The following is an 85984-nucleotide window of genomic DNA, read 5'->3' as shown; positions in this document are numbered from 1 at the left end:
GTCGGTACCTCGCCGCTCGGACCGGTGGCGCAGAGGTTCTCATCGATGACCCGACGGTCCTCCAGCGACAGGCAGGCGGTCTCCCGGGCCAAGATGGTGGCCTGCCATTGGGAGAACAGCCCGGCCTTCATCAACGCGAAGGTGTGCGGCATCTCGCCGATCAGGACCTTCGCCAGCCCGAGCAGTTTCGCGCCCTTCTCCGGTGAGACGCGGCGCGCCAGCGCGACCTGGGAGGCGACTCCTTCGCCGAGCTTGCGGGCGGGCACCCCGGCCTCGGCTTGGCGTGCCCGGACGGCTTCGTCGAGGCGTACGGCTGCTTGTGCTTGGATCGCCTCGGCGGTGCACTTGACCTCTTCGAGACGGCCGATCCGGTCGACCAGCTCGCCCTCGGACGCACCCAGGGGTGGCCTGGCGAGGAGGTGGTCGATGGTCTCGTTCATGTGCTTTATTATATGCGTTCGAGTACGAGCGCGCGACTCATTAATGCTGGTCAGATGACAGTTACGCGGTCAGCGAACAAGACGCGTGAGTGCTGCGCCACGCTCTCGCCGCCGCCCCGCTACAGGCGAAATTCTTTTCTCGATCGGGTGCCGCGTCCAGGATGGCCGCAGGCCACCGGCGAAGCCGGCGGGCGAAGCCCGTCCTTGACGCGGCGCGCGATCGAGAAACACTCAAAGCACGGGTCGGCGGCGAACCCCGAAACGAAAACACAGTCGCTAAGCGAGGTATCCCAAGAAGCGACCGTGTTGGTCTCGACACGCCTCCGCCTAGCGGCTCCGGCGGCTCGACCAGCAGGGGAAGCGGCTCGACCAGCAGGGGAAGCGGCTCGACCAGCGGGGGAAGGCGGCTCCGGCGGCTCGACCAGCGAGGAAGCGGCTCCGGCGGATCAACCAGGGAGCCAAGCAGGACGAACAGGACCCCGGCCACGAATCAGTGACCGAGGCCCCATGACTCCGCCGCGATAAGACCGCAGTACAGCTCGCGGTAGGCGTCGAGGTGTTCCCGCCCGAGTAGAGCGTGATCCCGAACTGGTTGCCGTTGCCGTTCGGCGTGGCAGTGAGCGTGCCGGACGTACCGGAGACGGTGGCGTTCCACGAGTTCTGGAGGCTCTGGCCCGCCGGTGCTGATCCGGACGACCCAGTCGACGGCGCCGCTGACAGCGAAGACGGTGTTGAACCGGTCGTTCCACGACTCGGTGCGGGTGACGGTCACCGTGCAGCTCCCGGTCGGGGGCGTGGAGCCGCCGTCCGCGGTGTTGAGCTGGTCGGGGACGTAGCCGTAGGCGAGCTTCTTGTTGCCGGAGCCGGCGATGTCGAGCTCGGTGATCTGCACGTCGACACCCAGGTCTGCGAAGTTCTGCAGGGTGACGTGGTAGTTGCTCGGCACCGGGTTGCCCGAGTTGAAGTGGGCCGGGAAGCCGACGCAGTCGATGGGTACGCCGCGCGCCTTGAAGTCGCGGACCATGCTGTAGACGGCCTGCGTCTTGGTGTGCAGGTTGGCGTTGCCCTCGCGGACCGATATGGCAGGCTCACGCCGTGCCCTTCACCCACCGCACGGCGACTCCCGACGACATCCCCGCACTGACGGCGATCATGGACACCTCGATCGCGGAGCTCCAGAAAGGTTTCCTGACACCGGACCAGATCACCTCGAGCAGGACGGTGATGGGCATCGACACCCAGCTGATCGAGGACGGCACCTACTTCGTGGTCGAGGAGGACGACGAGATAGCCGGCTGCGGCGGCTGGAGCAGGCGAGCGACGCTCTACGGCGGCGACCACACCCCCGGCCGCGAGCCGACGCTCCTGGATCCGGCGCACGACCCGGCCAGGGTGCGAGCGATGTACACCAACCCGGCCTTCGCCCGGCGTGGCGTCGGCAGGCTGATCCTGGACCTCTGCGAGCGCGCGGCCGCGGCAGAGGGCTTCACGACCCTCGAGCTGATGGGCACGCTCTCCGGCGAGCCGCTCTACCAGGCGTACGGCTTCGAGCCGGTCGAGCGGATCACCGACGACCGCGGCGGCGCCCCGGTCCCGCTGGTGCGGATGCGGAAGGCGATCTGAGTCAGCGGCCGGCGAACCCGAGGCGCTCGAGCTGCGCGCGGAGGCGGTGGCGGCCGGACATGCTGGCGGGACCGACGAGGCTGGCGAGGACGCGCTCGGACCAGCCACCGCCGAGACCGTAGGTGGCGTTGTAGCCACCGAGCCGCTCGTCGTACGCCGCGAGATCATCGGCAGCCGGAGGCGAGTAGGTCTCGTGGTGGAGGACGACGGACTGAGGCAGCCGGGGCTTGACCCCCGCCGGCTCGGCAGGGTCGGGTACGCCGACGGCGAGACCGAAGACGACGAACGCACCCGGAGGCAGGCCGATCTCGGCGGCGATCTCCTCGGGGTGGTTGCGGGCACCGCCGACGCAGACGGTGCCGAGGCCGAGCGAGGAGGCGGCGACGATGGCGTTCTGCGCGGCGAGGGTGGCGTCGATGACTCCGAGGAGCGTGGACTCCAGGTAGTCGGTCGCCTCCACCCGGGTTCTGGCAGCGGTCGCCAGACCGCGGGCACGGCTCAGGTCGGCGACCCAGAGCAGGAAGAGCGGCGCGGCCTCGATGAACGTCTGATCGCCGGCGAGCCTCGCCAGCCGAGCCTTGCGGGCCGGCTCCCTGACCGCCACCACGCTCCAGGTCTGCAGGTTGGACGAGGTCGGTGCCGAGGACGCCGCCGCGACGATCGCGGTGAGCTGGTCGTCGGTCACCGGATCGCCGAGGAACGAGCGGACCGACCGGTGCCCGAGCTGGTGCTCGATCACCGCGCTGGTCGTCGCCAGGGCGGCGAGCGCGGGGTCGCGGTAGCGGGCAGAGATGGCGGCGTCGGTGGCAGTCTCGGTCACCCGACCAGAATAGTCCACCGAATGACTAGACAATGGAGGCGTCCATGGACGCCTAGCCGCCGAGGCGCTCGACCTCCGCGGCCGCGGAGTCTCGGGCTGCGGCCGCCTCGGACACGGCCGTCTCGGCGGAGTCGCGGTCCTCCTCCGCCTCGGTGAGCTCGTCGTCGACGTCGGCGGCGGCCGCCTCCAGGTCCGCCAGCCGTCGGCGGAGGTCCTCGATCTCCGACTTCACCTGGAGCGACCTCGCCTCGACGTCCTTGAAGGCCGACATCGCCTTGTCGCGCTTCTCCTCGGCGTCGGACAGCGCCGACTCGGCCTCCGTGAGCGCTTCGCGGGCCTCGTCGAGCGCCGCCGTGTCGGGGAGGTCCGGGACCGCGCGCAGCGGCTCCGGAGGCGGCGGGACGACCTCGGGGACCTCGAAGCCCAGGGCCGCTGCCAGGGCGACCGAACCAGCCGCGTCCACGGCGTCGACCCCGGTGGCGGACAGCGGGGAGACCAGCAGGCCGCTGCGAACGGCCTGGGCGGCCGACTCGTCGATCATGGCCGCGGTCAGCGTCGCCTCGACCTGGGTCGCTACCGCCTCGGTCACCCGGAGACCGTGCTCGCGCGCCAGCCCTCGCGCACGGGTCGTCACCGCCGCGGTCAGCTGGCGCCGCTGCTTGGTGAGCTCCCGCAGCTGGGCGGCGTCCATGCCCGTCTGCGCCTCGCGGAGCAGCGCCCCGACCGAGATCACCTGCTCGACCTGCTCGGTCTCGTAGCGCACCAGCTGGTTGACCACCCAGGCCGCGGTCGCGGGCTTCTTCAGCGCCTTGACCGGGCCTGCCAGCGGCGTGCCCTTCAGCTCCTTGGCCCGGGCGTCACGCTCGGGGGTGAAGTCGGCGAGCGGCAGCCCGTAGAGCTCGGCCGCGATGTCGAGCAGCTCGGGTTCAGGTGCGTCGCTCATGTCCGCCATCTCAGCACGTCCGCGGCTATCGCGTCAGCAACCACTCGTCGTAGTCCGCGGCCTGTCGCTTGTGGAGCTCACGCAGCGCGTCCTCCTCGACCCCGGCGAACGAGAGCCCGAGACCGGCGAGCGCGTCTCGCCACTCGGCGAACTCCCGAAGCTCGCGGGTGCCCGCGTCCGACCCGGTGCGCGTGTGCCGGATCGATCTCACCGTCTCGGCTCCGGAGGCGTCGCGGCGCTGGACGACGAGCTTCGTGGTGAAGCCACCTTCAAGCGGGGTCGAGAGCCGCAGATGAGAGGCCTCGATGTCCTCCTGGGCCACCGGTCCACGGACGAACGACCCGTTGAACGAACCGTGCGGATCATGATGGAACGTCCACCCCGACTCCCCCACCCGCGCCAGCCGATAGACATACCCGGACTGTCGGAAGTGCCCCTCCACCAGGGGCAACGGGTCACGGAAGCCGTCACCGTAGCCGACGTCGGCGGCCCAGCGGCCACCCGGGTTGTCCGCGGTCGGCAGGCCGCGGACCTCGAGCGCCAGATGGTCCAGGGTCCCCGAGGGTCCGGCCGCCTCGAGCATCTGGCCCGCGCGGCGTACGACGTCGAAACCCAGCCCCTCCAGCACCAGCGAGAAGACCCCGTTGTTGTGGAAGCAGTAGCCCGCATTGCCGCCGACAGCCACCCGCTCGAGCGTCTCCGCCGGGTCCACGGGGTCAGGCGCCCCGCGCGCCCCGATCGCGGCGAGCATGATCGAGAGGTTCTCGTAGGGAAGCGTGTCGAGATGGCGATGATGAAGATCGACGAGCGTCTCGTACGTCGCCTCCGGCCGCCCCTCGATGCCGAGCCGCCGCAGGTAGCCCTCGATCATCTCTCATACCTCCCGTGCCGGTGGACCAGCGGGTCGGTGTCGTCACCGACCTCGAGCGACACGATCTCGCACGTCGCCAGCACAGACCAGCCGATTTCCTGCAAAGACACCAGGCGTACGCCGACCCAGGTCGGCGCATCCGCGAGCCGGGGGCCGAAATCGGTCGTCTCCCACGACCCGGACCGGAAGGCGCCGCCGGGAGCGGGAGCGGTGCCCCCGAACGCCTCGGCGAGGTCGCGATGGCGCCAGTGGAGCAGCGACACGATCCCCACACCGGTCTCCTCGAGCTCATCACGGAGGTCCGAGTCGGGATCGAGCAGGCCGAGGACGGCTCCGGGCGCCCCGTTGGCCACCATCAGCGAGGAGACCGTGAGCCCGGCCCAGGAATCGGCAGAGCCGGAGGTCCACAGCGAGACCCGCCCACCCAGACGACCGCGCCACCGGCGTACCGGATCCTCCGGCGTCGGGAACGGGTGGGACGAGTGGATCGTCAGGCTACGTCCTTGGTAGGACCAGTCTTGGTAGGCCGCGCGGAGTTCTTCTTCCCGGGCTTCTTCGCCGACTTCTCGCCGTCGGACAGCTTCTTGGCCTCGGTGGCGTACATGTCGACGTACTCCTGGCCGGACAGCTTCAGGATCTCGTAGACGATCTCGTCGGTGATCGCGCGCAGGATGTAGCGGTCGTTGGCCATGCCCTCGTAGCGGGAGAAGTCCAGGGGCTTGCCGAAGACGATGCGCGGCCGGACGATCTTGCCGAGCTTCTTGCCCGGGGGCGCGATCACGTCGGTGCCGATCACGGCGACCGGGATCACCGGAGCGCCGGTGTCCAGAGCCAGCCGAGCGATGCCGGTGCGGCCACGGTAGAGCTTGCCGTCGTGCGAGCGGGTGCCCTCGGGGTAGATCCCGAAGAGCTCACCGTCGCCGAGCACCCGCTTCGCGGCGATCAGCGCACCCTCGGCCGCGGTCGCTCCCGACCGGTCGATCGGCACGTTGCCGGTGCCGCTGAAGAACGTACGCTGCAGGAACCCCTTCACGCCCGTGCCGGTGAAGTACTCCGCCTTCGCCACGAACCGCACCATCCGCGGTGAACCGAGCGGCATGAAGAGCCAGTCGGCGTAAGAGAGGTGGTTGCCGGCCAGGATCGCCGGGCCCTTGCGCGGGATGTTCTCGACACCCTCATAGGTCGGGCGGAAAACCGCCCGGAGCAGAGGACCGACTGCGACCCACTTCAAGAACGAGTAGAAGAGCTTCGTCGACACCCCATCGCCTTCCCTTATTGCCTTCGACCGGTCAGCCTATAACGAGACAGGTACTTCTACTCGCGCACCCTGTCATGAGATCCGGCTAGGCTGGAAGAGTGAGCGAGCGAGACGACGTGCCGGAGGACATGACCGGGGCTTCCGACGACGCCTCCGTGCCTTCGGAGGGGCAGCCGTCGGAGGATGAAGCCTGGCGCGAGATCGTCGAGAACTACGGCGAGCGGCCCGCCCTCGAGGAGGAGCCCGTCTCCCGTGATCTCTTCGAGAAGAGGATCGACATCGTCGAGCCCGTCGAGGAGCCGGACACCTACGAGGACATGTGGCGCGACGACGACGAGGGCTACGTCCCGCCGCCTCCCCCGCCGCTGCCGAAGCCGACCCCGGCGCGGTTGCTCGCCTGGATCGGCGTGCTCGGCGCCCCGGTCGCCGTGCTGATCCTGATCGTGGTCACGCAGATCACCAGCTACACCTTCAGCAGCTGGATCATCGGCGCGCTGGTCGCCGCCTTCCTCGGTGGCTTCGTCTACCTGCTGATGACCATGCCCTCCGAGCCCCGCGACCCCTGGGACGACGGCGCCCGCGTCTAGCCCTCGCCGGTGAGGCGGCGGGCCAGGATGCTCGCACCCACGACCCCTGCCTCGGCACCGAAAGCGGTCGCCACGATCGGCGGCACCTCGCGATGGAGACGGCCCACGAGTGAGGCCTCCAATGCCGTGCGCGCCGGCGCCAGCAGCAGGTCGCCCGCGGTGGAGACTCCCCCACCCACGACCAACAGCTCGGGGTCGAAGGCGGCCACCAGGCCGGCCATCCCGACCCCCAGCCAGGACCCCACCGACTCGTACGCAGCCAGAGCGAGCGCATCGCCGCGGGCCGCGGCGGCGGTGACCGCCGGTCCGGTGATCTTGAGCGGGTCACCCGCGGCCAGCTCGTCGAGGGCGCAGCCGGCGTACTCCTCGGTCTCCACGCGGGCGCGCACGAAGGCGACCAGCGCGTTGCCGGAGGAGTACTGCTCCCAGCAGCCGGTCAGGCCGCACTCGCACGGGAGCCCGCCCGGCACGACCTGCATGTGGCCGAACTCCCCGGCCATGCCGTTGCGGCCCCGGACGACCCGGCCGTCCAGGACCACGGCGCCGCCGATGCCGGTGCCGAGCGTGATCAGCAGGGCCGAGTCGACGCGCCGGGCCGCACCGAGCTCCAGCTCCGCCAGCGCGGCGCAGTTGGCGTCGTTGTCGAGCGCCACCCGGGTGCCCCACCGCGAGGAGAGCCTTGTCAGGGTCGGCTCGCCGCGCCAGGGCAGGTGCGGGGCGAACATGACGCGCTCCCCGGCCGCGTCGACGAACCCGGCGGCGGCCAGACCGACGCCGGCGACGGGCCGGCCGGCGGCCACCTCGGTGACCGCCTCGGTCAGCGCGTCCTCCACCAGCTCGAGCTCGACCCGGCGTCCGGGGGTGCTGCGCTGAGCGGTGCGGAGCACCTCACCGGCCGGTGAGACCTCCGCCGCGAGCACCTTGGTGCCGCCGATGTCGACACCGATGTGCAGACTCACTCGAGGTCACTCACTTGCGGGCCAGGTCCGCGGCGCCGATCAGGCCGGCCTCGTTGCCGAGGGTTGCCTTGCGGACGTCGAGCATCGGCCGGTGTCCACGACCGGTCAGCTGAGCCTGGAAGGCACGTCGAGCGGGGCCGAGCAGCAGGTCGTCGGCCTCGGCCACTCCCCCGCCGATGGCAACCACGGCCGGGTCCAGCACGGCGGCGATCGAGGCGATCCCCTCACCGAGCCAGATGCCGAGGTCGGTCAGCGCCTCGATCGCGAAGGCGTCCCCGTCGCGGGCCGCCTCGGTGATCAGCGGGCCCTTGATCTTCTCGAGGTCGCCCTCGGCACGGTCCAGGACATCACGGGCCAGCAGGGACCCGCCGCGCGCTGCGGAGCGGACGTTGCGCACCAGGGCCGACCCCGAGGCGTACTGCTCCCAGCAGCCACGGTTGCCGCAGCCGCACAGGTGGCCGTTGGGCACGACCCGCATGTGACCGATCTCCGCGCCGACACCGAAGGCGCCGCGGTAGAGCTCGCCCTCGAGCACCAGGCCGCCGCCGACACCGGTGCCGACGGTCACCAGCATCATGTTGTCGACCTCGGCACCCGCGCCGTACTCGAACTCGCCCCACGCGGCCGCGTTGGCGTCGTTCTCGATCACGACCGGCAGCTCGAGGACCTTCTCCAGCCGCTCCTTGAGCGGTACGTCGCGCCAGGCGATGTTGGGCGCGAACATGACCGTCGAGCGGCCCTTGTCGATATAGCCCGCGGCGCCGATGCCGACACACTCGATCGGGTGGCGGGACTTGAGCTCCTGGACCACCTCGATGATGGCGGCCTCGATGGCCTCCGGGCTCTTCGCCGGCGACTCGACGCGGTGGTCCTCGATGATGGTGCCGTCGTGGTCGACGACACCGCCGAGGATCTTGGTGCCACCGACGTCGACACCGCAGGCCAGCTTCTTCGTCGTCGTCATGCCTCAGCTCCAGCCGTCGAGATCGATCCGTTCGACCTTCTCCGAGCGTCGCGCCCAGTCCCGGGTCGCATCTTCCTCAGCCCGCACGCCATCACCGTGTGCATCCTCGTCTTCACTAGGGCCAGCACCCGGACTCGTGGCCGCCGCGTTGAGCACCGTGGCCGCGGCCTGCATCAACGATGCGGCAGCGCTGGCCAGGTGCACCTTGACCTCCGGACTCGACTCCCGGAGGACATGTACGGTACGGCACAGCGGGCAGTAGGCACACTCGGGAGCCCCGGTATCGAGATGCTCTCCGAGCCCCTCGGCGAAGTGGCCGATCCGGGAGTCCTTGGCCCACTCCCCGATGGCCTCCATCAACCGGCCGAGCTCCTCGGCGGTCGACCCCAACGGCTCATCAGCCCACTCGTGGCGCTGCTGGCTCACGATCACTCACTCTCGGTGTTCGTCGTCTGGCGAGAAGTAGTTCTGGCGAGAAAACGTTACTCGCAGCTCGCCACCCTCGACGCGCGCCCCGCTGACGCTCATCCGGGCAAGCGCGGCGGGAAGGGTCAGCAGGCGCCGGTAGGCCCCCACGGTGATCGCCAGCTCGTCGCCGTTGCGGCCCAGCTGCACCTGGTCGCGCTCGACCCACTGGGCCAGCCCGGGCAGCGCCAGATGGACGATCGTGGTCTCGCCGGTGGTCTCGGTGCGGAACGGAGCCGCGGTCTCGGGGGCGGCGAGCGGGTCGACGCTGCCGGACCAGGCGTACGCGGCCTGGGCGACCTCGCGCAGGTCCTCGACCCCCACCGGCTCGCTCGGCCGGTAGAACGAGCGCCAGACCGGCAGCCCCTCGAAGGAGGCACCGACGTCACCGAGCACGTCGTCCTGGGCCTTGACCCAGCCGGCGCGCCAGTCGTCGGAACCGCCGGCCGGGAAGATCCGGTTGGCGATGACACCGTCGACGCGGTAGCCGTAGAGGGACAGCGTCGTCCAGGACCGTCGCGCCTCGGCGAGCACGACCCGCTCGGGGGTCAGCACGATGCGTACGGATGCCTCCGGGCCCGACAGCAGGGCACGGACCTCGGCGAGCTCGTCGTGGAGCCGGACCAGGGCGTCGAAGACGGAGTCGCCGGGCATCGGCACCCCGGCGGCCTTGGTCAGCACCGGCTTGAGCGCCTTCACCATCTTGCGCTGCACCGGGAGGATGCGCTCCAGATACCAGCCCAGGGCCTCGGGAAGGGCGAGCAGCCGCAGCGTCTCGGCGGTCGGGGCGCAATCGACCACGATCGTGTCCCACTCCCCCGAGACCGCCATCCGGCGAAGCTCCAGGAGGGCGAAGACCTCCTCGGCACCGGGGATGATGGTCAGCTCCTCGGCAGCGATCCGGTCCACCCCGATCGTGTCCAGGACGCTCAGCAGATAGCCCTGCACCTCCGCCCACGACTCCTCGAAGCGGCGCTGAGCGTCGACGTGCTGGACGTAGAGGTGCTCGGCGACCTGGACGGGCTCGGAGCCGAGCGCGCCGTGCTCACCGGAGACGCCGAACGCGTCCCCCAGGGAGTGGGCGGCATCGGTCGAGAGGACCAGGGTGCGCAGACCGCGGGCCGCGGACATCGCCGCGGTGCCGGCCGAGACGGTCGACTTGCCGACGCCGCCCTTGCCGGTGAAGAGAAGGATTCTCACGAAGGCGTGCCCTGCTTCTCGACTCTCTGCTTGAGGCCTCGCAGCGCGGTGTCGATCAGGACCTTCTCGCCCTTGCGCTTGAGCATGCCGATCAGCGGGATGCTCAGGTCGAGCGCGAGCCGGTAGGTGACCTCGGTGCGCCCACCGAGGTCGCGCAGCACGTAGGCGCCGTCCATCGACCGCAGCAGGTTGCCCTTGACCAGGGACCAGGTCACCTGGCGGTCGCCGTCCCAGTCGTACGCCAGGGTGTACTCGTCCTTGATCGGCGCGACGTCCAGCACGAACCGGACCTGCTCGGCACGCCCGTCGACGCCGGTCTCGACGACGCTGACCTCCTGCATGCCCTTGGCCCAGGCCGGATAGGACTTGAAGTCCGCGATCACCGCCATCACTGCCGAGGGCGCGGCCTCGATCACGATCGTCGAGGTGGTCTGATCGGCCATCGGTGGTGTCCTCACTCCCTGACTTGCTAGGTGTGATGGAGCGTACCGGATAGCATCCCGGTGAAATGGTCGGGCTGTGACGGGGGTAACCTCCGGTTCGTACCCACCTACCATCAGTATGCGGAGGCCCTAGTGCGCGAGTTCTCCACGCCCGCGACGTACGTTGTTCCCCCCACCGGCAGTCTGAGCGACGATGTCGTCCGCAACGCCGCCGAGGCACCCGACGTCGCCGTCCTCAGCCGGCCAGGCGCGGACGGCACCTGGGTCGACGTGACGTCGTCCGAGTTCCTCGATGAGGTCTCGGCGGTCGCCAAGGGTCTGATCGCGGCGGGTGTCGGCGCTGGGGACCGGGTCGCGCTGCTCTCGAAGACGCGCTATGAGTGGACGCTGATCGACTATGCGATCTGGTTCGCCGGGGCGACGACGGTGCCGATCTACGAGACCTCCTCGGCCGAGCAGATCGAGTGGATCCTCCAGGATTCCGCGACCGTGGCGGTCATCGCCGAGGACGCCGGCCACATGAGCCGGATCAGTGAGGTACGAGCGGGCTGCACCGCCCTCAACAACGTGTGGTCGATCAACGACAACGCCGTCGACCTGCTGGTCAAGCTCGGCACCGACATCACCGACGAGCAGCTCGAGGCCCGCCGCAGCGCGGTCACCCCCGAGGACACCGCGACGCTGATCTACACCTCCGGCACCACCGGCCGCCCCAAGGGCTGCGTGCTCACCCACGGCAACTTCATGTTCGAGCTCGGTGTCGTCGTCGACTCCCTCGACGCCCTGTTCAGCATCCAGGGCCGCAGCACGCTGCTGTTCCTGCCGCTGGCTCACGTCTTCGCGCGGATCATCCAGATCGGCTGCATCAAGTCGCGCACCCGGCTGGGCCACACCCCCGACATCAAGAACCTCGTCGCCGACCTCGGCACCTTCCAGCCGACCTTCGTGCTGGCCGTGCCTCGAGTGTTCGAGAAGGTCTACAACACCGCCTCGCAGAAGGCCGTCGCCGACGGCAAGGGCCGCATCTTCGACATGGCCACCGAGGTCGCGATCGAATACTCCCGGGCCACCGAGACCGGCAAGGCGCCGTTCCTGCTCGCCGCCAAGCACAAGCTCTTCGCCAAGCTCGTCTACGGCAAGCTGCTCGCCGCGCTCGGCGGCAACTGCTCCTACGCCGTCTCCGGCGGCGCCCCGCTCGGCGAGCGTCTGGGCCACTTCTACCGCGGCATCGGCGTCACCGTCCTGGAGGGCTACGGCCTCACCGAGACGACGGCCGCGCTCACGGTCAACCTGCCCGAGGCCTTCAAGATCGGCACCGTCGGACGGCCGCTGCCCGGCACCTCCGTACGCGTCGCCGACGACGGCGAGCTGCTCTTCAAGGGCGGCCAGGTGCTGAAGGAGTACTGGCAGAACCCTGCCGCGACCGCGGAGGCGAAGACCGAGGACGGCTGGTTCCACTCCGGCGACCTCGGCGAGGTCGACGACGAGGGCTTCGTCAAGATCACCGGCCGCAAGAAGGAGATCCTGGTCACCGCCGGCGGCAAGAACGTCGCCCCGGCCGTCCTCGAGGACCGCCTGCGCGCCCACGTGCTCGTCGACCAGTGCATCGTCGTCGGCGACGGTCAGCCGTTCATCGGCGCGATCGTCACCATCGACCCCGAGGCGCTGCCCACCTGGGCCGAGGCCAACCGCAAGTCCGGCAACATCGAGGACCTCGTCGAGGACGAGGACCTGCGCGCCGTGGTCCAGAGCGCCGTCGACGACGCCAACAAGGCGGTCTCGAAGGCCGAGTCGATCCGCAAGTTCGTGATCATCCCCGACTCCTGGACCGAGGAGGGTGGCCAGCTCACCCCCAGCCTCAAGCTCAAGCGCAACGTGGTCATGCGCGAGTTCAGCCACGAGGTCGAAGCGCTCTACGCAAAGTAAAGCTGTTCCCGTGGCGCCGAGTCGGCGCATCCTGACCGAGTTCCCCGCCGAGTCGGCTCGTCATAACGAGCCGACTCGGCGGCATTTCTGGTCAAGATGCGCCGACTCGGCCTCTTTTCAGTCGAGAACCCGATGAGCGATAGCGATGCGCTGCAGCGTCGTCGGGTGCGAGCCGAACCACCACTGCGACCAGGCCTGCGGGGACGGGTCGGAGAGAGAGCGTACGCCGAGAGAGTGCTGCAGCCGGATGAACGACTCCAGGTCGCCGGTGGCATGCAGCGCGTCGACATCCGCGCGGGCCTCGACGTGCCGGCTCAGGCCGTTCTGGATCGGCATCGCCAGCACGCTCGCCAGCGCGAAGACCGCCATCAGCATCGGAACGGCTTCGGGGGTGGCGTACTGCTCCTCGCGCCGGTAGGACAGCAGCAGGCCCAGCAGACCGACGCCGGCGACCGCGCCGGCGGCGCCGATGACCGTGCCGACCAGGACGTCGTCGTGCTTGGCGTGGGCGAGCTCGTGGGCGACGACGGAGAGGACCGCCCCGCGCGCGGCCGCGCCCCGCTGGGAGTCGACCAGGTTGTCGTAGAGGACGACCCGGCGAGTGGAGCCGAAGCCGGTGACGTAGGCGTTGAGCGAGGTCGTACGCCGGGAGGCATCGACGACGAGGACGTCGTCGAGCTCGACCCCCTCACGCTCGGCGATCGCCATCACCTCGGTGCGGAACTGGCCGCGCGGCAGCGGTTCGAAGTCGTTGAACAGCGGCTCGATGACCACCGGGTAGACGAACGAGCCGACGACCACGAGGGCCGCGACCAGTGCGGCGGCGACGGCCGGCCACCAACGCCGGCCGAGACGGATGCAGGCGAACAGGGCGAGCAGCGCCGCCGAGGTGGTCACGATGCCGACGACCTGGTTCAGCAGCGAATCGCCCAGCCAGGACCCCCACGCCTGCCGGGAGAGCCCGTAGCGCAGCTGCAGGCGGTGGATCGCCACCCCGAACGGCAGCGTCGCGATCCAGCCGAGGAGCGTGACCACGGCGACCGCGAGCACCACCCGGAGCAGCCATGGCCCGCGCAGCCGCGCGACCAGGCGCCGCCCCAGCGAGGTGAACCCGAGCACGCAGGCGACCACCAGCGAGACGATGAGCGAGGCCCGGCTGATCCAGCGAGCGGTGCCGGAGTAAGCCAGCATCCGCTCGAGCTCCTCGGGGGTGAACACCTCACGCTCGTCGGGCAGGTCGAGCGGGCCGCCCGGGTAGGGGTGCCACGGGATCAAGGCCCAGGCGAGCACCACGAACGCGACCGCCCCGAGGACGAGAACCACCCAGGAAGTACGCCGCGCACTGATCACGACGCAGAGTGTGACAGACGGGTCCGCCAGCGGGCGGTCAGCTCGTCCTCCCCGAAGCCAAAGCCGGCCTGCAGCGCCTTCTCGAGGCCGATGCCGCGCCCGGTCTCCTCGTAGAGGTCGACCAGCGCCTGCTCGCCGCCGGCCCCGGCGAGCACCTCGCAGGCGAGCCAGGCGGCTTCGTACTCGGCACCGAAGTGCTCCGAGCGGGTGTTGAACTCGGAGGTGCCCGGCAGGTGGTCGGGGGCGCCGTTCTCGCGGACCTGGGCGAGGATCTGGCCGGCTGTCTTGGACAGCGGCAGCTCGGTGTCGCGGAGCGCGACGTAGTCGGCGAAGCCCTCGACCAGCCACATCGGCCGATGGGTGTTGGTCGCGGCGTCGGTGGCCGCGTGGGTCGCTTCATGGGTGATGACGATCTGGGCGCCAGGGTCGTCGAGGTCACCGATGACGCTCTGGTTGACCCACACGTGCAGCGGCGTCCCCACCTTCGTGGACCCGTCGACGGTCGCGGTCACCGCGGCGACGGCGGCGTAGGTCCCCCGCTGCGCACCGAGCGCGGCGTCGAGGCCGGCCGCGGGCACCTCGAGAACCAGGAGCGGGTCCTTCCAGGGGATGACCTTGCGGACCCCGGCGACCGCGGTGGTGGCCAGCTCCGCGTAGCGATCGGCGACCTCGGCGGAGGCCTGGACGACCACGAGGGTCGAGCCGGTACGACGCACCTCGACCGGGCCACTGAGCCACAGCGGCAGCCGGGTGCCCTGGGCCGCCGAGAACCCGGTGATCGCGCCCTCGGCGTCGAAGCCGACCCTCAGCTCCTCGGTCAGCACCGGGTCGCCCGGAGTACGCCATGACATCTCGACGTCGGCCGTCCAAGCGCCGTCCGGCTCCACGTTGCCCGACTCCGCGACGTACCTCGCGGTGACGTCCTCGATGCCGATGGCGTGCGCGTTGCTCACCGCCACCGCGGCGGCGTCCTCACCGTCGGGCTCCGCCCCGTCACGTACGCCGTCGACCAGGTTCTCCAGCGAGGCCCGGGCGCCTTCGGTGTCGGCGCGAACAACCGGCGCGGTGGTCGGTGTCGGCGCGACGTACTCGCCACCGCCGGTCAGCCGCCAGCCGACGAAGCCGGCGAGCAGCATCACCAGCACCAGCCCGGCCCCGATGATGGCGGGGTGAGCCCGGATGCGGGAAAGAAGAGAGCCGACCGTTCGCACCTGCGAACGATCGGCCTCTTCGGGGTGCTGGGTCAAGCTCACCCCGGGCGGACGGCGCCCGTGTAGGGCATCTCGTCCATCGGGGAGACCTTCACACCGGTGCTCGGGTTGGACGCGTGCACGATCATGCCGTTGCCGATGTAGATGCCGACGTGGCTGATCGGGCTGTAGTAGAAGACCAGGTCACCGGGGGCGAGCTGGTCGCGCGAGACCTGGGGTCCGCTGCTGTACTGCGCCGAGGAGGAGTGCGGGAGCCCGACACCGGCCTGGCCCCAGGCGCCCATGGTGAGGCCCGAGCAGTCCCACGACTCGGTGCCGGTGGCGCCGTAGACGTAGGAATCGCCGACCTGGGCGAGGGCATAGTCGACGGCCACCTTCGCGCGACCCGAGGGCGGCGGCAGGTTGGAGGGGATGCTGGTGTCGGTGGACTGGAACTCCTCCAGCTCATCGGCCTCCAGCTCGTCGAGCTCGGCCTGGGCCGCCTCGTACTTCTTGTCGATCTCGCTCTTCTTCTGCTGCATGGTCGTCTTGACCTTGGCCATCTGGGACTTGGCGTCCTCGGTGGCCTCGCGGCGCACCTGGAGGGCCTCGGCCTCGGTGTTGTACCGAGCCAGCAGGTCGGCCTGGAGCGCGTTGTAGGACGAGACGGTGGAGAGACCGGCGAGGAACTCCTGCGGGTCCTCGGAGGTGATCACCTGGCCGACGGCAGAGACGTCGGAACCCTCGAACTGCCGCAGCACGGAGTCGCGGAGCTCGGCGCGGATCTTGTCCAGCTCCTTGCTCTGACGCTTCTCATCGGCGCTGAGGTCCTCGAGCTGGTCCTTGAGGTCCTGCAGCCGCAGCTTGGCGTTGCTGTAGTCCTCGTTGGCAGCCTCGGCCTGGGTGTAGAGCTTGTCGACCTTCTTGCGAACGTCGTCGATGTCAGGGTCTGCCTGGGCGGGCATCGCGGGGATGATCCCGGCGACGCCGATGGCTGCGATGCCGGCTGCTCCGGCAATGAGTCGCTTCCGGTCGCGTGTCACGAGCGGACGGTCTCCTTGTGTAGTCGCTGACGCCTACCGGGTGAGCTGACGGGTTCAGGCACGACCTGCCTTACCACCGCTCCTCGATCTGGTCTCCCAGATCGCTCTTGCGGCGGATACACCCCAGATGATCGGTGTGGTTCCCCGGCTCCTGGCCCGCCCCGAAGCGGGCCTGGACTAAGCGCGACACTCGCGTGGGCCGGTTGACCCACTCCCACGAGCGCCAAGTTCCTGCGCACACTAGCCGACGGCATCCCCCACCTGCCAACCACCCACGCCCAAAAGTTCGGCTACATCCCCTCCACCATGCGCAGCGGCGGGACCAGGCCACCTTCGGCCAGCACGTCGAGCGCCCGGCGCTCGTCGTCCTCGATGGTCAGCTCCGGGGGCGGCCCCAGAAGCACGGTGACCACGCAGTCGTGGCACGCCAGTCCCCGCACGAGGCAGGTGTCACAGTCGATTCTCGTCGTCATGTGAGCGACGGTCTCACCGAGCACCGACATTTTTGCTTTCGTCCGGTTGCGTCCGGCGTGTCACCACCATCGCAGCACGGTATTCGAGGCGGCGATCGCGGACCGGGTCCCTACACTTGGCACATGGAGGTCTTCGCGTACGCGACGCTCCCCGACACGGTCCGGGGGCGCATCGTCGCGCTCACGGCCGGGGTGCTTCCCGACGTGGTGCGCCTGCCGCCCGCGCTCAAGCGGATCGCCGACTTCGCGCCCGCCCGGCGGGCCAAGGCCGGCGGCGCGATGATCGCCTCGGTACTCGAGAGCGACGAGGAGGTCCGGGAGAAGGTCGGGAGCCAGCTGCGCCCGGCGTACGTCGCCGAGGGCTCCCCCGACGACGTGGTCCTTCCCGAGGACCCGGCCGAGGCGGCCGCGGTCGTCTGGCTCGTCCGCCCCGACGCCTGGGAGGTCTCGCTCAAGGAGGCCCTCGACCGGCTGGAGGCCGCCGCGGTGCCGGCGGTCGACGCCGAGGTGGCCCGCCTGCGGGGCAAGCTCACCGCGGCCGAGGACGAGATCCGTGAGGTGCGGGCCGACCGCAAGGCCCGTCTCGACGAGCTCAAGGCCGACAACACCGTCCTGCGACGCAAGCTCGGCGAGGCCCGGGCCGCCGCGCGCGAGGTCGGCACGGGGCTGGACGAAGCCCTGACCGAGACCCGCGCTGCGCTCGCCCGCGCCGAGGACGAGCTGGCCGCACGTGACCGCCAGCTGCGCCAGCTCCGCAGCCAGATCGACAAGCTCGAGCGCGAGGCCGCCGCTGAGCGGCGTACCTCCAAGACCGACCGTGAGGACGCCTCGTTGCGCGCCCGGTTCCTTCTCGACACGCTGCTCGACGCGGCCGGGGGCCTGCGTCGCGAGCTGGCGCTGCCGCCGGTCACCGGCACCCCCGGCGAGCGGGTGGAGGCCGAGCTGGCCTCCGCGGACGCCGCCGCCGGTGCCGGGGTGACCAGCAGCGCCCACCTCGAGCAGTTCCTGGCCATGCCGCGGGTCCGGCTGATCATCGACGGCTACAACGTCTCCAAGGCGCTGTGGCCCGACTCGGCGCTCGATGCCCAGCGGCTGCGGCTGCTGCGGGCGATCGCCCCGATCGCCGCCCGCACCGGCGCCGAGACGACCGTCGTCTTCGACGCCCACTCCGCATCCGTACGTCCCACCGCCGTGCCTCCTCGCGGCGTCAAGGTCCTCTTCTCCCCCGAGGGCGTCATCGCCGACGACGTCATCCGCGACCTGGTCGACGCCGAGCCGGCCGGCCGCGTCATCCTCGTCGCCACCGACGACGCCGAGGTAGTCAAGGACGTACGCCGCGCCGGCGCCCGCACCGTCCCACTCTCCTCGCTCTCGCCCCTGCTCGGCTGATCCAGCCGGCTTCCTGCGCCGCACCGGCCCGATTCGATAGGTTCTCTCGACGTCGAATCATCGGGAGTGGGAGACCAGCGCGTGCGGCACACCCTCAGCGCAATCGCCAGGATGATCCTGTGCGCCGCGGGATTCGTGATGTCCATCTACGGCAGCGTCCAGCTCAACGCGCTCAAGTCGCCGGGAATTCGCGAGCTGATGCACGAGCCGAGCTTCTGGATCGCCGCTGTCGGGGGCATGATGACCGCGATCGCGTTCGAGGCGATGCGACGGGCGCAGGTTCCCGCCGCTCCCGCGCCGCAGGGCACCGAGCCCCTCACGCCGGTCACACCGGTCACGCCGGTCACGCCCGACGAGCCGGTGCAGCACGAGCGGGACGAGCGACCCGCCGAGCAGACCGACAAGCTGAGCCTCGTCGAGGTCATCGGTCTCGCCGCGGGCGGCGTCATCGGGTCCGGCTGGCTCCTGGCCGTACCCGGCCTCCACGAGAGCCTGGGCGAGGCCGCGCTGCTCGGCTGGGCCGCCGGCGGCGTACTCATGCTCACCATCGCGGTCGTGATGGTCGAGTTCGGGCTCATCTCCCAGCGCACCGGCGGGCTGCTGTTCCACCCGCACGACGCCTTCGGGCCGCTGGTGGTGATCATCCTCGCGGCCTCCCTGTGGATCTCCTACGCCATCAACCCGGCCGCCCAGGCGGCAGCCGCGGTCAACGGACTGGCGGAGGTCGTCCCCGTCCTGGCCGGCGAGGGCGGGCTCACCCGGATCGGCTCCGCGATCGCGGTCGCGGTGACCGCCGCGATCATCGCCTTCGTGCTGCTGCCCCGACGGCTCGTGCTGCGTACCAACGCCGCCCTGACACTGCTCAAGATCGCCATCCCGGTGATCTTCGTGGTGTGCCTGGCGCTCGCCGTCCCCGCGCCGCTCAGCGGCTCAGGACCGGCCGCCGGACCCACCTCGACCGGCGTGCTGAGCGCGCTGATCACCAGCGGCGTGATCTACGCCTACATCGGCTTCCAGGCGCCCCTGGACGTCACCGGCGAGGTCCGTGGCGGCCGTCGCGAGGTGGCCAGGCGCGTGCGCTGGGCGGTCTACGGCACGGTCGTCGGCTCATTCCTGCTCTACTCCGCCCTCCAGTTGGTCTATGCCGAGCACATGGCCGCCTCCGGGGCCGAGCACGGCACCTCGTACGCACGCCTGACCGACGCGGCCACGCTGGCCGGGGCGCAGCTGGACTGGCTGGTCGTGCTGGTCCGCCTCGCCGCGATCCTCGCGCCGATCGGGTCGGGCATCGTGTTCACCTACGCCCTCAGCCGCGAGGTCTACGCGCTCAGCGCGGAGAGGTACGTCCCCAGCGGCCTGCACGAGCCTCGGGCCTCCCGGCTCCCCGGCCGCACCGGCGACTCCTTCTGGCTGATCCTGCTCGTGAACCTGGTGTTGGCTCTGGTCGTCCTGGTGGCCGTGGGCGGCGACTGGCAGACCCTGGCGGTGCTCAACACGATCCCGATCCTGATCCTGTACGCCGTCACCTGCGTCGTACTGGCCGTCCGCTCCGACCTGCTCGGGACGGGTGCCCAGCGGTTCCTCCCGTTCGCGGCGTACGCAGCCTTCGTGGTCATCGCGCTGGTCGTCAACGAGTCCGCGTGGGACCGGGTGTGGAAGGGCGTGGCGGTCATCGGCTGGGGCTCGCTCGTCCTCCTCGTGCTCCCCTGGCTCCACCACCTCCGCGTCCCCGGCCTGGGCTGGTACGACGCGAAGAACCATGGCGCGAGACTGTTCTCCCGCGACCCGGCGAACCGCCCGTTCGTCGTGCTCGCGCTCTATCTGGTCGCGCTGACGCTGCTGAGCGCGGTGCGCCACCGGATCGACGACGACTCCGTCTGGAGCGTGTGGAGCCTGCGTGCCCTGGTGATGATCGTCGCCTCGGGCGCCTTCATGCTTCTCGTCGGAGCCGGGCGCCGCTACCTCAGGCAGACCCGGCTCACGTCGACCCGGCCCTGACCCACTCGGCCTCCTCCTCCTGGCCGGCGGCCATCAGGGCGTCCACGACGGCATCGACGCGGGCCCGGTCCTGCCATCGCCCCACCGAGCGGCGCAGGACGCCGGCGCGACTCGCCTCCGGGTAACGGTGCAGGCGCAGCCGGGTGGTGATGCCGACGATGTCGGTGGGCGTGACGCTCTGCGCCTGGTCGAGGTAGCGGATCAGCAGCCGTTCTGCCGTGCCGGCGAGCTCCTTGCGCAGCAACTGGTGGGCGGTCTCGGCGATCGTCGGCCCGGTGCCACGGCGGTTGATCGCCTCGTCGGCGAGGTGATGCCAGGAGCTGCGCACCGCGTCGGCGAAGCCGGCCGCCTCGAGGGCGGCGAGGCACTCGGCGTACCAGGCGACGTACGTCTCCTCGGTCGGCGCCGGGTAGACGAGCAGATCCTCGGCGAGCCGCCAGCCGACGTCGGCGGCGACGGCCGACCGGCCTCGCCTCCCCACCCGGGAGGGTACGTGCCCGAGCAGACCCACGATCTCCTCGGCGGGGCGGAGCCTGACCAGGGTCGCGGCCTGTCGCCGAAGGTCCTCGCCCAGCGTCCTGCCGTGGCCGTCGGCGAGGTAGCCGGCGATGCCCTCCACGACGGCGGAGCCCATCGGCTCGCGGTCGGCGCCCTCCGGGGTGAGCATCCAACCGAGCAGCTTCCGCGTGGTCTCGGCGGACGGCTGTGCCCACGACCACCGGTCGAGGAAGTCGCCGAGCCGTTCGATGTGGCCGCTGTGTGCGAGCGCGCGGACGAGCATCGCCGCCTGGGCCTCGTCGCCCTCCTCCATGAGGGTCTCGCAGATGCGTTTGAGGTTCATCGGCGTCGCGTCGCCGGCCATCGCCGCCAGGAGGCTGTCCCGGCCGGGTCCCCGGCTGCCCCGCAGCAGCAGCACCACGTGCTCGCGCGCCTCCTCGGCGTTCTCGGTGCCGTCGAGGCGCACCTTGAACCAGTCCTCGAGCACGCGGCCGCCCGGGCACAGCTCCCAGAACGCCGCGACGAGATCCTGCTGCTGAGCCGGACCCGGCGCCCGGCCGAGGTCGCCGATCGCGCCGAGGGTGCGCCAGAGCAGGTCCAGCGCGATCTCCCGCAGCCTCGGACTGGCGGCCAGCGCGACGTAGAGCAGGGCCTTGTCGAGGTTCGAGCGACCGCTGGAGGGGGCCGCGAACTGCTTCACCGTGTCGTTGACCAGGTCCCGCGCGCCGAGCAGCTGCAGCGCACGCAGGAACCGGGCGATGTCGGGGACGGTCCGCTGCCGGAGCACGTCGTGGATGACGGCGTAGGCGATCGAGGCGTCGTGCTCGGTCTCGATCGCGAGCCTGGCCGCGTCCTCGGGCGGGCGGTGCAGCGCGGCGGCCGCGATCAGGATCACCCGGTCTGCGGCGGACTCCAGCGAGGTGGCCACGGCAGCCAGGTCGCCGTCGGCGAGCCTGCCGTAGGCGTGCAGCGCCTGGACCGCGATCGCCGGATGGCCCTGCGTACGCAGCTCCGCGAGCCAGGCGACGAACCGGTCGACACCTTGGCCGGAGACCCGGGCGAAGGCGTTGTCGATCAGCTTCTGGGTGTTGAGGACCTCCTCGGCCTTGGCGCCGTCGAGCACGGTGACGTACTCGACCAGACCGGCCAGATCGCCGGTCAGCGTGTCGAGCACGCGCTCGTTGAACCGCAGCGCCGCGGTCTGTCCGTCCTCGCTCAGCAGCGTCCTGGCCTGCTCACCCGCCTCCGCCGGCTCGACCTGCAACGAGCCCGAGCGAGCGAACCAGCGCGCCCAGGGACGGTCCTCGTTGCCTCCCGAGGACCCCTCGTTGCCGCCGTTTCTCGCCGCGATGACCCACACCTCCCATGTCAGGTGCGCCACACCCTAGTGGCGAAGGACTGTCGGCGGCACTCGCTAATGTGTTCGCATGAGCAGTACGGCGGCGGTGCGCGAGGCGCGCAAGGAGATGCGTGCCCGGGCCGTCGCGCGCCGCCAGCGGGAGCAGGCCACCGGAGGCTGGGAGGCCCAGCGGGGCTTCGACGAGCTCGGCCGGCCGCTGCGCGACCTGACCTTCTGCGTGGTCGACCTGGAGACCACCGGCAACAGCCCCGACAACGGCGGCATGATCACCGAGATCGGCGCGGTGAAGGTGCGCGGCGGCGAGGTGCTGGGCGAGTTCCAGACCCTCGTCAACCCCCACACCGGCATCCCGCCCTCGATCGCCGTGCTCACCGGGATCACCAACTCCATGGTCGCCTCCTCCCCCACCATCGAGTCGGTTCTCCCTGCGTTCCTGGAGTTCGCCGAGGGCTGTGTGCTGGTCGCCCACAACGCCCCCTTCGACGTGGGCTTCCTCAAGCACTTCGCTGCGAAGCAGGAGCGGCCGTGGCCGCGTTTCGAGGTGCTCGACACGGTGAAGATCGCCCGTCGGGTGGTCACCCGCGACGAGGCGCCCAACCACAAGCTGGGCTCGCTGGCCCGGGTCTTCGGCTCCCCCACGACCCCCAACCACCGCGCCCTCTCCGATGCCCGGGCGACGGTCGACGTCCTCCACGGCCTGATGGAGCGCCTCGGCAACATCGGCGTGCAGACCCTCGAGGACCTGGCCGTCTTCTCGGCCAAGGTCACCACCGCCCAGCGCAAGAAGCGTCATCTGGCCGAGGGCCTGCCGCACGCGCCCGGGGTCTACCTGTTCAAGGACGACCAGGGCCGGGCCCTCTACATCGGCACCTCCAAGGACCTCCGCACTCGCGTACGCACCTACTTCACCGCCTCCGAGACCCGCTCCCGGATGGGCGAGATGGTGGGGCTGGCCGCGACCGTGCAGGGCATCGAGTGCGCGACGGCGCTGGAGGCGGGGGTGCGCGAGCTGCGACTCATCGCCGAGCACAAGCCGCCCTACAACCGCCGCTCCCGACGCCCGGAGAAGATGCACTTCGTCAAGCTCACCCAGGAGCCCTGGCCGCGGCTCAGCCTGGTCAAGCAGGTGCTCGACGACGACGCGGACTATCTCGGCCCGTTCGGCTCCAAGAAGGTCGCCGAGAAGGCTCTCCAGGCGCTGCACGACACCTTCCCGATCCGGCAGTGCGCCGACCGGCTGCCGCTGCTGCCGCGCCGGACCCCGTGCGTCCTCGCCGAGCTCCACCGCTGCCTGAGCCCGTGCGACCAGAGCGTCCCCACCGAGACGTACGCGGCGCTGGTCTCGCGTGTGCGCGAGTCGCTGCTCCACCGGCCCGACGAGGTGGTGGACACGGTGACCGAGCGGCTGACCGGCCTGGCCGAGCAGGAGCGGTTCGAGGAGGCGGCCGTCCATCGCGACCGGCTGACCTCCTACCTGCGCGCCGCCGCGCGCACCCAACGGCTCACCGGTCTGACCCGGCTGCCCGACCTCACCGCGATCCGACGGGAGGACGACGGCCGCTGGGCCGTCCACGTGGTCCGCCACGGCCGGCTCGCCGGAGCCGGAGTGATCCCCCGCGAGGCCAACGCGCACGCTTACGTCGCCGACCTCCAGCTCAGCGCCGAGACGGTCCTGGACGCGCCCGGTCCGGTGCCGGCCGCGAGCGCCGAGGAGACCGAGCTCGTGCTGCGCTGGCTGGAGTCCCCGGGCGTCCGCCTCGCCCACGTCGAGGGCGAGTGGACCTGTCCGGTCGGCGGTGCGGGCCGTCGGGCAGCGGCGCTCTAGGAGGATCGGCTAACGTGACCTGCGTGATCACAGCGATCGTCTTCATCAATGCCGAGGTCTCCCAGATCCCCGAGGTGGCCGAGGCCGTCGCCGCCATCGACGGCGTCAGCGAGGTCTACTCCGTCACCGGCCAGATCGACCTGATCGCCCTGGTGCGCGTCCGCGCCCACGAGGAGGTGGCCACCGTCGTCGCCGACAAGGTCAACAAGGTCCCCGGCGTGCTCGAGACCGAGACCCACATCGCCTTCCGCACCTACTCCCAGGTCGACTTGGAAGCCGCCTTCTCCATCGGCCTGGACTAACGAGCAACGGGCAAAGCCCGTCGTGTACAGCCGAGTCGGCGCATCTTGACGCCTTGGAGCGAAGCGAAGCGAGCGAGGCGTCAAGATGCGCCGACTCGGCGTGTGATCCTCTACATCAACGCGAGGTAGCAGCGACCCACCGGTCGAGCACAGCCTGAGCAGCCCCGGAGTCGATCGCGTCCGCAGCCCGCGCGATGCCACCCGCGAGCCGCTCGTCGACGCTGTCGGAGCCGGCGTCGTGGACCGCGAGGGCGGCCCCGGCGTTGAGGACCACGGCGTCGCGTACGGCGCCCTTCTCCCCGGCCAGCAGACGGCGGACCACGGAGGCGTTGAAGGCAGCGTCGCCGCCGAGCAGGTCCTCGGCGGTGGCCCGGCCGATGCCGTGGTCGAGGGGCTCGACGGTGGCCTCGGTCACAACACCCTGCGAGACCATCCACACATGTGAGGTCGTGGTGGTGGTGAGCTCGTCCAGACCGTCGTCGCCGCGGAAGACCCAGGCGTCGACGCCACGACGGGCGAAGACACCGGCCATGACCGGCGCGGCGGAGGCGTCGGCGCAGCCGATCGCGGAGGACGCGGGGCGCGCCGGGTTGGTCAGCGGGCCGAGCAGGTTGAAGACGGTGGCGATGCCGATCTCCCGCCGCGCGGCGGCGGCGTGACGCATCGCGGGGTGGAAGGCCGCAGCGAAGAGGAAGGTGATCCCGGCCTCCTCGGCCACCTCGCCGACCCGGGAGAGGTCGAGGTCGAGCCGGATGCCGAGCGCCTCGAGCACGTCGGCCGACCCCGACTTGGAGGAGGCGGACCGGTTGCCGTGCTTGACGATCTTGGCCCCGGCGCCGGCCGCGACGATCGCCGACATCGTGGAGATGTTGACCGAGAACGACCGGTCACCACCGGTGCCGACGATGTCGAGCACGCGCCCGGGCACGAAGATCGGGTTGGCCTTGGCCAGCATCCCGTCGGCGACCCCGGCGAGCTCGTCGACGGTCTCGCCCTTGGCGCGCAGGGCCACCGCGAAGGCGGCGATCTGCGAGGGCGTCGCCTCTCCCGAGAGGATCTCGCCCATCGCCCACGCCGCCTGGTGCGCGGACAGGGACCGTCCGGCGACCAGCGTGGTGAGGACCTCGGGCCAGGAGTTGGGCGCGGACGTCATGCCGTCGCCTCCGTCACAGAGTGGCAAGGATAGGGACGCGACGGCCTGACCTCGATTGTCGCTCGCTGGCGCTCGCTCATGCGCCAACGTTAACGGGCCGCAACAGTCCCACCACCGTCCGGGCCAGCTCGAACGGGTCGAGCGGGTGCGGCACGGTGGCTTCCGCACGCGACCAGGTGCCGAGCCACGCGTCCTGAGGACGACCGATGAGCACCACGATCGGCGGAGCGTCCGGCACCTCGTCCTTGATCGCCTTCGCGATCCCCAGCCCGCCGGCAGGGGCGGCCTCGCCGTCGAGCACGGCCAGCGCCAGGCCACCGGCGTCGAGCTGCGCACGCACGGCCGGCTCGGTGGCCACCTCGACGTACTCCACCTCCGGGAGGGAGGGGTGCGGGCGGCGCCCCAGAGCGAGGATCACCTGCTTGCGTACGTCGACGTCGTCGCTGTAGACGAGGATCTTCAGTGAATTCGGGGTGGTGTCGGTCACACCCCGATGCTAGCGCCAACACCATGCCCCGCGGGCGCATGTCACACCGGGAACTCCCGCGGTGTCTCAAGGTGTAGCAGCACCCTGAAACACGACACACAGGGTCCCAAGAAGACTCTGGGAAACGGGCAGGACATAATGGCGGGCGTGGCGACAGTATCGACTCTTCCAACAGCCCGCCTGCACGGGCATCACGACCGTCCGAGCATGGTCAGCGTGGGGACGATCATCTGGCTCGCAAGCGAGCTGATGTTCTTCGCGGCGCTGTTCGCGGCCTACTTCACGATCCGCGCGGTCAGCCCCGAGCAGTGGCAGGCCAACACCGACGGGCTCAACATCCCGTTCGCGGCGGTCAACACGACCATCCTCGTGCTGTCGTCGTTCACCTGCCAGTTCGGCGTCTTCGCCGCCGAGCGCGGCCAGGTCGGACGTAAGGGCTCCCTGCTCGCGGTCCGCCTGTGGGGCCTGCGTGAGTGGTTCATCCTCACCTACCTCATGGGCGCGGTCTTCATCGCCGGTCAGGCGACCGAGTACGCAGCCCTGGTGCAGGAGGGCATCGCCCTCAACCGCGGCATCACCGGTCCCGATGACCCCTACGGCTCGGTCTTCTACCTGACGACGGGCTTCCACGGTCTGCACGTCACCGGCGGCCTGATCGCCTTCCTGTTCGTGCTCGGCCGGACCTACGTCGCCAAGCGCTTCACCCACGAGCAGGCCGTCTCCGCGATCGTCGTGTCCTACTACTGGCACTTCGTCGACGTGGTGTGGATCGGCCTGTTCGCGACCATCTACCTCCTCAAGTGACCAAGGACTGAATGTGCGTCTACTGAACCGCTCCGTCGGTCGACTGTCGCGGCACCGCCGCCGCCCGTTGGCCGGTGCCGCCGTGCTCCTGGTCGCCCTGTTGAGCACCGGCGGCGCGTACGCCGCGCTCGCCCCGGCCTCTCAGGCCGAGCAGGAGAAGGACAACGCTGCTCTCGTCGCCGAGGGCAAAGAGCTCTTCATGATCAACTGCTCCACCTGCCACGGCTCCAACGGCGAGGGCATCACCACCCAGAACGGCAAGCTCTACGGCCCATCCCTGATCGGTGTGGGTGCCGCCTCCGTCGACTTCCAGGTCGGCACCGGCCGGATGCCGATGGCCCAGCCCGGCGCCCAGGTCGAGGTCAAGGACCCGAGCTTCAACCAGGACGAGATCGACGCCTTGGCCGCGTACGTCGCCAGCCTCGCCCCCGGCCCGGCCGTCCCGGAGCCCGAGCAGTACGACCCGGACACCTTCAAGTCCGAGGAGGAGAGGGAGGCTGCGGTCGCCCTCGGTGGCCAGATCTTCCTGACCAACTGCACCGCCTGCCACAACTTCACCGGCGCCGGCGGCGCGATGCCGCGCGGCGGCGAGGCTCCGAGCATCCTCAACACCGACCCGAAGCACATCTACCAGGCGATGCTGACCGGTCCGCAGTCCATGGACACCTTCTCCGACGGCAACATCAGCCCGGAGGAGAAGAAGGCGGTCATCGCCTACGTGGAGTCGATGAAGGAGCAGCCCGACTACGGCGGCTTCAACAACGGCGCGCTCGGTCCGGTGACCGAGGGCATCGTCGCCTGGGTGGTCGGGCTCGGCGTCCTGGTGGCCTTCGCCATCTGGATCGCCGCGCACACCACGCGCACCAACCAGACCAAGAAGGGATCTGCCAAGTGAGCAGCGACCTCAGCGAGATCGAGAAGCACGACGACTCGCACCCCGAGCTCAACGCGCACACCGACGCGCTGCTGCCCGACCCGGGTATGCACGAGCATCACTGGCGTCCCACCGACGTCGACCCCAAGGCGGAGAAGCGCGCAGAGCGCCAGGTGAGCCTCTTCTTCGGTCTCTCCGCGATCTGCTCGGTGCTGTTCGTGGTGGCCTACTTCGTCGTCGAGCCGGGCTACGACGGTGACGTGTGGTTGGGCTTCGGCGCCTCCAACCTGGCCCTGGGTGCGAGCCTCGGTTTCGCGCTCCTCTTCCTCGGTATCGGCGTCATCCAGTGGGCCCGCAAGCTCGTCATCGACATCGAGCACACCGAGGACCGCCACCCGGCGGCCTCCTCCCCCGCGACCCGCGAGGCCGCCGTCGCCGAGCTCAAGGCGGCGCTCCACGAGTCCGGCATGGCCCGCCGTCCCTTCATCCGCAACGCGATGATCGGCTCGGCCGCCCTGCTCGGCCTGCCCGCGATCGTGATGCTCAGGGACCTGGGCGAGACCAACGCCCAGATCACCGAGGAGCAGCCCTACCCCGGTGCTGGCCTCGAGCACACCGTCTGGGATGCCGGTGTGCGGGTCGTGCGCGACGTGGTCGGCACCCCGATCCGCCCGGGCGACCTGGAGATCGGTGACCTGGTCAACGCCGAGCCCGCGACGATCTTCGACGGCAGCCTGCACGGCGCGCCGCTGCAGATCGCCAAGTCGAAGGCGGCCACCATCCTGCTGCGGATGGACCCCAACGACATCGACAACGACGTGACCCGCAACTGGTCGGTCGACGGCATCGTGGCCTACTCCAAGATCTGCACCCACGTCGGTTGCCCGATCTCGCTGAACGAGCGGACCACGCACCACCTGCTGTGCCCGTGCCACCAGTCGACCTTCGACCTCGCCGATCACGGCAAGGTGATCTTCGGCCCGGCCGGCCGGCACCTTCCTCAGCTGCCCCTGGGCGTCGACGCGGACGGCTTCCTCGTTGCCCTCTCGGACTATCCTGAGCCTGTGGGCGTCAGCTACTGGGAGCGCAACACCTACGACATCGACGAGATCTTCGACGACTGGTCCAAGGACCACGCCGCCGACGCTGAGCAGTACGGCTACAAGGAGGGCGGACAGTGAGCACCGACACGTCCAAGGTTGCCGCCAGCAACGGCACCAACGCCGCTGCCCCGGCGGGCAAGCCGACCAAGGCCGGCGCGGCCGCCAACTGGGCCGACGAGCGCCTCGGCATCGGTGGCCTGAGCAAGTTCCTCTCCCGCAAGATCTTCCCCGACCACTGGTCGTTCATGCTGGGTGAGATCGCGCTGTGGAGCTTCGTGGTCCTGCTCGTCACCGGTGTCTTCCTGACCCTGTGGTTCACGCCCTCGATGGCTGAGATCACCTACCAGGGGTCGTATGCGCCGCTGCGCGGGATCGACATGTCCGAGGCGATGGCCTCGACGTTGCGCATCTCCTTCGACGTACGCGGCGGCCTGCTGCTGCGCCAGGTCCACCACTGGGCGGCGATGCTGTTCATCGCCTCGATGATGATCCACATGATGCGCGTCTTCTTCACCGGCGCGCACCGCAAGCCGCGTGAGATCAACTGGGTCATCGGCGCGACGCTGCTACTCCTCGGCACGCTCGAGGGCTTCACCGGCTACTCGCTCCCCGACGACCTGCTCTCCGGCACCGGCATCCGGGCCGCGGACGGGTTCATGATGGCGATCCCGATCGTGGGGACGTACATCTCGTTCTTCCTGTTCGGAGGCGAGTTCCCAGGCGACGACATCATTCCACGCCTGTTCACCATCCACGTGCTGTTGATCCCGGCACTGCTGCTGGCGCTGATCGGTGCCCACCTGATCCTGCTGATCTACCACAAGCACACCCAGTGGCCTGGACCCGGACGCACCGAGAAGAACGTCGTCGGCTACCCGATGGTGCCGAACTACATCTCCAAGATGACCGGCTTCTTCTTCATCACCTTCGGTGTGACCGCCCTGCTCGGCGCCTTCTTCTCGCTCAACCCGGTGTGGAAGTTCGGTCCGTACGACCCGACCAAGGTCACCGCGGGCTCGCAGCCTGACTGGTACATGGGCTGGCCCGACGGCGCACTGCGCATCATGCCGGGCTGGGAGTCGCACTTCTGGGGCTCGACCTGGTCGTGGAACATCTTCTTCCCGGTCATCGTGCTGCCGATGGCGGCCTGGATGGTCGTGGTGATGCTCCCGTTCATCGAGTCCTGGATCACCGGCGACAAGCGCGAGCACCACCTGCTCCAGCGCCCGCGCAACGCTCCGACCCGCACCGCCACGTTCGTCGCGCTGATGACGTTCTACGCGGGCTTCTGGGCCGCGGGCGGCAACGACATCATCGCGATCAAGTTCGACCTCTCGATCAACCAGATCACCTACTTCCTGCGGGCGTTCGTGTTCCTGGGTCCGATCGTGGCGTTCATCATCACGCGTCGTTGGTGCATCTCGCTGCAGCGTCACGACAACGAGAAGCTGCTGCACGGCTACGAGACCGGCACGGTCATCCGTACGCCGGAGGGCGCCTACCACGAGAAGCACCTGCCGCTTCCCGAGGACGAGGCCTACGCGATGACCGTCCGTGACCGCGGCCGGGTCGGCGAGGAGCCGGAGCTGAAGAAGAACGGCAAGCTGTCGTTCCGCGCAAAGCTGCGTGCCTTCTACTACGACCACGACGTGGACAAGCCGACTCCCGAGGAGCTCAGCGAGGCGCACCACCACGCCGAGCACGAGGCCCACGAGCTGGCCGCACACGAGGCCCACCAGGTCGACGGTCACGACTTCGACGATCACCGTCACTCGGCGATCGAGGAGCCCCTCAGCCACTGATCACGGCTCGTACGCCACGTGGCGCCGTTCCCTGCGGGGGACGGCGCCACGTGCGTTTTGTGGGTCTACGGGTCGAAACCCCGTTGCCCGCGGCCCGACGCGGACCCTAGGGTCCAGCACATGACCGGCCTCCAGGCTCGCCTCCGAGCCGACCTCCTCACCGCCCGCAAGGCCCGCGACACCACGGCCACCGCCGTGCTCCGCTCGACGCTGTCCGCCATCGCCAACGCAGAGGCGCTGCCGGTGACGCAGACGGCCCTCTCCGGCGAGGGGCCGATCGCCGGCGCCGCGGCCGGCGTCGGCGCCACCGAGGCCGCTCGGCGCGACCTGACCGACGACGACATCCGCGGCATCATCACCGGTGAGCAGGCCGAGCGGCTGAGCGCCGCGACGGACCTGGAGTCCCACGGAGCGGGCGAAAAGGCCGAGCAGCTCCGCACGGAGGCGGAGCTGCTCGCGGCGTACCTCTAGGAGGGATCAGCCCTGCGGGTCGAGCTCGCCGCCGACGACCTCGAGCACCCGGGCGCGTACGTTGGCCGCGGCCTCCGGATCGCGGGCCGCAACGGCGGCGACGAGCGCGTTGCCCAGGATGAGCTGCGGGATCCGGATGATCGAGTCGAGCTCCTGACGGAACCCGGCACGACCGCCCTGCGGGGTGACCAGCTCCACCTCGGCGAGCTTGGTCAGCTGGGTCCCGGTGAAGGAGGTCAGCGCGATGACGGCCGCTCCCCCGGCGACGGCCGCCTGGGCGACCTGGATGGTGGGCGCGGTGGCGCCGGTGCCGCTGACGACAACGCAGACGTCGCCAGGCTGGAGCAGACGGGCCCGGATGATCTGGTCGAGGTGATCGCTGGGCGCGACGGTGCTCAGGCCCTGGGAGCCCAGTCTCATCGCGATGTCCTGGGCGACCGGCGAGGAGACCCCGGTGCCGGCGACCAGGATGGAGCGCGCCTCCGCGATCAGCTCCACGGCCCGGGTCACCTGCTCCTCGGAGAGGAGCCCGACCATGTCGGAGGCGGAGTCGGCGATGTCGGCGAAGAACGAGCGCACCACCGTGAGCGGGCTGCCTCCCTCGGTCGTCTCGGTCTTGGCCGTGCCGAGATCACGCGCCAGCAGCACCTTGAGGTGCGGGAAGCCGCGGAACCCGAGTCTCTGCGCGGCTCTGACCACGGTCGCGGTCGAGACGGAAGCCTCGGCGGCGATCTCGGCGGTGGTCGCCTCGATGGCCCACTCCGAACGGGTCAGCACGACCTCGGCGACCGCACGCTCGGAAGGGTTGAGCCGCGGCATCGCGGCCCTGATGGCTGGCAGAACCGGCGCACTCGTCATGCCGCCACCGCGGCTTCGGCGCCGTGCAGGATCCGGTGACGCAGTGCTGCTGACGCCTGGTCCACCAGGATCGTCACGATGATGATCACAGCTAGCATGATTCCACCCCACTCCCATTCTCTGCCCCGAAGGACACGGTTTAAAAGCGCACCAATTCCACCGGCGCTCACGACGCCGAGGATTGCGCTTGCCCTGATGTTCACCTCGAAGCGGTAGAGCCAGAACGCCACGGTCTCCGGCATCATCTGCGGGATGACCGCGGTGCGGATCCGCTGCCACCACGTCGCGCCGGCCGCGGTCACGGCCTCGACGGGGCGCGGGTCGACCGCCTCGATGTTCTCCAGCGTCAGCTTGCCGAGCGAGCCGATCGAGTGGATGCCGATCGCCATCGCCCCGGCCATCGGGTTGAGCCCGAAGAGCGGCAGCATCACGATCACCGCGAGCAGGATCTCCGGCACGGCGCGGATGGCGTTGAAGAAGAGCCGCACCGGAACCCGCACGAACAGCGGCGCGGTGGTGGACGCGGCCAGGAAGGCCAGCGGGAACGAGAACAGCGCCCCCACGCAGGTGCCGATCCAGGCCAGCGCCACCGACTCCCCCATCAGCTTCAGCGACTGCAGCCACCAGTCCCCGTAGGTGAGCTCCGGGTCGGCCTGGCCCTCGGGATGCGCCCCCGGCCAGGTGAGCACGCCGTCGAGCATCTGCCCGGCGTACTGGGCGATCGCCCCCGGGAACTGCGGCAGCCGCTCCCACCTCGCATCACCCAGCGACCATCCGGCCAGCACCACGAACGCGACCAGCATCAGGCCGACGAGCGTGTAGGGCCACTTGGACGGCGGCTCCGGTCGACCCACCACCTCCGCGCTCACACGAGCCTCCTGCGTACGAACTGCGAGATCATGTCGATCGCCACGACGAGCACGAAGATCACGATCACCACCGAGGCGAGCTTCGGATAGTCACCGTCGAGGAAGTAGAACGAGATCAGCTGCCCAATCCCGCCAGCGCCGACTATGCCGAGAACCGCGGAGGCACGAATGTTGAGCTCGAAGACATAGATGACGTACGAGGCGTAGTTGGGCAGCACGGCCGGCACGATCGCCACCCGGGCGCGCTGCCAGCGGGTCGCCCCGGCAGCGTCGAGCGCTTCCAGGGGGCCCGGATCGACGGCGTCGATGCTCTCCGCGGTCAGCTTGGCCACGACGCCGATGTTGAAGATCGTCAGCGCCAGGATCCCGGAAAGAGCGCCGGTGACGACGGCGACGAAGACGAGGGCGTACGCCATGTCGGGTAGCGACCGGATCACCGACATGGCCCCTTTGACGAATCGATAGACCAGGGGCGGAGCACTCACCTTCGAGCCCAGCAGAGCCACCCCGAGGGCGATCAGCGAACCGACGAAGGTCGCGATGACCGCGATCGCGGCTGTCTCCGTCAGCGCGGTCCACAGCCGCGAGGACGGGTCGGTGATCTCCGCCCAGTCCGGGTGCGCCACCTCCCCGAGGATCATCGTCAGCATCGGCCACTTCTCGATGACCGGCGCGAGCGAGAAGTCGATCGCCCAGCCCGCCACCACGGTCACCGCGACAGCGCCGACGATGCCGCCGACGAGCAGCGGGCTCGGCGGCGGCTGGGCAGGGCGTACCTGCTTCGGCGAGCCGCCGCCGGGGCGCTCGAGCGTCGCCTGACTCATGCCGCCGCCTCCGTGGCGCGAGCGCCAGGATACCGAAGCGGCGGCCTGAGCCCCGTGGTCGCTCGCTTGCGCTCGCTCATGCCAGAACGTCCTCGGCCGTCAGCGAGCGGCCGTAGATCCTCTCGAACACGGCGTCGTCGGCCTCGGTCGCCGGGCCGTCGAAGACCACCTCGCCCGCGCGCATGCCGATGATCCGGTCGGCATAGCGCCGCGCCAGATCGAGGAAGTGCAGGTTGACCACAGTGGTGATACCCAGATCGCGGTTGATCCGTTGCAGGTCACGCATCACCAGGTTGGCCGTGGGCGGGTCGAGCGAGGCGACCGGCTCGTCGGCGAGCACGACCGACGGCTGCTGCGCCAGGGCCCGGGCGATCGCGACCCGCTGCTGCTGCCCGCCGGAGAGCTGGGAGGCGCGTACCCACGCCTTCTCCACGATCCCGACGCGCTCCAGCGCCTCGAAGGCGATCTCCTTGTCGGCCTTGGTGTGCACGCCGAAGGCCGACCGCAGCGGCGACTGGGCGTGCAACCGGCCGGTGAGCACGTTGCCCATCACCGAGCGCCGGGTCACCAGGTTGAACCCCTGGAAGATCATCCCGATCTCGGCACGCAGCCGCCGCAGCCGACGACCGCGTGCCGTGGCCACCTCGGTCCCGCCCACCGACAGCGACCCCGAGGTGACCGGCACCAGGCCGTTGATCGTGCGCACGAGCGTCGACTTGCCGGCCCCGGAGAGCCCGACGACCACGACGAACTCCCCCGCCGGGATGGTCAAGGAGACCTTGTCCAGGCCGCGGGTGCCGTTCGGGTAGACCACCGAGACGTCGTCGAAGACGATGCTCATTCGCCGAAGTTCTCCTCCACGGACTTCGCCTTCTTCAGCGCGGCCGTGTCGACCTTCTCGAGGCCCTCGATCTCGTAGACCGCCTCGAGCGTCTTGAGTCCCTTGGGGTCCTTCGCCATCGCGGTGAACGCGTCGGTCACCTTCGTACGCAGCTCATTGGAGAGGCCGCCGGCGACGACGATGCCGTCGTTGGGGATCTCGGTGGAGTAGGCGAACACGACCACGTCGGAGGCGACCTTGGGCTCGTCGGCCGCGACCTCCTCGCGGGCGTCGTCGAAGCTCACCCCGATCGGGTAGTCACCGCGCGCCACGGCCAGTACCGCGGCGTCGTGGTCGCCGGCGAACTGCGCGTCGAGGTCGACCAGCGCGTCGCCACCGGTGACCTGGCCCCACTGGGTGGCCGGGTAGTAGTAGCCCGAGGCGGAGCCCTGGTCGACGAAGGCGATCGAGGTGCCGGGCTTGATCTTGGCGATTGCCTCCTCGCCCGCGGGGCCGGTCTTGGCGGCGTCGGTGCCGTTGCAGTACTTGAAGCCCTCGACCACCGTGACCTCGTCGGCGCAGTACGTCTCGGGGTCGTTGGTGAACCACTGGGTGTGATAGGTCCCCGAGCCGTAGCGCACCGACTGCAGGACCGGCACCGCGCCGGCCTGGTCCTCGGCCTGGACCATGCCGATCGGGCCGAGCATCGCGACCTGGGCCTGGTCGGCCTTCATCGCCACGATCGCGGCGGCGTAGCTCTCGGTCACCTCGGCGCGTACCGGGATCCCGATCCTGTCGCTGAGGAACGACTCCAGGCCCTTCGCGCTCTCGGTGATCGAGTCGACGTCGCCGGAGGGCACCAGCGACAGCACGATCTCCTCGGGATCCTCCGCGGGCGCGGTGCTGTCCTCACCTCCGCAGGCGGCGAGCGAGAGCGCGAGCGATGCCGCGGCACCGACCGCCAGCAACCGGTTCCTGGGGGTTCTCAACATTGGACAGACTCCTTGAGGGGGTGAGCTGCTATGAAGGATGACGGGTCACTCGACCAGTCCGAGACTGCGGGATAGAGGTCCACGAACGATCCTGCACGAACATGGACCGGTCCCTGCCGGCGGTCGAGAGCGTCAACGTATGCAGCAACACAACCACGCTCGACGGCGGGGGCAAGGTCATTGCGCCAGATGTCGCCGACCGACATCAACCACTCCGGCGTATCGGCGGCACCGACCCGGTCGAGGAAGGCGTCCAGGTGCCCCTTCATCCGGGTCGGCTTGAGCGCATCGGTGCACACCTCGTCGACCACGTCGCGTACGCCGAGGTGGTCCAGGATCGCGTCCAGCCCGCTGCCACCGGGCGAGTTGGTCAGGATCACCCGGTGCGCATCGATCCCGCCGAGCAGGTCGACCAGCCCCTCGGGCGTGCGGATGTCACCCGGCTGCTCGCTGATCGCCGCCCGGCTCGAGACGTACGCAGCGCTGAGCTGCTCCTCGGAGACACCGGCCGCCAGGCCCAGGATCTTGACCGCCTCATAGCCGTCCTGAGCGCCTGTGAGCGTCTTCGGGGCGGTCTCGGGCAGCCGCTGCCCGAGGAAGGCCGCTGTGGTCTCCAGGAGCGCCTCAGGGGCGTCGGTGAGGTCCGCCACCCGGGTGGCGTAGAGAAGTGCCGGCGTGTCTCCGAGACACACCGTGCCGTCCAAGTCGAGCACCAGCACAGGCCGAGGCAAGGAGTCCACCTTCCAGAGCGCGGGCCGTCGGGGTCGGCCCTGCGCAACGCGATTACGTTCTCATCGGAACGTAGGTAAAGCCGCTTCCGGAAGCAAGCAGCAACCGCGTGATGTCACGCGCTATTTACTGCAATGCACACTATCGACTCAGAACGCGCCGAAGACCCAGGCAACACGCGGCGCGCCGCAAGTCAGGCGAGGGCAGACCCCGCCCGGTATTCCTCGTAGGAGGTGTTCCAGTCGCCCCAGCCGTTGCTGAAGGTCATCTCGCGGTTGGTGCCGACCGTCTCGACCACGTCACCACGGCGGGTCATGTCGTAGAGGAACTTGGCGTTCTCGTCACTCATCCCGGTGCAGCCGTGGGAGACGTTGGCATTGCCCTGCTGCGCGACCGACCACGGCGCGCCGTGAATGAACTCACCGGAGAACGTCAGCCGCAGGGCCCACTTCACGCCCTCCATGTTGTAGTACTCCCGGTCGCCCTGGTTGATCCCGATGGTCTCGGAGTTCATGGTCTTGCGCTTGAACTTCTCGATGATCACCTTCACGCCGCTGCGGGTGATGAACCCTTCCTTGCCGGTCGTGATCGGGATCGTCCTGATCTTCTGCCCGTTCTTGAAGACCTCCATCTGATGGGTCTGCGCGTTGGCCCGGTAGATGTGTGCGTCACCGGTCTTGAACGTGATCTCGCGGTCCTTCTGACCGAAGATCCCACCACCGGCGGGGACCGAGTTGATCTTGAGCTTCACGTTGATCGTGGAGTTGGCCTGCCAGTAGTTGCGCGGGCGGTAGTGGACTTCCTTGTCGCTCACCCAGTACCACGACCCCTCCTGCTTCGGGGTCGACTCGACGATCATCTTCTTCTCGAAGGCGGCCTTGTTCTTCACCGGCAGGTCGTACGTCACGATGATCGGCATCCCGACACCGACCGTCTCGCCGTCCAGTGGTGCGATCGACGGGTAGGTCTGGCGGTCCAGGCCGAGATCCTCGGTGGAGAACTTGACCTCGCTCGTCTGCTCCAGCCCGTCGTCACCGGTGGCGGTGACCGAGAGGGTGTAGGAGGCGGTCGGCTCGAGCACCTCCCCCGCGCTCCAGCTGAGCCCGTCCTCGGTCATCGTGCCCCGCACCTTGGTGCCCTTGGCGCCGGTCAGCATGACCTCGTCGAGGCGCCCCTTGGCCACGTCGACCTTGACGACCTTGTCGACCGCGACACCGGTGGCGTCGTTCTCGATGTTGGGCGTGATCTGCACCGTCGGCTCGGCGGGCTTCTTGGGCTCCTTGGAACCGGAGTCGGCCCCGCAGGCGACGAGCACCGGGGTGAGGACCGCGGTCGCGGTGGTCAGCAGCACCCGACGACGGGCAAGCAGGGACGGGCGGTGAAACGGTGACTGCGTTGACACGGTGTGGCTGCTCCAGACCTGACGTTGTATCCCGGCGCCCCGAAACCGGGCGCGGGCGCGGGCGCGTTAACCCTACCGGGCATCACCAAGAGGTGGCCAAGACATGACGAGGGGCCCGATCCCTGCCGGATCGGGCCCCTCGTACGTTCATCTGCTCAGTGCTTGAACTCGCCTCGGTAGTACTCGAAGTTCCAGCCGGCGGTCGCCAGCATGCCGAGCACGGCGGCGATGATGACCAGCCACCAGGCAGCCATCGCGACGGCGAGAACGACCAGGCCGAAGGTGAGCGCGGCCCACAGCGGCCACCAGGAGAACGGCGGGAAGAAGCCGTACTCCCCCGCACCCTCGGCGATGTCGCCGTCCTCGCGGTCCTCGGGACGCGGGTCCATCTTCATGGCGTGGAAGCCGAGGTAGACGGTGATCATCAAGAACAGCAGCGTGCACATCACCAGCGCCGAGGTGCCGGTCCAGTCGCCGCCCTCCTCGGAGGCCGCGGTGACGAACCAGTAGGCCGGCGTGACCAGCACCATGAAGGCGGTGCAGACCACGAAGATCCAGGCTTCAGACTTCATCGGGGTCAGCCTTCCTTGTGGGAGCTGGTGGAGGCGAGATCGTCCTCGTCGTGCTCCAGCGCGGCGATCTCCGGGTGGTGGAGATCGAAGGCCGGGGACTCCGAGCGGATCTTCGGGATGGAGACGAAGTTGTGGCGCGGCGCGGGGCAGGCGGTGGCCCACTCCAGCGAGCGGCCCCAACCCCAGGGGTCATCCACCTCGACCTTGGGGGCGTTGCGGGAGACGTAGAGGTTGTAGAAGAAGGGCAGCATCGACAGGCTCAGCAGGAACGCGCCCACCGTCGAGAACTGGTTCAGGAAGGTGAACCCGTCACTGGGCAGGTAGTCGGCGATACGCCGCTGCATGCCCTCGACACCGAGCCAGTGCTGGACCAGGAAGGTCGCGTGGAAGCCGACGAACAGCAGCCAGAAGTGGACCTTGCCGAGCCGCTCGTCGAGCATCCGGCCGGTCATCTTCGGCCACCAGAAGTAGAAGCCGGCGAACATCGCGAACACGACGGTGCCGAAGACCACGTAGTGGAAGTGCGCGACCACGAAGTAGGAGTCGGAGACCTGGAAGTCGAGCGGAGGGCTCGCCAGGATGATGCCGGTCAGACCACCGAAGAGGAAGGTCGTCAGGAAGCCGATCGACCAGAGCATCGGGGTGTCGAAACTGACCGATCCGCCCCACATCGTGCCGATCCAGTTGAAGAACTTCACGCCTGTGGGCACCGCGATCAGGAAGGTCATGCCGGAGAAGAACGGCAGGTTGACCGCGCCGGTGACGAACATGTGGTGCGCCCACACCGCCACCGAGAGGATCGCGATGCCGAGGGTCGCGGCGACCAGACCGACGTAGCCGAAGATCGGCTTGCGGCTGAAGACCGGGAGGATCTCGGAGATGATGCCGAAGAACGGCAGCGCGATGATGTAGACCTCGGGGTGGCCGAAGAACCAGAACAGGTGTTGCCACAGGATCGGGCCACCATGGGCGGCGTCGAAGACATGGGAGCCGAACTGGCGGTCGGACTCGAGCATCAGCAGCGCGGCGGCCAGGATCGGGAACGCGATCAGCGCGAGCAGCGCGGTGATCAGGGTGTTCCAGGTGAAGATCGGCATCCGGAACATGGTCATGCCCGGCGCCCGCATGCAGATGATCGTGGTGATGAAGTTGACCGAGCCGAGGATCGTACCCAGACCACTCATGTAGAGGCCCATGATCCACAGGTCGCCACCGACACCCGGCGAGTACTGCGCGCTGGAGAGCGGCGTGTAGGCGAACCAGCCGAAGTCGGCAGCGCCGGTCGGAGTGAAGAAGCCGCTGGCCGCGATCAGACCACCGAAGAGGTAGAGCCAGTAGCTGAACATGTTGAGTCGCGGGAAGGCGACGTCAGGAGCGCCGATCTGCAGCGGCATGATGACGTTGGAGAAGCCGAAGAACAGCGGCGTCGCGAAGAGCAGCAGCATGATCGTGCCGTGCATCGTGAACAGCTGGTTGAACAGCTCGTCGTTGACGACCTGCTGTCCCGGGAACGCCAGCTCCGAACGCATCAGCAGCGCCATCAGACCGCCAACAAGGAACCAGAAGAACGACGTGACCAGGTACATCTTGCCGATCAGCTTGTGATCGGTGGTGGTCAGCAGCTGGTAGATCAGCTTGCCGAGCGGCTTGCGGCCGCCGGCGACTGGGGGTGCAGCGGTGGCGGTCACTCGCCCTCCTCCTCGTTGTGAGCGGCGACGTCGTCGGCGGGGCGGGTGGACTTGCCACCACCGAGCAGCGGGCGCTCGGCCTCGAAGCCGTTCTGCGCCAGCGTGTCGACGTAGGACTTGTAGTCGCTCTCGGACAGGATCGCGACCTTGAAGATCATCCGGGCGTGGTAGACGCCGCAGAGCTCGTAGCAGGCTCCTCGGAAGGTCTTGCCCTCGATGAGGTCCTCAGCGCTCGGATCGAAGGTGGCTGTGGCCTCCTTCGTGGTGATCGAGTAGTGGTTGACCCGACCCGGGACGACGTCCATCTTCATGCCGAACTCCGGGACACCGAAGTTGTGGATGACGTCGGCCGAGCGCAGGTTGAACCGCGTGGTGGTCTTCTCCGGGAGGACCAGCGTCGGGATGTGCGAGCCGGTGCCGACGACGTAGCCGTAGCTGTCGTAGGCGAACTCGTCGTCGACGAGGTTGTCGTCCGCGCTCAGGTCGGGCTCACCGATGCCGTGGTTGAAGGTCCACTGCCACTGCTGGCCGGTCACCTCGATCACGTTGGTCGGGTTGCCGTCGTCCAGCATCTCGTTCTGGACCTTGACGGTGTGGTCGAAGAAGACGATCACCATCAGGACCGGGGCGATCGTGTAGAAGATCTCCAACGGCAGGTTGTAACGCGTCTGGACCGGGACGTCGGCGTCGCTGCGGCGCCGGTAGCGCCAGATCGCCCAGAAGATGAGCCCCCAGGTCAGGACACCGGTGATCAACGCCGCGATCCACGCGCCCTGCCACAGGGCAAGGTTGTGATCCCCCTGCTCAGAACGTGGCTCGGGGAAGCCGAAACGCGCCGCCTCGTCCGAACAGCCACTCAGCAGAAGGGCGCCGGCCGTCAGCGTCGCCACCAGCGCACCACGTCGGGCGCGGGCGTGGGACGGATTCGATCCGGCCCCTGGCAAGTGCAGACCCACTACGAGCCTCTCTCTCATGCGAACACTCAGATGTCGGCAGACTACCGCGAGCGGCTTCGGAATCATCTTCAGGGGTTCCTCATGTCGCGTATGGCTACCGTTGGGTTCTGTGACCGACCGCTTCACCTACCTCGACGCCGCCTCGGCCGAACCGCTCCATCCCGCGGCGCGGGAAGTGCTTCTGGCCGCGGCCGAGCAGGGGTACGCCGACCCGCGCCGCCTCCACCGGCCGGCCCGTAACGCCGGGCTGCTGCTCTCGAACGCCCGCGAGGTCGTCGCCGAGGCCTTGGGAGTGCGTCGCGATGAGGTGCTTTTCACATCCTCGGGCACCGCCGCCGTGCACGCGGGCCTGCTGGGGCTCGGGGCACGTGGCATCGGTCACAGTGCGGTGGAGCACCAGGCGGTCATCGACGCCGCGCGATGGTCGCAGCGCTCCCCCGTCACCGAGCTCGCCGTCGACGGCGAGGCTCGGGTCGAGGTGGCCGCGGCGCGGGAGGCCGTCTCGGGCGGAGAGATCGACGTGGTCGCCGTCCAGCAGGCCAACCACGAGGTCGGCACGCTCCAGCCGCTCGACGAGGTCGCCTCCGCCATCGGCCCGACGTCCCTCTTCGTCGACGCCGGCGCCTCCATGGGACGGCTGCCGCTGCCCTCGGTCGGGGACGCGATCGCCGGCTCCGCCCGTAAGTGGGGCGGCCCCGGTGGCGTGGGAGTGCTGGTCGTACGCCGCTCCGCCCGGTGGCGCTGGCCGTTCCCTGGCGATGAGTGGTCGCGTACGGATCAGGGGTTCACGAACATTCCCGGGGCGCTGGCGGCGGCGGCGGCGCTCCAGGCGGTCGTCGCCGAGCGCGCGGAGGTCAATGCCCGCCAGCACGAGCTGATCGCGCGGGTCAGGGAACGGGTTCGGACGGAGATCCCGGACGTGGACGTCGCCGGCCCCGACGAGGGCCGGCTCCCCCACCTGGTGACGTTCTCTGCGCTGTACGTCGACGGCGAGGCGCTGGTGACCGCACTGGACCGCATCGGCGCCGGTGTAGCCAGCGGCTCGGCCTGCACCTCGGACACCCGCGAACCCTCTCGGGTACTGGCTGCCATGGGAGCGCTGACACACGGTAACGTTCGCCTATCGCTGACCCGCGACACGACGCGAGAGGATGTGGAGCGCGTGCTCGACGCACTGCCCAGGATCGTCAAGGACCTGCGCGCCGAGGCTGGGCTGTGAGCGGCCCGGTCGTCACCCTCGACTGCCGCGGACAGGCCTGCCCGCGGCCGATCATCGAGCTCGGCCGCCACCTCGGCGACGTCCAGGTCGGCGAGGTCATCGCCGTCGCGGCCGACGACGTCGCCGCCCACCACGACGTACCCGCCTGGGCTCGCATGCGCGGGCAGGAGTTCGTCGGCGAGGTCGCAGCAGAGGACGGCGTACCCGTCTATCGGATACGCCGCCTCAGCTGACGAGCTGTCGTCGATCTCGACCCGCGGTCGCGGCTTCGCAGGCTCAGGCCTTGATGTTCGGGGCGATCTGGTCGGCGGCGGTGTCGCCGTAGGACTTGCGGACCCGGGCGACGAACTCCTCGGCGGTGAAGGAGTACTCCTGCGGGCCGACGGTCTCGACGCAGTAGGCGGCGAGGACGCAGCCGACCTCGGCGGCCTGCTCCAGCTCGCAGTCCCACGCCAGCGCGGCCAGGAACCCGGCTCGGAACGCGTCGCCGACCCCGGTCGGCTCGACGGCGTCGACGTTCTTCGCGGCGGGCAGCTCGATCGCCTCCTCGCCCTTGCGCTGGATGCGTACGCCGTCCTTGCCGAGCGTGGTGACCTGGGTGCCCACGCGCGCCAGGACCTCCTCGGCGGACCACTCGGTCTTCTGCTGGAGCACGTGCGACTCGTACTCGTTGGTGAACAGGTAGGCGGCGCCGTCGACGAGCTCGCGAATGAGCTCACCGTCGCCGAAGGCGAGCTGCTGGCTCGGGTCGGAGATGAAGGTGTAGCCGCGCTGGCGCGCCTCCTGGGTGTGGCGCTTCATCGCGTCGGGGTCGTCCGGAGCGATCAGCACGAACGCCGGCTCGCCGACCTTGTCGGCGATCGGACCGAGCTCGATCTCGCGCGCCTCGGCCATCGCGCCCGGGTAGAAGCTGGCGAACTGCGCCATCGCGGTGTCGGTGGTGCACACGAACCGTGCGGTGTGCAGCGTCTCGGAGACGTGGAGGTGGTCGCAGTTGACGCCGTGGCGCTCGAGCCAGGAACGGTAGTCGGCGAAGTCCTCGCCGACCGCACCCACGAGCACCGGCGCGAGGCCGAGGTTGGCCAGACCGAAGGAGATGTTGGCGCCGACGCCGCCGCGGCGGATCTCGAGGTCGTTGACCAGGAAGCTCACCGAGAGCTTGTCGAGCTGGTCGGCGACCAGCGAATCGGCGAACTTTCCGCCGAAGCTCATCAGGTGGTCAGTGGCGATGGAGCCTGCGATCAGGAGTGAACCGGACATGCGCGGAACCCTACCGGCGAGACCTCGGGCGATGTTAAGGCTCGGCCGTGGACGGGAGATGAATATTACCGCTGAGTCGGCCTTCTGCTACTGGTTGGTAGTGCTTACCGTCGTTTGCATGACAGAAATGCGCGTTCCGTACGACGACCTCGACAGCCCCGCGCAGCTCTGCGCCGACTGTGCCGCCGCCGACAGCGCGCTGCGCCTGCCCACGCCCCGGGTGCGCGAAGCGGCCCGCCCCGCGCCCGCGGTGCGGATGCAGGCCCGCGAGCCGCGCGACGCCGCCATGCTCGAGACCTGCGGGCACGTCGCCGACGGTCTCGCCCTGACCTGATCGATCCCGCCTGAGCGAGATCAGAAATGCCAGCAGCCCCTGCCTATCCGGCAGGGGCTGCTGATGTACTGGGACTCAGTGGAACGAGTCACCACAGGCGCAGGATCCGGTGGCGTTGGGGTTGTCGATGGTGAACCCCTGCTTCTCGATGCTGTCCACGAAGTCGATCATGGCGCCGTTGAGGTAGGGAACGCTCATCCGGTCGACCACGACGGAGACACCGTCGAAGTCGGTGACGACGTCACCGTCGAGGGTGCGCTCGTCGAAGAAGAGCTGGTAGCGCAGGCCGGAGCAGCCACCGGGCTGCACGGAGATGCGCAGGCTCAGGTCGTCGCGGCCTTCCTGCTCCAGGAGGCTCTTCACCTTCGCGGCGGCAACGTCACTCAGGTTGATGGAGTCGGCGCGGCGTTCGGTCGTCTGCTCGGTCATGTAGCTGGGCTCCCTGTGCGTGGGTGCGGGTGTGTCTCAAGGTCAATCGTCGCACATCCTCGGTTATTCCCGATGGTCGACGGACCAGGTCCGGGCCACTCTGGCCGCGACCTGGACCAGGGAGTCGTACGCCTGGCCGATCGCCCGCTCTTCGCCGACGCTGTCGACGAGCGAATAGGCGGCGTCGATGCCGAGCGTACGCATCTCCCGTCCGCTCATGCTGACCCTGCCTGCCAGCACGACACAGGGCCGCAGCGCCTGCTCGGCCAGCCTGGCCACCCCGGCCGGAACCTTCCCGGCCGCGCTCTGCGGGTCGAAGGAACCCTCACCGGTGATCACCAGGTCGGTCCCGGCGGCCAGTTCGGGCAGGCCCAGCAGGTCGGCGACGACGTCGAACCCCGGCCGTCGGGTGGCACCGAGGAGCAGCAGCGCGAACCCCATCCCACCGGCCGCGCCGGCGCCTTTCTCGGTCGCGGTCCTACGTGAGGTGGCGGCGGCGAGATCCTGGAGGGCGCCGTCCCAGCGGGGCATGGTCTCCTCGGCCAGCCCCTTCTGCGCGCCATAGACCTTGACCGCCCCGAAGAGGCCGGTCAGCGGGTTGTCCACGTCGCTGGCGATCACGATCTCCAGGCCCAGCGGCTCGGGGAGCGTGACCTCGGAGATGCCCTCGAGCCCGGCGACGCCGGCATCGAGCGGCCGGTCCGCGGTGGCGCCCAGCGCGGCGAGCAGCCCCGCTCCCCCGTCGCTGGTGCCCGAGCCGCCCAGGCCGACGACGACCTTGTGGGCTCCGGCGTCGCGGGCGGCGAGGAGCAGCTGCCCCACGCCGTACGAGCTGGCCTGCTCCGCCCCCTTCCCGCCGGTCAGGTGCAGGCCGGCGGCCTGGACCGACTCGACGTAGGCGGTCTCGCCGTCGACCAGCACCTGTGCGGTCACCGGCTCACCGTGCGGACCCCTGACCTCGACCTCGTGCAGGTCACCGCCGAGGACCTCGTCCAGCAGCTCGAGGAATCCCGGGCCGCCGTCCGCCATCGGCGCGAGCGAGAGCTCGTCCCGGGGTGCCGTACGCCGCCACCCCTCCGCGATCGCGGCGGCCGCCTGGGAGGCGGTGAGCGTGCCTGCGTACTTGTCGGGGGCGATCAGCACTCGCATGGCCGAAACCTACCCGCGCACGGAAGCTGCGGGTGCTCCCTCCGACGTTTCGGTGTCGTAACCATTCAGCATGCGTCGCGTTAAGGTCGTTTCGTGCGGATCTTCGGGCGGCGCCGGGCCGGCGACTCAGAGAGCAGACGGATCAGCGCCTTCTGGAGCTGGTGGGCACAGAAGGGCGCGCTTGCCTGCGGTGCGGCGCTCGACGCCGACGACCAGGAGGCTCTCGTCACCCTGCTGGCCAGACGGGTGGACGCGATGGAGGCGGGCCTGAGCTGGGAGGTCGGCCCCGGGCCGTTGGGCGGGCGGCTGCTGGTCGTCTCGGCCGGCGGCAACCCGGACCATCGTGCGCTGGCACGCCGCTGGCTGCTCGCCGCCCCCGAGCCCGATGACATCTCACCCTGGGAGTTCAGCGACCAGCGCCCGCCCCTCGACGATCCGGTCGAGGCGGTGCTCACCACCCCTGGTGGCTCCGCGGTCCGGCTCGCCGACGTACTGGTCGGCGCCCGGCAGCGCGGCGCCCACTTCGACCTCACCCTCTACCACCCCACGTTCCCCGACCTCGCCGAGGACGCCCGGCTCCAGGTCGCCTTCCATGCCCTCGACACGGCGCTGGGCGAGTCCAGCACGGAGCTGTGGATCGGCGAGGTCGAGACCACCACAGCCCGCCCCCGCGACGGCTTCGGCCTCGACGGGCTGCGCGTCGCCGTACGCAACCTCCGCAAGGAGTACGTCGACCCCGACGGCAACCCGGCCTGGGTGCTGCTGCACGGGGAGAGCCCGCAGGGGCCGGTGATCGCGAGCGCGGTCGTCCCGCTGCACCCGGTCACCGCACCCAATCTGACTCATCACGTCGGAGTGATGGTCCCCTACGTCGGCTTCGCCGAGCGGGGGCTGCCCTCGGCCGACGCCCTGCGTGAGCTGGGCCAGCTCGAGGACCGGCTCACCTCGACCCTCGGCCCCGACGGCCGCGTCGTGGCCCACGAGACCACCAACGGCGTACGCCTTCTCCATGCCTACGTCGATCCCACCACCTCCGCCCCGCAACGGCTCGAGAAGACCGTCGGCGGCTGGGTCCACGGCGACGTCGTCACCCGGGTCGACACCGACCCCGCCTGGGACGCCGTGCGCCCGCTGCGCGCCTGATCGGTACCACCATGTGACCCACGCCACCGAGGAGCCGAGCCCTCGACATGTATTATCGTCATCATGACGACTGTCGACCTCCCGCTCCTCCCCCTGGGGCGCGGTACCGATCTGAACTCCGAGCGTGGCGTCGAGTGCCCCGGCGACCTGCCGGCCGCCTCCGACCCCGACCTGGTCAAGCGCGCGCTCGCCGCCAAGGAGAAGCTCGGTGAACGCGTGTTCGTCCTGGGGCACCACTACCAGCGCGACGAGGTCATCCAGTTCGCTGACGTGACCGGGGACTCCTTCAAGCTGGCGCGCGACGCCGCTGCCCGTCCGAACGCGGAGTACATCGTCTTCTGCGGCGTCCACTTCATGGCCGAGTCGGCCGACATCCTCACCTCGTCCTCGCAGGCGGTCATCCTCCCCGACCTTGCGGCCGGGTGCTCGATGGCCGACATGGCGCGCCTGGGCCAGGTCGAGAAGGCCTGGGAGGCGCTCACGGAGGCCGGCGTCGCCGAGCAGGTCGTGCCGGTGACGTACATGAACTCCTCCGCCGACATCAAGGCGTTCTGCGGGCGCCACGACGGCGTCGTGTGCACCTCCTCCAACGCGCAGGCCGTGCTGGAGTGGGCCTTCGACCAGAAGGACGATGCCAAGGTCCTCTTCTTCCCCGACCAGCATCTCGGCCGCAACACCGCCGTGCTCAAGCTCGGCATGTCGCTGGGCGACTGCGTGGTCTGGGACCCGCTCAAGCCCGGCGGTGGCGTGACCGCCGAGGAGCTGAAGGCCGCCAAGATCATCCTGTGGAAGGGCCACTGCTCGGTGCACGGCCGCTTCTCCCCCGACACCATCGACGACCTGCGCGCCGAGATCCCGGGCGTGCAGATCCTGGTCCACCCCGAGTGCCAGCACGAGGTCGTCCTCAAGGCCGACCTGGTCGGCTCGACCGAGTTCATCATCTCGACCATCGAGGCCGCTCCTCCCGGGTCCGCCTGGGCGATCGGCACCGAGCTCAACCTGGTCAAGCGCCTCGCCAACGCCCACCCGGACAAGCGGATCGTCTTCCTCGACCGCACCGTCTGCTACTGCTCGACGATGAACCGCATCGACCTCCCCCACCTCGTCTGGGCCCTCGAGTCCCTCGTCGAGGGTCAGGTCATCAACCGCATCGAGGTCGACCCCGACACCGAGCACTACGCCAAGCTCGCCCTGCAGCGCATGCTCGACCTCCCCGGCAAGACCGAGAAGGACTGACCTCCTCCCGCCGAGCCCGCATTTGTGGCGGGCCGAGTCCGCACTTGTGGGCGACGAATGTAGAGATTCGTCGCCCACAGGTGATTTCTCGGCGTCCGTTTCTGCGGTTTCGGCTGAGGTCAGTGGGCGGGGAGACGTACGGCGATGGTGGTGTCGCCGGGGACGCTGGTCAGCTTCACGGAGCCGCCGTGCGAGGTGACGATGGCGTGGACGAGGGCGAGGCCGAGGCCGGCTCCGCCGTCGCGCTGACGGGCCTCGTCGGCCCGGGTGAATCGCTCGAAGGCGCGCGGGACCAGGGCCGGCGGGAAGCCGGGGCCGTCGTCGTGGACGTCGAAGCCGTCAGGACGTACGCGGACGGTGACCGTGGTGCCGGCGGGCGTGTGCCGGCGCTCGTTGGTGAGCAGGTTGCTGATCACCTGGTGAAGGCGCTGGGCGTCGCCAGTGACGATCACCTCAGCCCCGCCCGAGTCGGCGTCGGCCGGCAGCTCGAGCCGCCAGGTGTGTGAGGGGTCGACGACGCGGGCGTCGTCGACGGCCTCCAGGAGCAGCCGGGTCAGGTCGACCGAGTCGCGCGCGAGCGGGCGGCCCTGGTCCAGGCGCGCGAGCAGGAGCAGGTCCTCGACCAGCGCTGTCATCCGCAGCGACTCCTCCTCGACCTTGCCGAGCGCCGTCGGGACCGCTTCGGGACGCTGCTGCGCCAGCTCGGTGTAACCGCGGATGGTGGTCAGCGGGGTGCGCAGCTCGTGGGAGGCGTCGGCGACGAACTGGCGTACCTGCTGCTCGCTGCGGTGACGCTCGGCCAGCGAGGTCTCGACGTGGTCGAGCAGCGAGTTGAGCGCGGCGCCGACCTGGCCGACCTCGGTGTCCTCGTCGGTGAGCCGCTCGGGTACCCGCTCGGTCACCGAGACCTCGCCGGAGGAGAGCGGCAGCGCGGCGACGGTGTGCGCGGTGGCGGCGACCTCGCGCAGCGGGCTGAGCTGGCGGCGTACGACGACATAGCCGGCACCCGCGGCCGCCACCACCCCCAGCAGGGTCAGCAGGGCCTCCCAGAAGACCAGGCTCTGGATGGTGTTGTCGACCTCGGCCGTCGAATGGCCGACGACGGCGACCACCGCCTGGCCCGTTTCGGTGTCGACGCCGGACTGGGCGACCACCCGAAAGGTGCCCTGGTCGGGCAGCTCGACGTCGTGAAGGTGAGCATCGGCACGTACGTCCTCCAACGCGTCCAGGTCGGCGGTGCTGAGCGACTTCACCTTGTCCGGGTCGAAGTCACCGAGCGTGCCCTGGGCCTCACCGTTCTCGGGGAAGTACGCGATGAACGAGTCCGGCGCGCTGCCGAGGCCACGCCCGGGACCAGGGCCTGGACCGCCGACGATGCGAGCCATGTCCTTGACGTCCCGGTCGAGCCGGTCCATCAACGTCTCACGCAGCGCGATCGTGGCGAACGTGGCGATCAGGAGCGAGACGACCAGCACCAGGGAGACTGCGGTGATGACCAGCCGCGAGCTCAGCGGCGCGACCAGCCGCTTCAAACGGATACTCACTCAGCGGCCTTCAGCACATAGCCCGCACCCCGCATGGTGTGGATCATCGGCTCGCGCCCGGCGTCGATCTTCTTGCGCAGGTAGGAGATGTAGAGCTCGACGACGTTGGCCTGGCCGCCGAAGTCGTAGGACCAGACCCGGTCGAGGATCTGGGCCTTGGACAGCACCCGGCGGGGGTTGCGCATCAGGAAGCGGAGCAGCTCGAACTCGGTGGCGGTGAGGGTGATCTCCTCCCCGTCACGGTGCACCTCGCGCGAGTCCTCGTCCATCGTCAGGTCGCCGACGCGGATCACCGAGTGCTCCTCGACCCTGGTCGCGCCGGCCCGCCGCATCAGCCCGCGCAGCCGGGCGACGAGCTCCTCGAGCGAGAACGGCTTGGTCACGTAGTCGTCACCGCCCGCGGTCAGCCCGGCGACCCGGTCCTCGACCGCGTCCTTGGCGGTGAGGAAGAGGACGGGTACGGCCGGGTTGGTGGACCGCACCCGGCGCAGCACCTCGAGCCCGTCGAAGTCGGGCAGCATCCAGTCGAGCACGATCGCGTCCGGCGTGAAGTCGCGGGCGGCGTTGACCGCCTTGGTGCCGGTGTGTGCCGCCGACACCTCCCAGCCCTCGTAGCGCAGCGCCATCATGATCAGCTCGGCGATGTTGACCTCGTCGTCCACGACGAGAACACGAAGGGGCGACCCGTCGAGGCGGGTCATGTCGGAGGCGGCAGCGGTCATGTCACTCATCCTGCCCCGAGAGGCTGTGTGATTCCTGTGTGGCTCCTGTGCGTGTCATCTGGACGGCGGACCGCCGCCTGGAAACCCAGCTCCCCCGGCGCCACCGGGGAAGACACTCGAACCGCCGCCGGTGCTGAACGCGCCACCACCGCCGTCGGAGGAGGAGTCGTCCGTGGTCGGCAGTGCGGTCGAGAGGTCGGCCAGCACGATCTCGTCGCCCTCGTCGATCCCTTCGGTCACCTCGACCGTGGTCCTGCCCGTCAGCCCGGTGGTGACGCGTACCTTCTGAGGGTTGCCGTCCTTGTCCAGAACGGTCACGGATCCGTTGGAGACGGCCGAGGCAGGAACGGTGAGTACGTCCTCGGCGGATCCCAGGACGACCTCCACCGTCGCGGTGTTGCCGGCGAGCAGGTCCAGCCCCTCCTCATCGAGCGTCACGGTCACCGAGAAGGTGCTGCTGCCGGAGGACGTGTCCGGCACCTTTCCGAGCAGGGTGACCTTGCCGGAGAGATCCTTGTCGACACCGGCCGGCGAGACCGCGGCCGTCTGGCCCACCTGCAGCTTGCCCAGCTGCGCGCTGGTGACCTCGAGCTCAACGCTCGTCAGGCCTTCGGCGATCACGGTGACCGCGGCAGCACCGGCGCTCACCGAGGACCCATCGGTGACGTCCACAGCAGCAACCGTGCCGTCCGCAGGTGCCTTGACCACGGCGGCGGCCAACGCTGCCTTGGCGTCGATGATGTCGACCTCGGCCCGGTCGATCTCGGCCTGGTCCTGGGCGATCGTCGCCGCCGTGACCGACTGGCCGGACCCGCCCATGGCGCCACCGGAGCCGCTCTCCGCGCTGCCCTGGCCCGTCATGCCCTCCGGCTGCGTACCCGCGCCGCTCTGACCTTCGACGCTGCCTTCGACGCCTCCGGGCTTCTCCCCGCCGGAGCCGCCTGGGGATCCACCCGCGGTGTCACCCTGGCCACCCTCGGGAGTTCCTCCGGTGCCGCCTCCCGTGCCTCCGGCGGAGGCCGAGGCGAGCAGGGCGTCGAGATCATCGATCGTGGTGGCGAGCGTTCCCTTGGCACCCGAGAGCGCCTCCTTGGCGCGACCGACGGCTTCCTGCGCGGAGTTGAGCTGACCGATCGCATCCTGCACGCTGCCCTTGGCCGAGCCCTGGGCGGCGAGCGCGTCGTTCAGGTTGCTGGTGCACTTCTCCGAGGAGCCTTCGTCGGTCGAGGTGCAGCTGGCCTTGGCATCGTCCAGTGCCTGGGCGAGGGCTCCACCGTCGTCGAGCGTGCCACCGCCCGAGACTAGCTCGGAGAGCTTGTCGATGGCGGCGGACAGGTCGGCCTGCGCGTCCTCGAGCTCACCCTCGGCCGTGGAGACCGCGGTCTGGGCGTCGGTGACCTCGGTCTGCAGTGCCTTGATCTGCGCGACCACGTCGGTGTCGCCGACCGCCGTCATGGTGCCCGAGGTGCCCGAGCTGCCGGTGAAGACGGCCGTGATCACACCGCCCGAGGTGTCGGACGTCGTGGTGCTCGACTCGGTGGCCGTGCTCGAGGATGAGGAGGTGGAGCCAGAGGCCTGGGCCTCCTTGTCGGACTCCAGCTGTGCCTTGGCCGAGGCGAGGGATGCCTTGGCCGTCTTGAGGCTCTTCTTCAGCGAGCTCGTGTCGAGCCTGGCCAGGACCTGGCCCTCCTTGACCGTGGTGCCCTCCTCGACAACCGAGGCCACGGTGCCGCTGGTGCCGAAGCTGAGGTCTGCCCGGCCGTTCGGCGCGACCGTTCCGGCGAGCGAGAGGGTCTGCTCGACGTCGCCGGTCGAGGCCGACGCAAGACGATAGCCGTCGGCGGGGTCCGTCGAGGCGGCGTACGCCACGTAGCCGCAGCCGGCGAGGACGGCCAGGGTCGCCACTCCCGAGGTGGCTCTGACCCAGCGTGCAGCCGGCCGTCTCACGACGACGCCCCGCCCTGCGAGCCGCCGCCCGGGAACCCACCGCGTCCGAAGCCGGTGGAGCACTCGCCGTCGACCGCGTCGGAGACCTCGATCCGCTCGGCGCTCACCGCGCCGGTGTCATCCGCGGTGCCGTTGGCCGTGACGCAGCGGCCGATGGTCAGCGCTGAGGCGTCGGCCGTCCTGGTGGTCGTCACCGTGGTCTCGCCGGTGGTGGTCACGGTCACCGTCGTGGTCTCGGGCTCAGCACCCTCCTCGGCCTGCGGGTCGAAGCTCGTCGCGGCGACCGTGATCGTGTCACCGGAGACGGCGGTCACCTCACCCGAGGTGCCGAACCCGCCACCACCTCCGGGGCCACCTGAAGGCATCCCGCCCTCCGGCGCGCCCGAGGGCATCTCCCCCTCGGGCATCCCCGAGGGACGGCCGCCGCCGAAGCCACGCTGGCAGGATCCGTCGGTCTTCTCCGTGACCCGGATCGAGACCGCGGTCACCGCGGTCTCGGAGCTCTCCGAGCCGTCGGCCGGGGTGACCACCACGCACACCCCGGCCGTGATGTCGGCGAGGCTCCCGGTGACCTGCTGGGTGATCGCGGTCTTGTCGGTGTAGGTCACGGCGGTCTGGCTGCCGCTGCCCTGAACCTGGATGGTGGAGCCGTCGGCGGCGGCGATCTTGCCGCTGGCCCCCGGCATGCCGCCGCGCTGGCCGCCGCCCTGTTGACCAGCCCCCTGGCTGTCACCGGCGGGAGCATCCTGGGCCGTGTCGTCGGAGCCGCAGGCGGTGAGCAGGAACAGCCCGCCCACGGCGATGGCTGCCAAACAGATGCGCTTCACAAAGAGTTCCTTCGTACGTCGAGATGGGTGCGTCACTCGCTGCGGAGTGCGTCGATCGGGGTCAGGCGGGCGGCACGGGTCGCGGGGTAGACCCCGAAGCCGATGCCGAGCGTGAGGGAGGTGGCCAAGGCGGCCGCGGTGGCCACCGGCGAGACCGAGACCGGCTGGTCGATCAGGTCCGGCAGGCCCCAGGCGCCGAGGGAGGCGATGATGATGCCGACCACGCCACCCGCCAGCCCGAGAAGGGACGCCTCGACCAGGAACTGGTTGCGGATCACCGCCGGGGTGGCGCCGAGCGCCTTGCGCAGCCCGATCTCGCGGATCCGCTCGGTGACGGAGACGAGCATGATGTTCATGACCCCGATGCCGCCGACGAGCAGCGAGATCGCCGCGATGCCGCCGAGCAGGACCGTGAGGGTCTCGTTGGTGGCGTTGGCGGTCTCGACCAGCGAGTCCTGCGACGAGATCGTGAAGTCGGCATCGGCCGCACTCACGTCGTGCAGGTTGAGCAGCAGCGCGTCGATCTCCTGGTACGCAGCCGAGAGGCGGTCCTCCGAGGAGGCCTCCACATAGATCGTCGAGACGCTGGAACTGGAGGACCCGGTCAGCGCCTTCGCGGTGCTGATCGGGGTGACCGCGGTGTCGTCCTCGGTCGAACCCGACGAGGAGGAGCCGCTCGAGGCGAGCACGCCGATCACCGTCAGCTGGGTGCCGCCGACGCTCACGGTCTGCCCGACCGGATTGGCCGGTCCGCTGAACAGCTCCGAGGCGGTGTCGGACCCGAGCACGACCACCTTCGCCCCTTGAGAGACCTCCTGGGAGGTGAAGAAGCGTCCCGAGGAGAGGTTCCGCTTGCGTACGTCGAGCCACGAGGTCGTGGCGCCGACCAGCGAGGTCGTCCAGTTGGTCGTGCTGGTGTCGAGCTGGGCGTTGGAGGAGGTCACCGGGGCGACTCCCTTCACGTCCGGAGCGGCCGCGTCGTCCGCGATGGCGTCGGCGTCCTGGAGGGTCAGCGTGGAGGCGGACCCGAACCCGCCGCGTACCCCGGAGGAGTCGGTCGAGGAACCGGGCGAGACGATCAGCAGATTGCTGCCCAGCGCGCTGATCTGGGACTTCACCTGGTCCTGGGCACCTTGGCCCAGCCCGACCGTGAGGATGACCGAGGCGATGCCGATCACGATGCCGAGCATCGTCAGCATCGACCGCAGCCGGTGGGAGCGGACCGCGTCCCAAGCGGTGCGAAATGTCTCCGCCCAGCTCATCGTGCCCCCACCAGGTCGTCGGCGGTGATCAGGCCGTCGCGGATGGTCAGGTTGCGACTCGCCCGGGCCGCGACGTCGTGCTCGTGGGTGATCAGCACGATCGTGCGGCCGCTGTCGTGGAGCTCGTCGAGGAGCCCGAGCACCGCAGTGGTCGAGCCGGAGTCGAGGTTGCCGGTGGGCTCGTCGGCCAGGATGATGTCCGGCTCGGTGACCAGGGCCCTGGCCACCGCGACGCGCTGCTGCTGGCCGCCGGAGAGCTCACCGGGCCGGTTGTCGACCCGGTCGCCGAGGCCGACCCTGGTCAGTGCCTCGACGGCGCGCTCGTGCCGCTCGGCGCTGCCCATGCCGGCGTACACCAGCGGCAGCTCGACGTTGCGCCACGCCGCCAGGCTCGGCAGCAGGTTGAACTGCTGGAACACGAAGCCGATCCGGCGGTTTCGGACGTTGGCGAGCTCGGTCTCCGACATCGTCGAGACGTCCTCGCCGCCGAGGTGGTAGCTCCCCTGCGTCGGTACGTCGAGGCAGCCGAGGATGTTCATCAGCGTCGACTTTCCCGAGCCTGACGGTCCGACCACGGCGACGTACTCCCCCGCCGTGATCCGCATGTCGACCCCGCGCAGGGCCTCGAACTCGATCGAACCGGAGTGGTAGGTCTTGCGTACGCCCTCGAGCGACACCACCGCGTCGGTGGTCTCGGACGTCACCTCGAGCGTGCTCACTGGCCACCGCCGCCCGGGAAGCCGCCGCCACCCGGGAAACCCTCCGGGAGCTCTCCGCCACCCGGGAAACCGCCCTGGCCACCCTGGCCGCCCTCGTCACCGCCGCCAGCGCCGGTGGGCCTGGTGAATCCCTGCATCTCGACGCTGTCGCCGTCCTCGAGGCCCTTGGTGATCTCGGTCGTGGCGCCGTACACCTCGCCGGTCGTCACCTCGGTCCTGACCGCCTTCCCGTCGACGACCTTGTCGACGTACGTCTTGTCGCCGTCGGTCTGGATGGCGGCGCTGTTGACGGTGAGCACGTTCTCGCGCTGCTTGACCGTGATCGCGGCGGTGACGCTCGTGCCGGGATAGACGTCCTCGACCTCGCCGGTGACCGCGATGGTCACCGGGAAGACCGCGGCACCGGTCGAGCTCGACTCGGCCACCTTCCCGACCGTGGAGACGGTGCCGTAGATGTCCTCCTCGGCACCGTTGAGGGTGAGGGTGGCCTGGAGACCCTTCTTCACCGTCGACGCGTCGTCGGCGCTGACGGTCGCCTCGACCACGAACGAGTCGGTGGAGACGACCGTGACGGTCCCGCTGGAGTCGCTGGAGCCGGAGTCGCTCGAGGAGTCCGATCCCGAGCCGGTACCTCCGGGCATGGTCCCGCCGCCTCCCGCAGCGCTGTCACCCGAGCCGGAGCTGCTGCTGGTGGACGAGGAGCCGGAGCCGACGGTGTCGCCGACCTCGATGTCGAACGCCGTCACGGTGCCGGAGATGGTGGAGCGCAGCACTGCGTCCTCGACCGCCTCGCGGGCGCTGTCCAGATCGGCCTCGGCCGAGACCACGGCGGCCTCGTCGGAGGCGAGCTGTACGTCGGAGGCACCCGAGTCCTGGTCGGTCTCGTACTGCTCCTCGGCCGCGGCCAGCGCGGACTTCGCCGCGGTGCGCGACGCGATCAGGGACTCGTCGTCGACCTCGGCGAGCGCCTGACCCTTCTTGACCACGTCGCCCTCGGCGACGTGCACCTTCGTCACGGTGCCCGAGACCTCGAAGGTCAGGTCGGCTGTCTCGGCCGCCTCGACCGTGCCGCTGGCGGAGACCGTCTGCTTCACGGTTCCCGAGGACGCCTGCGCCGTCATCGTCTGCGACTGTGCGGTGTCCTCGCGGGTCAGCGCCCAGGCGCCCGCCCCGCCACCGACCACCACTGCCGCCACCCCGGCGGCGAGCAGGATCCGGGCCGTACGCCCCAGCCTCCGCCACCGCTCCGTGAGTCTCTTGCGCACCACTCTGCCTCTCTCCTCCACCCCGGCGGGCCGCCGAGGTCCGACGAGAGGACTGTCGTGAGCGTGGCTATGCGAGAGGTCGGCTCGGGCTGTGCGGAGCCTGTGAATCCGGCGCGTCCGCGCCGGCGCGGCGGGCGGTGTGGAGCATCAGGTCCGCACGTACCTCCACCTGCGCGGGGAGCACCGCGGCCAGATCGGCGAAGAGTGCGGATCGGTCGGCGGCCGGAAGGATCCGCACCGCGGAGATGGTGTCGAGGTGGCGCAGGTAGCCCGTCGCACCGGACCGTCGGCGACCTCTCTCACCAGCGCGACCAGCTCGGCGGGATAGCCGGGACGGAATCGCTCGTAGCCCTCCACGACCGCCCCGAAGCTCAGCCCGCGTTCCATCGAGCTCAGAGCCCGGGGGCGCCCCAGAGCGCGAGCCAGCGGGACAGGTCCTTCTCGACCGGGAGGTCGCCCTCGATCGCGGTGCGGACGTTGATCTCGAGCAGGTTGTCGCGCTGTTGCGGGCCGGTCGGGACGAAGGGGTAGAAGGTGCCCTGCTTGTAGAGGTAGATCAGCCCGACGCTGCGTCCGTCGGCCCCTCTGAAGGCGATCAGCGAGCAGAGCAGCCCGGGCCCGAAGCCGTTCATCTCCAGGGTGGTGTTGACCGCGTGGAGGTCGGTGACCAGGCCGGTGATGTCGGGGTTGGCCGGGTCCAGCGGCTCATGGTCCACGCTGAGCCAGGTGAAGCCGAACTCGTCGATGCTCGTGGTCACCTTCGGCGCGTTCTCGGAGGCGCCGAGCAGCGCGACGATGTCGTCCTGGGTGCCGGCGAACCCGGCCCCGGCCGCGGCCCGGTAGCAGACAGCTCCGTCGCCGGTCGGGACCAGCCCGAGCGAGGTCTGCATCGTGAGTGCGGCGGTCGGCACCGCGAACAGCGCGTCGAGATTGGCCTGCTTCGGTCGCGTACGACCCGTGATGACATCCCAGAAACCCACGGGGCCGACCCTACTGCGCCGGTCGGCCGAGCTCGGCCTCGATCCTGGCGAGCTGCTCCAGACGCTGCTCCAGCGACGGGTGCGTCGAGGTGAGCGTACGCAGCGACTGGCCGCTGATCGCCGGCGCGATGAAGAACGCGTTCAGCGCCTGCGAGGACCGCAGGTCGCGGCTCGGGATCGAGGAGATCTCGCCGGTGATCTTCTGCAGCGCGCTGGCCAGCGCGGCCGGCTTCATGGTCAGCTGCGCGCCGGCCCGGTCGGCGGCCAGCTCCCGGTAGCGCGACAGCATCCGCAGCAGCAGCCAGGACACGGCGTAGACCGCCAGCGAGACCAGCAGCACCACCAGCCACACCGGGAGACCGTTGTTGTTGTCGCGACGGCCGCCACCTGCGTACGCACCGTACTGGGAGCCGCGGCTCAGCATCCCGGCCACGATGCCGGCCGAGGAGGCGACGGTCATCACCAGCACGTCGCGGTGGGCGACGTGGGAGAGCTCGTGGGCGAGCACGCCCTCCAGCTCCTCGGCACTGAGCCGTTGCAGGATGCCGGTGGTCACCACGACCGCGGAGCGCTTCGGCGAACGGCCGGTGGCGAAGGCGTTGGGCATGTCGGTGTGGGCGATCCCGACCCGTGGCTTGGGCATGTCGGCCAGCGCGCACAGTCGGTCGATCATCGCGTGCAGCTCGGGCGCCTCCTGGGCCGACACCTCGCGCGCGCCCATGGCGCGCATCGCGAGGGTGTCAGAGGAGTACCACTGCCACCAGGCGATGCCGAGCCCGACGATGCCGATGATCGGCGCCCACTGCGCAGGCATGACGAACATCAGCGCCACGATGAGCCCGACGAACAGCGCGCCGAGCAGGAACATCACCGTGGTCATCCGGACGGTCAGCCCGGCATCACCTTGGAAGCGTGACATCTTCTTGCCGCGGTTCTAGCCGGGGATGAGGCCCTCGTCGCCGAGCATCTCAGAGACCTCGGCGAGCGTGGAGCCGGGTCCGGGAAGGATCAGGTCGGAGGAGTCGATCGCGTCGACCGGGTGCGCGGTGCCCAGCGACCGCACGCCGTCGAGCAAGGCCGCCAGGGCGGCGTCGAAGACGGCCTCGTCGGTGCCCTTGCAGGCGGTCTCGACCGCGGCGTCGAGCTCGTTGAGCTTGTCGACGGCGGCATCGTCGAGGTCGTACTGCCCCTCGCCCAGGATGCGTACGATCACTGCTCGGCCTTCTTCTCGGTCGAGTCCACGTCGATGACCGGCGCGCTGGCATCGGCACCGGGCAGCGCCTGCGTCTGCTGCGGGGCGTTGAGGCCCTTGAGCGCGGCGAGCTCGGCCTCGACGTCGTTGGTCGAGCTGAGCGCATCGAGCTGGCGGGTGATGTCGTCGGACGGACCGGCGGTCAGGTCGTCGAGGGCACCCGAGGCGAGCAGCTCGTCGACCGCACCGGCGCGAGCCTGCATCTCGAGGGTCTTGTCCTCGGCACGCTGCATCGCCATGCCGATGTCGCCCATCTCCTCACCGATGCCGGAGACGGCCTCGTTGATCCGGGTCTGCGCCTCGGCGGCGGTGTAGGTCGCCTTGATGGTCTCCTTCTTGGTGCGGAAGGCCTCCACCTTGGCCTGCAGCCGCTGCTGGGCGAGGGTGAGCTTCTCCTCTTCACCCTGGAGGGTGGCGAGCTGCGCGTTGAGATCGTTGATCTGGCTGGTCAGGCCGGACTTGCGGGTCAGCGCCTCGCGAGCGAGATCCTCGCGGTTCATCTCGATGGCCTTCTGGGCCTGGCCGGTGAGCTTGTCGGACTGCTGCTTGAGCCCGTTGATCTGCAGCTCGACGCGCTTGCGGCTGGTCGCGACGTCCGCGACTCCGCGGCGCACCTGCTGCAGCATCTGAAGCTGCTTCTGGTAGCTGTAGTCGAGCACCTCCCGTGGGTCCTCGGCCTTGTCGAGCGCCTTGTTTGCCTTCGCCTTGAAGACCAGGCTCAGCCGCTTCATCACACTCATCGGTTCCCTTTACGCCTCTCATATGCGGCCGACCGCCGGCCGCCCCGCGTCGTCGCTTGCCGCTGGACTCTCGTCGTCCTAGGACAAGTGTTGCCTCTCACCTTAGGCCGGGTCCACAAAACTCGCTGTCAAGGCCGCTCGGGATATCCTGTATGTGTCCCAGCCAACAGGTAAGAGGTCACTTAAGTTGTTCGGTCGCAAGTCCCCCGCCCAGCAGGTCGTCGAGCCCGAGAACCCGGTCAAGGAGATCGGCAAGGGTCGTCCGACCCCTTCGCGCAAGGAAGCGGAGGCGGCTCGCAAGGCGCGCCTCAAGCAGCCGCGTACGCGCAAGGAGATCAACGCCGCCAACCGCGCCCAGCGCTCCGAGCAGGGCGACAAGATGCGCCAGGCGATGAAGACCGGCGACGAGCGCTACCTGCCACTGCGTGACAAGGGCCCGGTCAAGCGCTTCATCCGCGACTGGATCGACGCCCGGTTCACCTTCGCCGAGATCGTGCTGCCGGTGCTGATCATCGCTCTCGTGGTGCCCTACATCAGCCTCGAGCTGGCGATGTACTCCCAGCTCTTCACGCTCGTCGTGATGGCCACCGTGATCGTCAACCTGATCGCGCTGCGCTTCATGCTCCGCAAGGAGCTCAAGCGCCGCTTTTCCGACGACGACCTCAAGGGCACCACCTACTACGCGATCATGCGGTCCATCCAGATCCGCCCGCTGCGCCTGCCCAAGCCGCAGGTCAAGATCGGCTCGCAGCTCCCCGACGACTACCGCTGAGGCTCGCCGACTCGGGAAGGTCCTCGACCTCGCAGACGAGGCTCGCGCCGCCGACCCGGTCCTGGAATGCCCAGGCGTCGGCCAGATCGGTGAGCTTCTCGGCGACATAGGGCTCAGGGGCCGCCGCCGGCACCGAGGTGAGGGTCCAGACCGTGGAGAGCTCGACCCGGGTCGGCGTACGCCACGCCAGCTTGACCCAGATCTCGCCGGGCAGGTTCGAGATGGCCACATGGACCCCGAAGGCGGCGAGCACCTCGAGCCGGTTGGCGGCGCGGTCGCCGACGACCCGGGAGTCGGTCCACGCCCGTACCTGGCTCATCGCCTGGTCCGGCGTCAGCAGATCGACGGCATCCTCGCGGTCGGTCTCGTGGACGTGGTTGCTCATCAATTGACCTTTCGGGTGGGGGTGGGTGTGTCCGGAGCCGTCTGGATGTCCCAGATGGTGTCGAGGCCCGCTCGGCGAAGCCGTCCGGCGAGCGCCGGATCCGCGTTGCGGAGATGCAGGGGCACGCCCCGCTTCCCGCAGCGCCGTTTGGCCCACAGCAGCGCCGCGACGGTCGTCGAGGAGAACTCGGTCAGACCTGCCAGGTCGACCACGACCGCCTCGGGACCGCCCGCGAGCATCTCCGCCAGCCGCCAGCGCAGGTTGTGGATCGCCCGCAGGCAGGTGGCGTCCGAGAACGGGACGACGACGGTCTCCTCGACCGGGTAGAAGTCCGTCTCGCTCATGTCCACCACACTTCCCGCGCCGTATGGAGGACCCTTCGCAGTTTCGTGTCAGTTCCGTGTCATTTGCGGCAGGTGGGCCGTCACGGCTCGGCCTCCTAACCGCTCGGATGAGACCATGCGAGGCGTGCAAGAGGCAGCCACGCGAGTGCTCATCCTGGAGGACGACTACGGGCTGCGTACCTCGCTCCGGCTCTTCCTCGAGCAGGAGGGGTACGCGGTCGGTGAGGCCGACGACGCCGAGATCGCCCTCGAGCTGGACGCTGTCGAGCCGTTCGACGTGATGCTCGTCGACCTGATGCTCGGCGGCATCGACGGCTTCACCTTCATCCGCAGCGTTCGCCCGCGGACGACCGCTCCGATCATCGTGATCAGCGCTCGCGACGGGTCCAAGGACGTGGTCGCGGCGCTGGAGGCAGGAGCCGACGACTACGTACGCAAACCGTTCGACGTCGCCGAGGTCAGGGCCCGGATCAAGGCCGCGCTGCGACGCCCGGACTACCCGCTCGTGTCCTCCGCGGGTGGCTACACCCCGATCGGGGGCATCGTGCTCGACTCGACCGACGGACCCCTGATCTTCGACCCGGCAGCTGCCACCCTGCGCCGCGGCACTGAGGACCTGCACCTCACCAGCACGGAGTTCAAGCTCCTGCTGGCGCTGACGGCCGGCCCCGGCCGGGTGATGACCCGCGAGAACCTGGTCAGCCAGATGTGGCCCGAAGGTCACCACGGCGACGTCCGGGTCGTCGACGTGCACGTCAGCCGGTTGCGCAACAAGGTCGACACCGGGGCCGGCGGCGTCATCTCGACGGTTCGTGGGCTGGGCTACCGGCTGGATCCTCGATGATCCGCTGGCCTCCGCGGCGCGGGCTGCGCGCCAACGTCGTGGCGGCGTTCGCTGCCGGCGCCCTGTTGATCAGCCTGATCCTCGCCTTCAGCACCTACTTCTCGGCACGTCATTACCTGATCGTCCAGCGCGAGCGGAACGCGCTGCAGCAGGCCTACATCGACGCCGCCCTGGTCAAGGAGCGGCTTCGCACGAACGGCGTGAACGTCGCCGAGGTCCTCTCTGAGATCGCCCCGCCGAGGCGCACGACGGTCTTCGTCCACCAGGACGGACAGTGGTACTCCTCCGATCTCACCACCCAGGTCCACGACGCCACCAGCACCGTCGCGACCAGCGTCGAGGCCGGAGACGTGGCGCTGTCCTGGACCGATACCAGCGACCGACCCAACATCGTGGTCGGCGTCCCGCTCGAAGGGGTGGACGCCGACTACTACGAGGTCACCTACGCCAAGGAGCTCAGCGAGACCCTCGACACGATGGGTTACGCGCTCGCGATCTCCGCGGCCATCACGACCCTCGCCGGTGGAATCCTGGGCTGGTACGCCGCCCGGCGGGTGCTGCGCCCGCTGCGCCAGGTCGCGCTGGCCGCCGCCCGGATCTCCGCCGGAGAGCTCGACACCCGGGTCGAGGCGACCGACGACCCCGACCTGGCCACCCTCACCGGGTCGTTCAACACGATGGTGGACACCGTCGTCGAGCGCCTCGACCACGACGCCCGCTTCGCGGCCGACGTCAGCCACGAGCTCCGTACGCCGGTCGCCACGCTCACCACCAGCATCGGTGTCCTGCAGGGCGATCGCACGCTCTCGCCGAGCTCGGCGACAGCCGTCGGCCTGATGGCCGGTGAGCTCGACCGGTTCCGCGGTGCGCTGGAGGACCTGATCACGCTGGGCCGGCTCGATGCGGGCGTGCGCGAGTCGGAGTGGGAGGTGCTGAACGTCGCCGATCTGGTCGCCGCGACTCTCGCCGATGCCGAGATCAGCGGCAAGGTCGTCGTCGACGTCCCGGCGGAGCTCGCGATCTATGCCGACCGGCTCCAGGTCCACCGGGCGCTGGCCAACCTCGTTCGCAATGCCGAGACCCACGGCGGCGGCCTGACCGCGGTGCACGCGACCGCACGGCGCGGCTACGCCGAGATCCATGTCGTCGACTCCGGCCCCGGGGTTCCCGCCGCCGAACGAGAACGCATCTTCGACAGGTTCGCCCGGATGGGCGCCCGCGGCGCCACCACTGGGAGCGGGCTGGGGCTGAGCATCGTCGAGCAGACCGCGCAGCTCCACGACGGCTCGGTCTGGTGTCGCGAGGCCGACTCCGGCGGCGCCGACTTCGTGCTCTCCTTCCCGCTGGCGCCCACGGCGAGGACCAACTCCGGCCGCGACGCGACATGAGGGCGGTGCGTACGTCCTGGGCGGCGGGCGCCGCCGCCCTCCTCCTGCTCGCGGTGGCGTCGTGCGGAGTCCCCAACGACGACCAGGTACGCACCGTCGACCCGTCAGAGGTGCCGTACCACCTGCTCGAAGACGTGGAGGAGGGCGCCTCGAGCGCGACGAGCGGACTCGCCGGACCTCGGCTCTACTGGGTCGACGCCGAGGACCGGCTCGTCGGCCGGCCCGCGGCGAGCTTCTGCGCGAAGACCCTCCGCGGGGTCGCCAGGAACATCCTCGGCCAGCTCGGCGACGGGCCCTCGGCGCGCGACCTGGGCTCCGGCCTCGGCACAGCCCTGCCTCCGGACAGGTGGCTGAAGCTCGTGGCGATCACCGACCGCACCGCTCACCTCCGCATCTCCAGCGACGACACGATCGCCACCAACCGGGTCGTGCTCGCGACGGCGCAGACGGTGCTGTCGCTGACCTCGATCCCCGGCGTGGACCAGGTGGAGATGGAGTACGACGCCGGGCCGTTGCAGGTGCCGCGGTCATCGGGTGAGCTCGCCGACGGACCGCTGCGGTACGACGACTACCGCAGCCTGCTCGCTGACTCCGACGATCCGGCCGAGCAGCCCAAGGACGAGCTGCTCCGACGCGGCGACCTCTGCCCGGGCTGACTCCCGCCGGTCTCAGACCAGCCCGAGGACTTCCTCCAGGCCGACGGTGAGCCCGGGGCGCGAGCCGATGCCACGGATGGCGGCGAGTACGCCATGGGCGAAGGAGGCGTGCGAGAGCGAGTCGTGGCGGATGGTCAAGAGCTCGCCGACACCGCCGAGGACGACCTCCTGGTGGGCGACCGATCCCGACATCCGCAGGGAGTGCACCGGGATGCCCTCCACAGAGGCCCCACGCGCCCCGTCGAGGGCCGACGTGGTCGCGTCGGGCGCCGGGTCCACCCCGGCCTCCCGGCGCGCCGCAGCGACGAGCTCGGCGGTCCTGCGTGCCGTACCCGAGGGAGCGTCGGCCTTGCGCTCGTGGTGGGTCTCGACGATCTCGACGGACGGGAAGTGGGCGGCGGCGAGCTCCGCGAAGCGCATCATCAGCACGGCACCCACGGAGAAGTTGGGCACCACCATCGCCCCGACGCCCGGAGCCTTCGCCAGGAACTCCTCGAGCTGCTCGACCCGGTCGGGGCCGAAGCCCGAGGTGCCGATCACCGTGTGTACGCCGTGGGACAGGCAGAACTCCGCGTTGCCCATCACCGCCTCGAGCGTGGTGACGTCGACGGCCACCTCGGCACCGGCGTCGGTGATCGCCGACAGCTCGTCGCCGCGACCGATCCTTGCGACGAGCTCCAGGTCGTCGGCGGACTCGACGGCCTCGCAGACCGCCGAACCGAGCTTGCCACGTGCACCGAGAACAGCCACCTTAGTCATGAGGCCACACCCTATAGATCACGCTCCAGCAACGATCGACCACCATCCGGTGAACAATTTGCAAGGCTCGTCCTGAGCTTGTCGAAGGGGCTGTGCGCAGAACCGTAGGAGGATCTGGCAGTCTTGGACCCATGGTGGTGCAGACGATCCCTGCTCGGATCCGTTGGGCCGTTGATTTCATGGACATTCAACCGAACGATCATGTCCTTGAGATCGGCTGTGGCCCGGGGGCTGGTGCCGAGCTGATCTGTAGCCGGCTGGAGACCGGAAAGCTGTTTGCGATCGACCGCTCGGAGTCGGGTGTCGATCGTACGAAGCGACGCTGCGCGAAGTACCTGGAGTCAGGACGCCTCACGGTTCGCCAGATCGACCTCGCGACGCTGCGGGTCCCGGTCAAGCGGCTGACGAAGGTATTCGCGTTCAACGTCAATCTGTTCTGGGTGCGTGACGCATCCGCCGAGATAGCGCTGCTCCACGAGCGCGTGCTCCCCGGTGGCACGGTCAACCTCTTCTACGAGGCCACCCAGCGCGAGCAGGTCCCCGAGATCATCGAGAAGTCGAGCAAGGCCCTGGCCGACGCCGGGTTCCGCGTCTCCATCGTCGACTCCAAGGTCCCCGCCGCCGTCGGGATCATCGGCAAGCGCTGAGAACCCGCCGAGTCGGCTCGTCATGACGAGCCGACTCGACCAGCGATCCGGACAGAACGCGCCAACTCGGGTCAGGCTGGGCCGACCACCGCGAGGATCTCAGGGCGCGTCAAGATCTCGGCCGCGACCTCGCGGCACTCCTCGAGGGTGACCGCGTCGATGCGAGCCAGGACCTCGTCGATCGAGTAGAGCTCACGGTGGACCAGCTCGGCGCGGCCGATGCGGGACATCCGGGAGGCCGAGTCCTCCAGACCCAGCACGAGGCCGCCACGCAGCTGGCCCTTGCCGAGCTCGAGCTCCTCGGCGGTGATGCCGTCGCGGGCGACCGCGGCCAGCTCGGAGCGGACGACCTCGAGGACCTCGTCGAGCTTGGCCGGCAGGCAGCCGACCTGGACCCCGAACAGACCCGTCTCGGCGTGGCTGTAGGCGTAGGAGTAGACCGAGTAGGCCAGGCCGCGGTGCTCGCGGACCTCCTGGAAGAGCCGTGAGGAGGTCGCGCCGCCGACGGCGGTGTTGACCACCTCGAAGGCGAAGCGGCGGTCGTCGCCACGCTGCAGACCCTCGCGGGCCAGGATCACGTTGACCTGCTCCAGCGGCCGCTGGGCGCTGATCTCGCCAGGAGCGACCTCCAGCGGGGACCCCTCGCGGGGAGGCACCGGGGCGGCCGCGGCCGTCAGGAAGCCCGCACCGGAGAACGCCTTCTCGACCATCGCCACGACCTCGTCGTGGTCGACGTTGCCCGCGACCGAGACGACCATCCTGGGGGCGACGTAGCGCTCCCGGTAGAAGTCGTCGATCTCCTCGCGGGTCAGCGCCGAGATCGAGGCCTCGGTGCCGGCGATGCCCCGCCCGAGCGGTGTCTCGGCGCCCCACGCCTGCGCGGAGACGAGGTTGTGGATCACGTCGTCGGGGTCGTCGTCGTGCATGGCGATCTCGTCGAGGATCACGTCACGCTCGGCCTCGACGTCCTCGGCCGTGATCAGCGAGGAGGTCAGCATGTCGCCGACGACGTCGATGGCGAGGGGCAGGTCCACGTCGAGCACCCGCGCGTGGAAGCACGTGTACTCCTTGGCGGTGTAGGCGTTGAACTCCCCACCGACGCGGTCCATCGAGGAGGAGATCTCCAAGGCCGTACGCGACGGGGTGCCCTTGAACAGCAGGTGCTCGAGGAAGTGGGAGCAGCCGTGCTGACGGGGGGTCTCGTCCCGGGAACCGACGCCGATGAAGACGCCGATCGCGGCCGAGCGGACCCCGGCCATCTGCTCGGTCACGATCCGCAGCCCCGAGGGGTGGACCGTGCGGCGTACCAGCGACGTCACCGCGCCGTTGACCTCGGTCTGCTCGAGCGTGACGGTGGTGCCGGGCTCCTGGTTATAGCCGGAGGACCGGCCGACACCCATGTGTCGACCGGTCCCCCAGGTAGTGCGTGACGCCAAGGTCACTCCTCGTCTGCGGCCTCGGTGGCGGTCTCCGCAGGAGCCTCCTCGGAAGGAGCCTCCTCCTCGAGCACCGGGGCGAGCGACAGCTTGCCGCGGTCGTCGATCTCGGCGATCTCGACCTGGATCTTCTGGCCGACCTCGACGACGTCCTCGACAGACTCCACGCGCTTGCCGCCGTTGAGGGCGCGCAGCTTGGTGATGTGGAGCAGGCCGTCCTTGCCCGGGAGCAGGGCGACGAAGGCGCCGAAGTTGGTCGTCTTCACGACCGTGCCGAGGTAGCGCTCGCCGACCTCGGGCATGGTCGGGTTGGCGATCGCGTTGACCGCCGCGCGGGCGGCCTCGGCGGCGCCGCCGTCGGTCGCGCCGATGAGCACCGTGCCGTCGTCCTCGATGGAGATCTGGGCGCCGGTGTCGTCCTGGATCTGGTTGATGACCTTGCCCTTGGGCCCGATCAGCTCGCCGATCTTGTCGACGGGAACCTTCACGGTGATGATCCGCGGAGCGGTCGGAGCCATCTCCTCGACGCCGCCGATGGCCTCGTGCATGACGTCCAGGATGGTCGTCCGCGCGTCCTTGGCCTGGTTGAGGGCCTGAGCGAGGACCTCGGCCGGGATGCCGTCCAGCTTGGTGTCGAGCTGCAGCGCGGTCACGAACTCCGCGGTGCCGGCGACCTTGAAGTCCATGTCGCCGAACGCGTCCTCGGCACCGAGGATGTCGGTGAGCGCGACGTACTTCGTCTCGCCGTCGATCTCACCGGAGATCAGACCCATCGCGATGCCGGCGACCGGGGCCTTGAGCGGGACACCGGCGTTGAGCAGCGACATCGTCGAGGCGCAGACCGAGCCCATCGAGGTGGAGCCGTTGGAGCCCATCGCCTCGGAGAGCTGGCGGATCGCGTAGGGGAACTCCTCGCGGCTCGGGAGAACCGGCAGGAGCGCGCGCCGGGCGAGCGCACCGTGGCCGACCTCGCGGCGCTTCGGGGAGCCGACGCGGCCGGTCTCGCCGGTGGAGAACGGCGGGAAGATGTACTTGTGCATGTAGCGACGGTGCTTCTCCGGGGAGAGCGTGTCGAGCTGCTGCTCCATCTTGAGCATGTCGAGGGTGGTCACACCCAGGATCTGGGTCTCGCCGCGCTCGAAGAGCGCCGAGCCGTGGACCCGCGGGATGACCCCGACCTCGGAGTGCAGCGGACGGATGTCGGCCAGGCCGCGACCGTCGATGCGGACCTTGTCGCGCAGGACCTGGGTGCGGATGGCCTGCTTGGTGATGGCCTTGAACGCCGCACCGATCTCGCCCTCGCGGCCCTCGAACTGGTCGCCGAGCTTCTCCAGGAGGGCGGACTTGATCTTGTCGCCCTCTTCGTCGCGCTCCTGCTTGGTCAGGACGCGCTCGCGCGAGCCCTTGACGCTGTAGAGGTCGGTGACGTCGGCGCCGGCGATGGCCTCGACGGCCTCGTAGACGTCGTCCTGGTAGTCCAGGAAGACCGGGTAGTCCTGGACCGGCTTGGCGGCCTGCTTGGCCAGCTCGGCCTGGGCCTCGACCAGCTGCTTGATGAACGGCTTGGCTGCGTCCAGACCACCGGCCACGATCGGCTCGGTCGGCGCCTGAGCACCGGACTGGACCATGTCCCAGGTCTTCTCGGTGGACTCGGCCTCGACCATCATGATGGCGACGTCGCCGGTGTCGGTGACGCGGCCGGCGACGACCATGTCGAAGACGGCGTTCTCGAGCTGGCTGTGGGTCGGGAAGGCGACCCACTGGCCCTCGATCAGGGCGACGCGCACGCCGCCGACCGGGCCGGAGAACGGCAGGCCGGAGAGCTGGGTGGACATCGACGCGGCGTTGATCGCGAGCACGTCGTAGGGCTGGTCGGGGTCGAGCGCCATGACGGTGATGACGACCTGGACCTCGTTGCGCAGACCCTTCTTGAAGGTCGGGCGCAGCGGGCGGTCGATCAGGCGGCAGGTGAGGATCGCGTCCTCGCCCGGGCGACCCTCGGAACGGAAGAACGAGCCGGGGATCTTGCCCGCGGCGTACATCCGCTCCTCGACGTCGATGGTGAGCGGGAAGAAGTCGAAGTGGTCCTTCGGCTGCTTCGATGCGGTGGTCGCCGACAGCAGCATCGTCTCGTCGTCGAGGTAGGCGGTCACGGAACCCGCGGCCTGCCGGGCGAGGAGCCCGGTCTCGAACTTGACGGTGCGGGTGCCGAACTTGCCGTTGTCGATGGTCGTCTCGACGGCAGTGATGACTGGTTCGGTCAAGGAATTCGTCCTTAGTCTTTGTCGCGGAGCGCCCCCGCGCCGGGCGTGTGCACTCGTTGCGCACAGGGCCGGTCTTCGATCGAGACCCTCAGCCTTCGCGGCAGCTGCCGAAATCTGGGAGTCACTACCGAGGACCGAGCCGGACGGGCGGGCCGCTCCTGGTGATGATCATTTCTTCGTACCCCGGCCGGTGGCCGTAGCACTCTCGGTCCAGCCTATCCGCCGACCGCCCGAAACGTGGAACGCACGCCCCTCTTGCGTCTCAGACGACGGTGACGGGGTGGCGTACGACGGCATCGAAGAAGTAGCCGCCGGGTTTGTGGGCGGCGACGTCGGGCTGGGTGCGGCCGGCTCGGTCGGTGGCCCGGACGAGGATCTCGTACGTCCCCGGCTCGGGGTTGCGCCAGGTGTGGTCCCACTGCGCCCAGCCGAGGCCGCGGCCACCGGTGGGGCGGCCCGGGGAGTGCGGGACGGCCCGCGCCCAGGTCTCTCCCCCGTCGGTGCTGATCTCGACGCGCGCGATCGGCGCGGCACCGGACCAGGAGCGGCCGCTCAGCACGATCCGGTCGCCGGCCGGGATCTCGGCGTTCCACTCCAACTCGAGGGCGGAGCGGACCGGGTTGACCGTGAGTGGGCCGTCGGCGTTGTACCACTTCGTGTCCCAGGGCGAGGTCAGCACACTCGTGGACACCTCCAGCGAGCCGAGCCACTTGATGCTCGCGATGCCGATCCAGCCGGGCAGCAGCAGCCGCAGCGGGAAGCCGTGGTCGGGCAGCAGGTCCTCACCGTTGGCACCCCAGACGAGCAGGGCGTCGTCGAAGGCCTTCCCGATGGGGAACGGACGCCGCACCCGGCCGTAGTCGACGCCCTTGTCCACATAGCCGGCATCGAGACCGCTGGCCTGCACCGAGACCGCGTCCTGGCGGATGCCGACAGCGGTGAGGACGTCCCCGAGGCGTACGCCCTTCCAGCGGACCGCGCCCACCGCGCCGAGCGTCCACTTGGTGCCGCTGACCTCCTGGCCCTGCTGGGTGGTGAAGAAGCTGCGACCGTTGCCGGTGCACTCGTGCACCGAGGTCGTCTCGACGTGGCGGAAGGCCTTGAGGTCGTCCAGGGTGAGCCTGACCCCGGCGGGGTCACGCAGCCCGTCGCCGAAGATCTCCAGCTCGTACGTTTCCCGGTCGATCTGCGGGGTCGCGGTGTGGTTGCGCACGAAGAGGTCGGCCTGCGGGGTCAGGTAGCGGCGCGGGTCGACCGAGTCCCAGCGGGTCTCGGCGTTGGTGCCGTAGTCGATGAACCGCTCGGCGGGCAGCGGCTTGAGGATCGCCGGGGCACCCGCGACGGCGCCGGCCGTGACCGAGTCCGTGACCTGGGTGGTGCCCACCGCTGCCGCCCCGAGCGCCGCGGTGGTGAGGAAGGTGCGTCGGTTCAGACCTGGGGACGTCATGACCTGACATTAACATGACCAACTTACTCTTGTTAGGGCTTCGACAGTCTGCTCGGCCACCAGATCCGGTCGCCGGCATCGAGGTTGATGGCAGTGACGAGGATCGAGCGGACGATCATCGTGTCGAGCATGACCCCCAGCGCGACAGTCACCCCGATCTCGGCCAGGAAGACCATCGGCAGCGAGCCGAGCACCAGGAACGTCGCGGCGAGGACCACGCCCGCCGACGTGATCACGCCGCCGGTCGAGGTCAGCCCGACGAGCGACCCCTCACGGGTGCCGCGGACCTGCGACTCCTCACGCACCCTGGTCATCAGGAAGATGTTGTAGTCGATGCCCAGCGCGACCAGGAACACGAAGGCGAACAGCGGGAACGACGGGTCCGTTCCGGCGAAGCCGAAGACGAACTCGAAGATCAGCACCGAGATGCCGAGCGCCGCCCCGAACGACAGGATCACCGTGCCGAGCAGGATCAGCGGGGCGACCAGCGCCCGCAGGAGCACCATCAGCACCAGCAGCACGACCAGCAGGACGATCGGGATGATCACCAGGTTGTCGCGCTGACTGGCCTCGAGGGTGTCGAACATCATCGCCGAGGTGCCGGTGACCAGGGCACCGGAGCCGTCCACCTCGCGCACCGCCGAGCGTGCGTCGGCCACGATGTCGTACGCCTGGGGCGAGGTCACGTCGGCGTCCACCACCGCCGCGATCGCGACGACGCCGCCCTGTGGTGGCCCCAGCGCGAAGCTCGCCGTCTCCCCCGCCGGGGTCTTGGTGGGCACCAGCCCGTCGACACCGTCGAGCGCCTGCTGCACCTGCGCCTGCGCCGCCTCGTCGGCGACCACGAGCAGCTGGTTGGACTGGTCGGCCATGTCGTGGTCGACCAGCACCTGCAGGCCCGTGATCGAGTCGAACTCCTTGGTGTAGGTCTCGTCCGAGGCCAGGCCGTTGGCGTCGAGCCGCAGCACGCCGAGGCAGGCGAGGAGCAGAAGGCCCGTCGTCACCATCCAGACCCGGCGCGGCCGGACCGAGACCTTCTCGCCGACCCGCGCCCACAGACCGGTCTCGGTCGGGTCCTCCGACCCGTAGGCCGGGCGCTTCGGCCAGAAGACCCACCGGCCGCAGATGACCAGCAGGGCCGGCAGCAGCGTGACCATCACCAGATAGGTAACCCCGATCCCGACGGCCACGACCGGTCCCATCCCGGCGGTCGAGTTCATCTCCGCGAAGGTCAGGCAGAGCATGGCGAGGATGACGGTCACGGCACTGGCGAGGATCGCCGGAGCGGCCCGGTGCAGGGCATGCGCCATCGCGTCGTGACGGTCCTCGAAGTTGCGCAGCTCCTCGCGGTAGCGGGAGACCAGCAGCAGGGCGTAGTCGGTGCCGGCACCGATCGCCAGGATGCTCAAGATGGCCTGGCTCTGGCCATTGACGGTCAGACCCGCGTCCTTCGCCAGGAAGTAGACCAGGCCCATCGTCACGCCCAGGCCGACCACGACCGAGACGATCGGGAAGAGCCAGAGCACCGGGCTGCGATAGACGAACAGCAAGATGACCACGACCACCGCGAGCGCGGCCAGCAGCAGCGTCGTGTCAATGCCGCCGAACGCCTCCGCCGCGTCAGCCGCGGAGCCACCCTGCCCGGTGACGTGCAGCGTCACGCCGTCGTGGTCGGCGATCTCACGGACCTCGTCGACGAGGCCGGGCATCTTGTTCCAGCCGTCCGAGCCGAGGTCGAAGGTGACGGTGACCTGGGCGACCTCGCCGTCCCTCGACAACAGCGGTGGCGCGATCTCGCCCTCGACCCCGTCGAGCCCGCCGAGCTCGGCGATGTCCCCCGACGCGACCTCGGCGAGGTCGGCACCGGTGGTGGTGGTCGAGGTGTAGACGAGCGTGGTGGGGATCGCGTTGGGGTTCTGGAAGGGGCTCATCTTGTCGAACCCGCGGGTCGACTCGGCCGATGCCGGCAGCCACGAGCTGGCCTCGTTGTTCTGCACCTCGGTCAGCTTCCCGGCGAAACCGCCGAGCGCGACCACGGCGAGCAGCCAGAACACCACGACGACGTACTTGGTCCTGGGCCCGGTCAGCTTTCCTGCGAGCTGTCGATGCACGGTTTCAAGACTGCGCCCGATCCACCCGGAAACGCATCAGTAATGCCCCAAGAGGCCCCGCTCAGGCCCAACCTTCCCTAAAACAGGCGAACGGGCCGCCCCCGTATGGGGGCGACCCGCTGCCTACGAAGATCAGGAGATCAACGACGAAGGCCGAGCTTCTCGATGATCGAGCGGTAGCGCTCGATGTCCTTCTTCTGAAGGTAGTTGAGAAGGCGGCGGCGCTGGCCGACGAGCAGCAGCAGACCACGACGGCTGTGGTGGTCGTGCTTGTGCTCCTTGAGGTGGTCGGTCAGGTGGGAGATGCGGTGCGACAGCAGCGCGATCTGCACCTCCGGCGAGCCGGTGTCACCCTCGGTCGTGGCGTACTCGGCGATGATCTTCTTCTTGGTCTCCGCGTCAGTTCCAACTGCCATGCGAAGGCTCCCTTCCGGCCCGTAGGCCCACTCGTTGCGCGGCGCGCCCGGGCCTGTTCACCGGGGCACTCTTGGTCCGCGGCCGATTTCACGGCTTGAGTCGCCGACCCCCATGGGCCGACAACCCGAGAAGATTAACAGCGAGCCGGCGTACGCCCCGAATCGCCGCCGGATCAGGCCACGATCACGAGCCGCGCCACCAGCCGGCGCAACCTCCACCAGAGCTTCATCGCTCTCCCCCATCTCTTCCACCACTGGGTTCGACGGCTGCGGAGCCGGTTAGGTTGCATCGCTCAGCTCATGGCTTCTCAGCGCCGCGGAACTCCGCGACGCCGGGGCCGCGTCCTCAGGAGCGCCCGCGGACGTCGCGGACGAAGTCCTTCCAGGCGGCCGTGTCACCGGCCGGACCCTGGCCGCGCGCCGGCCCGGTGAAGGTGCGTACCTGGACCGGCTGGGCCGGCTGGTTGGTGGTCACGCGGGCGAGGCCGGTCTGCGCGGTCGGCACCGCGACGCTCGTACGCAGCTGCTGGCCGTAGCCGCCGGGCGCTCCCCCGGAGCCACCGCCGGAGATCAGCGACGACATCGGCGTGTACTCCTCCACCTCGTCGCGCTTGCCGGGGATCGCCAACCAGATCAGCGCGATCAGGAAGCCGGTCGCCCACCCGTAGGTCACCCCGTACGCAGCACCCGAGGCGAGTACGTCGCCGAGCGAGGCCACCACCGAGGCCTCGCGGCCGTCGCTGAGGTAGGTATAGAGGCTGTCGGCGACCTGACCGGCGGCGGTGGCGATGATCGCGGCGAACCAGCAGCCGAGGAACACCGGCCAGAACGCCCGCGGCCAGATGCCGATGGTGCCGAGCCAGGTCAGCAGCCAGGTGAGCACGAAGACCGTCGCGGTGAGGATGCCGGAGTGCACCAGGGAGTCGCCGGAGAGGAGCCCGCCGAACGCGTCGTCACCGAAGTAGGTGAGGCGGTCACCGAGCAGCGAGGCCACCCAGCCGGCCGAATCGGTGCCGTTCTCCTCGATCCAGGTCGAGAACGGCGTGGAGCCCGAGAGGAACTGCAGGGCCCAGAGCCCACCGGTGACGAGGACCGCGTTCAGGAAGGCCGGGATGCCGCCGCGGGGGCGATCGGCCTCGACCTCGGTCTCGTAGGCGGACGTGGGCGTGGAGTGGGGATCCATAACGAGCAATTCAACCGCACCCGGCCCCGGCTGAACAGGCCGCCCGGACCTACGACTCGGTAAGACCCTGCTGAAGGATGCGGCGAGCCCGCACCACGTCGGCGCGCATCTGCTCGACGAGCGCGTCGATCCCCTCGAAGGCGACCATGCCACGCAGCCGCTCGACGAAGGCGACCTCGACCTCGACGCCGTAGAGCTCGAGGTCGTCGCGGTCGAGCACGTAGGACTCGACGCGGCGTCCGACCACGCCCTCGAAGGTGGGGTTGGTGCCGACCGAGATGGCGGCGGGGAACCGCTCGCCGGTGTCGCGCCGGGTCAGCCAGCCCGCGTAGATGCCGTCCGGCGGCACCGCGGTGAGCGAGTCGGTGGGCACGTTGGCCGTCGGGAAGCCGAGCTCGCGGCCACGCTGGTCGCCCTTCACCACGACGCCGCGCACCGAGTAGGGACGGCCCAGCGCCTCGGCCGCGCCGGAGACGTCGCCGGTCGCCAGACACGTACGGATGTAGGTCGAGGACCACACCTGGGGCCCGCCGTCGAGCGGGATCCCTTCGGCGGAGAAGTCGTGGATCTTGCCGTAGGCGACCAGGTCGGCCACGTCGCCGGCGGCCTTGCAGCCGTAGCGGAAGTTGGCGCCGACCACGCACGCCTCGGCGTGCAGCGCGTCGACGAGCACGCGCTGGGCGAAGTCGTCGGGCGACCAGTTGGCCATGTCCATGTCGAAGGGCAGCGCGAGCACCGCGTCGGCACCGGCCGCGAGCAGCAGCTCGGCGCGCTCCTCCATCGTGGTGAGCACGCCCGGGGCGTGCTCGGGCCGCAGCACCGCCATCGGGTGCGGGTCGAAGGTGACCGCCACCAAGGTGAGGTCCTTGGCATCCGCCACCTCGCGCCCTCGGCTGATCACGTGCTGGTGTCCGAGATGGACGCCATCGAAGTTGCCGACGACGACGCACGTACGCCCCAGGCCGGCCGGCACCTCACTCAGACTTCGCCACAACACGGCCACAGAATATCGGGGACTGCTCACTCGGACGTGACCTGGGCCGTCTGTCGGGCACGAAGCGTGAGATAGACGGCGCGCATTCCCACGGCTCGCTCGATCTCGCGCAGCACCGTACCGAAGAACTGCTCGCGGTAGGTCTCGTCCGTGACGGTCGAGACGGTGAGGTAGAGCGACGAGAACCCGGCGAGGAACAGCGCGACCTTGACCAGCTCGGCCGACACGTTCGGCAGCCAGGACAGGTTGTGCAGCGACTCCTGACCGGTCCAGCCCAGCTGCACCCCGTCGGTCATCACGATCGCGCCGAAGAGCAGGAAGAACGCGAAGACGGCGACCGCGATCAGCACGACCTGGGTGGCCTGGATGACGAGCAGCGCCAGCACCAGGTTCCAGCGCTCGAAACCGGTCACCTGGGCGAGCTCCGCGGGATCGGCGCCGCGGCCCTCCCGGGCGTCCTCGACGAGCTCCGCACAGGCGGCTTCCAACGGCGTACCCCCGCACGTGCGCGTCACGAAGGCGGCGTCCACGTCGTCGTCGATCCGGTCCACCTCCTCGGGCAGCCGGACCAGCAGGAACGCGGTCGCCGACCCGGCGAACAGGAGCGTGACCAGCCACAACGCTCCCAGGTCGAGGTTCGCCGTCATCTCCCAGACCTCGGCGTTGATGAACAGGAACGTCATGAACAGCAGCAGCAGCGGCAGCGCCCGCAGGGCCATCGGCAGCAGCCTGGTCAGCGACCCGAACGTACGCCCCATCGCCCACACCAGGATCGGCCGGAACCGCATCGCGGTCAGCGCATACCACGCCGCCGCGGCCCCGCCCAGAGTCAGCAGCAGCGCCGGCGCCGCCCCGAGGTCGCCGGTGATCCAGGCCAGCGCCACTCCGGCCGCCACCGCGACGACCACGACCACCACACCCACCCGGACCGTACGCCGCGGCCGCATCGCCGCTCTCACGGCGACGCGCTCCTCCGGAACGAAGTAGGTCAGCCCGTTGTGACGGAACCAGGAGTCAGTGAGCCGAAGCGCCTCGGCAGATCCGTTCTGCTTCACAAGCGGGTCATCCTCGCAGGCTTTACCGTCCACCGGGTGCACAGGGCGCCCTGCGCACCCGCAGGAGTTCGGTCACCCGACGAAGACCGCGCTCGCCTTCGCGGTCGTCGCGCCGACCGGCTCGTAGAGCGCCAGGAACTCCCCCTCGGGGGCGAACACGGCGGTGAGACCGTCGAGGGCCAGCGTCAGCTTGCGGCCGAAGCGTACGTCCTGGGCCTGCTCCGCGGAGAGGTCGACCGCGGGGAAGGCGGCCCTGGCGGCATCGGCCAGCGGGAGCGCCGCGAAGTGGTCGGTCAGCTCCTCGAGCGTCTTGGCCACCTCGAGGTCGTAGGGCCCGACCGCGGTGCGGCGCAGCATCGTCAGGTGTCCACCGACCCCGAGGGCAGCCCCGACGTCGCGGGCGATCGCCCGGATGTAGGTGCCCGAGGTGCAGCGCACGGAGATGTCCACATCGACCACGTCGCCCTCGCGCCGGAGCTCACCGACGGTGAGCTCGTGCACCGTGACCGGCCGCGCCTTCAGCTCGACCTGCTCTCCGTCGCGTACGCGCTGGTAGGCGCGCTTGCCGTCGACCTTGATCGCCGAGACGGCCGTCGGCACCTGGAGGATGTCGCCGACCTGGGTGGCGAAGGCACTGCGTACGCGCTCCTCGTCGAGGCCGGCGGCCGAGCGGGCCTCCACGGCTTCGCCCTCGGCGTCGTCGGTGGTCGTCGAGACGCCCAGCCGCACCGTCGCCGAGTAGGACTTCTCGGTCAGCATCAGGTGGCCGAGGAGCCGGGTGGCGCGCTCCACCCCCAGCACGAGTACGCCGGTGGCCATCGGGTCCAGGGTGCCGGCATGCCCGACCTTGCGGGTGCCGGCCAGCCGCCGTACGCGCGCAACGACGTCGTGGGAGGTGACCCCGGCAGGCTTGTCGACGATGACCAGCCCAGAGACAGGAGAGGTCACTCCTCGTCGTCCTCATCCCAGTCGTCGTCTGCCTCACGAGGCTTCTTGTAGGGATCGGCCTCGCCGGCGTAGGTCTCCCCACGACTGGCGGCGACGGCGTCGTCCTGCGCCTTGGCGCGGGCGAGCACGTCGTCGAGGTGGCGAGCCGTCTCCGGCAGCGCGTCGTGGACGAACTCCAGCGTCGGGGCGGTGCGGGTGCCGAGCTGCTTGGCGACCTCGGAACGGATCAGCCCCTTGGCCGACTCCAGTGCCGCGGCCGTGCCGGCCAGCTCGGCCTCCGAGTCGGCGCCGAGCACCGTGTAGAAGATCGTCGCCTGCTGGCTGTCGCCGGTCACCCGTACGTCGGTGACGGTGACGAACCCGATCCGCGGATCCTTGATCCGCCGCTCCAGCATCTGCGCGACGATCACCTTGATCCGGTCAGCGATCCGGCGAACCCGTGGGCTACTCATGTTCACACTCTCTCAAATAATCGAAGTAAATCGAGACGTTGGCCGGGCCGCGACTGCGACCCGGCCAACGTCAGAGGCTTGTTTGGTCAGCCTCGGGGAATCTCCACCATCTCGAAGGCTTCGACGATGTCGCCTTCCTTGATGTCCTGGAAGTTCTTCAGGACCAGACCGCACTCGAAGCCCTCGCGGACCTCGGAGGCGTCGTCCTTCTCACGGCGCAGCGAGGCGAGGTCGAGGTTGTCGGCCGCCACGGAGCCGTCGCGCAGGACGCGCACCTTGGCGTTGCGGCGGATGACACCGTCGGTGACCATACAACCGGCGATGTTGCCGGCCTTCGACGAGCGGAAGATCGCGCGGATCTCCGCGTGGCCGAGGACCTTCTCCTCGTACTCCGGCTTGAGCATGCCCTTGAGGGCCGCCTCGATCTCCTCGATCGCCTGGTAGATGACCGAGTAGTAGCGGATCTCGACACCCTCGCGATCGGCCATCTCCGTCGCCTTGCCCTGCGGGCGGACGTTGAAGCCGATGATGATCGCGTCGGAGGCAGCAGCCAGGTCGACGTTGGTCTCGGTGATCGCACCGACACCGCGGTCGATGACCCGGATGGAGACCTCGTCGCCACCCACGTCGATCTTGGCCAGTGCGTCCTCGAGCGCCTCGACCGAACCGGACACGTCGCCCTTGAGGATGAGGTTGAGCTCCTGGCTCTCGCCCTTCTCCATGGAGGCCATGAAGTCCTCCAGCGTGCGGCGTACGCGGCGCTTGGCCTGCTGCGCGGCACGCTCGCGTGCCTCGCGCTTCTCGGCGATCTGGCGAGCCATCCGGTCGTCCTCGACGACCAGGAAGCTCTGACCGGCACCCGGCACCGCCGAGAGACCCAGGACCATCGCCGGACGCGACGGGGTCGCCTCGGTGATCTCGTGGCCGTACTCGTCGATCATCGCGCGGACACGGCCGTGGGCCGGACCGGCGACGATGGACTCACCCACGCGCAGCGTGCCGCGCTGGACCAGGATGGTCGCGACCGGGCCGCGGCCACGGTCGAGGTGGGCCTCGATCACGATGCCCTGCGCGTCCTGGCTGGCGTTGGCCTGCAGGTCGAGCGAGGCGTCCGCGGTCAGCACGACGGCCTCGAGAAGGCCCTCGATGTTGATCCGCGACTTCGCCGAGATCTCGACGAACATCGTGTCGCCGCCGTACTCCTCGGGGATGAGGCCGTACTCGGTCAGCTGGCCACGGACCTTGGTCGGGTCCGCCTCCGGCTTGTCGATCTTGTTGATCGCGACCACGATCGGGACACCGGCCGCCTTGGCGTGGTTGAGCGCCTCGATGGTCTGCGGCATCACACCGTCGTCGGCCGCGACCACGAGGATCGCGAGGTCCGAGGACTGCGAGCCACGGGCACGCATGGCGGTGAACGCCTCGTGACCCGGGGTGTCGATGAAGGTGATCTTGCGCTCGGTGCCGTCGACCTCGGTCGAGACCTGGTAGGCACCGATGTGCTGGGTGATGCCACCGGCCTCGCCCTCGATGACGTTGGCGTCGCGGATGGCGTCGAGCAGCTTGGTCTTACCGTGGTCGACGTGACCCATGACGGTGACGACCGGCGGACGAACCGTCCAGTCGGACTCGTCGCCCTCGTCGCCGAGCTCGATGTCGAAGGACTCCAGCAGCTCGCGGTCCTCGTCCTCGGGGGAGACGACCGAGACGATGTAGTTGAGCTCCTCACCGAGCAGCTCGAGGGTCTCGTCGTTGACGGACTCGGTCGCGGTGACCATCTCCCCGAGACCGAACAGCATCTGCACCAGCTGGGCCGGGTCGACGTTGATCTTCTCGGCGAAGTCGGTCAGCGAGGAACCACGGGCGAGACGCACGGTCTCGCCGTTGCCCTTGCGGACGCGGATGCCACCGATCGTCGGGGCCTCCATGGCCTCGAACTCCTGGCGACGCGCACGCTTCGACTTCCGGCCACGACGCGAGGGACCACCCGGGCGACCGAAGGCACCCTGGGTCGTTCCGCGACCACCGGGACGACCGGCACCCGGACGACCACCGAAGCCACCCCCACCGGGACGACCCGGAGCACCGCCGCCGCCACCGGGACGACCACCGGCACCCGGACGGCCGCCGCCGCCGGGACGACCCGGAGCACCGGCACGGCCGCCGCCACCGCCGGGACCGCCACCAGGGCGGGCACCGAACGCGGCCGGGGACTTCGGCATCATCGCCGGGTTGGGACGCGGCATACCGGGACGGCCACCACCCTGACCACCCTCACGGGCGGCAGCAGGACGCGGCGGACGCTGGTCGCCACCGGCCGGGGCACCGCCCTGGCCACCCTGACCTGCACCCTGGCCTCCACCCTGGCCGCCGGGACGCGGACGCCCCATGCCCTGGTTGGAGGAGAACGGGTTGTTGCCCGGGCGCGGAGCGCCGGGCTTGCCGACCGGACGCGGTCCGGGACGACCGGCACCGGCGCCACCGGTGCCACCCGCGCCACCGCGGGCCGCAGGGGTCTGCGGACGGGCGCCGGGCTTCGGGGCACCAGGCCTGGGCGCACCCGGCTTGGGAGCGGCCGGGCGACGGTCACCACGATCGGTGGTCGCCGGCGTGCTCTGGCTGGGCTTGGGAGCGGCAGGAGCCGCTGGAGCCGCCGCCGCGGGGGCGGCCGGCGCAGCCTCGGCCTTCTTGGCCGGAGGCTTCGGGCCGGGCCTGGGCGCAGCGGGCTTGTTCGCCGCGGGCGCCTCGGCAGGCTTCTCGGGCGCCGGGTCAGCCTTCTTGGGGGCCGCGGGCTTGGGAGCCGCCGGCTTGGGGCCGGGCTTGGGGGCAGCGGTCTTCTCGTCCGCGGACGCGGAACCGCCGTTGCCCCCGCCCTTCAGGCCGGGGCCGATCTCCTTGCGGAAGCGCATCTCCGCAGGCAGCTCGACGGTCGAGCTCGCCGACTTGACGAACTCCCCCATCTCCTTGAACTTCTCGAGAACAAACTTGCTCTCGACCCCGAACTCTTTGGCGAGCTCGTGGACTCGGGTCTTAGCCACAATTCTCCTTCTGGCCACAGACCCAAATCCTGGGTGAAACCTGTGACCGTTAGTGGTTGTAGAACACGCTCATCGCGAAGTACTCATCGAGTGCTCATGAGCTTTTGCTCCAGTTCCTGGTCGGTTGACCGTCGGCGACGGTCGTGGGTGTCTGGCGCGGGTCGAGGTATTCCTCCACCGGCGCGCTGGAAAGCCCACCGCCGGCCCGTAGGGCCCTGGTGAACGCCTTCCGGCGCACCGCGAGTTCGTAACACTCGCGCGTGGGGTGCACATGCGCCCCTCGCCCGGGTGCGGTGGCTGTCGGATCGGGCAGCACGGCCGGCTGGCCGTTGCGGTCCGAGCCGGCGGTCACCCGCAACAACTCGCGCTTGGCGGCTCGCTTCCGGCAACCCACGCACGTACGGACGGGTCCGAGCTGCGTAGTTTCTTCGAGGCGTGCCACCGATCCTTAACACTACCGCTTCCGGTGTTCGGTAGACGAAACCGGGGCACAGGTCGTTCTTATTCCGTGACCCGTCCTCAGCGGCTGGCGGCGATCACAGGATCGCGGCGATCTCCGGCCAGGCCCGCAGGCCGAGCTCGCGGTCGGCCGCCTCCGAACCGCCCCAGGCAAGCCGTCGGCTGAGCGGGAGCACCGGCTCGCCGGGCAGCACGACCCGATGGCCGGCATCGGGATGGGAGACCACGATCGTCTCCAGGTCATGAGCGGTACGTCGCCGCCTGATCGCCTCCGCGAAGAGGACCGAGGGCCACAGCGCGTCGTCTCCCCCGGCGACCAGGACGACCTCACCGGCGATGCGCTCGACCGGGATGGTCGCGGCGGGCACGCGGTCGGCGTACTTCTCCAGGGCTGAGAGGTAGGCCTCGCAGTACGACGGGAGCTCCCCGTGCGCGCTTGCTCCCTCGGCCTCCTTCAGCGCGTCCTCTATCGCCTCGTCGTCGAACGGCACGAACGGCACCTGCTCGCCGCGCAGCGTCCACGAGGACCGCTGCGGCCGCTCATCGCTCAGACCCGCCCAGGCGACGTACGTCGGAGAGAGCGCGACCACGGCGTCGATCTCGGGGTGCAGCGTGCCCAGCAGGAGCGCGGCCTGGGCGCCCCAGGAGGTCCCGAGCACCACCAGCCGCTGGTAGCGGGAGTGGAGGTCGGCGAGGACGTCGTCGAACGTCTCCAGCGGCATCAGCCGGGCCTCGCCCGGCTGCCCGGGACCGCCGAAGTAGCGGATCGACGCCGCAGCCGCCCCGTGCGAGGCGAGCATCCGGCACCGGTCCGTCTCGATCCGCCCCGACGACCCCGAGAGCACGAGTACGCCGGTGGTGGCGCCCTCCGGCTCCAGAAGGACGCCCTCGGAGCCGGCCAAAGTGGTCTCACGCACGATCAGGCGACCGGGGTCTCCTCGTCGGAACGGATGTCGATGCGCCAGCCGGTCAGGCGAGCGGCCAGGCGGGCGTTCTGGCCCTCCTTGCCGATGGCCAGGGAGAGCTGGTAGTCGGGCACCACGACACGGGCCGACTTGGTCGCCTCGTCGATGATCTGCACCGAGGAGACCCGGGCCGGCGAGAGCGCGGAGGCGACGAGCACCTTCGGGTCCTCGGACCAGTCGACGATGTCGATCTTCTCGCCCTGCAGCTCGGACATGACCTGGCGGACCCGCTGGCCCATCGGGCCGATGCAGGCACCCTTGGCGTTGACCCCGGGAACGGTCGACTTGACCGCGATCTTGGTGCGGTGACCGGCCTCGCGGGCGATCGCGGAGATCTCCACGGTGCCGTCGGCGATCTCGGGCACCTCGAAGGAGAAGAGCTTCTTGACCAGGTTGGGGTGGGAGCGGGAGAGCGTGATCTGGGGGCCGCGCATGCCCTTGCGCACGCTGACCACGAGCGCCTTGATCCGGGTGCCGTGGCTGTAGTCCTCGCCCGGCACGCGCTCGGAGAGCGGGATGACGCCTTCGAGCCGGCCCAGGTCGACGAGCACGTCGTCGGGGTTGCGGCCCTGCTGGATGACGCCGGAGAGGATGTCGCCCTCCTTGCCGGAGAACTCACCGAACTTCACGTCGTCCTCGGCGTCACGCAGCCGCTGCAGCACGATCTGCTTGGCGGTGGTGGCAGCGATCCGGCCGAAGCCCTCGGGCGTGTCGTCGTACTCCCCCACGACGTTGCCCTCGTCGTCGACCTCGGCGGCCAGCACGCGTACGTGCCCGGTCTTGCGGTCCAGGTCGACCCGCGCCTTGGTCTGGGCGCCGGCGGTCTTGTGGTAGGCGGTCAGCAGCCCCTGCTCGATCGCCTCGACGAGCACATCGAGCGAGATCTCCCGCTCCCGCTCCAGCATCCGCAGGATGCTCATATCGATGTCCATGGCCTACTCCCCCTCGTCGATCCGCTTGAACTCGATCTGCACAAGCGCCTTCTTCACGTCCGCGTACGCCACCTCGCGGCGCTTGCCGCTCACCTCGAGGCTCACCCGCTCCTCGTCGGACTCCTTGACCCGTCCGGTGAACGCGGAGCCGTCGGCGGCGGTGACCTTGACCAGGCGACCCTTGTTGCGGCGCCAGTGGCGCGGTAGCGTCAGCGGCCGGTCGACCCCGGGAGAGGTCACCTCGAGCGTGTAGGGCTGCTCACCCATGACGTCGGACTCATCGAGGACCCGGTTGACCTCACGGGTTGCCTCGGTGACCTCCTCGTGGGTGATCCCACCGTCCTTGTCGACGGCGATCCGCAGGATCCGGCGCTTGCCGGCCGGCGTGATCTCCACGGCCTCGATGTCGAGGCCCAGGGCCAGAAGCGGGTCCGCGAGGGCCTTCTCGATGGCACTCGCGATCGCGTCCTTCCGCTCAGCACTCAACGCGATCTCCCCCTGCATCCTGTTGTCCGGTCCTGTTGTATGTGCGCCTCCGAGCACGCGGCGCATCTGATGACACCATACCTGTACGCCTCGGGTGTCTCGAACAGCGCGCGGCTGTGTTGGAAAGCCGCTGACGCGACTCCCGCCGGGTGTCGTTAGGGTTCCTCACGTGACCAGCGCACGTGCCCTTCGGATGCTCTCGCGGCGCACCGCCGTGGGTGCCGCCGTGATTGCCCCGCTGGCCGCCTCGGCGTGTTCGGCCTCGGAGACGCTGGATCCTGTCAAAGCACCTCCACCGAGCACTCCCCCGGCCCCCGCCAACCCCGACCAGAGTGTGATCGACGCCACGGTCGCGGCGATCCTCGGCGCCGACAAGGGCTCTCCCTCGGCGTTCGTCCAGCTCCATCGCGTGCACATCGAGGCGCTGGCGCCGACCAAGGGCGTGACCGCGGCGCCCACGACCGGGCGCTGGCAGGAGCGCCAGCTCGCCCTGGTCACGACGCTCATCACCGCAGCCGGACGCGCCGCGGACCCACAGCTGATCACGCTGCTCGCCTCGGCCGCCGCCGGTCAGCAGCAGCTCCTGCACGGACGGGGTCTGGCATGACGACGGCGACCTCGGCCTCCACCGAGGCGGTCCAGGCCGCTCTCGCGGTCGAGCACGCCGCGATCTACGTCCTGGGCGCCCTGGGCGGGCTCACCTCGGCGACATCGTCACCGGACCTGGCACGGGCGCTCCTGGACGCCTACGACGACCACGTGAACGCCCGCGAGGCGCTGGCCGCTCATGTGGTGGCTGCCGGGATCGAGCCGGTGGCCCCCTCCGCCGTCTACGATCTGCCCCGCCGGATCGGGTCGGACGCCGGCGTCCGTGCCGCGGCGCTGCGGCTGGAGCAGGACACCACCGCGACCTATCTCTCGCTGGCCCCCAAGGCGACCGGGAGCGACCGGACCCTGCTCATCCAGCTGCTCTGCCGGGCGGCCGCGCGGCAGCTCGACCTGGGCGCGAAGCCGAGAGCGTTCCCCGGGACCTGATCCCTGACGAGCAGGCTGGCCCCAAAAGCCAACGTGGCCCGCGAACCGTCCGGCGCGGGAGACTCCCGAGATGTCTCCCGAGACCGGGCGGCTCGCGGGCCAGGTTTTGGCCTGGACACGAGGCCTGAGACGTCGCCTGGGGCTGAACCTCTCTTGCAGAAGTATGCAATCCCCGCTCAGGATGGCCCAGACCCGCAAAATCGCATTGCAAGAACTTGCAACTTTTCCCGGTGTCATTCCCAGGAGCGAACGATCTGGTGTATGTCGCTCAGTCGTTGTGCGACGGCGTCCGGCGAGCCCTCGCTGTGGCCCATCTGACTGCTCGGGATGTTGCTGTGCGGGATGTGGATCGCGCGTAGACCGGCCTTCTGAGCACCGTACACATCGTCGAAGAGCCTGTCGCCCACGTAGACGCATCGAGACGGATCCGAGACCTTCACGGCGTCCATCGCCGCGTGGAACGCCTCCTCGGCGGGCTTCGTCCAGGGAACCTCGGAGGTGTAGACGTCGCCGTCGAGCAGGTCGAGCACCCCGTCGCGCTCGAAGAACCCGCGGTGCCACGCGCGCGGCCAGATCGTGTTGGACAGCACCCCGACACGTACGCCGTCGGCGCGGAGCGCCTCCCACAGCGGCCCGACCTCGGGGTCGGTCAGGGTGTGCGGCTCCCAGAACTCGTAGTAGGCGTCGAGCAGCTCCGGATCGTGCTCGAGCCCGGCCTCGTCGAAGAGGTCACCGATCGCCGAGCTCTGCTGGTGGTCGCGGCTGCGGGCCCAGATCGTCTCGCCGGCCTGGTGGAGCCTGGTCGCGTTGACCGGATGGTCCTCGTCGCAAGCACCGCTCACCGCCTGGGCGAGCGCCAGCGACTCCGCGTGGAAGTCGATGTCGTGCCACTTCGTCAGCGTGCCGCCCCAGTCGAAGATCACCGCGTCGATCGCCATGGGCACGACCCTACCGACGCCCGGGCTCACATCCGTCCGGTCTCCACATAGGAGCGATGCCAGGAGAGGGCCTCGCCGAGCAGGTGCGGGGTGTGCATGGCGTCGGGATGCTCACGCTGGGCCCGCTCGAAGTAGTCAGTCAGCCGGTCGCGGTAGTCGGGGTGGGCGCAGCTGCCGATGATCTTGCGCGCCCGCGCCCGCGGGGAGAGACCACGCAGATCGGCCAGCCCCTGCTCGGTGATCACGACCTGCACGTCGTGCTCGGTGTGGTCGACGTGGCTCGCGAACGGCACGATCGAGGAGATCGCGCCGTTCTTGGCGGTCGAGGGGGACACGAAGAAGTTGAGATAGGCGTTGCGGGCGAAGTCGCCCGAGCCGCCGATGCCGTTGACGATCGAGGAACCGGCGACGTGGGTGGAGTTCACGTTGCCGTAGATGTCGGCCTCGACCATCCCGTTGATCGCGATCAGGCCCAGCCGCCGGACGACCTCGGGGTGGTTGGAGATCTCCTGCGGCCGCAGCAGGATCCGGCCCTTGTAGTGGTGGATGTCGTCGTTGAACCGCTGCGCGCCCTCCTCGGAGAGCCCGAAGGACGTCGACGAGACCCCGATCAGCTTGCCCGAGTCGAGCAGGTCGAGGAGGCCGTCCTGGATGGTCTCGGTGTAGGCCGTCAGGTGCTCGAACTCGGCGTCCTGGAGGCCGGCGAGGACCGCGTTGGCGACGTTGCCGACGCCTGCCTGGAGCGGGAGCAGACTCGGGTGCAGCCGGTCGTGCCGTACCTCGTGGCGGAGGAAGTCCACGAGGAGGTCCGCCATCGCACGGCTCTCGTCGTCGATCGGTCGCAGGGGCGAGTTGCGGTCGGGCTGGTCGGTCTCGACGACGGCGACCACCTTGTCGGGATCGACCCGGAGGTACGGATCGCCGATCCGCTGCATCGGCGTGGTCAGCTGGATCGGCGCGCGCTGCGGCGGGAGCCGGGTGCCGTAGTAGATGTCGTGGAAGCCCTCGAACCCACGTGGTTGCCAGCTGTTGACCTCGAGGATCACCCTGTCGGCGTTGTCCAGCCAGGTCTTGTTGTTGCCGACGCTCGAGGTGGGCACGAGCAGCCCGTTCGGCAGGATCGCGGCCACCTCGACCACGGCCACGTCGAGATCCCCGTAGAAGCCGAACCAGCTGTGCTGGGCGACGTGGGAGAGGTGTACGTCGACGTACTCGACCTCGCCCGCGTTGATCTGCTTCCGCATCTGCGGGTCGCCGTTGTAGGGCAGCCGCTTGGAGACGCCGTGGGCGCCGGCCAGGACGCCATCGAGATCGGGCGCCGTCGAGGCTCCGGTCCACTCCTGGATCCGGAACCCCTCGCCACGCTCGTGGGCCGACCGCATCCGCTCCGCCAGCGCCGCCGGCACCGCCTTCGGGTGGCCGGCCCCGGTGAACCCCGAGAACCCGACCGTCTCTCCCGGGCTGATCTGCTCGGCCGCCTCCGCAGCGCTCGCCACCCGCGCGGCGAGCGTACGGTCAAGAATCCTGTCCCCCGTCATGGCACCGATCTTGCCCCAACGAGCGCCGAACCCGCAGAAGTGGTGGCCGAGAATGCAGTTGTGGGGGGGGGGGGGGGGGGTAAGCCGCCCCCCACGCCACCCACAGCGGAAACCCCTAAAGAAAAAAACACGG

General features: G+C 69.6%; 87 protein-coding genes, 1 pseudogene and 1 riboswitch. Of the genes and pseudogenes, 24 read left to right on the top strand and 64 right to left on the bottom strand.

Going from position 1 to position 85984, the window contains the following annotated elements:
- Positions 1-440: pseudogene (locus tag ABZ796_RS15015) on the bottom strand (HNH endonuclease); the annotation flags it as partial.
- 490 nt (positions 441-930) lie between these two features.
- The gene (locus ABZ796_RS15010) at positions 931-1464 is read right to left on the bottom strand and encodes an endo-1,4-beta-xylanase (RefSeq protein WP_357337838.1); all 534 of its coding nucleotides are present in this window, start codon (positions 1462-1464) and stop codon (positions 931-933) included.
- Positions 1465-1535: 71 nt separating this feature from the next.
- Between ABZ796_RS15010 and ABZ796_RS15005 the strand changes: the two genes are divergently transcribed.
- Positions 1536-2063 carry a GNAT family N-acetyltransferase gene (locus ABZ796_RS15005; protein WP_357337837.1) on the top strand — a complete coding sequence of 176 codons (528 nt, stop codon included), beginning with the start codon at positions 1536-1538 and terminating at the stop codon, positions 2061-2063.
- A 1-nt stretch (position 2064) separates the two neighbouring features.
- On the opposite strand, the gene ABZ796_RS15000 is transcribed toward ABZ796_RS15005, so the two are convergent.
- The 5 genes from ABZ796_RS15000 to ABZ796_RS14980 form a co-directional block, all read right to left on the bottom strand.
- Complete coding sequence (locus ABZ796_RS15000) at positions 2065-2883, bottom strand: NADPH-dependent oxidoreductase (protein ID WP_357337836.1); 819 nt, start codon at positions 2881-2883, stop codon at positions 2065-2067.
- Positions 2884-2935: 52 nt separating this feature from the next.
- Positions 2936-3826, bottom strand: a complete 891-nt coding sequence (locus tag ABZ796_RS14995) for a hypothetical protein (RefSeq protein WP_357337835.1) — start codon at positions 3824-3826, stop codon at positions 2936-2938.
- Positions 3827-3851: 25 nt separating this feature from the next.
- Entirely contained in the window at positions 3852-4697 is an 846-nt protein-coding gene (locus ABZ796_RS14990) for an arylamine N-acetyltransferase (RefSeq protein WP_357337834.1), read from the bottom strand.
- Complete coding sequence (locus tag ABZ796_RS14985; RefSeq protein ID WP_357337840.1) at positions 4694-5125, bottom strand: flavin reductase family protein; 432 nt, start codon at positions 5123-5125, stop codon at positions 4694-4696. The genes ABZ796_RS14990 and ABZ796_RS14985 overlap by 4 nt, the downstream gene beginning before the upstream one ends.
- 62 nt (positions 5126-5187) lie before the next feature.
- Positions 5188-5955, bottom strand: coding sequence for a lysophospholipid acyltransferase family protein (locus ABZ796_RS14980; RefSeq protein WP_357337833.1), 768 nt, complete (start codon positions 5953-5955; stop codon positions 5188-5190).
- Positions 5956-6053: 98 nt separating this feature from the next.
- Between ABZ796_RS14980 and ABZ796_RS14975 the strand changes: the two genes are divergently transcribed.
- A complete protein-coding gene (locus ABZ796_RS14975) occupies positions 6054-6542 on the top strand; it encodes a hypothetical protein (RefSeq protein WP_357337832.1) in 489 nt (162 codons plus the stop codon).
- Here the strand turns inward: ABZ796_RS14975 and ABZ796_RS14970 are convergent.
- Genes ABZ796_RS14970 through ABZ796_RS14950 form a run of 5 tightly spaced genes read right to left on the bottom strand, consistent with a single transcriptional unit; the run spans position 6539 to position 10573 of the window.
- On the bottom strand, positions 6539-7501 hold the full coding sequence (locus ABZ796_RS14970) for an ROK family protein (RefSeq protein WP_357337831.1): 963 nt from the start codon (positions 7499-7501) through the stop codon (positions 6539-6541). The two genes, ABZ796_RS14975 and ABZ796_RS14970, sit on opposite strands and share 4 nt — an antisense overlap.
- A gap of 10 nt (positions 7502-7511) precedes the next feature.
- A complete protein-coding gene (locus tag ABZ796_RS14965; protein WP_357337830.1) occupies positions 7512-8465 on the bottom strand; it encodes an ROK family glucokinase in 954 nt (317 codons plus the stop codon).
- Positions 8466-8468: 3 nt separating this feature from the next.
- Positions 8469-8891: a hypothetical protein gene (locus ABZ796_RS14960; RefSeq protein ID WP_357337829.1), complete on the bottom strand. Its 423-nt coding sequence runs from the start codon at positions 8889-8891 to the stop codon at positions 8469-8471.
- A 6-nt stretch (positions 8892-8897) separates the two neighbouring features.
- Positions 8898-10130 (bottom strand): ArsA family ATPase, encoded by a 1233-nt coding sequence (locus ABZ796_RS14955; RefSeq protein WP_357337828.1) that lies wholly within the window; start codon positions 10128-10130, stop codon positions 8898-8900.
- Positions 10127-10573 (bottom strand): SRPBCC family protein, encoded by a 447-nt coding sequence (locus ABZ796_RS14950; RefSeq protein ID WP_357337827.1) that lies wholly within the window; start codon positions 10571-10573, stop codon positions 10127-10129. The genes ABZ796_RS14955 and ABZ796_RS14950 overlap by 4 nt, the downstream gene beginning before the upstream one ends.
- Positions 10574-10705: 132 nt before the next feature.
- Here ABZ796_RS14950 and ABZ796_RS14945 point away from each other — a divergent pair, with 132 nt between their 5' ends.
- Positions 10706-12499 (top strand): AMP-dependent synthetase/ligase, encoded by a 1794-nt coding sequence (locus ABZ796_RS14945; protein WP_357337826.1) that lies wholly within the window; start codon positions 10706-10708, stop codon positions 12497-12499.
- Between the two features lie 117 nt (positions 12500-12616).
- On the opposite strand, the gene ABZ796_RS14940 is transcribed toward ABZ796_RS14945, so the two are convergent.
- From ABZ796_RS14940 to ABZ796_RS14925, 4 genes are all read right to left on the bottom strand, one after another.
- The gene (locus ABZ796_RS14940) at positions 12617-13849 is read right to left on the bottom strand and encodes a M48 family metallopeptidase (protein WP_357337825.1); all 1233 of its coding nucleotides are present in this window, start codon (positions 13847-13849) and stop codon (positions 12617-12619) included.
- Positions 13846-15060 carry a hypothetical protein gene (locus ABZ796_RS14935; RefSeq protein WP_357337824.1) on the bottom strand — a complete coding sequence of 405 codons (1215 nt, stop codon included), beginning with the start codon at positions 15058-15060 and terminating at the stop codon, positions 13846-13848. Before ABZ796_RS14935 ends, ABZ796_RS14940 begins: the two co-directional genes overlap by 4 nt.
- A gap of 38 nt (positions 15061-15098) precedes the next feature.
- Entirely contained in the window at positions 15099-16082 is a 984-nt protein-coding gene (locus tag ABZ796_RS14930) for an NlpC/P60 family protein (protein ID WP_357337823.1), read from the bottom strand.
- A gap of 15 nt (positions 16083-16097) precedes the next feature.
- Positions 16098-16276, bottom strand: a riboswitch (cyclic di-AMP (ydaO/yuaA leader).
- A gap of 96 nt (positions 16277-16372) precedes the next feature.
- Positions 16373-16555 (bottom strand): hypothetical protein, encoded by a 183-nt coding sequence (locus ABZ796_RS14925; RefSeq protein WP_091049976.1) that lies wholly within the window; start codon positions 16553-16555, stop codon positions 16373-16375.
- Positions 16556-16678: 123 nt separating this feature from the next.
- Between ABZ796_RS14925 and ABZ796_RS14920 the strand changes: the two genes are divergently transcribed.
- Both ABZ796_RS14920 and ABZ796_RS14915 read left to right on the top strand, forming a co-directional pair.
- Positions 16679-17944, top strand: coding sequence for an NYN domain-containing protein (locus tag ABZ796_RS14920; protein ID WP_357337822.1), 1266 nt, complete (start codon positions 16679-16681; stop codon positions 17942-17944).
- A gap of 81 nt (positions 17945-18025) precedes the next feature.
- On the top strand, positions 18026-19942 hold the full coding sequence (locus tag ABZ796_RS14915; protein WP_357337821.1) for an APC family permease: 1917 nt from the start codon (positions 18026-18028) through the stop codon (positions 19940-19942).
- On the opposite strand, the gene ABZ796_RS14910 is transcribed toward ABZ796_RS14915, so the two are convergent.
- On the bottom strand, positions 19923-21821 hold the full coding sequence (locus ABZ796_RS14910; RefSeq protein ID WP_357337820.1) for a hypothetical protein: 1899 nt from the start codon (positions 21819-21821) through the stop codon (positions 19923-19925). The two genes, ABZ796_RS14915 and ABZ796_RS14910, sit on opposite strands and share 20 nt — an antisense overlap.
- 46 nt (positions 21822-21867) lie before the next feature.
- Between ABZ796_RS14910 and ABZ796_RS14905 the strand changes: the two genes are divergently transcribed.
- On the top strand, positions 21868-23625 hold the full coding sequence (locus ABZ796_RS14905; RefSeq protein WP_357337819.1) for a DEDD exonuclease domain-containing protein: 1758 nt from the start codon (positions 21868-21870) through the stop codon (positions 23623-23625).
- Positions 23626-23648: 23 nt separating this feature from the next.
- Entirely contained in the window at positions 23649-23927 is a 279-nt protein-coding gene (locus tag ABZ796_RS14900; RefSeq protein ID WP_357337818.1) for an Lrp/AsnC ligand binding domain-containing protein, read from the top strand.
- A gap of 115 nt (positions 23928-24042) precedes the next feature.
- Here the strand turns inward: ABZ796_RS14900 and trpD are convergent, their stop codons facing one another.
- Both trpD and ABZ796_RS14890 read right to left on the bottom strand, forming a co-directional pair.
- On the bottom strand, positions 24043-25080 hold the full coding sequence (trpD, locus tag ABZ796_RS14895) for an anthranilate phosphoribosyltransferase (RefSeq protein ID WP_357337817.1): 1038 nt from the start codon (positions 25078-25080) through the stop codon (positions 24043-24045).
- A gap of 76 nt (positions 25081-25156) precedes the next feature.
- The gene (locus ABZ796_RS14890; protein WP_357337816.1) at positions 25157-25567 is read right to left on the bottom strand and encodes a hypothetical protein; all 411 of its coding nucleotides are present in this window, start codon (positions 25565-25567) and stop codon (positions 25157-25159) included.
- Between the two features lie 138 nt (positions 25568-25705).
- Between ABZ796_RS14890 and ABZ796_RS14885 the strand changes: the two genes are divergently transcribed.
- The 5 genes from ABZ796_RS14885 to ABZ796_RS14865 all read left to right on the top strand — a co-directional run bounded on the left by ABZ796_RS14885 (position 25706) and on the right by ABZ796_RS14865 (position 30621).
- A complete protein-coding gene (locus tag ABZ796_RS14885) occupies positions 25706-26371 on the top strand; it encodes a heme-copper oxidase subunit III (RefSeq protein ID WP_357337815.1) in 666 nt (221 codons plus the stop codon).
- 13 nt (positions 26372-26384) lie between these two features.
- Positions 26385-27266 (top strand): c-type cytochrome, encoded by an 882-nt coding sequence (locus ABZ796_RS14880; protein WP_357337814.1) that lies wholly within the window; start codon positions 26385-26387, stop codon positions 27264-27266.
- Complete coding sequence (locus tag ABZ796_RS14875; RefSeq protein WP_357337813.1) at positions 27263-28426, top strand: Rieske 2Fe-2S domain-containing protein; 1164 nt, start codon at positions 27263-27265, stop codon at positions 28424-28426. The genes ABZ796_RS14880 and ABZ796_RS14875 overlap by 4 nt, the downstream gene beginning before the upstream one ends.
- On the top strand, positions 28423-30150 hold the full coding sequence (locus ABZ796_RS14870; protein WP_357337811.1) for a ubiquinol-cytochrome c reductase cytochrome b subunit: 1728 nt from the start codon (positions 28423-28425) through the stop codon (positions 30148-30150). Before ABZ796_RS14875 ends, ABZ796_RS14870 begins: the two co-directional genes overlap by 4 nt.
- A gap of 120 nt (positions 30151-30270) precedes the next feature.
- Positions 30271-30621 (top strand): hypothetical protein, encoded by a 351-nt coding sequence (locus ABZ796_RS14865; protein WP_357337809.1) that lies wholly within the window; start codon positions 30271-30273, stop codon positions 30619-30621.
- Between the two features lie 6 nt (positions 30622-30627).
- On the opposite strand, the gene ABZ796_RS14860 is transcribed toward ABZ796_RS14865, so the two are convergent.
- From ABZ796_RS14860 to ABZ796_RS14815, 10 genes are all read right to left on the bottom strand, one after another.
- The gene (locus tag ABZ796_RS14860) at positions 30628-31479 is read right to left on the bottom strand and encodes a MurR/RpiR family transcriptional regulator (protein WP_357337808.1); all 852 of its coding nucleotides are present in this window, start codon (positions 31477-31479) and stop codon (positions 30628-30630) included.
- Positions 31476-32348: a phosphonate ABC transporter, permease protein PhnE gene (gene phnE, locus ABZ796_RS14855; protein ID WP_357337806.1), complete on the bottom strand. Its 873-nt coding sequence runs from the start codon at positions 32346-32348 to the stop codon at positions 31476-31478. Before phnE (ABZ796_RS14855) ends, ABZ796_RS14860 begins: the two co-directional genes overlap by 4 nt.
- A complete protein-coding gene (gene phnE / locus ABZ796_RS14850; RefSeq protein WP_357337805.1) occupies positions 32345-33172 on the bottom strand; it encodes a phosphonate ABC transporter, permease protein PhnE in 828 nt (275 codons plus the stop codon). The genes phnE (ABZ796_RS14855) and phnE (ABZ796_RS14850) overlap by 4 nt, the downstream gene beginning before the upstream one ends.
- Before the next feature lie 76 nt (positions 33173-33248).
- A complete protein-coding gene (phnC, locus tag ABZ796_RS14845) occupies positions 33249-34013 on the bottom strand; it encodes a phosphonate ABC transporter ATP-binding protein (RefSeq protein WP_357337803.1) in 765 nt (254 codons plus the stop codon).
- Positions 34010-34984 (bottom strand): phosphate/phosphite/phosphonate ABC transporter substrate-binding protein, encoded by a 975-nt coding sequence (gene phnD / locus ABZ796_RS14840; RefSeq protein ID WP_357337802.1) that lies wholly within the window; start codon positions 34982-34984, stop codon positions 34010-34012. Before phnD ends, phnC begins: the two co-directional genes overlap by 4 nt.
- Positions 34978-35715, bottom strand: a complete 738-nt coding sequence (locus ABZ796_RS14835; RefSeq protein ID WP_357337800.1) for a hypothetical protein — start codon at positions 35713-35715, stop codon at positions 34978-34980. Before ABZ796_RS14835 ends, phnD begins: the two co-directional genes overlap by 7 nt.
- A 191-nt stretch (positions 35716-35906) precedes the next feature.
- Positions 35907-37064 carry an Ig-like domain-containing protein gene (locus ABZ796_RS14830; protein WP_357337799.1) on the bottom strand — a complete coding sequence of 386 codons (1158 nt, stop codon included), beginning with the start codon at positions 37062-37064 and terminating at the stop codon, positions 35907-35909.
- 206 nt (positions 37065-37270) lie between these two features.
- Positions 37271-37687 carry a cytochrome c oxidase subunit 4 gene (locus ABZ796_RS14825; RefSeq protein ID WP_357337797.1) on the bottom strand — a complete coding sequence of 139 codons (417 nt, stop codon included), beginning with the start codon at positions 37685-37687 and terminating at the stop codon, positions 37271-37273.
- A gap of 5 nt (positions 37688-37692) precedes the next feature.
- Positions 37693-39375 carry a cytochrome c oxidase subunit I gene (gene ctaD, locus ABZ796_RS14820; protein ID WP_357337796.1) on the bottom strand — a complete coding sequence of 561 codons (1683 nt, stop codon included), beginning with the start codon at positions 39373-39375 and terminating at the stop codon, positions 37693-37695.
- The gene (locus tag ABZ796_RS14815; RefSeq protein ID WP_357337794.1) at positions 39372-40265 is read right to left on the bottom strand and encodes a cytochrome c oxidase subunit II; all 894 of its coding nucleotides are present in this window, start codon (positions 40263-40265) and stop codon (positions 39372-39374) included. The genes ctaD and ABZ796_RS14815 overlap by 4 nt, the downstream gene beginning before the upstream one ends.
- A 175-nt stretch (positions 40266-40440) precedes the next feature.
- Between ABZ796_RS14815 and ABZ796_RS14810 the strand changes: the two genes are divergently transcribed.
- Complete coding sequence (locus ABZ796_RS14810) at positions 40441-41550, top strand: aminotransferase class V-fold PLP-dependent enzyme (RefSeq protein ID WP_357337792.1); 1110 nt, start codon at positions 40441-40443, stop codon at positions 41548-41550.
- A complete protein-coding gene (locus ABZ796_RS14805) occupies positions 41547-41783 on the top strand; it encodes a sulfurtransferase TusA family protein (protein WP_357337791.1) in 237 nt (78 codons plus the stop codon). The genes ABZ796_RS14810 and ABZ796_RS14805 overlap by 4 nt, the downstream gene beginning before the upstream one ends.
- Before the next feature lie 43 nt (positions 41784-41826).
- Here ABZ796_RS14805 and ABZ796_RS14800 read toward each other — a convergent pair whose 3' ends face one another.
- Positions 41827-42810 (bottom strand): carbohydrate kinase family protein, encoded by a 984-nt coding sequence (locus ABZ796_RS14800; RefSeq protein ID WP_357337789.1) that lies wholly within the window; start codon positions 42808-42810, stop codon positions 41827-41829.
- 118 nt (positions 42811-42928) lie between these two features.
- Between ABZ796_RS14800 and ABZ796_RS14795 the strand changes: the two genes are divergently transcribed.
- Positions 42929-43144: a hypothetical protein gene (locus ABZ796_RS14795; protein WP_357337787.1), complete on the top strand. Its 216-nt coding sequence runs from the start codon at positions 42929-42931 to the stop codon at positions 43142-43144.
- Between the two features lie 75 nt (positions 43145-43219).
- Here the strand turns inward: ABZ796_RS14795 and erpA are convergent, their stop codons facing one another.
- Complete coding sequence (gene erpA, locus ABZ796_RS14790) at positions 43220-43573, bottom strand: iron-sulfur cluster insertion protein ErpA (protein ID WP_008363173.1); 354 nt, start codon at positions 43571-43573, stop codon at positions 43220-43222.
- 63 nt (positions 43574-43636) lie between these two features.
- The gene (locus tag ABZ796_RS14785; protein ID WP_357337785.1) at positions 43637-44722 is read right to left on the bottom strand and encodes a glycerate kinase; all 1086 of its coding nucleotides are present in this window, start codon (positions 44720-44722) and stop codon (positions 43637-43639) included.
- Positions 44723-44815: 93 nt separating this feature from the next.
- On the opposite strand from ABZ796_RS14785, the gene ABZ796_RS14780 reads away from it, so the two are divergent.
- Both ABZ796_RS14780 and nadA read left to right on the top strand, forming a co-directional pair.
- On the top strand, positions 44816-45865 hold the full coding sequence (locus ABZ796_RS14780) for a DUF695 domain-containing protein (RefSeq protein ID WP_357337783.1): 1050 nt from the start codon (positions 44816-44818) through the stop codon (positions 45863-45865).
- A gap of 63 nt (positions 45866-45928) precedes the next feature.
- The gene (gene nadA / locus ABZ796_RS14775; RefSeq protein WP_357337782.1) at positions 45929-47101 is read left to right on the top strand and encodes a quinolinate synthase NadA; all 1173 of its coding nucleotides are present in this window, start codon (positions 45929-45931) and stop codon (positions 47099-47101) included.
- A gap of 119 nt (positions 47102-47220) precedes the next feature.
- Here the strand turns inward: nadA and ABZ796_RS14770 are convergent, their stop codons facing one another.
- From ABZ796_RS14770 to ABZ796_RS14715, 12 genes are all read right to left on the bottom strand, one after another.
- Complete coding sequence (locus tag ABZ796_RS14770) at positions 47221-48645, bottom strand: ATP-binding protein (RefSeq protein ID WP_357337780.1); 1425 nt, start codon at positions 48643-48645, stop codon at positions 47221-47223.
- Positions 48642-49376 (bottom strand): response regulator transcription factor, encoded by a 735-nt coding sequence (locus ABZ796_RS14765; RefSeq protein ID WP_357337778.1) that lies wholly within the window; start codon positions 49374-49376, stop codon positions 48642-48644. The genes ABZ796_RS14770 and ABZ796_RS14765 overlap by 4 nt, the downstream gene beginning before the upstream one ends.
- Before the next feature lie 45 nt (positions 49377-49421).
- On the bottom strand, positions 49422-51314 hold the full coding sequence (locus ABZ796_RS14760; protein WP_357337777.1) for an HlyD family efflux transporter periplasmic adaptor subunit: 1893 nt from the start codon (positions 51312-51314) through the stop codon (positions 49422-49424).
- On the bottom strand, positions 51311-52141 hold the full coding sequence (locus tag ABZ796_RS14755) for a hypothetical protein (protein ID WP_357337776.1): 831 nt from the start codon (positions 52139-52141) through the stop codon (positions 51311-51313). Before ABZ796_RS14755 ends, ABZ796_RS14760 begins: the two co-directional genes overlap by 4 nt.
- A 32-nt stretch (positions 52142-52173) precedes the next feature.
- A complete protein-coding gene (locus tag ABZ796_RS14750; RefSeq protein WP_357337775.1) occupies positions 52174-53403 on the bottom strand; it encodes an ABC transporter permease in 1230 nt (409 codons plus the stop codon).
- Positions 53400-54122 (bottom strand): ABC transporter ATP-binding protein, encoded by a 723-nt coding sequence (locus tag ABZ796_RS14745; protein ID WP_357337774.1) that lies wholly within the window; start codon positions 54120-54122, stop codon positions 53400-53402. The genes ABZ796_RS14750 and ABZ796_RS14745 overlap by 4 nt, the downstream gene beginning before the upstream one ends.
- Positions 54119-55387 carry an HlyD family efflux transporter periplasmic adaptor subunit gene (locus tag ABZ796_RS14740; RefSeq protein ID WP_357337773.1) on the bottom strand — a complete coding sequence of 423 codons (1269 nt, stop codon included), beginning with the start codon at positions 55385-55387 and terminating at the stop codon, positions 54119-54121. The genes ABZ796_RS14745 and ABZ796_RS14740 overlap by 4 nt, the downstream gene beginning before the upstream one ends.
- A gap of 67 nt (positions 55388-55454) precedes the next feature.
- The gene (locus ABZ796_RS14735) at positions 55455-55625 is read right to left on the bottom strand and encodes a hypothetical protein (RefSeq protein WP_357337771.1); all 171 of its coding nucleotides are present in this window, start codon (positions 55623-55625) and stop codon (positions 55455-55457) included.
- 154 nt (positions 55626-55779) lie between these two features.
- On the bottom strand, positions 55780-56367 hold the full coding sequence (locus ABZ796_RS14730) for a hypothetical protein (RefSeq protein WP_357337769.1): 588 nt from the start codon (positions 56365-56367) through the stop codon (positions 55780-55782).
- Positions 56368-56377: 10 nt separating this feature from the next.
- On the bottom strand, positions 56378-57286 hold the full coding sequence (htpX, locus tag ABZ796_RS14725; protein WP_357337767.1) for a zinc metalloprotease HtpX: 909 nt from the start codon (positions 57284-57286) through the stop codon (positions 56378-56380).
- 15 nt (positions 57287-57301) lie between these two features.
- A complete protein-coding gene (locus ABZ796_RS14720) occupies positions 57302-57580 on the bottom strand; it encodes a hypothetical protein (RefSeq protein ID WP_357337766.1) in 279 nt (92 codons plus the stop codon).
- Positions 57577-58359, bottom strand: coding sequence for a PspA/IM30 family protein (locus tag ABZ796_RS14715; protein WP_357337764.1), 783 nt, complete (start codon positions 58357-58359; stop codon positions 57577-57579). The genes ABZ796_RS14720 and ABZ796_RS14715 overlap by 4 nt, the downstream gene beginning before the upstream one ends.
- A 187-nt stretch (positions 58360-58546) precedes the next feature.
- Here ABZ796_RS14715 and ABZ796_RS14710 point away from each other — a divergent pair, with 187 nt between their 5' ends.
- Positions 58547-59131: a DUF3043 domain-containing protein gene (locus tag ABZ796_RS14710; protein WP_357337762.1), complete on the top strand. Its 585-nt coding sequence runs from the start codon at positions 58547-58549 to the stop codon at positions 59129-59131.
- Here ABZ796_RS14710 and ABZ796_RS14705 read toward each other — a convergent pair.
- The gene (locus ABZ796_RS14705; protein ID WP_357337761.1) at positions 59094-59516 is read right to left on the bottom strand and encodes a hypothetical protein; all 423 of its coding nucleotides are present in this window, start codon (positions 59514-59516) and stop codon (positions 59094-59096) included. The two genes, ABZ796_RS14710 and ABZ796_RS14705, sit on opposite strands and share 38 nt — an antisense overlap.
- The gene (locus ABZ796_RS14700) at positions 59516-59860 is read right to left on the bottom strand and encodes an STAS domain-containing protein (RefSeq protein ID WP_357337759.1); all 345 of its coding nucleotides are present in this window, start codon (positions 59858-59860) and stop codon (positions 59516-59518) included. Before ABZ796_RS14700 ends, ABZ796_RS14705 begins: the two co-directional genes overlap by 1 nt.
- Before the next feature lie 124 nt (positions 59861-59984).
- On the opposite strand from ABZ796_RS14700, the gene ABZ796_RS14695 reads away from it, so the two are divergent.
- From ABZ796_RS14695 to ABZ796_RS14685, 3 genes are read left to right on the top strand one after another with little or no spacing between them, the layout of a single operon-like run.
- Positions 59985-60704, top strand: a complete 720-nt coding sequence (locus tag ABZ796_RS14695; protein WP_357337758.1) for a response regulator transcription factor — start codon at positions 59985-59987, stop codon at positions 60702-60704.
- Positions 60701-62092: an ATP-binding protein gene (locus ABZ796_RS14690; protein ID WP_357337757.1), complete on the top strand. Its 1392-nt coding sequence runs from the start codon at positions 60701-60703 to the stop codon at positions 62090-62092. Before ABZ796_RS14695 ends, ABZ796_RS14690 begins: the two co-directional genes overlap by 4 nt.
- Positions 62093-62097: 5 nt before the next feature.
- Positions 62098-62748, top strand: coding sequence for a GerMN domain-containing protein (locus tag ABZ796_RS14685; RefSeq protein ID WP_357337756.1), 651 nt, complete (start codon positions 62098-62100; stop codon positions 62746-62748).
- A gap of 12 nt (positions 62749-62760) precedes the next feature.
- On the opposite strand, the gene dapB is transcribed toward ABZ796_RS14685, so the two are convergent.
- Complete coding sequence (gene dapB / locus ABZ796_RS14680) at positions 62761-63507, bottom strand: 4-hydroxy-tetrahydrodipicolinate reductase (protein WP_357337755.1); 747 nt, start codon at positions 63505-63507, stop codon at positions 62761-62763.
- A 179-nt stretch (positions 63508-63686) separates the two neighbouring features.
- Between dapB and ABZ796_RS14675 the strand changes: the two genes are divergently transcribed.
- Positions 63687-64154, top strand: coding sequence for a class I SAM-dependent methyltransferase (locus tag ABZ796_RS14675; protein ID WP_357337753.1), 468 nt, complete (start codon positions 63687-63689; stop codon positions 64152-64154).
- 71 nt (positions 64155-64225) lie between these two features.
- Here ABZ796_RS14675 and ABZ796_RS14670 read toward each other — a convergent pair whose 3' ends face one another.
- The 15 genes from ABZ796_RS14670 to rimP all read right to left on the bottom strand — a co-directional run bounded on the left by ABZ796_RS14670 (position 64226) and on the right by rimP (position 82358).
- A complete protein-coding gene (locus ABZ796_RS14670; RefSeq protein WP_357337752.1) occupies positions 64226-65590 on the bottom strand; it encodes a pitrilysin family protein in 1365 nt (454 codons plus the stop codon).
- 2 nt (positions 65591-65592) lie between these two features.
- Entirely contained in the window at positions 65593-67854 is a 2262-nt protein-coding gene (locus ABZ796_RS14665; RefSeq protein WP_357337750.1) for a polyribonucleotide nucleotidyltransferase, read from the bottom strand.
- 262 nt (positions 67855-68116) lie between these two features.
- Complete coding sequence (locus ABZ796_RS14660) at positions 68117-69301, bottom strand: molybdopterin-dependent oxidoreductase (protein ID WP_357337748.1); 1185 nt, start codon at positions 69299-69301, stop codon at positions 68117-68119.
- A 32-nt stretch (positions 69302-69333) separates the two neighbouring features.
- Entirely contained in the window at positions 69334-71412 is a 2079-nt protein-coding gene (locus ABZ796_RS14655; protein WP_357337746.1) for an MMPL family transporter, read from the bottom strand.
- A gap of 140 nt (positions 71413-71552) precedes the next feature.
- Positions 71553-71828, bottom strand: a complete 276-nt coding sequence (gene rpsO, locus ABZ796_RS14650) for a 30S ribosomal protein S15 (RefSeq protein WP_008363208.1) — start codon at positions 71826-71828, stop codon at positions 71553-71555.
- A 346-nt stretch (positions 71829-72174) separates the two neighbouring features.
- On the bottom strand, positions 72175-73011 hold the full coding sequence (locus ABZ796_RS14645) for a hypothetical protein (protein ID WP_357337743.1): 837 nt from the start codon (positions 73009-73011) through the stop codon (positions 72175-72177).
- Between the two features lie 49 nt (positions 73012-73060).
- Complete coding sequence (locus ABZ796_RS14640; RefSeq protein ID WP_357337741.1) at positions 73061-74008, bottom strand: bifunctional riboflavin kinase/FAD synthetase; 948 nt, start codon at positions 74006-74008, stop codon at positions 73061-73063.
- 23 nt (positions 74009-74031) lie between these two features.
- The gene (locus ABZ796_RS14635) at positions 74032-75060 is read right to left on the bottom strand and encodes a hypothetical protein (protein WP_357337739.1); all 1029 of its coding nucleotides are present in this window, start codon (positions 75058-75060) and stop codon (positions 74032-74034) included.
- Between the two features lie 72 nt (positions 75061-75132).
- Positions 75133-76008, bottom strand: coding sequence for a tRNA pseudouridine(55) synthase TruB (gene truB / locus ABZ796_RS14630; RefSeq protein WP_357337738.1), 876 nt, complete (start codon positions 76006-76008; stop codon positions 75133-75135).
- Positions 76005-76460 carry a 30S ribosome-binding factor RbfA gene (gene rbfA / locus ABZ796_RS14625; RefSeq protein ID WP_357337737.1) on the bottom strand — a complete coding sequence of 152 codons (456 nt, stop codon included), beginning with the start codon at positions 76458-76460 and terminating at the stop codon, positions 76005-76007. Before rbfA ends, truB begins: the two co-directional genes overlap by 4 nt.
- An 86-nt stretch (positions 76461-76546) precedes the next feature.
- Positions 76547-79498, bottom strand: a complete 2952-nt coding sequence (gene infB, locus ABZ796_RS14620) for a translation initiation factor IF-2 (RefSeq protein WP_357337736.1) — start codon at positions 79496-79498, stop codon at positions 76547-76549.
- A 94-nt stretch (positions 79499-79592) separates the two neighbouring features.
- A complete protein-coding gene (locus ABZ796_RS14615; RefSeq protein ID WP_357337839.1) occupies positions 79593-79892 on the bottom strand; it encodes a YlxR family protein in 300 nt (99 codons plus the stop codon).
- A gap of 142 nt (positions 79893-80034) precedes the next feature.
- Positions 80035-80874, bottom strand: a complete 840-nt coding sequence (locus tag ABZ796_RS14610; RefSeq protein WP_357337734.1) for an alpha/beta fold hydrolase — start codon at positions 80872-80874, stop codon at positions 80035-80037.
- Positions 80875-80876: 2 nt separating this feature from the next.
- Entirely contained in the window at positions 80877-81854 is a 978-nt protein-coding gene (gene nusA, locus ABZ796_RS14605; protein WP_357337732.1) for a transcription termination factor NusA, read from the bottom strand.
- A 3-nt stretch (positions 81855-81857) separates the two neighbouring features.
- Positions 81858-82358 carry a ribosome maturation factor RimP gene (gene rimP / locus ABZ796_RS14600; RefSeq protein WP_357337731.1) on the bottom strand — a complete coding sequence of 167 codons (501 nt, stop codon included), beginning with the start codon at positions 82356-82358 and terminating at the stop codon, positions 81858-81860.
- A gap of 151 nt (positions 82359-82509) precedes the next feature.
- Between rimP and ABZ796_RS14595 the strand changes: the two genes are divergently transcribed.
- Both ABZ796_RS14595 and ABZ796_RS14590 read left to right on the top strand, forming a co-directional pair.
- On the top strand, positions 82510-82947 hold the full coding sequence (locus ABZ796_RS14595) for a hypothetical protein (protein ID WP_357337729.1): 438 nt from the start codon (positions 82510-82512) through the stop codon (positions 82945-82947).
- On the top strand, positions 82944-83375 hold the full coding sequence (locus ABZ796_RS14590) for a DUF4439 domain-containing protein (protein WP_357337727.1): 432 nt from the start codon (positions 82944-82946) through the stop codon (positions 83373-83375). The genes ABZ796_RS14595 and ABZ796_RS14590 overlap by 4 nt, the downstream gene beginning before the upstream one ends.
- Before the next feature lie 233 nt (positions 83376-83608).
- Here the strand turns inward: ABZ796_RS14590 and ABZ796_RS14585 are convergent, their stop codons facing one another.
- Entirely contained in the window at positions 83609-84313 is a 705-nt protein-coding gene (locus ABZ796_RS14585; protein ID WP_357337726.1) for an HAD family hydrolase, read from the bottom strand.
- Positions 84314-84339: 26 nt separating this feature from the next.
- The gene (locus tag ABZ796_RS14580; RefSeq protein WP_357337724.1) at positions 84340-85851 is read right to left on the bottom strand and encodes an acetyl-CoA hydrolase/transferase family protein; all 1512 of its coding nucleotides are present in this window, start codon (positions 85849-85851) and stop codon (positions 84340-84342) included.
- Between the last annotated feature and the right edge of the window lie 133 nt (positions 85852-85984).

The organism is Nocardioides sp. NPDC047086, assembly GCF_040643685.1.
GTDB lineage: Bacteria > Actinomycetota > Actinomycetes > Propionibacteriales > Nocardioidaceae > Nocardioides.
Note: the sequence above shows the minus strand (reverse complement) of the source record. Positions and strands in the feature narration are given on the sequence as shown.

Excerpts from the sequence above, each read along its gene's own strand:
- ABZ796_RS15010 (WP_357337838.1), bottom strand. The coding sequence starts at position 1,464 with ATGGTCCGCGACTTCAAGGCGCGCGGCGTACCCATCGACTGCGTCGGC.
- ABZ796_RS14995 (WP_357337835.1), bottom strand. The coding sequence starts at position 3,826 with ATGAGCGACGCACCTGAACCCGAGCTGCTCGACATCGCGGCCGAGCTC.
- ABZ796_RS14990 (WP_357337834.1), bottom strand. The coding sequence starts at position 4,697 with ATGATCGAGGGCTACCTGCGGCGGCTCGGCATCGAGGGGCGGCCGGAG.
- ABZ796_RS14965 (WP_357337830.1), bottom strand. The coding sequence starts at position 8,465 with ATGACGACGACGAAGAAGCTGGCCTGCGGTGTCGACGTCGGTGGCACC.
- ABZ796_RS14950 (WP_357337827.1), bottom strand. The coding sequence starts at position 10,573 with ATGGCCGATCAGACCACCTCGACGATCGTGATCGAGGCCGCGCCCTCG.
- ABZ796_RS14925 (WP_091049976.1), bottom strand. The coding sequence starts at position 16,555 with ATGACGACGAGAATCGACTGTGACACCTGCCTCGTGCGGGGACTGGCG.
- ABZ796_RS14920 (WP_357337822.1), top strand. The coding sequence starts at position 16,679 with ATGGAGGTCTTCGCGTACGCGACGCTCCCCGACACGGTCCGGGGGCGC.
- ABZ796_RS14905 (WP_357337819.1), top strand. The coding sequence starts at position 21,868 with ATGAGCAGTACGGCGGCGGTGCGCGAGGCGCGCAAGGAGATGCGTGCC.
- trpD (WP_357337817.1), bottom strand. The coding sequence starts at position 25,080 with ATGACGTCCGCGCCCAACTCCTGGCCCGAGGTCCTCACCACGCTGGTC.
- ABZ796_RS14885 (WP_357337815.1), top strand. The coding sequence starts at position 25,706 with ATGGCGGGCGTGGCGACAGTATCGACTCTTCCAACAGCCCGCCTGCAC.
- ABZ796_RS14865 (WP_357337809.1), top strand. The coding sequence starts at position 30,271 with ATGACCGGCCTCCAGGCTCGCCTCCGAGCCGACCTCCTCACCGCCCGC.
- ABZ796_RS14860 (WP_357337808.1), bottom strand. The coding sequence starts at position 31,479 with ATGACGAGTGCGCCGGTTCTGCCAGCCATCAGGGCCGCGATGCCGCGG.
- phnE (WP_357337805.1), bottom strand. The coding sequence starts at position 33,172 with ATGAGTCAGGCGACGCTCGAGCGCCCCGGCGGCGGCTCGCCGAAGCAG.
- phnC (WP_357337803.1), bottom strand. The coding sequence starts at position 34,013 with ATGAGCATCGTCTTCGACGACGTCTCGGTGGTCTACCCGAACGGCACC.
- phnD (WP_357337802.1), bottom strand. The coding sequence starts at position 34,984 with ATGTTGAGAACCCCCAGGAACCGGTTGCTGGCGGTCGGTGCCGCGGCA.
- ABZ796_RS14825 (WP_357337797.1), bottom strand. The coding sequence starts at position 37,687 with ATGAAGTCTGAAGCCTGGATCTTCGTGGTCTGCACCGCCTTCATGGTG.
- ABZ796_RS14800 (WP_357337789.1), bottom strand. The coding sequence starts at position 42,810 with ATGTCCGGTTCACTCCTGATCGCAGGCTCCATCGCCACTGACCACCTG.
- ABZ796_RS14795 (WP_357337787.1), top strand. The coding sequence starts at position 42,929 with ATGACAGAAATGCGCGTTCCGTACGACGACCTCGACAGCCCCGCGCAG.
- erpA (WP_008363173.1), bottom strand. The coding sequence starts at position 43,573 with ATGACCGAGCAGACGACCGAACGCCGCGCCGACTCCATCAACCTGAGT.
- ABZ796_RS14785 (WP_357337785.1), bottom strand. The coding sequence starts at position 44,722 with ATGCGAGTGCTGATCGCCCCCGACAAGTACGCAGGCACGCTCACCGCC.
- nadA (WP_357337782.1), top strand. The coding sequence starts at position 45,929 with ATGACGACTGTCGACCTCCCGCTCCTCCCCCTGGGGCGCGGTACCGAT.
- ABZ796_RS14765 (WP_357337778.1), bottom strand. The coding sequence starts at position 49,376 with ATGAGTGACATGACCGCTGCCGCCTCCGACATGACCCGCCTCGACGGG.
- ABZ796_RS14750 (WP_357337775.1), bottom strand. The coding sequence starts at position 53,403 with ATGAGCTGGGCGGAGACATTTCGCACCGCTTGGGACGCGGTCCGCTCC.
- htpX (WP_357337767.1), bottom strand. The coding sequence starts at position 57,286 with ATGTCACGCTTCCAAGGTGATGCCGGGCTGACCGTCCGGATGACCACG.
- ABZ796_RS14715 (WP_357337764.1), bottom strand. The coding sequence starts at position 58,359 with ATGAGTGTGATGAAGCGGCTGAGCCTGGTCTTCAAGGCGAAGGCAAAC.
- ABZ796_RS14705 (WP_357337761.1), bottom strand. The coding sequence starts at position 59,516 with ATGAGCAACCACGTCCACGAGACCGACCGCGAGGATGCCGTCGATCTG.
- ABZ796_RS14700 (WP_357337759.1), bottom strand. The coding sequence starts at position 59,860 with ATGAGCGAGACGGACTTCTACCCGGTCGAGGAGACCGTCGTCGTCCCG.
- ABZ796_RS14690 (WP_357337757.1), top strand. The coding sequence starts at position 60,701 with ATGATCCGCTGGCCTCCGCGGCGCGGGCTGCGCGCCAACGTCGTGGCG.
- dapB (WP_357337755.1), bottom strand. The coding sequence starts at position 63,507 with ATGACTAAGGTGGCTGTTCTCGGTGCACGTGGCAAGCTCGGTTCGGCG.
- ABZ796_RS14675 (WP_357337753.1), top strand. The coding sequence starts at position 63,687 with ATGGACATTCAACCGAACGATCATGTCCTTGAGATCGGCTGTGGCCCG.
- ABZ796_RS14660 (WP_357337748.1), bottom strand. The coding sequence starts at position 69,301 with ATGACGTCCCCAGGTCTGAACCGACGCACCTTCCTCACCACCGCGGCG.
- rpsO (WP_008363208.1), bottom strand. The coding sequence starts at position 71,828 with ATGGCAGTTGGAACTGACGCGGAGACCAAGAAGAAGATCATCGCCGAG.
- ABZ796_RS14645 (WP_357337743.1), bottom strand. The coding sequence starts at position 73,011 with ATGGATCCCCACTCCACGCCCACGTCCGCCTACGAGACCGAGGTCGAG.
- rbfA (WP_357337737.1), bottom strand. The coding sequence starts at position 76,460 with ATGAGTAGCCCACGGGTTCGCCGGATCGCTGACCGGATCAAGGTGATC.
- nusA (WP_357337732.1), bottom strand. The coding sequence starts at position 81,854 with ATGGACATCGATATGAGCATCCTGCGGATGCTGGAGCGGGAGCGGGAG.
- rimP (WP_357337731.1), bottom strand. The coding sequence starts at position 82,358 with ATGCAGGGGGAGATCGCGTTGAGTGCTGAGCGGAAGGACGCGATCGCG.
- ABZ796_RS14590 (WP_357337727.1), top strand. The coding sequence starts at position 82,944 with ATGACGACGGCGACCTCGGCCTCCACCGAGGCGGTCCAGGCCGCTCTC.
- ABZ796_RS14585 (WP_357337726.1), bottom strand. The coding sequence starts at position 84,313 with ATGGCGATCGACGCGGTGATCTTCGACTGGGGCGGCACGCTGACGAAG.
- ABZ796_RS14580 (WP_357337724.1), bottom strand. The coding sequence starts at position 85,851 with ATGACGGGGGACAGGATTCTTGACCGTACGCTCGCCGCGCGGGTGGCG.